Raw genomic sequence first — 102,505 nt, forward strand, 5'->3', positions numbered from 1 at the left:
CCGACGCCTTCCCCGGGAGCAGCGGCTCGATACGGGCCCACTGCGCTTCATCCAGTTCGTACCGCTTCACACCCATCACAGACCTCCGTCAAAGCGGAGACCTATGAATCACGCATTCAGGCCCAAGTGAATCCCTGAATGTCGATTGGACCTAGTTTTTCGCTTCTTCGGCACCGCTGGTGACGGCGCCGCCGACGGCTTCGACATCGCGACCGATGCCGGAAATGGTGTTGCAGGCAGAAACGGCCAGGGCCGAGGCGATGAGGGCCAGGGTGATGATCTTGCGCATGGGGAACTCCTGTATGGCCAAGCTCTAACGCGGACCCGGCCTGCGGGTTGCATGGCAGAGCAATGGTCAAGACTGGCCCTGATCTGCTAGCAGCAGACGCATGAGCCAAACCGCACACACCGCCCGCACGAGCGCCGCCCACCGTCTGGTGCAGACCCTTCTGATCAATGAGATCGACACCGTCTTCTGCGTGCCGGGGGAGAGTTATCTGGCCGTGCTGGATGCGCTGGCCGATGTGCGCGACCAGATCCGGGTGATCACCTGCCGACATGAGGCGGGGGCCGCCAATATGGCTGAGGCCTATGGCAAGCTGACGGGCAAGCCCGGGGTCTGCATGGTCACGCGCGGACCGGGCGCGACGCACGCCTCGATCGGCGTGCATACGGCGCATCAGGACTCTACGCCGATGATCCTGTTCGTCGGCCAGATCGCCCTGACCGACCGGGGACGCGGGGCGTTTCAGGAGGTCGATTACCGCGAGGTGTTCGGCGGCCTGGCCAAATGGGCGACCGAGATCGAAACGCCGGCGCGCACGGTCGAGATCGTCGAGCGCGGCATCGCCACCGCCCTGCAGGGGCGGATGGGGCCGGTGGTCATCGCCCTGCCCGAAGACATCCTGCACGACGACGGCGGTCCGGCCCCGGTCCGGCCCGTGACCCCGGCCCGGTCTGCGCTGGACCCCGCGATTGCCCGCGAGATCGAGGCGCGGCTGGCCAAGGCGGAGCGGCCGCTGCTGATCGTCGGCGGCTCGGGCTGGACCCATGAGGCGGCGCATGCGCTGGCCGCCTGGTCCGAGGCGCTGGGCCTGCCGATCACCGGCTCGTTCCGCCGCAAGGATATCATCGCCAATGACCGGCCGAACTATGCCGGAGATCTCGGGCTGGGCTGCAATCCCAAGCTGATGGCGCGGGCGAAGAACGCCGACCTGATCATCGCCATCGGCGCACGGCTGGGCGAGAACCCGACGCAGGGCTATACCCTGTTCGACCGGGAGCACACGGCCAGGGTGCTGGTGCACACCCACCCGGGGCCCGAGGAACTGGGCCGGGTCTGGCCGACGCTGACGTCGGCTGTGGCGGATAACAGTCTGGCGGCCTTGGCCCTGTCGCAGCTGGAGCCGGGCCGCACCTGGCACGATCTGGGCGACGCCGCCCATGCGGATTTCGAGGCCTTTTCGACGCCGGTCAAGGTGACCGGCGCGGTCAATCTGAGCCAGTGCATGAAGCATCTGGGCGAGGTCATGCCCGCCGATGCCATCATCACCAATGGCGCCGGAAACTTTGCCGCCTGGCTGCACCGGTTTTACCGCCACCGCGCGTGCCGGACGCAGCTGGCCCCGACGTCGGGGGCCATGGGCTATGGCTGGCCGGCGGCGCTGGCGGCCAAGGCGGTCCACCCGGATCACGAGGTCATCTGCGTGGCCGGCGACGGCGACTTCATGATGACCGGTCAGGAGATGGCCACCGCCGTTCAGCACGGGCTGAACCCCGTGGTGATCGTGGTCGACAACTCGACCTATGGCACCATCCGCATGCACCAGGAGGGGCACTACCCCGGCGCGGAACGGGTGATCGCCACCGATCTGAAGAACCCCGACTTCGTCAAATGGGCCGAGGCGTTTGGAGCGTTCGGCGTGCGTTGCGAGACGACCGAGGATTTTGCAGGCGCGCTGGAGACGGCGCGGAGGGAGGCCCGCGAACAGGGCGTGCCCGCCCTGATCCACCTGATCACCTCGGCCGAGGACATCGCGCCCAACCGCACCATCAGCGGGATGCGTGGGGGGTAGGAGCGCCGCTTCGCTCCTCGCGTCACGAGACGCCTGACTGTCGGAGAATATCTAGCGAAACTTGACTTTTGTGCATGCCGTGCACATTCTGACGTACATCACTCCTCCGATTGCTTCGGCGGTCGGACGCGCGGCGGGCCCAAGGGTCCGCCGTTGCATTTTCTGGCTAGGCCATGCGGACGAATGTCTACGTAGACGGTTTCAACCTCTATTACGGCTGCCTGAAGGGCACGCCTTACAAGTGGCTTGATCTGGAACAGCTTTTCGACCGCGTGCTTCCTCGAAATCAGGTCGAAACAATACACTACTTCACTGCGCGGGTAGAATCCCGCCCCGGCAACACAGACGTTGCCGTTCGCCAGGCCACATATCTTCGCGCTCTGGCCACGCTTTCCCGTGTTCAGGTTCATTTCGGCAATTTCCTAGCATCGCCAGTTCGTGCACCTGTTCTCGAATGTAACCCCAAGGGCTATCCGCTGCGAAATAATGGGCAGCTGGTCGTGAAGCGAAATCCAAACGGCGCGGTCGTGATGGAATGGGTGCACAAGACCGAAGAGAAGGGATCGGATGTCAATCTGGCCGCCCATCTGTTGCGGGACGCATTGAAGGGGACGGTCCCGGCAGCAGTAGTGGTCTCCAATGACTCCGATCTTCTGACTCCCATCCGTATGGCGCAGACGGATGGCGGCATTGTTGTCGGCCTGATCCCCCCTCGACCCAATGGGAGCGCTGAGTTGAAAAAGCTCGCCAGCTTCAAGAGAGACATTCGCCAGCACGATCTGGCAGCCTGCCAACTGCCCACCACCATGACAGACGCATCAGGCACTTTCACCAAGCCGATGGATTGGTGACCCCCATGCCCTACCCCGTTACCGTTCTGACCATGTTTCCGGAGGCGTTTCCGGGGCCGCTCGGCGTGTCGCTGATCGGGACGGCGTGGCGTGAGCGGGGGCTGTGGAGCCTTGAAACGGTTGACATCCGGGCCTTTAGCGACGATAGGCGCGGCTTCCTGGACGACACCCCTGCGGGTGGCGGCCCCGGAGCTGTGCTGAAGGCCGATGTGGTCGCCCGGGCTCTCGACAGTCTGGATGGGCCCAAACGACCCCTTCTGTACATGAGTGCCCGGGGTCGGCCCCTGACCCAGGCGCGTGTGAAGGACTGGGCCACAGCCGACGGTCTTGTCGTGCTGTGCGGCCGGTTCGAGGGGGTGGACCAGCGTGTGCTCGACGCGCGCGGGTTCGAGGAGGTCGCCGTCGGCGACGCGGTCCTGGCCGGTGGCGAGGCGGCGGCGATGGTGGCGATCGAGGCGTGCGTGAGACTGTTGCCCGGCGTCCTCGGCCAGGCGGCCAGTCTGGAGAGCGAGAGTTTCGAGGACGGGCTTCTGGAGCATCCGCAGTACACGAGGCCGCGGACGTTCGAGGGGCACGACATTCCCGAGGTCCTGCTGTCGGGTGACCATCAAAAGGTCGCACGGTGGCGCGAGGAGCAAAGGGAGAAGACCACCCGTGAGCGGCGTCCCGATCTGTGGGCCGCCTTTGCGGACAAGACCACCCCGCGAGGCTGATACCCTCGCCAATTGACAGCTAAAGGGCGCAAAGCCCGACGGAGAGTGACCATGAATATCGTCCAGCAGCTCGCTGCCGAAGAAAAAGCCCGCCTGCTCGAAACCCGTGAGATCCCGGTTTTCCAGCCCGGCGACACCCTGCGCGTCAATGTGCGGATCAAGGAAGGCGAGCGTGAACGCGTCCAGGCCTTTGAAGGTGTCTGCATCGCCCGCTCGGGTGGCGGCGTGAACGAGACCTTCACGGTCCGCAAGATCAGCTTCGGCGAAGGTGTGGAGCGGAAATTCCCGATCCTGTCGCCGAACATCGAATCCATCGAGGTCAAGCGTCGCGGCGTCGTGCGGCGCGCCAAGCTCTATTATCTGCGCGACCGTCGCGGCAAGTCGGCCCGTATCGCCGAGCGCCAGACGGTGCGTCCGGCCAAGGGCGTCGCCGTGCCGGAGACCGGCAAGGCCGAGACCCCCGACACCGAAGCGTAAGACACAGGTCCGCAAGGACGCGAGAGGCCCCGGATCGCTCCGGGGCCTTTTTGCTGTGCCGCTGGTCGGGGCTCCATCAGAAGACGTCAGAGATCGACGCTTGCCGACGGCGCCGCGGCGAGTAACCTGCCGGGATCGCCATCCTGGAGCCTGCCATGCGCCTCGCCGTTACTCTCGCCACCGCCGTCGTCGCCGCCACGACCCTCGGCGTGTCCGCGCCCCGCGCTCAGGAAGCGCCTGCAGTCGACGGACCCTATTATCTGATCGACATCACGCGGGAGGCGCTGATCTTTGTCGCGGGGGGCACCGTGCAGAAATCGGGCAATATCGCGAACGTCACCGTCATCACGGGCTCGTCACCGGAAACCCTGGCCGAGACCGGGTTCGCGCGTCTGGACATGCGCTATCAGTTCGATTGCCGGAACGCGACGTACAAGACGCCGAGCTTTGCCGGGTATGGCGCGGGGGGCGAGTTGATGGGTGCCCTCACGGACGACGCGGACTGGGAGGCGGTCAACCCGGACGCGCCATCCGCCCTTGTGCTGGACTTCGCCTGCAACGGCACCATTCCGGCCGGCAGCGAGCTGGAAGGCGACGTCCAGATAATCGTCACCGAATACCGCGCCTTCATTCTCGAGCAGTAGGCCGACCCGGCCGGCCCTGCATGACTGAACCTGACGCGAGGCGCCTGCCCCCTGTCGCGTTTCAAAAAGCCGGGTTATGAATTCGGTCAGACGCCTGTTCAGGAGATTATCATGCGCCTCGCCCTTGCCTTCGCTGCCGGAACCCTGGCAGCCACGACCTTTGGCTTTTCCGCCGCCCAGGCCCAGTCGGCCCCGCCGGTCTCGGCCCCCTATTACATCATCGATGCCGACACCAATGCCTTGGCCCTCGCCTCGGGCGGATCGGTTCGCAAGTCGGGCAATATCGCCAGCATCACCATCGTCATGGGCTCGCACCCGGACCAGGTGGCCGAAAGCGGCATCGCCCGTCTGGACATGGCCTATGAGTTCAACTGCGCGAACTCGACCTATCGTACGCCGGGCGCCGCCGCCTATGACGTCAATGGCGGCTTCATGGGGGCCATTGACGACGACGAGCCGTGGGAAGCGGTGGCTCCCGACAGCAATAACGCGACCTTCAAGGGCATCGCCTGTGACGGCGTGATCCCCGACGACAGCGAAGTCGGCGACAATCTGACCGGCATCATCGCCGTCTATCGCGACTGGGTCGTGGAGCAGTAACCCACGCCTCCAGAATGCAGAAAGGGCTCCGGTTTGCGCCGGAGCCCTTTTTCGTGGTCGCAGCAATCAGGCGCGCAGGCCGTCCTCAGGCGGCAACAGATGCTCCTCGCGGTCGCCGGGGTATGGATCGATGACGTCGAACGCCCGGCGAATGACATGACGGGTCGACTCGCCGAGGTCGGGGTCATTGAGGGCGACCTCCCAGGTGTCGATCAGCCAGGATTCGCCATTGCGGATGGAACCGTCGAGGGTGTCGTCGTCGCGCAGCAGGGCGTGTTTGACGTCCATGAAGGCCCGGTGGGCCTTGCCCAGCAGGGAGCCGCTGTCTCCCGGGTGGCCACCGAGGTCGCGCAGGGCATTCTGCAGGGACTGAACGACGGCGTCGCGCTGCTCGGCCCGTCGTCCATAGGCCAGTTTTCGGCCGGGATCGTGGCTGTCGCGGGCCGCGTCCCGATAGCCTTCAGCACTGTCGAGGGTGACCTCGATCAGGCGGTTGAGCACACCGATATCGTGCGCGTGATCGCGGCGGTGTGCATCGGTGATATCCAGTCGGGCCATGGTGACCTCCTGTTCCAACACCTCTCCCTTGAAAGGAAAATGCATGGACGGGAGGGCGGGTTGCCCGACGCGGATCACAAACGGGTGCGCAGGGACCAGAGCTCGGGGAAGCAGCGGCGCTTGAGCGTTTCGGTCAGATAGCCGACGCCATCGGTGCCGCCGGTGCCGGTCTTGCGGCCGATGATGCGCTCGACCGTGACCACATGCTTGTGTCGCCAGGTCAGTAGGGCATCGTCAAGATCGACCAGCTTCTCGGCCAGCTGATAGAGCGCCCAGTAGCGTTCGGACTCGCGATAGACCGTCAGCCAGGCGGCCTCGACCGCCGGATGGGGTTCGTAGGGGGCGCTGATGTCGCGCTCCAGCACCTCGGGCGGCAAGTCGAACCCGGCGCGGGCCAGTTGATGCAGAGCGTCGTCGTAGAGGCTGGGCGCCTCGATGGCGGCCTTCAGCGCGGCGTGGGCATCGGGCCGGTCCTCGTGGTGGGCGAGGAAACGGGCGTCCTTGAGACCCAGCATGGCCTCGACCCGGCGGAACTGGTCGCTCTGAAAGCCCGAGCTGGTGCCCAGAACGCCGCGAAAGCGCAGATAGTCGGCGGGGGTCAGGGTGGCCAGGATGTCCCAGCTCTGGGTCATGACCGCCTGGATGCGGCTGATCCGGGCCATGCTCTTGTAGGCGGGAACCAGATCGCCGGCGCGTACCAGCTGCTGGGCCAGCGCCAGTTCGTGCAGGATCTGCTTGAGCCACAGTTCCTTGGTCTGGTGGATGATGACGAACAGCATTTCGTCATGCTGGTCCGACAGCGGGTGCTGGCAGGCCAGAAGGTCATCCAGCGCCAGATAGCCGGCATAGGTGATGGGGCGGGTCATGCCGGCCTCACGGCTGGCCGAAGCCGAACTCCGCAGAGGTCTCCGGCAGGGCGGCCTGACGCAGGGGGGCCGCGCTGGTCAGCGGCTCCTTATAAACAAAGCCGTAGATCGGATAGACGCTGGAGCCGAGATCGTTGATCGGGGCGTACCAGACCTTGACCGCACTCCAGTCACCGGCGTCGGAAACGTCGACCACGGTGACGTTTTCCTCGATCTTGCCGCGGCTTCCGCCCCAATTGGCGTGGGTAACGCGGATCACGCGATCGGTCAGCACTTCGGAGACCATGGCCACATGGCCGCGTGTCATGCGCCCGTGGGGCTGGAACACCAGGACGGCGCCGGTCTCAGGCTGGGTGCCGGTGCGGAACTGCTGGGTGCCCTGACGCCACCAGGTCCAGGCATCGCCGTAGATCTCGATGCCCGACGCCAACCGCACAAAGGTGACACACTGCCAATAGACGTCCTGGGTCCGTCCCGGAGAGACGGCGAACAGGCTGAGACCAAGGGTGGCGGCAACCAAGAGGGCGGAGAGGCGTTTCAGCATGCGGAGCACTGTGCGCTGTTGAGACTGCTTCGGCCTATACGATAGTTTTCGGAGCCTGAAACCCCTCGACAGGCGAATTCGCTGTGGGCGACACTGTGGGCGACGTCGGCTTTGCCCGTCCGGTCCTTCGGGCGCGGAGCCAGCCACGTGCCGGTCGTTCGACCAGATGATAGGTCCCGGCCGCCACCACCGGCACCATCAGCACCAGCGCCAGCCAGACGGGCCACCACAGGCCGGCATCGCCCGCGCCGGTCAGGCGGGCAGCGACATTGACCGCGACCAGTTTGACCGGAATGCAGACCATATAGACCGAGTAGCTGATCTCCCCCAGATAGACGGCGGGGGCCGAGGCCATGAGGCCCGCGCGGCTGTTGGGAATGCCCGCGAGGCCCAAAATCATCAGACCCGCCAGCACCACGATCAGGGCGTCGGGGGCGCTGAGGGCCGCAGAGACGGCCAGCGCCAGGGCGGAGACGGCCGCAAGGGCCGCCGGACGGGCCAGCGGCGCGCGGCGGTACAGCAGATAGAGGGCACAGCCATAGGCGAAGCACGGCACGATCCGGAGCGCGCCCCACTGAATGGTCGCCTGGGTCAGCGGGAAGCCGGCCAGCGCCTGAAACACCAGATAGATGGCCGGAATTAAGGCCGCTGTGAGAGCAACGGCGATCCATGGCCGGTCGCGCATCCGCCAGGCGACGGCGGCGAAGACGGGGAAGGTCAGATAGGCGAACCATTCCGCCGAGATCGACCAGGAGGGGTGGTTGAAGGCCGCTTCGGGCGCCAGACCCCAAGCATGGACCATGGCCAGATTGGCGGGCAGGGAGGCCCAGTCAAGCACACTGGCATTCAGCGACATGCCGGCGACCGTGGCCGCCAGCCCCAGCGCCATCACGCCGAACAGGGTGAACAGATGCAGCGGATAGACCCGAGCCAGCCGGGCCCAGAGGAAGCCGCCATAGTCGGACCGACGGGTGCCGAACGCCTCGAGATAGACGTGGCACAGGATGAAGCCCGACAGGACGAAGAAGACCTCGACCCCCAGATAGCCCTTGGCCACCGCATGGGGCAGGACACCGACGTCGAGGTCCGGCCAGAAGGCATAGACCACCACCCAGGCCGCAGCCAGAAAGCGCAGCGCCGTCAGGGGGCGGAGATCGGCGGGGCCGTGGAGTTCGGGCGGTGAAGCGGTCATGGCCGAAACCCTGCCATGCCGCCGATGTGAGAACCGTTAAGAGGCGGGGGCGGGTGCCGCATCTGCCGGGGCATCGACCACGAGGCCGGATTCGCCCGCGCTCATGATGGCCGAGACGGTCGCGGCACAGCCGTTCAGGGTCTCCCCGCCGACCTCGAGACGGGCCGTCAGCGGATAGGTGCGGTCGCTCATGCCGTCCGAGCACTCGGTCGCCATCAGGATCAGGTCCATGGGGGCACCGTCAGAGGTGGTGCCACGCCAGCTGGCCACGGTGCCCATCAGTTCGACGCCGTCATGGGTGGCCCGACGCTCAGGGCGATCCACACCGGAATAGACCAGGGCATCGGCGGTCACGTCCACACCCCAGAAGGGTTCGGTGCCCAGCGCCCGCAGGGGCTGATCCAGCGGCACTCCGCCCAGTTCCAGCACCGGGGCCGGAGCCTCAACGGGCGGCGGGGCCTCGGCCTCGGGCGAACAGGCGGCGAGGGCCAGAACGGCCACGGCGGACAGGATCAGACGCATCACAGGACTCCAGAAACGTTCGCGCCATGCCAACGCCATCCCGCGGCCGGGGTCAAGTCGGCCCCCCTCGGCGATTTCCGGGTTCCGGTGTAGGGTTAACGCCGAAATCTGAAAGGGTGCCCCATGAAGATCCTGCGTATCCTCCTTGTTCTCGCGGTGCTGGCCTATGCCGGCTGGCTGGCCTGGCCTTTCCTGTCGCCCTTCCTCGAAGGCGCGGGCATGGATGCCGCCGCAAATCGCGCCGGGGCCGAGGCCCAGGTCGGGCTGGACCTGCCGGTTGTCGCCCTGTGGGTCGGGGCGGTGGTGCTGTATCTGGCCGCGGCGGCCCTGCTGGGATCGGGTAATCCGAAAGCTGCCGTGGCCTATTTCCTCGGTTTCATGGCCGATGCCGTGTTGCGACTGGCGATCGACCGGGGCGGCTTCGGGGGTGGCGGTGATGCCGGTGGCAAGGTCGACCCCGATGCCCCCTCGATGCAATCGACAATCACCGAAGGCGGTCCGGCCGCCGCGCCCGGCGGACTGGGAGCTGATCTGGGCGTTGACCCGACCTGGCTGGTGCTGGGAGCGCTGATTGTGGTCGGTATACTTATCGTGGTGGTCACACGGGCGCGCCGCCGCAAAAGGACGCCGGGCCAACTTTCCATCTAGGGCTCCCGACCCCACATCGGTCTTGCCGGTTGATTCCCGCGTCAGGGGCGCTAGACCGACGATCGACCGATCTGGCGCGGCCCTCCCCGGCCGTCTGCCGCGTTTCCGACCCGACCGAGGACACCCATGGCCCAGGCTTCCGCATCCGACACCCCCTATGACGTCGTCATCATCGGCGGGGGGCCCGGGGGTTATAATGCCGCCATCCGCGCCGGCCAGCTGGGGCTGAAGGTCGCCTGCATCGAGATGCGCGAGACCCTGGGCGGCACCTGTCTGAACGTGGGCTGCATGCCCTCCAAGGCCCTGCTGCATGCTTCGGAGATGTATGAGGCCGCCGGGCGCGAGTTCGCCGGACTGGGCATTGAGGTGTCGCCGACGCTGAACCTCGGCCAGATGATGAAGCAGAAGCAGGAAAGCGTGACGGCCCTGACCAAGGGCATCGAATTCCTGTTCAAGAAGAACAAGGTCGACTGGGTGAAGGGCCGGGGCCGTCTGAAGGGCAAGGGCGTGGTCGAGGTTGAGGCCGCCGACGGCACGACCACCACGCTGAAGACGGCCAATGTCGTCATCGCCACGGGCTCGGAGCCCACCCCCCTGCCCGGCGTGACCTTTGAGGCTGGCAAGGTGATCGATTCCACCGGCGCACTGGCGCTGGACAAGGTGCCCGAGAAGCTGATCGTGGTCGGCGCCGGCATCATCGGGCTGGAACTGGGCTCGGTCTGGCGGCGTCTGGGCGCCGAGGTGACCGTGGTTGAATATCTGGACCGCATCACCCCGGGCGTGGACAGCGATGTGGCCACGGCCTTTCAGCGGGTGCTGACCAAGCAGGGCATGAAGTTCAAGCTGGGTGCCAAGGTGACCGGGGCCAGGACCTCCAAGTCCGGCGTTGAGCTGACGATCGAGCCCGCCAAAGGCGGCGAGGCCGAGACGCTGAAGGGCGATGTGGTGCTGGTCGCCATCGGCCGCCGTCCCTACACCGAAGGCCTGGGGCTGGAGACGGTCGGCCTGACCACCGACAAGCGCGGCTTCCTTGACAATGACCACTTCCGGACCGGTACGGACGGCATCTGGGTGGTCGGCGATGTGACCCACGGCCCGATGCTGGCCCACAAGGCCGAGGAAGACGCGGTCGCCGCCATCGAGACCATCGCCGGCAAGGCCGGGCACGTCGACTACAACCTGGTGCCCGGCGTGGTCTACACCAGCCCCGAAGTGGCCTGGGTCGGCCAGACCGAGGACCAGCTGAAGGCGGCGGGCGTCGCCTACAAGGTCGGGAAATTCCCCTTTACCGCCAACAGCCGCGCCAAGATCAATCACGAGACCGACGGCTATGCCAAGGTGCTGGCCGATGCCGAAACCGACAAGGTGCTGGGCGTCCACATCCTGGGTCCGCAAGCCGGTGAGATGATCCATGAGGCCGCCATGGCCATGGCCTTCGGCGGTTCGTCGGAGGACATCGCCCGCACCTGCCACGCCCACCCGACCCGCTCGGAGGCCGTGCGTCAGGCCGCCATGGGCGTCGAAGGCTGGACCATGCAGGCCTAGCGGGTTCGCGCGGCTGGCCTGAGGCCGCTCAAGGTCATACGCCTGCGGCCATAATCCAGCTCGACCCGGCGGAAGCGGTACAGGATGTCGGCCCCGATCAGCAGAGCCGGGGCCGCGATCAGGTCCAGCGCCGAAAAGGCGTGCAGATCGGCGAACAGAAGGGTCGTGGGGCCAAGGTCGCGGTTGGCGATCTCGAGGCCACGCACCTCACGCTCGCGGGCCATCAGCACCTGACCGGTGACCCCATAGACCTCGACATTGCGGCCCGGCTGATCCGCCCGTCCGGCGCTGAGCGCCTCCAGCAGGGCCAGATTGCCGATCGAATACTGGGCGCCGGTGTCGACAAAGGCCGACAGGGTCACACCCCCCGCCCGGGCGGTCGGCAGGATCAGCTGTCCGAACCGCCCGATTTCGGCGCGGACGCCCTCCCGGGTCAGGCGCGACGGTGAGGCAAAGGCCGGGCTGCCCTCGAACACATCGCTGCCCGAAGGCCGCATCGACACCCGCCTGCGGGCCAGATCGATGCTGAGCCGGTAGCGCGACAGCACGTCCAGACCCAGCAGGCCGTCGGCGGCCAGCAGATCCCGGCTGACCACCGGACAGACCAGATCGTTGAACCGCCGCCCCGCGAAATCCAGCTGGGCCAACCGGACCGTCGGCAACACCTCGGCCGAGGTGATGGCATGGACCAGAACCGGCGGGCCCGCCGGCAGGTTCAGATCGCGCACCACGGTATCGGCCAGCACGGTGCGTCCGGCGCCGGTGTCGAGCACCAGCGGATAGCGGTTGCTGCCGTTCAGCTCGACCTCGGCCGCCACGCGGGTCAGGATATTGGTCAGCAGGCGCGGTTCGGGGTCCTGCCGCATCGGCGTCGCCAGGGCCGGACCGGCCACAGCCAGCCCCGCCGCTGAAAGAATGAGGGTCCGCCGATCCAGACCGGTCACCGATATCTCCCTGCCCCATGCCCGGTCTGATGCCGGGCTGGGTCCACCCTAACCCCTCGGGTGGGCGGATGAATAGACGCCCATGAGGCGGGCGGCGTCGACGGCGGTGTATTTCTGGGTGGTCGACAGGCTGGCGTGACCCAGCAGGTCCTGCAGGCTGCGCAGGTCGGCACCGGTGCCCAGCAGATGGGTGGCAAAGCTGTGGCGCAGGGCGTGGGGCGTAGTCGTCTCGGGCAGGCCGAGGCGACGGCGCAGGGTCTGGACGGCCGCCTGCACCTGACGCGGACTGAGCTTGCCGCCACGTCTGGCGAGGAAAAGGGCGCGGTCGGGGCCCTCGGTCCAGGGGCGGAGGGTGCGATAGGCGGCCACGGCACTGGCGACCTGGGGCAGAACCGGCACAATGCGGGTCTTGGTGCCCTTGCCGGTGATGCGCAGGGTCTCGCCCATGGGCACTTCGGCATCGGTCAGGCTGAGGGCCTCGGAGATGCGCAGGCCGCAGCCGTACAGCAGCATCAGCACGGCGCGGTCGCGGGCGGCCTCCCACGGTGGGGTTTCGGCGTCGTCGCCGGTGGCCTCCATCAGCTCCAGCGCCTGATCGATCTGGAGGGCGCGCGGCAGGGAGGGCTTGATGCGCGGGCCACGCACCAGCGCCAGTTCGGGCGCCTCGATCCCCAGCCGCCGCTCCAGAAAGCCGTGAAAGGCGCGGATGGCCGACAGGGCCTGGCTGAGCGAGCGGGCCGACAGGGGGTGAGCGCCGGATCGCCGCTCGGCCAGATGGGCGCGCAGGTCGGACGGCGTGATATCGGCCAGATCGCCGACCGTCAGGGCCCCGCCCCGGTGGCCGGCCAGAAAGGCCAGATAGCGACGTCCGGCGTGGCCATAGGCCTCCAGCGTGCGGGGCGACAGGCGGCGCTCATGCGCCAGATGGTGCAGCCAGGCGTGAAGCGCTGTCTCTGCGGGCGCGCCGGGCTGCGGGAGGGTCAACTGAGGATCGGCCATCGCTCGGCCATACGTTCGATCACCCGGGTGAGGAAGGCCGCCAGTTCGCAGCCCATCTCGGGTGTGAAGCCTTCGGGGTCGGGCGAGCCGAAGGCACAGAGGGCCGGGCGCGTGGTGCCATTCGGGCCGACATGCGGGGCCATGCGGACCAGGGCCACCGAGCGGACCTCGTCCTCGGCGGCGCCGAACAGGCCCAGCCCCTGCCCGCCTGTGCCCAGCCTGTGCAGGCCGTTCCGGCCCAGCAGGCCGTCGACGCCGCCGGGATCGAGCGCGCGCCAGCCAAAGGGAATGCCGCCCGGCTTTTCCAGAACGATCGACGCCCCGGCGAGACCGAAGCGAGCCTGGGCGGCGGCATCCAGCCGACGGGCGAGGTCGGAGGGGTTGCGCGCCTCCATCAGGTCGAGGACAGCCACATGGGTCTGGGCCTGGGCGGCGAAATTGGCGCGGGCGACGCCCTCGATGGCCTTGCGGGCTCCGGCTTCTCGCGCGGCGACGGCCTCGACCCGCGACAGGGCGGCGGCGCCGAAGTCCACGACATTGGGGCCGTGCGGGCGCAGACCGAGTTCCTGCAGCAGGGCGCGGTCCTCGACCAAGGTCGCGGCATGGCTCTGCAGCCAGGCGCGCACCTCGGGCCAGCGGGGGCCCTCATCTGCGGGGTCGTCATGGAACAGGTCGGCGGTCTCGGTCACGGTTGGCCCCGGTTCGGCGCGACCGACCGGGTCACCGGCGCGCCGTCTTACAGAATGCTCTGGCCGGTCTTGCCCCAGTCGGCCAGGAAGGCATCAAGACCCTTGTCGGTTAACGGGTGCTTGACCAGCGCCTTGAAGGTGTCGACCGGCAGGGTCGCCGCATCGGCGCCGGCCAGCGCCGCCGCCGAGACATGGCCGGGATTGCGCAGGGAGGCGGCCAGCACCTCGGTCTCGAAGCCGTGGATGTCGTAGAGGGCGCGGATTTCTTCCAGCAGGACGATTCCGTCGGCGCCGTGATCTTCCAGCCGCCCGACGAAAGGCGAGATGAAGCTGGCCCCGGCCTTGGCCGCCAGCATGGCCTGGGCGGCCGAGAAGCACAGGGTCACATTGGTGCGGATGCCCTTGTCGGCAAAGGCCCGCGTGGCCCGCAGGCCGTCCCAGGTCAGGGGCAGCTTGACCACCACGTTCGGCGCGATGCCGGCCAGCTTTTCGCCCTCCTTGACCATGGTCTCGAAGTCGGTCGCGACAGCCTCGGCCGAAATGGGCCCCTCGACGAGGGCGCAAATCTCGGCGATGACCTCAGCGATGTTGCGACCAGACTTGGCGATCAGGGACGGATTGGTGGTCACGCCGTCCACCATTCCGGTGGGCAGCATGTCCTTGATGACGGCGACGTCGGCGGTATCGAGAAACAGTTTCATGCCGGGGGTTCTAGACCACGGGGCCCGCCGGTGAAAGTCGCCGCCGTCCTGATTCCCCTGCCGGTCGACGAACCGTTCGACTATGTCGTGCCGGACGACATGGCGCTGGCCCGCGGCGATCTGGTCACCGTGCCGCTGGGACCTCGCCAGATGACGGGCGTCGTCAGCGAAGTGCGCGAGATTCCGGCGACCAACCGGCGGCTGAAGGCCATTGTGGCCCGGCTGGACCTGCCCGCCCTGCCCGCCGCGACGCTCGATTTTCTGGAATGGGCCGCGCGCTGGACCCTGTCGCCGCCCGGCGAGATGGCGGCCCTGTCGCTGAAGGCGCTGCGCCACGCACCGCCAAAGCCGCCCCTGCGCCTGCACCGGGTGGCGGGCAAGGCGCCCGTCCGCCTGACTCCTGCCCGGGCGGCGGTGCTGCAGGCCCTCGACGAAGGGCCGACGGTTGCCAGCGCCGCGGAGCTGGGGCGTGCGGCCGGCGTCTCGGCGGGGGTGGTCAAGGGACTGGTGGACGAGGGGGTGATTACGGCTCGCCCGGCTGAAACCGGCAACCCGTTGCAGGCACCGGATCCCCACCATGCCCGGGTCGAGCTGAATCCGGACCAGGCCGAGGCCGCCGGCCAGATTGGTCAGGCGGCCCTGTCAGGGGAATTCGTCGCCTTTCTGCTGGACGGGGTGACCGGCTCGGGCAAAACCGAAGCCTATCTGGAGGCGGTGGCGCGGCTACTGGAGGGGTATCCGCAGGCGCAGGCGCTGATCCTGCTGCCCGAGATCGCCCTGACCCAGGCGGTCATCGCCCGCATCACCGCCCGGTTCGGCGCGGCCCCGGCGGAGTGGCATTCGGGCCTGACCGGACCGCGCAGGCGACAGGTCTGGGACGCCGTGGTCTCGGGCCACTGTCGCATCGTGGTTGGGGCGCGCTCGGCCCTGTTCCTGCCCTTCCCGAATCTGCGGCTGATCGTCGTCGATGAGGAACACGACGGGTCGTACAAGCAGGAGGACGGCCTGATCTATCAGGGACGCGACCTGGCCGTGGCCCGGGCGCGGTTCGAGAGCGCGGCGGTGGTGCTGGCCTCGGCCACCCCCTCGCTGGAGACGCTGGGCAATGCGCGGCAGGGGCGGTATCGCGAACTGAGGCTGACGGCGCGGCATGGGACGGCGGTGCTGCCCGACATCACCCTGCTGGACCTGCGCGCCGATCCCCCCGAGCCGCAGACCTGGCTGAGCCCGCCCCTGCGTGCCGCCATGGCCGAGACCCTGGCGCGCGGCGAGCAGACCCTGCTGTTCCTGAACCGGCGCGGCTATGCCCCCGTGGTGCTGTGCCGGGCCTGTGGGCACCGGATGACGGCGCCGGACACGGATTCATGGCTGGTCGAGCACCGCTATACCGGGCGGCTGGTGTGTCACCTGACCGGCTTTTCCATGGCCCGGCCCGACACCTGCCCGTCGTGCGGGGCCAAGGACAGTCTGGTGCCGGTCGGCCCGGGCGTGGAGCGCGTCGAGGAAGAGGTCCGCAGCCTGTTCCCCGAGGCGCGCACGACGATCTTTTCCTCCGACACCACGCCCGATGGGCGCTCGGCCCGCGATCTGGTCGAGGCGATGGAGCGCGGCGAGATCGATATTCTGGTGGCGACCCAGGCGGCGGCCAAGGGTCACAACTTTCCCAATCTGACGCTGGTCGGGGTGGTCGATGCCGATCTGGGGTTGAGGGGCGGCGACCTGCGCGCGGCCGAGCGGACCTTCCAGCTGCTTATGCAGGCCACGGGCCGGGCGGGGCGGGCCGAGCGCCCGGGTCGGGCCCTGCTGCAGACCTGGACGCCCGAGCATCCGGTGCTGCAGGCGCTGGCGGCGGGCGACCGCGACAGCTTCCTGGCCACCGAATCAGAGGAGCGGCGGCTGGCCGCCCTGCCCCCGTTCGGACGTCTGGCGGCGCTGATCCTGTCGGGCGACAAGGCGGACGCTGTCGAAAAGGCCGCCCAGCTGCTGGCCGGGGCCATTCCCAATGCCGAGCGGCTGGAGGTCTATGGCCCGGCCGATGCGCCGCTGGCGCTGGTGCGGGGGCGGCGGAGGAAGCGGCTGCTGGTCCGGGCCGACCGCGACGTCGACATTCAGGCCTTCCTCCGGGCCTGGCTGGCGCGGGTCAAGCTGCCGTCGTCGGTGCGGCTATCGATCGACGTGGACCCCTACAGCTTCCTGTAGGGACCCCTGACGGTTCAGGCCCGGTTGTCGGCTGCGTCGGCTTCCGCCTCGGCGGCGCGGGCGCGGGCCTCGGCCTGATCGGCCTGGGCCCGGAGTTGCTGGGCGTTCTCTCGCTTGGTCGAGGCCTTGCGGCTCCACATGTTGAGAATCTCGACCCCGGCCGAGAAGGCCATGGCAGCGTAGATATAGCCCTTGGGCACATGGGCGCCGAAGCCTTCGGCGATCAGCACCATGCCGATCATCAGCAGGAAGCCCAGCGCCAGCATGACCACGGTCGGGTTCTTGTTGATGAAGTTGGCCAGCGGGTCAGCGGCCAGCAGCATGACGGTGATGGCGACCAGAACGGCCACGACCATGATCGGCAGGTGCTCGGTCATGCCGACCGCCGTCAGGATCGAATCGACCGAGAACACCAGGTCCAGAAGGATGATCTGGAAAATGGCAGCCCCGGCATTCGAGATGACCACATCCTTCTTGTCGAGGATGTCGTGGGCCGGGGTCGGGTCGACCGTGTGGTGGATTTCCTTGGTCGCCTTCCACACCAGGAACAGGCCGCCGGCGATCAGGATGATGTCCTTCCAGGAGAACTCATTGCCCATGACGGTAAAGACCGGCGCGGTCAGGCCGACGATCCAGGCGATCATCGACAACAGGGCGAGGCGCATGATCAGCGCCAGCGAAATACCGATGCGGCGCACGCGCGAGCGCTGATGCTCGGGCAGCTTGTTCGACAGGATCGAGATGAAGATCAGATTGTCGATCCCCAGCACCACTTCCATGACGATCAGGGTGACGAGGGCCGCCCAGGCCGCCGGATCGGAAAGAAGGGGCGTGATGCTGTCGAACATGAAGTCTCGGTCCAGAAGGGAAGGTTTCGCCGATCTATAGAGACTCCGCGGCCTGCGACAAGCCGCCCGCCTGTGGCGCACCGCCTCGGTTGCGGGGGGCAAGGCCCCGTGCTATCAGGCGCCCGGCTGAACCGGGACCTCTGTCGCAAGACAGGGACCCGTTGTGCTTTTTTCAAGCATTTCAAGCCTTTGATCGGGGTGATCCGTCACCGCCGGTTGCGACCCAAACGCTTTTGATCGCGGACTTTGACGAGTGGCTGACGATTTCAGGACTACGACTGTCGGCGCACGTTACGCGCAGGCCCTTTTCGACCTCGCCGATGAAGGCGGGGCGCTGGACGCCGTTCGCGCCGACCTCAAGTCGCTGCGCAAGGCCTGGGGCGAGAGCGCCGACCTGCGCCGGCTGGCCACCTCGCCGGTGATCAGCAATGAGGACCAGGCCCGGGGCCTGATCGCCATCGCCGACAAGGCCGGTTTTGACGGCCTGACCCGAAAATTCCTGGGCCTGCTGGCCCAGAACGGCCGGTCGGGCGACCTGACCGCCGTGATCGCCGGCTTCGACCGTTTGTATGCCATCCGCACCGGACTGGTCTCGGCCGAGGTGGTTTCGGCCGCCCCGCTGGACGCGGCCCAGATGAATGCCATCAAGGCCTCGCTGCGCAAGGCGCTGGGCAAGGATCCCGAGCTGGAAGCCCGCGTCGATCCGGCCCTGCTGGGCGGCCTGAAAGTCAAGGTCGGCTCGCGCCTCTACGACGCTTCGCTGAAGACCAAGCTCGACCAGATGAAATTCGCCCTCAAACGGGCCGGATAGGCTGACAAGCCGCTTCCGCTCCGCCCCACAGACTGAACGTTAAGCCAAGAAGAGCCCCACATGGACATCCGCGCCGCCGAGATTTCGGCCATCCTCAAGTCGCAGATCGCCGCTTTCGGCGTGGAAGCCGATGTCTCGGACGTCGGCCAGGTGCTGTCGGTCGGCGACGGCATCGCGCGCATCCACGGTCTGGACAATGTCCAGGCCGGCGAGATGATCGAATTCCCCAAGGCCGGCGTGAAGGGCATGGCCCTGAACCTGGAAGTCGACAACGTCGGCGCCGTGATCTTCGGCCAGGACAATGAAATCGCCGAGGGCGACGAGGTCCGCCGTCTGGGCGAGATCGTGGACGTGCCGGTCGGCAAGGGCCTGCTGGGCCGCGTCGTCAACCCGCTGGGCGAGCCGATCGACGGCAAGGGCCCGATCCAGTTCACCGAGCGTCGCCGCGTCGACGTGAAGGCGCCGGGCATCATCCCGCGCAAGTCGGTGCACGAGCCGATGCAGACCGGCCTGAAGGCCATCGACACCCTGATCCCGGTTGGCCGTGGCCAGCGCGAGCTGATCATCGGGGACCGTCAGGTCGGCAAGAGCGCCGTGGCCGTCGACACCATCCTCAACCAGAAGAACGTCAACGCCAACGCGACCTCGGAAGGCGAGAAGCTTTACTGCATCTACGTCGCCATCGGCCAGAAGCGCTCGACCGTGGCCCAGATCGTCAAGACGCTCGAGGAGCGCGGCGCCCTGGACTACACCATCGTTGTCGCCGCCACGGCCTCGGAGCCGGCCCCGCTGCAGTTCCTGGCCCCGTTCTCGGGCACGGCCATGGGCGAGTATTTCCGCGACAACGGCATGCACGCCCTGATCGTCTACGACGATCTGTCGAAGCAGGCCGTCGCCTATCGCCAGATGTCGCTGCTGCTGCGCCGTCCGCCGGGCCGCGAAGCCTATCCGGGCGACGTCTTCTATCTGCACAGCCGCCTGCTGGAGCGTTCGGCCAAGCTGAACGGCGACTATGGCTCGGGCTCCATGACCGCCCTGCCGATCATCGAAACCCAGGCGAACGACGTGTCGGCCTACATCCCGACCAATGTGATCTCGATCACCGACGGCCAGATCTTCCTGGAATCGGACCTGTTCTACCAGGGCATCCGCCCGGCCGTGAACGTCGGCATCTCGGTGTCGCGCGTGGGCTCTTCGGCCCAGATCAAGGCGATGAAGCAGGTGGCCGGTTCCATCAAGGGCGAGTTGGCCCAGTACCGGGAAATGGCCGCCTTCGCCAAGTTCGGTTCGGACCTGGACGCCTCGACCCAGAAGCTGCTGGCCCGCGGCGCCCGCCTGACCGAGCTGCTGAAGCAGCCGCAATATTCGCCGCTGGCGGTCGAGGAGCAGGTCGTCTCCGTCTACGCCGGGACGCGCGGTTATCTGGACGGCATCGCCGTGTCGGACGTCGGTCGTTTCGAGCGCGAACTGCTGGCGCGCATGCACTCCAAGCATGCCGGCATCCTCGACGGCATCCGCACCAAGAAGGCCCTGTCGCCGGAACTGGAAGCCGAACTGAAGGACGCCATCGAATCCTTCGCCAAGACCTTCGCCTGATCGCCGCCACAGCTAGGAGCTAGAGGAACGCCGAATGGCCAGCCTCAAGGAAATGCGCAATCGGATCGGAAGCGTGAAGTCCACGCAGAAGATCACGAAAGCCCTGAACATGGTCGCGGCGGCCAAGCTGAAGCGTGCCCAGGACCAGGCCGAAAGCGCCCGTCCCTATGCGCAGAAGATGGCCTCGGTGATCGCCAATCTGGCGGCCGGCGTGTCGGGTGACGACGCGCCCAAGCTGCTGGCCGGCACCGGTTCGGAGCAAAAGCACCTGATCATCGTCGCCACCGGCGACAAGGGTCTGGCCGGTGGGTTCAACACCAACGTCATCCGCGCCGCGCGCGAGCGGATCAACACCCTGATCAAGGGTGGCAAGGATGTGCGCATCATCGCTGTCGGCAAGAAGTCACGTGACGGTCTGGCCCGCCTGTATGGCGAGCGGATGGTGCACACCTTCGAGATGGGCGGTCACAAGGTGATCGGCCTGCCGGTTGCCGAGCCGATCGCCGACCTGGTCGCCGAAGAGTTCGAGGCCGGCCGCGCCGACGTCGTGACCCTGTTCTACAGCCGCTTCCAGTCGGTCATCTCGCAGGTGCCGACGCCCAAGAAGCTGATCCCGGCCGAGGTCGCCGAGGACGCGCCGCCCGTCAATCTGAACGGCGCCGTCTATGAGTATGAGCCCTCGGAAGAGGAAATCCTCGAGACCCTGCTGCCGCGCAACATCACCACCCAGATCCTGGCCGCCCTTTACGAGAACCAGGCCAGCTTCTTCGGGGCCCAGATGGGCGCCATGGACAACGCCACCCGCAACGCCGGTGACCTGATCAACAGCCTGACCCTGCAGTACAACCGCAAACGCCAGGCCCAGATCACCACCGAACTGATCGAGATCATCGCGGGCGCGGAAGCCCTCTGATCTGCCCCTGAACGCCCTTTCCGACACGGACCGACCCATGACCGACACCACCGCCCCCAAGAAGCCCGCCGCCAAGAAGGCCCCCGCTGCCAAAAAGCCGACCGCTCCGCGCGCCGCTGCCACCAAGGCTGCGCCGAAGATCATCGCCGGAACCGGCACGGGCAAGATCGCCCAGGTCATCGGCGCCGTGGTCGACGTGGAGTTCGAAGGCCAGCTGCCGGCCATCCTGAACGCGCTGGAAACCCAGAACGTCGACCAGAAGACGGGCGAGCCCTTCACCCTGGTCCTCGAGGTCGCCCAGCACCTGGGTGAGAACATGGTCCGCACCATCGCCATGGACACCACCGAGGGTCTGACCCGCGGCCAGGCCGTCAGCGACACCGGCGGCTCCATCCAGGCCCCGGTCGGCCCGGGCACGCTCGGCCGCATCATGAACGTGGTCGGCGCGCCGATCGACGAACAGGGCCCGATCAAGACCACCATGTATCGCCCGATCCACCGCGAAGCCCCCAGCTTCGAGGATCAGTCGACCAGCTCGGAAATCCTGGTCACGGGCATCAAGGTCATCGACCTGATGTGCCCCTACACCAAGGGCGGCAAGATCGGCCTGTTCGGCGGTGCCGGCGTCGGCAAGACCGTGACCATGCAGGAGCTGATCAACAACATCGCCAAGGCCTACGGCGGTTACTCCGTGCTGGCCGGCGTGGGTGAGCGCACCCGCGAAGGCAACGACCTGTATCACGAGATGATCGAGTCGAACGTGAACGTCGACCCGGCCAAGAACGGTGGCTCGACCGAAGGGTCCAAGTGCGCCCTCGTGTACGGCCAGATGAACGAGCCTCCCGGCGCCCGCGCCCGCGTCGCCCTGACCGGCCTGGCCCAGGCCGAGTACTTCCGCGACGAGGAAGGCAAGGACGTGCTGCTGTTCGTCGACAACATCTTCCGCTTCACGCAAGCCGGTTCGGAAGTGTCCGCCCTGCTGGGCCGCATCCCCTCGGCCGTGGGCTATCAGCCGACGCTGGCCACCGAGATGGGCAATCTGCAGGAGCGCATCACCTCGACCAAGAAGGGCTCGATCACCTCGGTGCAGGCCATCTACGTCCCCGCCGACGACCTGACCGACCCGGCGCCCGCCGCCTCCTTCGCCCACCTCGACGCCACGACCGTTCTGAGCCGCGACATCGCCGCCCAGGCCATCTTCCCGGCCGTGGATCCGCTGGACTCGACCTCGCGGATCATGGACCCGCTGGTGATCGGCGACGAACACTACCAGGTCGCCCGTTCGGTCCAGGAAGTGCTGCAGCAGTACAAGGGCCTGAAGGACATCATCGCCATCCTCGGCATGGACGAGCTGTCGGAAGAGGACAAGCTGGTCGTCTCGCGCGCCCGCAAGATCCAGCGCTTCCTGTCACAGCCCTTCTTCGTGGCCGAGCAGTTCACCAACGCGCCCGGCAAGTTCGTCGCGCTGGAAGACACCATCCGCAGCTTCAAGGGCATCGTCGCCGGTGAATACGATCACCTGCCCGAAGCCGCCTTCTACATGGTCGGCACCATCGAGGAAGCCGTCGAGAAGGCCCAGAAGCTGGCCGCGGACGCCGCGTAATCATGGCTGGCAAACTCTCCTTCTCTCTCGTCTCGCCGGAACGCGAGGTCTTTGCGGGCCTCGTGGATCAGGTGGACGCGCCCGGCGTCGAGGGTGACTTCGGCGTGCTGGCCGATCACGCGCCCTTCATGACGGCCCTGCGCGAAGGCGTGGTCACCGTCATGGACGGCAGCAGCCGGCGCCAGTTCCAGGTCGAGGGCGGCTTTGCCGACGTGACCCCCGCCGGCCTGACCATCCTGGCCGAGCGCGCCGCGGAAGTCGCGGCGGGCTGATTTCGCAGACAATCTGATTGCAGGGCGGCGGCTTTCTTCGGGAGGCCGCCGTTTCTGCGTCAGGACCGAGCGAACCGGCCAAACTCAGTACAGACCTGATCATAGACGGCACGCTTGAACGGCACGATCAGGCCGGGCGCTTCGGACAGATCGGCCCAGCGCCAGGCGTCGAACTCCTGCTCGCCGTGGGCCTGCAGATCGACCTCGTCATCCGTGCCGGTGAAGCGGAAGGCGAACCACACCTGCTTCTGGCCGATATTGCCGCGCTTTTTCATGGCGCCGTTCAGCACTTCGGGCGGGAAGTCATAGACGATCCAGCCCTCGGTCCGGCCCAGCAGGTCGACCGAGCGGAGACCGGTTTCCTCGAACAGTTCGCGGCGGGCGGCGACCTCGAGGTCTTCACCTTCGTCGACGCCGCCCTGGGGGAACTGCCAGTTCCACGGGTCCGGCGTGCCGATCCGGCGGCCCAGCCAGACGCGGCCCTCGGCATTGAAGACCACGACGCCGACATTGGGGCGGTAGAGGGAGAGGTCGCGCATGGGGCCTGAGTGCTAGTGGGTGGTGAGTAGTGAGTGGTCAGTGGCGAGTGGCGAGTGGCGAGGGGCGGGACCGGCTGCGCGTTCGGATCGCGACAGAAACAGGTTCCTAATCACTACTCACTACTCACCATCATCACCTAGCGCCCCGGGCGGCGGGTCATGGCACTGGCAGGGGCCAGTTGCAGGCCGCGCGCGTCCAGTCCGGTGGCCCAGCGGGCCACGGCCTCGACCGTCACCGGATAGCTGAAGCCGGTGCCCAGAGCGTCCCCGCGCTGTTTGGCCATGGCCTCGATGGCATTGAGCTGGCCCATGATGGCCACCGGGGTCTGGGTCTCGTCGATCACGCGGTCGGCGGTGGCGCGCGACCAGGCCCCGGGGCGACGGCGCGCCTGACCGTCATCGATGAAGGCCAGGCCATGGGTGCGCAGGGTGCCCAGCATGGCCCCGAAGGCCGCATCCGAGGTCATGAAGCGGTCGCCCAGATAGTTGGTCACCCCGAAATAGCCGGTTGCGCGGCCCAGCAGCCACGGCAGCTTGCCGCCGACATCCTCGACCCCGCCATCGGCCAGCAGGGTGTAGGGACCGGGGTCGTTGTCGGGATAGCCGGTCGGCTCCATCGGGATCTCGATCATCACCTCATGGCCGTGCGCGCGGGCCAGATCGATCCACGCCTGCAGGTCGTCGGCATAGGGCACGAAGCTGAGGGTGATTTCCGGGGGCAGGCGTTCGATGGCGGCGCGCGTCGTGGTGGCATTCAGGCCCAGACCGCCGACGATCAGGGCGACGCGCGGCTTACCGTTCGGACGGAACGGGCGGGCATAGGCCTCGGCCGGGGTGCGGCCGTCGGTGGCGATGATCGGCAGGGGGCCCGCCGGACCCGGGCGGCTCAGGCCCTCGATGGGGGCGCGCGGCAGCGGTGTGGTGGCGGCGATGCGCGGGGCGGTGATCCCCTCGCCCGAGCCCGAGACACTGGCCCCGTCGGGCAGGGTGATGACGGCCTCGGTGCCCAGGGCCTCCGGGTCGGCACCGAGGGTCAGCCAGGCATCCTCGACCCCCATGGAGAAGGCCTCCATGCCGGTCGGGGCCCGCTCGGCCACAACCTCGCGCTTCAGGTCGACGCGAGCCGAAGGCAGGCCGGCGCGAGGATCGCCCAGCACGGCGATGAACAGGCCGGCGCTGAGCAGCACCAGCAGGCCGGCCGAGGCCACCGCCACCGGCGGCTTGCGGAAAAAGGTCACGATCTGTTTGCGGGCCGCGCCCAGATCGACGCGGCGCGGCGGAGACCCGGCCTTGGCGGCGAGACGCGACTGGCGTTTGGCGAAACTGGACTCGGACATGCGGACCCGGACGGCGTCACGGCCCGGCCGCCCATGCGGTTCAGGCCATTTGGACGCAGAATGCCCGCCGCCGGTTAAGAAACCCTAACGCCGCATTCACCATGACACCCGGGTGCGGGGTGGGCCTTACTCCGGATCGGTCGCGGCCGCGAACTCGGTGGGTTCGGTGCCCGGCGGGGTGACGATGATCCCTTTGGGCGCGGCGGCCAGCTGGTCAAGGCGGCCCCCGGCGCGCAGCACGTCATAGGCGCGCTCCAGCTGATAGTCCTTGTCCTCGGGATAGTCCTCGCCCGGGGCCTCGAACGGCACGTGGGGGCCCTTGCGTTCAGCCCCGATCGAGGCGTCCAGCGCGGTGGAATAGGCGGCTTCGGAATAGATGAAGTTCGACCGCGCGACGATGCCGGCTTCGGCGAAGGAGCGCGAGACCTCGAGGTCCGGCTCGATGCCGATCTTCTGAATCGAGGCCCCGGACGGCGTGTAATAGCGCGCCGTGGTGATCGACAGGGCCCCGTCCTCGCCGCCGCGCAGCGGGATGACGGTCTGGACCGAGCCCTTGCCGAAGCTGGTCAGGCCGACGACGGTCGCCCGCTCGTGATCCTGCAGCGCGCCGGCGACGATTTCCGAGGCCGAAGCGGAGCCGTAGTTGACCAGCACCACGATCGGCAGACCGTTGGCCAGATCGCCGGGCCGGGCCGAATAGCGCTCGATCTGATCAGGCTTGCGGCCGCGCTGGCTGACGATCTCGCCGCGCTCGAGGAAGGCGTCGGACACGGCAATGGCGGCCGACAGCAGGCCGCCGCCATTGTTGCGGAGATCGACGACATAGCCCTTGATGCCCGGGTTCTCGGACTGCAGCCGGGCCATGACCTCGTTCAGTTCGCGGCCGGTGTTCTCGTTGAAGGTCGAGATGCGGACATAGCCGAAGTCGCCTTCGATCCGGCCGGTGACCGACTCGATCTTGATGATCTCGCGCGTCAGGGTGACTTCCAGCGGGTCGGAGCCATCGCGCAGGAAGGTGACTCGAACCTCGGTGCCGGCCGCGCCGCGCAGCTTTTCGGAGACCTCCGAGACCGACAGGCCCGCAGCCGTCGAACCCTCGATGGCCGAGATGACGTCGCCGGCCTGGACCCCGGCGCGGGCGGCGGGACCCCCGTCCATCGGCGAAATCACTTTTACAAAGCCGCCTTCGGCCGAAATGGTCAGGCCGACGCCCGAATATTGTCCCTCGGTGCGTTCGCGCAGCTCGCCGAAGCCGGCCGGGGCCAGGTAGCTGGAGTGCGGGTCGAGCGCGGTCATCATGCCGCTGAGTGACGCCTCGATCAGCTTGCGATCATCGACGGGGACCACATAGGCCTGCTTCACCACGGCGAGCACATCGCCGAACAGCTCCAGCATGCGGAAGGTCTCGTTGTTGCGGACGTTCTGCTGGGCCATGGCCGCAGCCCCCGCCCCGAGCGCCAGGGCCGCACATCCGACAAGCAACAGTCTACGCATAGGTTTGTCTTTCCTTGTGGCCGGACCCGGCCCTTGAGCGGGCAGGCCCGCATCGGTCATCCGTCCTATCAAATAGTAGAAGGCAGGACCAAATCGAGGCGAAACCCCCGCTACGGTACAAATTCTGTGTCAGCTTCACGTGACCGGCGGCGTTCAGTCCAGCCAGGGCGAGGGATCGACGGCCAGTTCCTCGCGTCTCAACTCCAGAACGACCGGCAGGCTGTCGTGCCCCGCACCCAGCCGCTGGCCGGTCTGGACCCGGTCGCCGGTGCCGATATCGAGCGCGGTCAGACCCGACAGCACAACCCGCCAGCCGGGTCCGGCATCCAGAATGACCACCTGGCCCCAGCCGTCCAGCGGCCCTGCATGGATGACCTCGGCCTCCAGCGGCGCGACCACCGCCTGGCCCGGGGCGCGCCATTGCCAGCCGGTCGATCCCTTGCCGAAGCGGGCCGAAGGCGGGCCCTCGACCGGGGCCAGAAGGGTGTCGCGTCCATTGGGGAGCCTGAGAGCGGGCGTCTGGCTGACCGGGACGTCCGGCACCGGGGCCCCAGCGGCGCGCAGGCGCGCTTCCAAGGCCTCGACCTCACGGCGGGCCCGCTGTGCCTCGGCCCGCAGGGTGGCGCGACGGGCGCGGTCCGAGACCAGCCGCGACTGCAGGGTCGCCTGCCGGTCGCCGGTCTGGCTCTCGCTGACGAACAGGCGTTCGCTTTGCAGGGCAATGGCGCGGCGCTCGGCGACGACGGCGGCGCGGCGGCGGTCGGCCCGTTCGACCTGATCGGTCAGGGGCTCGACGAGGGCCCGCATCAGCACGGCCGCGCGGACCGTATCGACCGCCTCCTGCGTCGGAACGACCAGCGGCGGCGGCGGATGCCGGGTCAGGGTCTGCAGGGCGCCCAACACCCGCGTGAGCGGCCCCTTGGCCAGGGCCAGCTCTTCCAGCGCGCGAGCTTCCAGACGGCCGGCGGCATCCAGCTGCCGGCGTTGCAGCAGAACGGTTTCGTCACCGGCGGCGGGCTGGCGTTCCAGACTGGCCTCAGTGTCGGCGATCCGGCGATCCAGCGCCGCCACATCCGCCTCGAGTCGACGGGCACGGATCACGGCGTCACGATACTGAGCCTGGGTCTGCGCGACCGCTTCAGGGTCGGGGCGCGGGGTTGACTGGCCAGACACCGGTCCGACCATGCCGAGCATCAGGGCCACCATCAGCAGGGTCCGCCGCATCCGCCTCAATCTCGATGATAGGGCGTGCCCGCCAGCAGGGTGGTGGCGCGATAGATCTGCTCGGCCAGCATGGCGCGGGCGAGGGCGTGGGGCCAGGTCTGGGGACCGAAGGCCAGGGTAAGCGAGGCGGCGTCGCGCACCACCTCATCCAGCCCGTCCGCGCCGCCGATGACAAAGGCCAGATGGCGTTCGCCCCCGTCCCGGATGTCGCGGATCAGATCGGCAAAGGCGCGCGAGGAAAAGGTCTTGCCGCGCTCGTCGCAGGCGATCAGACGCGCGCCTGTGGTGGCCGCCAGCAAGGCGACGCCCTCGGGGCCGGGACCGGGCTTCTTGGTCTCGACGTCAATCAGCTCGCAAGGGCCCAGTCCGATGCCGCGACCGGTGCGGCCGGCACGCAGGGCATAGTCGCTGGCGAGGTCCGCCTCGGGACCCCGTCCGGCCCTGCCGATGGCAACGATCGACAGCTTCACGACGCAGATCCCCCGTCAGACAAGCCTAGTTGCGGGCCGTCCGGTGCGCCGCGTCCACGGCCCAGATCTTCTCGATGTTGTAGAAGGTCCGCACCTCGGGCCGGAACAGGTGGACGATCACGTCCCCGGCGTCGATCAGCACCCAGTCGCAATGTGGCAGGCCCTCGACCTTGGCCTTGCCGAAGCCGTGTTCCTTGAGGGTGCGCAGCAGGTGGTCGGCCAGCGCGCTGACATGGCGGTGCGAGCGACCGGACGCCACAATCATGGTGTCGGACATCGGGCTTTTGCCCTTGAGGTCGATCAGGACGATGTCCTGCGCCTTGTCCTCATCCAGCTTGGCCAGGAGGGCGGTTTCGAGAGAAGCGCTTCCGGTCGGAAGCTCGGCGGATCGGGCGTCAGCACTGTCCGGGCCGTCGGAATCGACGTGGGAGGTGTCGTCAGCATGCGCATCGTGCGCGGGCGAGGGGGTCAGCGGAATACTCCAGTCGACAAAAGGTCAGGCAGCAGCCTAGCACATCCCCGCCCGGCGGTCACTGTCGCGCCGAGGCGGCCTCGGCGCGCAGGGCCGTCGAGGAGGTCCGGTTCAGCGGCGCCGTCAGATAGACCCAGGCCGGGGCCTGCCGATCCGCCAGTGTATGGGCCTCATGCGCGTGAATCCGGTAGCGGCGATAGCGTAGGGCGGCGGGCGCCGCGCGGCTTTCCAGCAGGCTGCCCGGGCGGGCCACGACCGCCATCGGCATCAGCGACAACAGGTCCGTCCAGCCGCGCCAGCGATGAAAGCCGGCCAGATTGTCCGACCCCATCAGCCAGACGAATTTCACGCCCGGATAGCGGGCGGTCAGGGCCCTCAACGTGTCGATCGTCCGGCGCGTACCGACGCGGGACTCAAAATCGGAGATGACCATGTGGCGCGATCCGTCGGCGCGGTCGGCCCATTCCCGGGCCGAGGCCATGCGGTCGGCAAGGGGCGCGGTTTCGGCATCGGACTTCAGCGGGTTCTGGGGCGAAACCAGCCAGACGACCCGGTCCAGACCCAGACGACGCAGGGCCGTTTCGGCCACATGGGCGTGGCCGTCATGGGCCGGATTGAAGGAGCCACCGAACAGGCCGACCCGCATGCCGGGATACAGCAGCAGCCCGTCATTCAGGCCGCCGGGGCGGGGCCCGGCGGTCCGGGGGGCAGGGCCGGCATGGAAGAAGCGCAAGGACGGGGTCTCGGCAGGGCTTATGCTCACGCGTGCCCTAACACCCCCGCCCCCGCTTGTCTCGATTTATCGCCGAAGCTTCAGGGCCGGGCGTGGCCCTTGCCGCGCACGACATATTTGAAGCTGGTCAGCTGTTCGGCGCCAACGGGGCCGCGCGCATGTAACCGGTCGGTCGAGATGCCGATCTCGCCGCCAAAGCCGAACTCGCCCCCGTCCGCGTACTGGGTCGAGGCATTGGCCAGCACGATGCCGGCGTCGGCCCGCGCGAGGAAGCGCTCCAGAACGCCCTCGTCGGAGGCCACGATCGCCTCGGTGTGGCCCGAGCCAAACTGCGCGATGTGATCCAGAGCGCCATCGACGCCATCGACCAGCTTCACCGCCAGAATGGCCGCCAGATACTCGGTGGGCCAGTCGGCGTCGGTGGCCTCGGTCGCGTCCGGTATCAGGGCCCGTGCGGCGGGATCGGCCCGCAGCTCACAGCCCGCGGCCTTGAGGGCCTCGGCAATGCCGGGCAGCAGTCGCTCGGCCCCGGCCTTGTCGACCAGCAGGGTCTCGGCCGCACCGCAAACCGAAACCCGGCGCATCTTGGCATTGACCACGACGTCGCGGGCCATGTCAGGATCGGCGCTGGCATCGACATAGACGTGGTTGACACCCTCCAGATGGCCCAGCACGGCGACGCGCGCCTCGGCCTGCACCCGCTCGACCAGCGAACGCCCACCACGCGGGATCAGCAGGTCGATGGACCCGTTCAGCCCCTGCAGGATATGGCCGACCGCCGCGCGGTCGCGCGTCGTGACGATCTGCACGCAGTCGGGGCTCAGGCCCGCCTGCTCCAGACCTTCGGCAAGCGCACCGTGGATGGCGAGGTTCGAGCGCAGGCATTCCGAACCGCCGCGCAGGATCACCGCATTGCCGGCCCGAACCGCCAGCGCTGCGGCATCGGCGGTCACGTTCGGACGGCTTTCGTAGATGATGGCCAGAACTCCGATGGGGGTGCGCACCCGGGCGATATCCAGACCGTTGTCCGGCGTCCAGCGGGCGGTCTCGATACCGACCGGATCGGGAATGGCAGCGATCTTTTCCAGAGCGGCGATGACGCCGTCCAGACGTTTTTCGTCGAGCGCCAGACGGTCCATCATGGCTGCGGCCATACCCTTGGCCCTGGCGGCCTCGAGGTCCGCAGCATTGGCCTCAAGCACCTCGGCCGAGCGGGCCTTCAGGGCCCTGGCCATGCCGGCAATGGCATGCGTCCGCGTCTCTGGCGAAGCGAGGCCCAGGTCGCGGGCGGCGGCGCGGGCCTTTCGGCCCAAAGCCAGCATGTCGGCTTCAAGGGTGGAATCGGTCGGGCGGTCGGGTGCGATCTCCGCAGTCTGGGTCATGGTCATTCCTCTAAGGTCGGGCCGTCTCCGTCTGTTTCAACCCCCGACGGGGGTATTCGGGCTCAGTGAAGGTCTTTGTCAGCGCAGGGCCAGGTCGTCGGCGTGGACCACCACCGGCCCCCCGGCATAGCCCAGCGCGGCCTTGATCTGGGGCGAGCGCAAGCCCGCGATAGTGGTCACGTCGGCGGCGTCATACCGCACCAGTCCGCGCGCAATCTCGGCGCCGGTTTCGTCCAGAATCTCGACCGGATCGCCCTTTTCGAAGCTGCCGTTCGCGGTCACGACGCCGGCAGCCAGCAGCGACTTGCCGCGCCCCAGCGCCTTGAAGCAGCCCGCGTCGATGACGATCTGGCCTCGCACGGCCAGAGAGCCGCCGATCCACTGCTTGTAGGCGGCGCGAACCGTGGTCGAGGGGGCGATCAAAGTGCATTTGCGGCCCTCCTCGATCGTCTGGGCACCGCGCTTCTTGGCCCGCCCGGCCGCGATCAGGGTGGCGCACCCGGCCTCGCCCGCGATGCGGGCCGCCATCAGCTTGGTAGCCATGCCGCCCGTGCCGACGCCCGCCGCCGCATTGGCCCCTGTGGCCATGGCCTCGATCTCGGGGGTTAGCTCCCGGATGAAAGGGATATGCTCGGCGTCCGGATTCTGGCGGGGATCAGCCGTATAGACCCCGTCCACGTCCGACAGCAGGATCAACAGGTCGGCGCTGATCAACTGGGCCACCCGGGCGGCCAGCCGGTCGTTGTCGCCATAGCGGATCTGGTCGGTGACGATGGTGTCGTTCTCATTGACGATCGGCACGGCGCCCATGTCCAGCAGGGCGCCCACGGTGGCGCGCGCATTCAGCCAGCGGCGCCGCACCTCGGTGTCGTCGCGCGTCAGCAGGATCTGGGCCGTGACGATGTCATAGGGGTCGAACACCGACTCCCAGGCGTGCATCAGCATCGACTGGCCTGCGGCCGCCGACGCCTGCTTCTTTTCCAGCCCCCCGCCCCGGGCGCGCGAGCCCAGCCGCCGGCGTCCCAGCGCCACCGCCCCGGACGAGACGACCAGCACCTGCTTGCCCTCTTCCTTCCAGTCGGCGATGTCGGCGGCCAGCCCCTTGAGGCGCTCCATGTCCACCGTATTGGTCTTGCGGTCTACCAGCAGGGCCGAGCCGATCTTCAGAACGATCCGGTCGGCTGCGGCAATGGTCGTCGCGGCCTGGAGAGGCCGTTTCCTGGTCAAGGTGTCCAGTCCTCCGTCGTGGGGGGCGAGTACTCGCCGTCGTCCTCGATCTCGATTTCGCCGCGCGTCCGGCGGACCTCTGCCCAGGCCGCGCGCAGCAGTTCAGGCACGCCCTCACCGGACACGCCTGACACAAGGAACGGCTCTTTGCCGAGAACGGTTGCAAGCTCTGCCGTTTTCTCTGCGCGCAGCTGGGGCGACAGGGCATCGATCTTGTTCAGCGCCACCAGTTCGACCTTGTCCTCCAGCCCCTCGCCATAGGCATCCAGTTCGCGGCGAATGGTGTGATACGCGCCCACCACATCATCCTGGGTGCCGTCGATCAGGTGGATCAGGCTGGCCGAGCGCTCGACGTGGCCGAGGAACCGCGTGCCCAGCCCCGCGCCCTCGCTGGCGCCCTCGATCAGGCCGGGGATGTCGGCGATCACGAACCGCTCGCTGGGGCTGAGGTCGACGACGCCCAGATTGGGGGTCAGGGTCGTGAAGGGATAGTCGGCAATCTTGGGCCGGGCCGCCGAGGCCGCCGCCAGGAAAGTCGACTTGCCGGCGTTGGGCAGGCCCGCAAGGCCGATGTCGGCGATCAGCTTCAACCGCAGCCAGATCCAGCGTTCGCCGCCCTCCTGGCCCGGATTGGCGTGACGCGGGGCCTGATTGACCGGCCCCTTGAAGTGCACATTGCCCCAGCCGCCGTTGCCGCCGCGCAGCAGGCGCTCGCGCATGCCGACCGTGTCCATGTCGAGCAGGACGGTCTCCTTGTCGTCGTCCAGCACCTGGGTGCCGACCGGAACCTTGAGCACGACATCCTCGCCCTTGCCGCCGTGCATCTGGCGGCCCTGGCCGTGGTGGCCGGTCTGGGCCTTGAAATGCTGCTGATAGCGATAGTCGATCAGGGTGTTCAGTCCCTCAACCGCCTCGATCCAGACATCCCCGCCGCGGCCGCCGTCGCCGCCGTCGGGTCCGCCGTTCGGGATGAATTTCTCGCGCCGGAACGAGACGGAGCCCGCCCCGCCGTTACCCGCGCGAATATAGATCTTGGCCTGGTCGAGAAACTTCATGCCCGGCTTATGACCCATGAGGGCGGCAAATTACAGGCGTCTTTAAGCGGATTGAAAGCGGTCACTGCCAGTCTCTGCCGATCCGACACAGGGGATCAGAATGATCTCGACCGCCTTCCGACTGCCCGAAGCCCCCTCCCCGGCCCTGCAGTTTGCCCGTGCCGGGGCCGTTCAATCCCCGGCTTCGTCGACTTCAGCGAAGGCTGCGGAGCCGGCTGACAAGCCCTTCGAGATCAAGGCGGGGTCGGGCAAGGAACAGGCCCGGGAGCTGGCGTACAAGCGACTGGAGCGGGTCAAGGCGTGCATGGACGCGCTCAAGCTGATGGCCAAGATCGACCCGAAGACGGCGCTCAAGCTGGCCGCCGAGCTGGCGCGAGAGATGAAGGGAGCGGTCAAGGCCTATGCCGAGGCGGGCGGCCGCAATGTCTCGACCGGCGATCTCGCCCTGATCCGCAAACAGGCCGCCGACGCGCTGGAGGCCCGCGATGCGGCGGCCGAGGCCGGGATCGACACCACGGCGATGGAGGCACAGATCAAGGCACTGGGGGCCCGCGAGGAAGACGCTGTGGCTGACTATGGCTTCTTCGAACAGGTCAAACAGATCGTCGCCGGGCTGAAAAAGGCCCGCCAGGACATTAAGGGCGAGGCGATCACCTCGCTTAACCCGCCGTCGGAAGAGGACTGGAAGGCCGCCGACCGCGACCAGGCCGAACTGGAGCGCGAGATCGACAGGGCCGCCTCCGGCCCCGCCGTCTCCATCCGCGTCTAGCCGCCTACTTTTCCCAGACGCCGTAGGGGTCGGTCCATTCCATGCCCATGGCCTCGGCCACGGCGGGATAGGTGATCTTGCCGCCCATGACATTCAGTCCGCGGGCCAGATGCTTGTCCTTCTTCAGCGCGTCGAGGCCGTGGTCGGCCAGCGCCAGGCCGAACGGCAGGGTGGCATTGTTCAGGGCTTCCGAGCTGGTGCGCGGCGCGGCACCCGGCATATTGGCCACGCAATAGTGGACGACGCCATCAATCTCATAGGTCGGGTCTTCGTGGGTCGTGGCGCGCGAGGTTTCGAAACAGCCGCCCTGATCAATGGCGACGTCGACCAGCACCGAGCCGTTCTTCATCTGCTTCAGGTGCTCGCGCTTGACCAGCTTGGGCGCGGCGGCCCCGTGGACCAGCACCGCGCCGATCACCACATCGGCCTTGACGATTTCTTCCTCGATGGCGTTGATCGAGGAGTAGCGGGTGATGACCCGGCCGTCGGTCAGTTCGTCGATCTCGCGCATGCGGGGGATGGAGCGTTCCAGCACCACGACCTCGGCCCCCAGACCCAGCGCCATGCGCGCCGAGTTGAAGCCGACCACGCCGCCGCCCAGCACCGCCACGCGGGCCGGGGCCACCCCGGGCACGCCACAGAACAGCAGGCCCATGCCGCCATTGTGCTTCAGCAGGGTCTCGGCCGCCGAGAAGACGGCGATCCGGCCGGCCACTTCCGACATCGGCGCTAGCAGCGGCAGGCCACCGTTGCGGTCGGTGACGGTCTCATAGGCGATGGCCGCGCATTTCGAGGCCAGCAGGCCCTTGGTCTGCTCGGGATCGGGCGCCAGGTGCAGGTAGGTGTAGAGGATCTGGTCCTCGCGCAGCATTTCCCACTCGACCTTCTGGGGTTCCTTGACCTTCACGATCATGTCGCTGTCGGCGAAGACGGTCTTGGCGTCCGGCGCGATCTTGGCGCCCGCCAGCTTGTATTCGGCATCGGTGAAGCCCGCGCCGTCGCCCGCGCCGGTCTGGACCAGCACCGTATGGCCGTGGGCCACATATTCGCGCACGGCCGTCGGCGTCAGGCCGATGCGGTGCTCATTCTTCTTGATTTCCTGGGGGACACCGACGCGCATGACCGTTTCCTCTTGAGGCAGGGCAGGCCACCGGCGTGGCCCGTTCGGAGCGCAATCTAGCGGGGGCGGCGGCGCAGGTTCCTGTTCATTTTGCTGGGTGAACGGCGTAAAGTCGCAGAACCTTGCTTATGGATGCCAAATGAAGACCGTTTCTGCCGTCACCCTCGATGCCATAGATCGCAAGATGCTGCGCGCCCTGCAGGAGAATGGCCGCATCTCGAACGCCGATCTGGCCCGGACGGTGAACCTGTCCGAGAGCGCCTGCCTCAGGCGCCTGCGCGCGCTCGAAACCGAGGGCGTGATCAGCCGCTATGCCGCCATCATCAATGAGCGCGCCGTAGGCCTGCCGATCAGCGTGTTCGTGACCGTCACCCTGTCGTCCCAGGCCGAGGCGGCCCTGACCGCCTTCGAGACCGCCGTCGCCACCGTGCCCGAGGTGGTCGAATGCTATCTGATGACCGGCGGCTCGGACTATCTGCTCAGGCTGGTGGTGCGCGACGTCGATGATCTGGAGCGGGTCCACTCGCACGAGCTGACCCGCATCCCCGGCGTCACCCGCGTCTCCTCCAGCGTCGCCATGCGCACCGTGGTCAAACGCGGCGCGCTGCCGGTCTAGCCCAGCTTGAGCGTCAGGGTCTTGATGTCCAGATAGTCGTCGATGCCGTGGGTCGAGCCCTCACGGCCATAGCCGGACTGTTTGACGCCGCCGAACGGAGCGACCGGGGTCGACATCAGGCCGGTGTTGATGCCGCACATGCCCGCCTCGATACGTCGGCCGATGCGGATGGCCCGGTCGAGGTCGCGCGTGAACAGATAGGAGGCCAGGCCCAGGTCGCTGTCATTGGCCTTGTCCAGCACCTCGTCCTCGGTGTCGAAGGCAAACACGGGCACCAGCGGGCCAAAGGTCTCCTCCTCGCGGAACAGGGCGTCGTCGCCGCCGAACGTCACGGTCGGCGTAAAGAACCGCCCGCCCAGACCGTGACGCTCGCCGCCGGTCAGAACCTCGCCGCCGGCCGCCTTGACCTTAGCGACGTGGTCCTCGACCTTGTCGACACCCTTGTCCTCGATCAGGGGGCCGACCTTGACGCCGTCGTCAAAGGCATTGCCGACCTTGAGCTTTGACACCTCGGCCGCCAGCCGGTCAGCATAGTCGCGGGCCACGGACCGTTCGACATAGATCCGGTTGGGACAGACGCAGGTCTGGCCGGAGTTGCGGAACTTGCCCTTGATGGTCTCGGCCACGGCCTGATCGATATCGGCGTCGGCGAACACGATCAGGGGGGCGGCGCCGCCCAGCTCCATCGACACGCGTTTTAGCGTCGGCGCGCATTGCTCGGCCAGTACGCGGCCCACGGGCGTCGAGCCGGTAAAGCTGAGCTTGCGGATCACCGGCGAGGCCGTCAGCACCCCGCCAATGGTCGCGGCATCGCCCGTCACCAGATTGAGCACCCCCTTCGGCAAGCCCGCCTGATGCGCCAGTTCCACCAGGGCGATGGCGGTAAAGGGCGTCTGGCTGGCGGGCTTGACCACGGCGGTGCAGCCCGCAGCAAAGGCCGGGCCCAGCTTGCGCGTCAGCATGGCGGCCGGGAAATTCCACGGCGTGATCAGGGCGCAGGGGCCGACGGCCTTGCGGAACGTCAGAATGACATGGCCCAGCGGGCTGTCCTGGGTCTCGCCCAGCATGCGCTCTGCCTCGCCCGCAAACCATTTGAGAAAGCCGTTGGCATAGGCGACCTCGCCCCTGGCCTCGTCCAGCGGCTTGCCGTTTTCCAGCGCCATCAGACCGGCCAGACCCTCTGCATTCTCGTCGATCAGCCGGGCCCACTCGCGCAGGAAGGCCGCCCGCTCGTCCGGACGCCTGCCCGACCAGTCGGCAAAGGCCCGATCAGCGGCCGCAATCGCCTGTTCCGTCTCGGTCTTGCCCAGATCGGGCACGGTGCCGAGGATGTCGCCCGTCGCAGGATCGTCGACCGTAATCGTCCCTCCGCTGCCCTTCACCGCCTTGCCGTCGATGAAAGCGTGCTCATGAAGCAGTTTCAGACCGGCATCGCGGGCGGAATGGGACATGAGAGGACCTTTCACTCGGGGGGAGATGCGCGGGAGAACGCCTCAGTCGCCGATGGTATCCAGATCGCGACCCTTGGTCTCGGGCAACCAGATGAGGCTGACAATCACGGCGATCAGGGTGAAGACAACCGAATACCACAGACCGAAGTAGATATTCCCCGACCAGGCCACCAGGGCGAAACTGGCCGCCGGCAACAGGCCCCCAATCCAGCCCGTGCCGATGTGATAGGGCAGGCTCATCGCCGTATAGCGGACCCGCGTGGGGAACAGCTCGACCAGCGCCGCCGCCTGCGGACCATAGAGGGCCGTCGCCGCCACGATGAAGATCATCAGGATGCCGATCACCAGCGGCATGTTGATCCGCGCCGGATCAGCCCGGGCTGGATAGCCGGCCTCGACCAGCGCCGCCTTCACCCGGGTCTCGACATCGGCGCGGGCCGCCGCCAGCGCCTCGCCCTCGAGCCCGCGCCCCTCGACCGAGGGGATGACGACATCGCCGATCCGCACCTGGGCCAGAGTGCCGGCGGGGGCCGCCTCATTCTCATAGCTGACACCGGCATTGGACAGCACCGACTTGGCCAGATCGCAGGAACTGGCGAAGGCCGCCTTGCCGACGGGGTCGAACTGGATGGCGCATTCGCTGCGATCCGCCACGACCGTCACGGGGGCAGAGGCCTGGGCCTCGGCCAGTGCCGGATTGGCGGCCCGCGTCAGGGCATGAAAGCCGGGGAAAAAGGCGATCAGCGCCAGGATCATGCCGAACAGCATGACGGGCTTGCGCCCGATCCGGTCCGACAGCCAGCCGAAGAAGACATAGAGGAAGGCCGAGGCCAGGGTGATGATCAGCAGGATCTGGTCGACGGTGCCGACCTCGACCTTCAGCACCCGTTCCATGAAGAAGCGGCTGTAGAAATAGCCGCAATACCAGACCGCGCCCTGGGCGATCATGATGCCGAAAAGGGCCAGCAGAACGAATTTGCCGTTCTTCCAGGTGCCGAACGCCTCGCGATAGGGGGCGCGCCGTTCGCCGCCCTCCGCCTCCATCCGCTTGAAGGCCGGGCTTTCGTTCAGCTTCAGCCGAATCCACAGCGAGATCACCAGCAGGAAGAAGGACAGCAGGAAGGGGATCCGCCAGCCCCAGTCGTTGAACGCTTCCACACCCACGATCATGCGGGTCAGGATGATGACGCCCAGTGCGCCGATCAGGCCGAAGGCCGCCGTCGTCTGGATCCAGCCGGTCAGATAGCCGCGCTTCTCGTTCGGGGCGTGCTCGGCGACGAAGATCGCAGCCCCGCCATATTCACCGCCCAGCGCGAACCCCTGCGCCACGCGCAGCACCAGCAGCAACAGGGGTGCCGCGATGCCGATCTGGTCATAGGTGGGCAGCAGGCCGATCGCGACGGTCGCCACCCCCATCAGGGTGATCGTCACGAGGAAGGTGGTCTTGCGCCCGGTCCGGTCGCCGAACCAGCCGAACACCAGCGCGCCCAGCGGCCGGACGACAAAGCCGACCCCGAACAACAGCAGTGTCAGGATATAGGCCGTCGCCTCGCCCACATTGGCGTAGAATTTGTTGGCGATGACCGCCGTCAGCGAGGCGAAGATGAAGAAGTCGTACCATTCGAAGGCCGTGCCCGCAGCCGAGGCCGTCACCACGGTTCTCAGGCCCGGACCCTGATCGGGCCGGTCGTCGATGGTCGTCTGGTCGGCCCCCATGCCGTCCTCCCCTGATGTGCCGGGCCTTCTGACGAGGCCCTCCCTCAACAGCCATGCTTAACGGGGTTGGGGCGATCCGCAAACACTCCGGGGGGCTGTCGCAGGTGCCAGACATGACAGACCCCACCGGTGGGGGGATACCGGTGGGGTCCGACCTTCACGCCGAGCCCCGGAGGGCTCTACGCGGCGTGGCTGTTCTGTAGCGTTTAGTTGGCGGCGTCGTCGGCGGCTTCTTCCACGGCGCTGCCCGCAGCCTGGGTATCGCGGCCAACACCGGCGATGGTGTTGCAGGCGGCGGTGGTCAGGGCGGCAGCGGCGGCGACCAGAATGAAAATCTTGCGCATGGGATCGGTCCTCGTTCAGGCGCCGCAGGGCGCGGGCGGTTACGACCTGAATAACTCCGCACACGCAGGCGGGTTCCCGCCCCGGGCGTCAGACGCTGGGGGTGACGAAGGTCATGCGGACACGGGTACCGCGCGGCGAGGCCGCCAGCACCTCGGTTGACCCTCGCAGCTGTTTGGCAAAGGCCGTCATCAGGGTGCGCCCTACGCCGACCGGGTCGGCTTCCGACAGGCCGGGACCGTCGTCCTCGACCTCCAGCACGCTGGTCTCGCCATCGACCGTGAAGCGGACGGTCAGGGTGCCACCCTTCTCCGCAAGCGCATGCTTCAGCGCGTTCGAGATCGCCTCGACCAGCCACAGGGCCATGGGGGCCAGCTTGTCAGGGTCCATGATCAGGCTGTCGGCCTCGACCCGGCTTGAGACCGCCGGCCCGCGCCCGGCCTCGCTGGCGACCAGCTGACCGACCAGATCGTGCAGGAAGACCGCTGCGTCGGCGTGGCGGATGTCGTCGCTCTGGTAGAGGGTCCGATAGATCAGGGCCAGCGCCGAGATACGCTGTCGCGTATCGCCCAGCGCCATCTTTGCCGCGTCATCGCTGAGCGCCCTCTGCTGTAGGCTGAGCAGCGACGAAATGATCTGAAGGTTGTTCTTCACCCGGTGGTGGATCTCGCGCATCAGCACGTCTTTTTCGGCCAGACTGTCCAGCAGCGACTGGTCGCGAATCGACACGGCCTCGGCCAGTCCGTCCAACGTCTCGGCCAGCACCCGGATTTCGGTCGGCGCATTGACGGCCTGGACGGGGCGGACTGTGAAACGGCCCCGGGTATAGAGGGCGGCGATACGCTCCAGATAATCCAGCCAGCGCACCACCACGCGCTCGGTGACAAGGATCACGGCGACAAAGGCTGTCATCCAGGCGGCGAGCGGCAGTAGAATCGAGCCGATCGGGTTCAGACGCGCCCAGGACAGCAGGCCGGGTGAGGGCGCGGCCAGCAGCACATAGACATCCTGGCCCGACATGGCCGAACCGGCATAGGCTCGCCGCTCTCCCCCGCTGTCGCGGGCCTCCAGCACCCGGTCGTCGCCGGCCCGCATTTCCTGGAACCACGTTGCCAGCCTGCCCCCGGGCTCCATGTCAAAGGCGGCCGGATCGGTGGCCACCAGAATCTGGCCTTCGCTATCCACAAGCGCCGCTTCTGACCCTTCCGGCAAGGCGGGGTCGCGGGTGTCGGGCTGGAGGGATTCAAGCGGAATGACAGCCGCCATGGCGCCGTCAAAGCGTCCCATGGGGCGCTCGACCCGAAGGCCCGTCACCAGAGCCGGAAAGTCGCGCTGGGCCCGCGACACGACCCAGTCGCTGCCAGCCCGCAGGCGGACGAACCAGCCGCGTTGGGTGACGTCTACGCCGCGCAGTTCGCCAGCGCTGCAGACCACCTGACCAGTAGCGGTGTAGCGCACGATAGTTGAATAGCCGTCCAGCCGCTCCAGAAGTGCGCCCAGCCGCTCCTCACAGAAAGGAGAGCTGCCCTCAAATCTCAGAGCCTGAAGGAGAGTTGCGGCGCCCTCCAGCCGCGTGCGGGCGCCGACAGCGCTGCGTTCAGCGGCCAGTTGCAGATCGACCCGGCGCTCCTCGGCCTGCTCGCGAAAGTCCGCATCGACCTGCAAGGCGATCAGTACCAGAAAGGGCGCGAGGGCCAGAGCCATGGCCATGCCCAGACGGAACCGGATTCCTTGAAATTTAGCGCGTTTCAGTCCACGCCCGCCCGGGCGTCCGAAGGAACGGCCCAGGTGACGGCCAAGCGCGCGGCCCAGCCGTCCCATCTCAGGTGCTGTAGCCGCCGCTCAGACGGTCCGCGGCCCCGAGGATCGAGGCCATGGCATCGCCGGCGGCCTTGCCGTCGCGGTCATAGCCGCCGCTTTCCAGAACGGCGAGCAACGCCTTGCGGGCGCGACTGACCCGGCTTTTGACCGTGCCGACGGCGCAGTCACAGATGGCAGCCGCTTCCTCATAGGCAAAGCCCCCGGCGCCGACCAGAATCAGCGCCTCGCGCTGCTCTTCGGGCAGAGAGGCCAGCGCCAGCCGCAGTTCGTCCAGCGCGACCGGGGCCTCGGGATTGTCGACGGCGACCAGCGTGCGCTCTGCTGCTTCCTGATCCAGCTGCGACTGGCGCCACGACCGGCGCTTGTCCGAATAGAACTGGTTGCGCAGGATCATGAAGGTCCAGGCCTTCATGTTGGTCCCCATCTGGAAGCTGGCCCGCGCATCCCACGCCTTGACCATGGCGTCCTGCGCCAGATCGTCGGCCGCGGTGGCGTCGCCGGTCAGCGTCCGGGCAAAGGCGCGCAGGTGCGGGATCAGGGCGACCAGCTCGACCTTGAACGCCTTGTCATCGGTCGAAGGGGGCTTGGGGGCAGCACCGCTCATTCGCCACCTTCGCCCGACGCGCGGCTGTCCGCACGGCGCAGGATGTCGAGAAATTCGTCGGGGACCGGTTCATTGACCACCTCGTCGAAAATGTGCCGCAGCTTGACCCCGATGGCCTGCTGGCGAAGCCGTGCCTCTTCCAGATCTTCGGACCCGAGGTCCTCGATCGGCTGGCCGGGTTTGGATTTTTCAGTCATGAACGGCTGTCTGCCCCTTGAATGCCGGTCGTCATTAACGTCACCTTGCGCTGCGGGTTCCTTCCTCCACGAGATTTCCCCGGGTGAAGGCCGCAAGGCACGGAACCTTGGCTGTTAAGCGACGTTCTGCCTGCTTGTCACCACCTGCGGACCGGTTTGTCCCGGCCGCAGAATCATTAGTCGGGAATGATAGCTCCATGAGTCTGCTTGCCAGGTTGGCCCCTCACCTTCCGTATGTCCGCCGTTACGCCCGTGCCCTGACCGGCGACCAGACCACCGGGGACAACTATGTACGGGTCGCGCTGGAGGCCCTCGCGGCCGGCGAGCAGCAGCTGTCCCAGGACATGACGCCGCGCGTCGCGCTCTATCACGTGTTCCACACCATCTGGGCCTCGACCGGGGCCCGGCTGGAAGGTCGCCCCGACGTTGAGAGCGGAGACGAAGCCTCGCGTCGGCTGATGCGTATCTCGCCGCGCTCGCGCCAGGCCTTTCTGCTGACCGCGCTCGAGGGCTTCACGCCGTCCGAGACCGCGCAAATTCTGGGCTCCGATGTGCCCTCGGTCGAATCGCTGATCAGCGAGGCCCAGTCCGACATCGATGCCGAGCTGGCGACCGACGTGCTGATCATCGAGGACGAGGCCATCATCTCGGCCGACATCGAAAATCTGGTCAAGGATCTGGGCCACCGGGTCACGGCCACAGCCACCACCCATGACGAGGCCGTTGATGCCGTCTCGCGGCACAAGCCGGGTCTGGTGCTGGCCGACATCCAGCTGGCCGACGGTTCGTCCGGGATCGATGCGGTCAAGGATATCCTGAAGGCCATCGATGTGCCGGTGATCTTCATCACCGCCTTCCCGGAGCGCCTGCTGACCGGCGAGCGGCCCGAGCCGACCTTCCTGATCACCAAGCCGTTCCAGCCGGAAACGGTCAAGGCCGCCATCAGCCAGGCGCTGTTCTTCCATCCGGGCCGCCGCGAGATCGCCTGACGAATTTTTCACCCGGCGCGGGAACCGGGGTCTTCGCTCTGCATTCTTGATATGCGGAGGCAGCGACGCCCCCCCGACAATGACCGGTTCACTCCGGTCAGCTGCCTCCGCGCCTCATCTCGATGATGCCTTTGAAGGCGGACCGTTTGCGGTCCGCCTTCATTTTTTTGTGCCCATATCGGCCCTGCCCCTCGACAAGCTGTGCCCCTCGGCCATGATGTCGGTCCATAAAGAAAACGCATAGCGAGACATCAGGAGGTCGATCATGACGCGCACCAATCGCCAATGGGTTCTTCGCCGCCGGCCGCAGGGCCTGATCCAGGACGGCGACCTTGAACTGGTTGAAAGCCCCGTCGCAGACCCCGGTGATGGCGAGGTTCTGGTCCGCACCATCTATCTGTCGCTGGACCCGACCAACCGCACATGGATGAACGACTCCGAGGGCTATCTGCCGCCCGTCGGTCTGGGCGACGTCATGCGGGGTCTGACTCTGGGCGTGGTCGAGGCGACCCGCTCGGACCGCTTCAAGGAAGGCGATCTGGTTATGCCCATGTCGGGCGGCTGGGCCGACTATGCTGTCGTTCCCGACAGCCAGCTGCGTCCTGTGCATCGCTTCCCCGGTCTGCCGCTGACGGCCAATCTGTCGGTGCTGGGCATGACCGGCCTGACCGCCTGGGCGGGCGTCACCGATGTCCTGCGGCCCGAGCCCGGCCAGACCATGGTCATCTCGGCTGCGGCCGGCGCCGTCGGCTCGATTGCCGGCCAGATCGCCAAACAGAAGGGCGCCCGCGTGATCGGCATCGCCGGGGGCGCCGACAAGGGCCGCTGGCTGACCGAGGAACTCGGCTTCGACGCCGCCATCGACTACAAGAATGAGGATGTGGGCGAGGCGCTGGACCGTCTGGCCCCGGACGGCATCGACCTCAATTTCGAGAACGTCGGCGGCGACATCATGATCGCGGTCTGGAACCGGCTGAACACCCACGCGCGCATGGCCGTGTGCGGCCTGATCTCGGCCTATAACGCCACGCGCATGCCGCCCTCGCCGAACTTCTCGCGGATCATCACCCACCGGCTGGAGGTGCGCGGCTTCCTCGTGCTCGACTATGCCCCTCGCGCGCGCGAGATGGTGGCCGAGGTCGGGCCCTGGCTGGCCGACGGGCGGGTGAAGTGGAAGGTCCACGTCGATCACGGGCTGGAAGGCGCCGTCCAGTCGCTCAACCGCTTGTTCACCGGCGATCATGACGGCAAACTGCTGGTGCGTGTCTCCGAAGAGCCGTAGCGCCCGGCGTCAGAAAAGGCAGGGTCCCTGATGAGCGAAGCCGAGGCGACCGACCCCTTCCGGGTCTGTTTCGAGGACCTGTCGGTGGGTCAGGTCATACCGCTGGGTGCCTGCACGGTGGACGCCGAGTCCCTGAGCGGCTTCGTTGCCACGTTCGCGCCCCGCTGGCCGGTTGAGGCCGGCGCCCCTCCGGCCATGGTCTATGCCCTGTGGACGCGGCTGTTCGCGGAAAAGTCCAGCCACTGGGCCCAGACCAAGGTGCTGGCCGTCGATGGCCTGCGCTATATGCGTGATCCGCCGGCGGGTGAGCTGCTGCGCGGCCGCATGACCGTCATGGGCAAGGACCCGGTGGGCGACGACAAGGGCATTGTCATCGCCCAGCACGACCTGCTGGACGAGGGCGGGCGGCTGGTCTTTTCCTGCCTGACCCGCGCCCTGTTTACCCGCCGCGCCTGACGCACGAAAACGCCCGACCCGGCGGACCGGATCGGGCGCTCGTTTTACCTAAGCCCCGTCAGGCCTACTGGACGCGTTCGACCGTAAAGCCGCGCTGCTCCAGCAGGGCCTGGACACTGTCATCGCCGGCCAGGTGGGCGGCACCGACGGCGATGAAGATCACGCCCTCGCCGTCCATCATGGTGTCGATCTGGCCGGCCCAGTTGGCGTTCCGCTTGACCAGAAGGTTCTGGTAGAATTCCTCGCCCTCGGCCCGCATCTGGGTGACGCCGATCTCTTCCAGGGTCTCGACATCGCCGACCGCCCAGGCGTCGACCAGACGGTCCAGCTCGACGGTGGCATTCTCATAGTCGCTGAGCACCGAGCGCAGGAAGGCCATCTGGGCATCCTCGGACATGCCGGACAGGATCTGCAGCTGCTCCTCGATCGTCTCCAGACCGTCGATCGGCTTGCCGGCTTCCAGAGCGCGGGCGCGCAGCACCAGCTCGACACCCGATTCCGGATCGTATCCGGCCTTGGTCAGCGGGGCCATCGACAGGGTCAGGGCCGCCAGCCACGGCCGCATGGGCTCGAATGCCGGACCGGTCAGCCCCATGGCCTCGGCCGCCGTGTTCAGCTGGCTCTGCTCGGTAGCGTTCAGACGGCTGGAGAGGGGCGTTTCCATGTCGATGCCGTAGCGCTGGATCAGCGGCATGGCCGCAGCCTGGTCATCGGGGTTCTCGATCTCGAACCAGATCTGGTCGGCACTGTCGAAGGCCTGATTGACGACCGGCGAGCTCCAGACGGTCTCGGGCCGCAGCAGATGCACCGTGCCGAACAGATAGATGGTCGAGTCGGCATCGCGCAGCACCCACAGGGCAGGCTTGCCGGCCTGCGCCGCGGCGTCCTGGGCCATGGCCGGAGCGGGCGCCCCGGCGATGACGGCGAGGCCGAGACCGAGGCCGAGCGCGGCCGCGGCGGCCGTGCCCATCAGGCGGCGGCCAAAGGCGAGGGTCGAGGTCTTCAGGTGTTCAAGCGTGGTCATGGGTCGATCCTTTCATGATCGGGAGGGGAAGTCGAAAAGGGTTGGAGGAAGAGTTCGGGCGCTATTTCAGTCCGCGCCGGGCGCCGGCCACGGCCGAGGCGACCATGTAGACGGCCATCATGATGCCGATCATGCCCCAGGCGGTGATGCCCTCGACAAGACCCAGCCGTTCCGAGGCGGCATAGACGAACAGCGCCAGTTGCAGGACCCAGAAGGCCAGCGCGCCCGTCTCGACCATCACCCGCCGCAACATCTCGTCGGCCTGGCGGAACATCATCACATTGGCGACGGTCTGGATGGCCAGCAGGCCGAGGACGATGGCCATGGAGACCTCGGCCGACAGCCAGTTCGTCCCGTAGATCGGCACGATCAGGACGATCCCGGCCAGGGTCAGCACCAGAATCTGCAGCAGGCCGCAGCCTTTCGGGACCTCAGTGGGACGCAAGGCAAGGATGCCGCCCATCACCACGCCCATACCGATCAGCACCACCCCGACGAACAGGTTCAACGCGTCGTCGGCGGGCAGGGCCGCGGCATCGATAAAGCGGGCCGTTGCGGCTCCGACCGCGGCCCCGATGAGGGCCAGCAGGACCAGTCCACCGATCTTGAGAGCCGGGTGGAGCGTGCGTTCATCGGACGTCATGGATCAGTCCTCCAGAAAGATGGATTCAATGGGTTGTTCAAAGACGCGGGCGATCCTGAAGGCCAGCGGCAGCGAGGGGTCGTAACGACCGGTTTCCAGCGCATTGACGGTCTGGCGGGAGACCCCCAGCCGGTCGGCCAGTTCGGCCTGGCTCCAGTTGCGCTCGGCGCGCAGCACCTTGAGACGATTGTTCATGACGCGCTCACCGGTGCCTTGCCCACCAGAACACCCAGGCAAAGGCATAGCCGAGGGTCTGGACGAGGATGACCGAGAAGACACCGCCCTGGATCAGGTCGACAGGGTCGTAGGCCGCGAACGCCGTCTGCGCCTGCTCCGCATCGATGACCACCATGCCGGTCAAGAGGACGATGCCCCCTATCGCCAGGCCAAAGGTCGAGCCCCACCACCAGGCCCATTTATGGGCCTCGCGGGCGGCTTCATCGAGGCCGCGCCACCACCAGACGCACATCCAGATCACCCCCGCCATGCCCAGGGCGATAACGAATGCCATCATGGCCACGGACACGGCGCGCAACTCGCCCATGACGGCGGCGCCCGCACCGGCGATACCGCCGAACACCATGCAGGCGGCCATCACGGCGACGTAGCGAAGCGCGGGGTTGCGCGCGATGCGAGGGGGCTTGGGCGAAGGCATGACAACTGTCCCTGTCTGTTTGACAAGGGTGTTTTACATCACGCGCCGCACAAGTCAAGCACCCTTGTCAAAAAGGAAAGGGATGACGTCTATTCGCCGGATTCCGGGGCTTTCAGCAGTTCCGGACGACTGAGCGCCCGGGGCGAGGCCTCGACCGGCGAAAGGTCGGGCAGCTCCTTGCCCTCATGATCGACGTGCAGATCCTCGAACCGGCGCGCCGACACCATGACCTGGCTTTCGAGTGAGCCGACGAACTGGTTGTATTTGCCCACGGCGGTGTCGAGGGCACGGCCGACGGCGGCCGCATGCCCGCCCATGACCGACAGCCGCTTGTAGAGCTCCTTGCCCAGTCGGGCGACGTCCTCGGCATTCCTCGACTGCTCCTCGGCGCGCCAGCCATAGGCCACCGCCTTGCACAGGGCGAACAATGTGGTGGGCGTGACAATGACCACGCGCGAGGCCATGGCCTGGGTCATCAGCTCGGGCTCATGATCCAGTGCCGCCGCCAGAAAAGCATCGCCCGGCACGAACATGGCGACGAAGTCGGGACTGGGCTGGAACTGGTCCTGATAGGCCTTCGACGCCAGCTGCCGCATATGGGTCTTCATACTGGCGGCGGTGCGCAGCGACGCCGCCTGCTGGCGCTGCTCCTCATCGCCCTCGCCCTGATCGGCAAAGGCCAGCGGCACCTTGGCGTCGATCACGAACATGCCACCACCGGGCAGGCGCACGACAAAGTCCGGCCGTTGCTGGCGGCCGGCCTCATCGGCATTCGAGGTCTGCTCCTCGAAATCGAACCGGCCCGCCATGCCGGCGGCCTCCAGCACATTGCGGCAGGTCTGCTCGCCCCAGCGCCCCCGCCGCCCGGTGTTACCGCGCAGGGCCTCGGTCAGCTTGCGCGCCTCATCCCGCGTGGCCGACGACGCCGTCATCAGCGCCGCCAGCTGTGCCTTCAGCCCGCCGGTCTCCTCCGAGCGGGTCTTCTCCAGCGCCGTCACATGCTCCTGGAATTTAGCCAGGGTGTCGGCCACGGGCTTCAGCTGGGCCTCCATCCGCTCGCGGGCCATCAGTTCGCGATTGCGGAAGGTCTCATCGGTGCGCTTCAGCAGCTCCTCGGCCACGGCCCCGGCCGACTGCGCAGCCTGGACGCGGAGGAATTCGGCATTGGCCGCCGCCTGATCCTCGAACAGCCGCATCCGGGCCTCGGTCTCGGCATGCCGCTCACGCAGCTCCCAGTTCCGGGTTTCTGCGGTCGCGGCCCGGCGGCGCTCCATCAGGGCCCAGGCCAAGGCGATGACAGCGACCACCGAAGCGGCGACAAAGGCAATGAGGGAAGCGTTCATGCTCCGTTCCTAACCTGAGTCAGGAAGAGGGGAAAGGCACGTGGGGCGCGAGGGGCCGCCGGTCCAGGTTCATCACAGAGAACACAGCGAAGAAAAGCCACGAAGACCACAGCGAGGGGGTGCGGGGGGCGACGGCGGCGCATCTTTCATCTCCTCCCCCTCATGGGGGAGGTGGCGCGCCGCGAAGCGGCGAGACGGAGGGGGCGACTCTGCGGGCATCCGTTTTCCCGACGAAGGTCGGGGTCCATAAGGGGATGCAAGCCGTCTGCCTGTTTCTCTGGGCCCCGGCCTGCGCCGGGGAAGCGGAGAGGTGTGTGGGGAGGGCTCAGCCCCTACGTCGGCCGTCTTGCACGCATGGCCTGGATGATGGTGCCGTCGTCCAGCCAGTCGAGGTCGCCGCCGACCGGCACGCCGCGCGCCAGAGAGGTCACGCTGACCCCGGCATTCGCCAGCCGTTCGGCGATATAGTGGGCGGTCGTCTGGCCATCGACGGTGGCCGGCAGGGCCAGCACCACCTCGCGCACGCCGCCTTCGCCCACACGCGCGACCAGCTCGCCCAGCCGCAGCGACTCGGGGCCCACGCCATCCAGCGCGGAAAGCAAACCGCCCAGCACGTGATAGCGACCCCGGAACGCGCCCGAGCGCTCCATGGCCCACAGGGCACCGGCCTCCTCGACCACGCAGATCAGGCCCGCATCGCGCGCCGGGTCGGCGCACAGGGTGCAGGGATCGCGGGTATCGGGCGCGCCGCAGATCGAACAGGATTTCACCTTGTCCGCCGTCTCGGCCAGCGAGGCCGCCAGCGGCAGCAACAGCTGCTCGCGCCGCTTCAGCAGGGCCAGAGCCGCGCGCCGGGCCGAGCGCGGCCCCAGCCCGGGCAGTTTCGACAGCAGACCGATCAGCCGCTCGATCTCGGGTCCGGCAGACGCGGCCACAGGCGGATCAGAACAGCTTGGGCATGCCGGGGATGTTCATCCCGGCCATGGGGCCCGCAGCCTCGCGCATCAGGACGGAGTTGGCCTCGTCCAGCTTGCGCTTGGCATCCGCATGGGCGGCCACGATCAGATCGGCCAGGATGTCCTGTTCGCCGGCCACCATCAGACTGTCGTCGATCTGGACGCGGGTGACGTCTCCGGGGCCCTTCAGGCTGACGGTCACCAGCCCCCCGCCCGAGGTGCCCTCGGCGGTGGTTTCGGCCATCCTGGCCTGGGCGTCCTGCAGCTTTTGCTGCATCGCCTGGGCCTGTTGCATCAATTGGGTCAGGTCTTTCATGACCCCTATCTAGGACGAAGCGGGCCGTTCCGACAGGGGTCTGTTCCGGTGCAGTGCCCGAGAGATGTTCATGGCCCGCGCTGACAGATTCCGTCAGGTATCGGGGTCGGGGTCGCCATCCTCATCCGGGTCGTCCGGTATGGCGGGCAGGGAGACCGCAGGCGCCATGTCGCGGATTTCGCCCAGCTTGGCACCGGGGAAGGCCTCCAGCACCGAACGGATAAAGGGGTCGGCCTCGACCTCGGCGCGGGTCTGTTCGCGGGCGCGGCGTTCCTGTTCGATCAGCGTCTCGCCGCCGCCCTGACCATTGGCAGCGACCAGCCAGGTGCGGCCGGTCCAGTCCTTCAGCCGGCTGGCCAGCTTGCGCGCCAGATCGGGCGGCGTGCCCTGGGCGGGTTCAAAAGTCAGCGCCCCGGGGCGAAAGGCGACGGGCCGGACATAGCGTTCGATATCCAGTTTCAACGCGATCTCGCGCTTGTCATCGATCAGGGCAACCATGGCCTCGAACGTCTGGGGGTCCGGCAGGGCGGGTTCGGCCGCGACGCGCGGCTGGGCCATGGTCGCCTGCGCGCCGCCACCACCGCCTCCGGACCCGCCGCCGCGCGGCGCGGGACCGCCGCCGCCCATGCCCTCGCCCGACTTCAGCGCCTTCAGCGCCTCTTCCGGCCCCGGCAGGTCGGCGGCATAGGCCAGCCGGATCAGGGCCATTTCCACGGCATCGGCGGGGTTGGGCGCGCGGCGGGTCTCCTCCAGCGCGCGCAGCAGCATCTGCCAGACGCGAGCCAGTGTGCCGGCCGAGATACCCGCACCCAGCGCCGCTAGCACCCGCGCCTGATCGCCCGGCAGGCGGGTCGCCTCGGGCCCCAGCATCTTGGCGACCGAGGCCGCATGGCAGTGCTCCAGCAGGTCGCCCATGATCTGCACCGGATCGGCGCCATAGCCATACAGGTCGCGGAACATCTCCAGCGCCTCGGGCGTGCGGCCGCCCATGAGGGTTTCGAACAGGGCGATGGTCCGGGTGCGGTCGGCGAGGCCCAGCATGTCCCGGACAACCTCGGCCTTGACCGCTTCACCCTCGCCACCCTGGACCAGCGCCTGATCCAGCAGCGACAGGCCATCACGCACCGATCCTTCGGCCGCGCGCGAGATCAACGCCAGGGCATCGCGCTCGATCGCCATGCCCTCCTGCTGGGCCACCCGGCCCAGGTGATCGATCAGGATTTCGGGCTCCACCCGCCTCAGGTCAAACCGCTGGCAGCGGCTGAGAATCGTCACCGGAACCTTGCGGATCTCGGTGGTGGCAAAGATGAATTTGGCGTGGGGCGGCGGCTCTTCCAGCGTCTTCAGCAGGGCGTTGAAGGCCTGGTTCGAGAGCATGTGCACCTCGTCCAGCACATAGACCTTGTAGCGCGCCTCGACCGGGCCATAGCGCACACTGTCCAGGATCTCGCGGATGTCACCCACGCCGGTGTGGCTGGCGGCGTCCATCTCCATGACGTCCATGTGCTGACCGGCCATGATCGCCGCGTCATGCTGACCGTTGGGCGTCAGGGCCAGCGACGGCTTGTCGATTCCGGGGGCCTGATTGTTGAGGGCCCGGGCCAGCAGGCGGGCCGTGGTCGTCTTGCCCACCCCGCGTACGCCGGTCAGCATGAAGGCGTGGGCGATGCGGCCGGTCTCGAACGCATGCGTCAGGGTGCGGACCATAGCCTCCTGACCGATCAGGTCCTCGAAGGTCGTCGGCCGATATTTGCGGGCCAGCACCTGATAGGCCGCCGAGGGCGCGTCCTTGACCGGGACAGGCGCAGGCTCGGGCAGCGGCGCGAGTTCGGGTTCCGGCGCAGGCTCCGGCGCCGCCGGGGCACCGAACATGTCATCGGTGTCAGGATCGCGCTCGACCGACTCCGCGCCCTGCGTGTCGTCGTCTTCCCACGGCGGAATCGGGTCCATGTCGCTCATGGGCTTGTCATAGCCCGTGACGCGATCCCGGGCGAGGCCGGATGACGGTTTTGCTGAGGGGGAAAAGGTGGAGACCGCGACCCGAAGGGGAATTCGTTGTGGCTGCTGCCTTCCGGCCCTGACCAGTTTGGCGAAGCCTTCGCCCGCGATCTCCACGCCCGATATGCGCGTTCAGCTTCGCGAGATCAAGATGCCTTACGGATCGCGGCAGCCAGCGCTATGGAAGGCGCCATGTCCGCGCCCGTCGTCACCGCCTTTTCCGCCTCGCCGCTCGACCGGGGGGGCGACAGCCGCAATGACCCCGACTGGATGGCCGCGCGTACGGCCGATCCCGCCGCCCTGTCGCTGGCGATGATCGACGGACGGCCCCGGCTGGAGACCACGGGCGGTCAGGACCGGCTGGCCTGGGCGCCCCTGTCGCGCCTGCTGCTCCTGTCGGACGCTGATCCGGTGTTTCTGGGCTTCTGGAAAGAGGCGCCCGTCTTTGCCTGTTCGGTCCCCGAGGCCCGGGCCGCCGAGCTTGAGACGCTGATGGGGCCCGGCGACCAGCCCGATATGCGGGCGGCGGCCGCCCGTCTGCCGATGGGCGATCTGGCCATGGCGGGGGCGGCCAAGGGCCTGTTCGACTGGCATGGGCGTAATCGCTTTTGCCCCGGCTGCGGACAGGAGACGCAGGTCGCCTCGGGCGGATGGCGCCGCACCTGCGCCACCTGCGCGGTCGAGCACTACCCCCGCGTCGACCCGGTCTGCATCATGCTGCCGGTCTTTTCGGGCGGGTCCGAGCCGATCTGCCTTTTGGGCCGCCAGGCCGCCTGGCCCGCCGGACGGATGTCGGCCCTGGCGGGCTTCATGGAGCCCGGCGAAAGCCTTGAAGAATCCTGCGCGCGTGAGGTGAAGGAAGAGGCCGGGTTGACGGTCACCACCGTCCGCTATCTGGCCAGCCAGCCCTGGCCGTTTCCGCACCAGCTGATGATCGGCCTGATCGCCGAGGTCACCGACGACAAGGCCCAGCCCGACCTGACCGAGCTGGAGGCCGTCGCCTGGCTGACCCGGGCCGAAGCCCGGGCCGTGCTGGCGGGGCGCCACCCCGATATTCTGGCGCCCTTCCCCTTCGCCATCGCCCACACCCTGCTCAGAGCGTGGGCGGACGGCGAGGCCTGACTCAGTCGGCGCTGTAGGCGCGCACACCCCAGTTGCAGCTGCCCTGGCAGGTGACCATGCCGACGTCGACGGTATAGCGGCCGCCCCGGGCGCCATCCACGATCACCATCGGTACATCGTCCGGCTCTTCATCGCGGCCCACTTCATTGCCCGAGGAGTCGCGCACGATCATATCGAGGTCGGAACAGTTCTCGTCACAGGCCCCGATCAGGACATAGGTGCCTCCCGCGCTCAGATTGAAGGTCACGGTCTGGACATTGCCGGCGGACTGGCGGCCGGCCTGTGAGGCCGTACTGGAAAAGCCGAACTCGTTCTCGACCTGCTCGAACAGGTAGTCGACCATGGCCGCACCTGTCGGATCCTGCGCCTGGGCGGCGGTGGGGGCGAGCGCGAGGGCAGCAAGACCGACGGCGGCGGACGCGGCAGCGAAAATTCTGTTCATGAAGGTATTTCCTCTGATTGAACCGCGACGCTGCACCGTTTTCAGATAACGCGCAAATGACAGGGTCTGACGGCCCGTCAGCCGCGCCCCGCCCGCAGGCGCGCCTCGGCCAGATCGCCCGGATTGTCGATCGAAAGGGGGGCGTCGGCGATCACCGCCGCATGGATACGCAGCCCCATTTCCATCGCCCGCAGCTGTTCCAGCTTCTCGCGGCGCTCCAGCGGCGAGGGCGGGGCGGCACAGAAGGCCTCCAGCGCGGCCCGGCGATAGCCGTACAGGCCCACATGCCGCCAGACGTGGCCGTCGCCATACAGGGTGGAGCGGGTGAAATAGAGGGCGCGGCCCTCGGTCCCTTCCGGCGCCATGGCCAGGACCGCCTTGACCACATCGGGATTGCTCCGGTCGTCCGGCCCCGATTCCGGAGCTACCAGGGTCGCGATGTCGCACTCCGGGTGGCGCGCCAGCAGGTCGATGCAGAGCGCCGAGATACCGGGGTCGGCAAACGGCATGTCGCCCTGCAGATTGACGATCACATCATGCAGCCCCTCGGGATCCAGCGCCTGCAGGGCCGCGCGGATACGGTCCGAGCCCGAGGGCAGGTCGGGATCGGTCAGCACAGCCCGTCCGCCATCCGCCTCGACCGCCTCGACGATTTCCGCGTCACCCGCCGCCACAGCCGCCGCCAGACCCGAGGCGCGGGCCTGTCGGCTGGCCCGAACGATCATGGGCAGGCCGCCGATGTCCGCCAGAGGCTTTCCGGGCAGGCGGGTGGCGGCCATGCGGGCCGGAATCAGGATCAGGGGGTTCATCGGGGCTCGGTCAGCGGGGTCTTTGGTCGCAGCCGGGCGTCAAACCCAACCGGACAGTTGCGAAGGCCGCATTACCGTGTCAGAGACGCGTCCGCGAAACAATGCCTGCGACCCTGCCACCGGCTGACGACGCGGGCCCTTCAGATACGGGACTGACGACCGGATGAGCGGCAACCTCGAGTGGAACAAGATTTTCGGTGCAGGACTGGCGACGGTCTTCACGATTCTGGTTGTCCAGCAGGCCTCGGGCTTCGTCTATGCGACGAAGGCCCCTGAAAAGATGGGCTATGCGGTCGAAATCCCCGAAGAAGGGGCCGGAGGCGGGGCCGAAGCGGTGCTGCCGCCGGATTGGGGCACGCTGATTCCTGTGGCCGACCTCGCCGCCGGTGAAGCCGCCTTTGCGCGCTGCCAGGCCTGTCACACGGTCAACGCAGGCGGCGCCAACGGCATCGGCCCGAACCTGTATGGCGTCGTCGGTCGCGCCGTTGCGGGTCATGCGGGCTTTGCCTATTCGGACGCCATGGTCGCCCACCAGGCCGAGGACCCGACCTGGTCGCTCGACGCCCTGGACCAGTTCATCACTGCCCCGGCCCGCTATGTCTCGGGCACCAATATGTCGTTTGCCGGTCTGCGCGACACTGAAACCCGTGTGAACCTGATCGCCTGGCTGATGACCCAGGGCTCGATCGGCTATGCGGTTCCGGCTCCGGATCCCGCGCGTCAGCCGGGCCTGGCCATTGAGGGTGAAGCCGGCGAAGGCGTGACCGCAGCCCCGATCGACGGTGCCGCTGGCCAGCCGAACATCGAGTCGCCTGCCGCGCCGCCGGCCTCGGACAGCGCGCCCGTCGGCGGCTGATACCCGTCTTCTAAAGTCGTCTAATGATCAGCGCGTCGAAGCCCTCGGCGCGCTGATTCGTATCGGCCGCTGCCAAGGCCTGAACCAGCACGCGGCCTTCTGTGCCGACCGCATGGATCACCGCGTCAGGCCCCAGTGCGATCGCCGAATGACCGGTCCAGCCCCGGTCGCCCCGGGTGTACGGCCAGACGACAATATCCCCCCGCCTCAGGTCTGTCCGATCAACCGCCTCGCCCAGTTCTGCCTGGGCGTCAGCGTTGCGAGGCGCAGCCCGTCCCCCGGCGATCAGACAGGCCTGGACCAGCCCGGAACAATCGGTGCCTGACTCTGTGCGGCCGCCCGCGGCGTAAGGCACACCCAGAAAGGTCTCGGCCACCGCAACCAGATCCGGCTCGAACTCGCCCAGCGGCATCAAGGCCACATCGCCGACCGCGTCCCGCGACGGGTCGACAAGAGCATTGAACGGCAGAACCCCGCCCGGGCTGGCCATCCGGTGGGTCGGCACCCTCACACCGGACCGAAGCGCATCCTCGGCCACCCAGCCCACGACACCGTCGCGACGGCAGCGGCCCCAGTGGCGGTCGCCCTCGCGGATCAGGACGTCAAACGCCTCTCCGAACAGCAGCTGGGAGATCCGGTTGCCGTCATCATCCAGCACATCAGCCTGCGGGACGACCGCCTGCATGGCCTCGGTCGGGCGATAGGCGCGCGCGGACACAATCCCTTCCAGTGCCGTCTCGGCAAGGTCGGGTCGCATCAGCAGGGCGCGGGTATCGACGTCGATCATCACATGCGGCGGCGGGTGGGTCCGGATTCCGCGCCACCCTGCACCGACAAGGCGAAGGTCGCGTTAACGCCGCCCCGATTCAGCCGGGATAACGCGTCTTCAGCATCTCGAAGGCGGCGCGCATCGCCTGGACCTCGCCGCCCTGGGGCCAGCCCGCCCGGCCCCGCGGATTCCAGGCGAAGATGTCCATGTGCGCCCAGGCCCCGGTCCCGGGTGCGAAATGCTTGAGGAACAGGGCCGCCGTCACGGATCCGGCCTGGGCCCAGGCGGCCGAGTCGTTCCGGAGGTCGGCGATGTCGCTGTCCAGGGCATCGGAATAGGGCGCCCACAAGGGCATCCGCCACAGGGGGTCCTCGACCCGCGCCGAGGCCGCCAGCATATCGGCCGCCAGCGCCTCATCATCCGTATAGAGCGGCGGCAGGTCCGGCCCCAGCGCTATGCGGGCCGCGCCGGTCAGGGTGGCAAAGTCTAGCGTCAGATCAGGCTCCAGCTCTCCGGCGCGGGCCAGGGCATCGGCCAGGATCAGCCGCCCCTCGGCATCGGTATTGCCGATCTCGATGGTCAGCCCCTTGCGGCTGGACAGGATATCGCCCGGGCGAAAGGCATCGCCCGAGACGGCGTTCTCGACGGCGGGCACCAGCACCACCAGCCGTACCGCGAGACCGGCTCGCATCACCTGCCGGGCCAGCCCCAGCGCATGGGCGGCCCCGCCCATGTCTTTCTTCATATTGCGCATGCCGGCGCCGGCCTTGAGATTCAGCCCACCCGTGTCGAACACCACCCCCTTGCCGACGATCGCCAGCAACGGCAGGTCAGACCGGTCCGTATTCCAGTGGATCTCGATCATACGGGGGGCCCGCGCCGGCACCGCCGCACGGCCGACGGCGTGCACGGCCGGATAGTTGGCGTCGAGCAGGGCATCGCCGGTGATCACGCTGATCGTGGCGCCCGACTCTTCGGCGATCTCGCGCGCCATCGTCTCGATCTGCAGCGGACCCATGTCGGCGGCGGGGGTATCCACCATCTCCCGGACCAGATCGCAGCTGCGCGCCAGATCGAGCACCCGGTCGACGTCCACAGTGTCGGCCACGACCAGCCGGGCGGGAGGCTCGGTCCCGACCGCAGTGTACCGGTCAAAGGCATAGCTGCCGAGGCAGAAGGCCAACGCCGCGAGGTCAGCCTGACCGTCCGGCACCCCGTCCAGCCGCCAGACTCCGCCCGGCAGGCGGTCGGCGAGGGCCCGCAGGGCCATGGGCTCAAAGGCCTTGCCGATGCCGAACAGCGCCTCGGCAATCTCTCCCGCATCATCCGGGCACAGCAACAGCCGCCCCCTCTGCCCCTTGAAACCATTGGCGGAAGCCCAGGCGCCGGCCCGACCGTCCAGCGCTTCGTCCGCGGCAGTCAGACGTACGGGGCGGGCCGATTTTGCCTCTTCGGTATCGGCGGCGACCAGAACGGGCAGGCGGCGGGACATGGACTCTCCACGGTCTCTGTGGGGTTAACGAAGGATTGACCGAAGCGGCCCACCCTGACGGTGACCTAAACTCTATCCCCGGGATCGTCCCATGTCGCGCCCACTTCTGTTGATCGCCACGCTCGCCGCCCTCGCCCTGCCGTCTGCGGCGTTGTCGCAGGACCGTCAGCCCGCCTCGGCCGAGACGCGCGCCACCTATGACCGGATGGACCCCCTCAGCCGCTCGCTGTTCTGGCAGCAGGAGTCCGAGATCAACCCCGCCGATCCGGTGGCCGGGGTGCGGCTGGCCCAGGCCCTGCGCGAACTGGGCCAGTTCGATCAGGCGGTTCAGGCCGCCGACAAGGTGCTGGTGGTCCAGCCCGACAACGCCGAGGCCATGATCGAGCTGGGCCGCGCCCACATCGCCCGGGGTCAGGCCTTCTATGGGATCGCGGCCCTCGAACGGGCCCGCGACCTGTTGCCCGGTGACTGGCGTCCGTGGTCGCTGCTGGGCGTGGCCTATCAGCAGGTGCGGCGCGAAGCGGATGCCCAGGTCGCCTGGGCCGAGGGCCTGCGCCTGTCGCCCGACAACCCCTCCATCCTGTCGAACATGGCCATGGTGCGCCTGACCTCCGGCGATCTGCCCGGGGCCGAAGCCCTGCTGCGGCGCGCGGCAGCCCAGCCCCAGGCCGGCCTTCAGGTGAAGCAAAATCTGGCGCTGGTGCTGGGCCTGTCCGGCAATCTGGGCGAGGCTGAAACCATCCTGCGCCGCGAACTGCCGCCCCAGGTCGCCGACCGGAATCTGGCCTGGATCCGCGAGCGCGCGGCCGGCCCGGTCACCGCCGACAGCGGCCGCACCTGGCAGTCCCTGCAATAGCGTCTTTCGCAGGCCGCGGGTCGCGCCTATGTTTCGTCCATGATCGACGACCTCTACAGCGCACGGATTCTGGGTCTGGCGGCCAACCTGCCCCACGCCGGACGGCTGGTCCGTGCCGACGGTACCGGTGAGCGCGTGGCCCGGCTGTGCGGCTCGCGCGCCATCGTCGATGTGACCCTGGACGATCAGGGCCTGATCACCGACTTCGCCCAGGACATCAAGGCCTGCGCCCTCGGACAGGCCGCCGCTGGCGTGATCGGCGAGGCCGTCATCGGCGCTACAGCTGACGAGATCACCACCGCTGCAACAGCCCTGACAGACATGCTGAAGGCCGGCGGCGAGGGTCCGGAGGGCCGCTTCGAGGGCCTGCGCGTGCTCAAGCCCGTCGCCGACTATCCCCAGCGCCATGCCTCCACCCAGGTGGCCATGGGGGCGCTGGTCGATGCCGTCGACATGGCGTTGGCGACGTCCTTGGCGACCCGCGACATCCCCGAGGCCGAGCGAACTCGCCGCGCCGGAGCGGCCTGATCCGCCCGGCACTCCCCGAGCTCGCCCGCGGTGCTTGCCCGGGCGGGCGATGCGGGGGATAAGCGCGACGACATGGCATCCGGCGAAACCCTCTATGAACGCGGCGTCCGCGCGGCCCATCGTGGCTACAAGCTGACCCTGTCGCCCCTGATCGGGCAGTCCTGCCGGTTTTTGCCAACCTGTTCGGACTATGCCCGCGACGCCCTGATCACTCACGGGCCGGTGCGGGGCGGATGGTTGACCGTTCGACGCCTTTGCAAATGCCATCCTTTCGGAAGCTCGGGCTATGACCCGGTTCCGGCGCGGGAGCCCTCCCCTCCCGCGATCCAGACAACGAAGACAGACCCATGATCGACCTGAAATTTCCCGACGGTGCCGTCCGCCAGTTTCCGTCCTCGACGACAGGCCGGCAGGTAGCCGCCTCCATCTCGCCCTCGCTGGCCAAGAAGGCCGCCCTGGCCGAGATCAATGGCGAGCAGCGCGACCTTGATCGCCCGATCGAGACCGGCGGCGATTTCCGCCTGCTGATGCGGGATGATCCGGCAGCGCTGGAAACCATCCGCCACGACGCCGCCCATGTGCTGGCCCAGGCGGTGCAGGAGCTGTTCCCCGGCACCCAGGTGACCATCGGCCCCGCCATTGACGACGGCTTCTATTACGATTTTCACCGCGAAGAGCCGTTCTCGACCGACGACTTTGCCGCGATTGAAAAGCGCATGGGCGAGATCGTCGACCGCGACGAGAAGCTGGTCCGCGAGGTCTGGGATCGCGACGAGGCCATCATCTATTTCGACAGCATCGGCGAGCGCTTCAAGGCCGAGCTGATCCGCGACCTGCCGGAAAACGAGGTCATCACCGTCTATCGCACGGGCAAGTGGCTGGACCTGTGCCGGGGTCCGCACTTCCCCTCGACCAAATTCGTCGGCAAGGCCTTCAAGCTGACCAAGCTGGCCGGGGCCTATTGGCGCGGCGACCACCGCAATCCGCAGCTGCAGCGCATCTATGCGACGGCCTGGGCTTCGAAAGAGGATCTGGACGCCCACCTCAAGCGGCTGGAAGAGGCCGAGAAGCGCGACCACCGCAAGCTGGGCCGCGCCATGGAGCTCTTCCACATGCAGGAAGAGGGCCGCGGCATGGTCTTCTGGCACCCCAAGGGCTGGGTGCTGTGGCAGGTGATCGAAGCCTATATGCGCCGCCGCCTGAACGCCGCCGGCTATGTCGAGGTCAAGACGCCCCAGGTGCTGGACCGCAAATTCTGGGAAGCCTCGGGCCACTGGGACAAATACCGGCCGAACATGTTTGTCTGCGAAACGGTCGAAGGCGAGGAGCTCAGCCTCAAGCCGATGAACTGCCCGGGGCATGTGCAAATCTTTGACCAGGGCCTGCGGTCCTATCGCGAACTGCCGCTGCGCATGGCCGAGTTCGGCGCCTGCCACCGCTATGAGCCGTCCGGCGCCCTGCACGGCCTGATGCGGGTGCGCGGCTTCGTCCAGGACGATGCCCACATCTTCTGCCGCGAGGACCAGATCGTCGAGGAGACCTCGCGTTTCATCGACCTGGCGCGCAGCGTCCACGCCGACCTCGGCATGGAAACCGCCTATATCAGCCTGGGCACACGGCCCGAGGTTCGTGCGGGTACGGATGAATTCTGGGACAAGGCCGAGGCCCAGATGGCCGAAGCCGCCCGCGCGGCCGGCACCGAGCCCGTCGTGACCGAGGGCGACGGGGCCTTCTATGCCCCCAAGCTGGACTTCGTGGTCAAGGATGCCATCGGCCGCGAATGGACCTGCGGAACCATCCAGCTGGACTATGTCCTGCCCGAACGTCTGGGTGCGGAATATGTCGGAGAGGACGGCGCCAAGCACCGGCCCGTCATGCTGCACCGGGCCATCCTGGGGTCGTTCGAGCGGTTCATCGGCATCATGATCGAGAACTATGCCGGGGCCTTCCCGCTCTGGCTGGCGCCGGTCCAGATCGTGGTCGCAACCATCGTCTCGGACGCCGACGACTATGCGAAACAGGTGGCCGCGAAGTTCAAGGCGGCGGGCCTGCGCGTCGAGACCGACCTGCGCAACGAAAAGGTCGGCTACAAGGTGCGCGAACACTCCGTCGCCAAGGTTCCGGTGATCGCCGTGGTCGGCAAGAACGAGGCCGAGGAGGGCAAGGTCGCCATCCGCCGTCTCGGCTCACAAGGCCAGGAGATCGTCTCGATCGAGGAAGCCATCCGTATCCTGACGGATGAGGCCACCCCGCCCGACCTCAAACGGGGATAGTCTCGTCCGGGTCGGTATCGGAGCGGGTCGGCGCCGGTCGAATGGTGACGATCCGCGTCTCGCCGCAGAAGGACGCGGCGCAACGTCCCGACTGACGCAAGGATCGGGGCCGGTCGTCACGGCCGGCCTCCTTTCAAGGTCCGGCCTCAGCCGCTGACGAAGGCCACGGTGAACTTGCCATCGGTATAGCCGCCGATGCCCCACGTCAGCATCTGGCCGCTTTCGAAGAAGACTTCATAGGTTTCAACGCGAGCCTCGCCCTCGCCCTCGGCGCTGACGAAGGCCATGTCGCTGATCGGGCCAAGCGACTGCAGCGCCGGGCCGATCTGGTCGACCTGTTCATTGCAGGCGGTCAGCAGTTCCGCAGCCATCAGGTCCGCCGGGCATTCGCCGTCGGCGGTCGCGGTGATCATCCGCGTGAGCGAGGCGCTGTACTGCCCTTGGGCGGGTTGGGCCTCGTGACCGGCGTGGGGGTCCTGGGCATTCGCGACACCGGCCAGGGCCACGCCGGCCACCACGGTCGCCATCATCAGGGAAAGTCGCATGGGGTATCCTCCATCTGGGGTTGCTCCAACAATGCGTCATGCCCTCGCTCCACTCAAGTGAAAGCGCGGTAATGCCCACCCTCAAGTCGCGAGCGACCGCGTCGCGAGCGGCAGCGCCCCTAAATGTGTATCGCGTGGCCCAGCGCGCGCAAGGACGCCTCGTGAAAGGCTTCGCCCATGGTCGGGTGCACGTGGATGGTCCCGGCCACATCCTCCAGCACCGCGCCCATTTCCAGCATCTGGGCAAAGCTGTTCGACAGCTCCGACACATGCTGGCCGACGGCCTGAATGCCGAGGATGCGGTGATCCGTCTTTGACGCCAGCACCCGCACGAACCCGCCGTCATCGCCGGCCTCCAGCGCCAGCGCCCGGCCGATGGCCATGAAGGGGAACATCGCGGTGATCACATCGTCGCGCCCCTGCACGTCCTGCGGCCCCAGCCCCGCCGAGACGATCTCGGGCTCGGTGAAGCACACTGCCGCGATCGTCACAGGATCAAATCGCTTGTCATGGCCGGCGATGATCTCGGCCACGACCTCGCCCTGGGCCGAGCCCTTGTGGGCCAGCATAGGTTCGCCGGTCAGGTCACCGACGGCCCAAACGGTCTTCATGCTGGTGGCGCAGCGGTCGTCGATCTTCACGAACGGCCCGGCCATGGCCACGCCCATATTCTCCAGACCCCAGCCCTTGGTGCGGGGGCGGCGACCGACGGTGACCAGCACCTTGTCGGCCTTGAGCTGCAGCGCCTTGCCGTCCTTGTCGGTGACGTTCAGCGCGCCCTTTTCGAACGACCCGGCCTTCGCACCGAGATGCAGCTCGACGCCGTGCTTCTCGAGCCATTTGGCGACCGGATCGGTCAGGGCCTTGTCATAGAGCGGCAGCAGGCGGTCGGCCATTTCGACAATGGCGACCTCGGCCCCCAGCTTGCGATAGGCGATGCCCAGCTCCAGCCCGATATAGCCGCCGCCGACCACGACCAGCCTGTTCGGCACCGCATCCAGCGCCAGCGCCCCGGTCGAGGAAATCACATCGCCGCCGAACGGCAGGAACGGCAGCTCGACCGGCTCGGACCCGGTGGCCAGGATCACATGCTCGGCGGAAATGGTGATGTCGCCGTCATCGGTTTTGACAGTGCAGGTCTTGGCGTCAGAGAACTCGGCCCAGCCGTTGATGACCTTGACCTTGGCCTTCTTCAGCAGGGCCGCGACCCCGCCGTTCAGCTTACGGACAATGCCGTCCTTCCAGGCCATGGTGGCCTTCAGGTCAATGGCCGGCTTCGACGCCGTAATGCCCAGCGTCCCGCCATCTGCAGCCTTGGCCACCGTCTCGAATTTCGAGGCCGCATGGATGATGGCCTTGGACGGAATACAGCCGACGTTCAGGCAGGTGCCGCCAAGGCCGTCGCCGCCATCCACCAGAATGGTGTCGAGGCCCAGCTGGCCACAGCGGATCCCCGCCACATAGCCGCCGGTGCCGGCGCCGATGATCAGGACTTTGGTTTTGAGGGTTTGGGTCATTGATGCCCTTCCAGGACGGCTTTCAGGTCCGCAGGGACATGGTACGGCTGCGGAATCATGAGACGGCCGTCTCGATTTTCGTAGGCAACGACTACGTCGCCAACATTGAGTTCAACCCGCCAGGGAAGGCACCGTATCGGCTCATCGGACAAAGGCCGCCGGGAGTGAACCTGTTTCATTTGGTACTGGGCATCTGGAGCGCCCTGCAGCGCCTGCACCAGTTCGACCGTCACCGTTTCATCGAAGACTTCTGTGCGGTCGGATATCCGCGGAACCGCGGCAATATCGATGCGTGTAACACGGACGATCATGAGGTCGGGCCCATCCGGCCGCTGGATGTCAGACCATTGAGGCCACGGCTCCGGCAGGCAGGCCATAACGGGCGTTGCCAATGCAACTCCAATTACCGCGCTGACCGCTGCGCCAATGACGCGGGATTTAGGATTCCGCAGTCTCATACCCTCACCCCATCCACAGCGTCGCCGGGTGCTCCAGCAACCCCTTGATGCGCTGCACGAACACCGCCGCGTCATGGCCGTCGACGATGCGGTGATCGAAGCTGGAGGACAGGTTCATCATCTTGCGCACGACCATCTGCCCGTCCTTGACCACCACGCGTTCGGCGATCTTGTTGGGGCCGACGATGGCGACCTCGGGGTGGTTGATGATCGGGGTGTGGACCACCCCGCCCAGCGTGCCCAGAGAGGTGATGGTGATGGTCGAGCCCGACAGTTCGTCGCGTTTGGCCGAGCCGTCCTTGGCCGCGCCCGAGACGCGGGCGATCTCCAGCGCCGTGTCGTACGGATCGCGCGCCTCGGCGTGGCGGACGACGGGGACCATCAGGCCGTTCGGGGTCTGGGCCGCGATGCCCAGGTGGACGGCGTTGTGCGTCGTCAGCACCCCGCCCTCGTCGTCATAGTGGCTGTTGATGGTCGGCTGGTCGCGCAGGGCCACAACGATCGCGCGGGCGATGAAGGGGAGGACGTTCAGCTTGGGCTGGTCCTTGGTGCGCGTCGTATTCAGATGCGCCCGCAGCTCCTCGACCGCCGTCATGTCGATTTCCTCGACATAGGTGATGTGCGGGATGCGACGCACGCTCTCGGCCATCTTCTCCGCGATCTTGCGGCGCAGGCCGATGATGCGGGTCTCGGTCGTGCCCTCGGCCCGGGCATAGGTCGAGGCCGATGATCCGGAGGCGGACGATCCACGGCTGCCCGAAGCGACGTAAGCGTCGAGATCGCCATGCTCGATGCGCCCGGCCGGGCCGGAACCGGGCACGAACTGCAGCTCGATCCCGAGATCGCGGGCGCGCTGGCGCACGGCGGGCGAGGCCAGGGGGCGTTCGTTGCGCGCGGACAGGGTGCGGGTAACCTCGCCCCCTCCACCCCGCTTCGCGGGGTCCCCCTCCCCCGCACGCGGGGGAGGAGCTGAGGCGACGGATTTCGATCCTCCCCCGTCCTTCACGGGGGAGGGGGACCGCGAAGCGGTGGAGGGGGCGGAAGCAGGCGCAGCCGCCGCGACATTCCCCTTGCCCTCAACCTTGAACGACACCAGCGGCCCACCCACGGCCAGTTGCTGGCCGGGTTCACCGTGCAGGGCGACCACTGTGCCGGCGACCGGGCTGGTCAGCTCGACGGTCGCCTTGTCGGTCATGATGTCGGCGATGATCTGGTCTTCCTCGACCGCGTCCCCGACCTTGACGTGCCAGCCGGCCAGCTCGGCCTCGGCCGTGCCCTCACCGACGTCGGGCAGCTTGAAGACGTAGTTGGCGCCGCTAACCGGAGCCGCGGCGGGCGCCGCCTCGACCTTCGGCGCTTCGGCCTTCGGCTCGGGCGCTGGCGTGGCCTTGGCAGGCGCCGGCGCGGTCTCGGCCGCCGCCGCATTCCCCGCACCCTCAACCTCGAACTCCACCAGCGGCGAGCCGACTGCCAGCTGCTGACCGGGTTCGCCGTGGGCGGCGGTCACCGTGCCGGCCACGGGCGAGGTCAGTTCGACGGTCGCCTTGTCGGTCATGATGTCGGCGAGGATCTGGCCTTCCTCGACGCGGTCCCCGACCTTGACGTGCCAGCCGACCAGTTCGGCCTCGGCGGTTCCTTCGCCCACGTCGGGCAGTTTGAACACATAGCGTCCCATGCTCAGCGCCCTCCGTTCATGGTCGATTTCAGGGCCTCGGCCACCCGTTCGGGGCCGGGGAAATATTCCCACTCAAAGGCGTGCGGATAGGGGGTGTCCCAGCCGCAGACCCGCGCAATCGGCGCCTCAAGGTGATAGAAACAGCGCTCCTGCACCAGAGCCGACAGTTCTGCTCCGTATCCGGACGTTTTCGGCGCCTCGTGGACGATGACGCAGCGACCGGTCTTTTTGACCGAGGCCTCGATGGCCTCAATGTCCAGCGGCACCAGCGAGCGCAGGTCGATCACCTCGGCGTCGACGCCCGCATGCTCGGCCCCGGCCAGCGACACCCAGACCATGGTGCCCCAGGCCAGGATGGTGACGTCGGCGCCTTCCTTCATGATGCGCGCCTTGCCCAGCGGCACGGTGTATTTTTCGGCCGGGACCTGGGCCAGCTCCTGGGCCTTCCACGGCGAGACCGGCTTTTCATGCCAGCCGTCGAACGGGCCGTTGTAGAGGCGTTTCGGCTCGAAGAAGATGGTCGGATCGTCGTCCTCGATACAGGCGGTCAGCAAACCCTTGGCGTCATACGGGTTGCTGGGCACCACGACCTTCAGGCCGGCGATGTGGGTGAACAGGCTTTCGGGGCTCTGGCTGTGCGTCTGGCCGCCGAAGATGCCGCCGCCATAGGGCGAGCGCACCGTGATCGGGCTGGTGAACATGCCGGCCGAGCGATAGCGCAGCTTGGCCGCCTCCGAGACGATCTGGTCATAGGCCGGATAGATGTAGTCGGCGAACTGGATCTCGACGACGGGCCTGAGGCCATAGGCCCCCATGCCGATGGCGGCGGCGACGATGCCGCATTCGCTGATCGGGGCGTCGAAGCTGCGCGTCAGGCCGTGCTTTTCCTGCAGCTTGTCGGTGACGCGGAAGACGCCGCCGAAATAGCCCGCGTCCTCGCCGAACGAGAGCACATTCGGGTCCTCGGCCATCTTGGCGTCCAGCGCCGAGTTCAGCGCCTGGATCATGTTCATCGGCAGCGTGCCGTTGCCGCCGGTGGTCGACTTCGGCGCATGACCCTGATCGACCATGTCGGGCTCGATGCCGTCGTTGCGGTCGGCTTCGGTGAAGGTTTTCTCGACCATGGTTCAGACCCCCACTTCGCGACGCTGTTCGACCAGACGCCAGTCCTCGGTGGCGAACACATCCTCGAACATGGTCTTCACACTGGGTCGCGACTGGCCGAGCGTGCCGATGGCCTCGGACTCCTTGCCCGCCGCGCGGACCTGTTCGACGGCGTCTTTCTCGGCCGCCTCCTGCTGTTCGTCCGACCATTCGCCCAGCGCGATCAGGTGCTGCTTCAGACGGGCGATCGGATCGCCCAGCGGCCATTTCTCGTGCTCGTCGCCCGGGCGATAGCGACTGGGATCGTCCGAGGTCGAGTGCGGCGCCCCGCGATAGGTGAACAGCTCGATGACCGTTGCGCCCCTGTTGGCGCGCGCCCGCTCCTCGGCCCACTGGGTCGCGGCCCAGACGGCCAGGAAGTCATTGCCGTCGACGCGCAGCGCCGGCAGACCATAGCCGATCGCCTTGGAGGCAAAGGTGGTCTCCAGCCCCCCGGCAATGCCCTGGAAGGAGCTGATGGCCCACTGGTTGTTGACGATGTTGAGGATCACCGGCGCGCGATAGACGGCGGCGAACGTCAGGGCGTTATGGAAATCGCCCTCGGCCGTCGCGCCATCGCCAATCCAGCTGATGGCCAGCTTGTCGTCGCCCTTGTAGGCCGAGGCCATGGCCCAGCCGACGGCCTGCGGCACCTGGGTGCCCAGATTGCCCGAGATGGTGAAGAAGCCATAGTCGCGGCTGGAGTACATGATCGGCAGCTGGCGGCCCTTGATGGGGTCCGAAGCGTTCGAATAGATCTGGTTCATCATGTCGACCAGCGGATAACCTCGCGCGATCAACAGGCCCTGCTGGCGATAGGTGGGAAAGCCCATGTCCTCGCGCGGCAGGATCATGCCCTGGGCCACGGCGATGGCCTCTTCGCCCGTGCACTTCATGTAGAAGCTGGTCTTGCCCTGACGGTGGGCGCGGTGCATCCGGTCGTCGAAGGCGCGCGTCAGGATCATGGCCTTCAGGCCGTTGCGCAGCGTCTCGGGGTCCAGCTTCGGATCCCACGGACCGACGGCCGTGCCGTCCTCGTCCAGCACCCGCACCAGCCGGAAGGCCAGGTCGCGCATCTCGTGGTGGTCGCTCAGCGCGTCTGGCCGGGCGACCGCGCCGGGAGCGTCCAGCTTCAGATGGCTGAAGTCCGGGGTGTCTCCGGGCCGGCCCGAAGGCTCGGGAACCCGCAGGGACAGGGCTTTGGTATTCTTTTTCATGCGATTGCCGTCAGTTGATCCGTCAGCGTTTCCTCACCCAGCGATCTAGCACGGGCGATCTTTCATTGCTCGCTCAAATCCGACCTTGCATTCCGCCTAATCAAGGTATTTTATTGCGCCGAAACAAGATCAGGAGAAATGCATTGGCCGACGAACTGGACGCCATCGACGCCCGCATCCTCGACATCCTGCAACACGATGCCGGGCTTTCGGTTGCCGACGTGGCCGAAAAGGTGGGCCTGTCGGCCTCGCCCTGCTGGCGGCGCATCAAGAGACTGGAGGATACCGGCTATATCCGCAAGCGGGTCACCCTGCTGGATGCCGAAAAGCTGGGTCTCGACTTCGAGGTCTATGCCATCGTCAAGCTGAACCTGCCCTCGACCCAGAACCTGGAAATTTTCGAGGCGGCGGTCGCCGACTGGCCCGAAGTGGTCCAGTGCGCCACCATCACCGGCCGCGAGGACTATGTGCTGCGGATCGTCACCTCCGACATGCATGCCTTCGATAAATTCCTGCGCGAGAAGCTACTGGCCCTCGGCATCGTCTCGGACTGCGAAAGCCACATCGTCACGCGCGGCGTCAAGAACGTCACCGCCCTGCCGCTCGGCATCGTCAGTCCACATGTGAACTAGGCACCGGCGACAAGGGGGCTCATCGTGCGTCATGCCATTGCACTGGTTCTGGGGCTGATACTTGGCCTGTATGCGCCCGACGCATTTGCCCAGCAGGCCGAGAGCGATGTCACCGCCTTTCGCCGTCTGCGCGCCGAAGGTCTGGCGGCCGCCCAGGTGGACGATCTGACAACAGCCGCAGCCCTGTTGGCGGAGGCCGATGGCCTGATCCCGAACCATCCCGGTTTGATGATCCTGCGGGCGCGGCTGGCCGTGGCCATGGGCGACCCCTGGGAAGCGCTTGTCCATTATGGGCGTTATGCCGACGCGGGCCTGATCCTGAACCTCAGCCGGGACGAGGCCTTTGCTGACCTCAGCGCCCGACCCGATCACGCCGAAGCGGTCAGCCAGATCATCAATCAGATTGAGACCAACCGCACACCTGTGGGATCCGAAGCCATCTCCACCCTCTTCCAGATTGAGGGTGCCAGCATCGTGGAAAGCGTCATCCGGGATGAGGCGCATGATCGCTGGCTGGTCTCACAGATTGCCGGGCGAACGATTGTCGCGCTGGCGCCAGACGGCACAATCAGTCCTTTTCTGCGCCCTCATCCCGAGGTTTCGGGGGTTCTGGGAATGGCTCTGGACGCCAAGCGCGGCATCCTGTGGGCCACCACCACACCCCTTCCGCCCGCCATTTATGGCGAGGAACACAATCCCCGATTTGCCGCGACCCTGCTGGAGATTGACGCCGGGACCGGAGAGGTCATGTGGGTTTACGACCCGCCGCTGAACGGAAACGACCGTGCCTTTGGCGATCTGGTGCTGGCCCCGGACGGCTCGGTCTTTGTTGCCGACAGCAATTCCGGGGACATCTTCCGACTGGACTCTCCCCGATCCGAACTGACGCTGTTCGTCTCGGGCGTCTTCGGGTCTCCCCAAGGCATAGTCGTGATCGGGGACCGTTTAATCGTGGCCGACTACAGTTCTGGCCTGTGGCAGGTGCCCCTTACAGGTGGCAGTCCGGCCCGCATCCCCGCCCCGTCGCACGCCTCTCTGATCGGGATTGACGGCCTGATGACTGATGGAGACAGCCTCTACGCCATCCAGAACGGCGTGGCGCCCCAGCGCGTTCTACGCCTGACGCTGAGCGCAGACGGACGGGCCATCGACACAGTCACCGTGCTGGCCGCCAATCTACCAGAGCTGGATGAGCCGACCACGGGACTGGTGCTAAACGGCGAACTGGTGTTCGTTTCACGCTCGCAGTGGAGCGATTTCGGACCCGACGGCGCCCTTGTCGCGCCTGACCCGGCTCCGGCCCGGATCGCCCGCCTGCAATTGGATCATGGGGACGACTGATGATCGAGATGGTGATTGAGGCCCGCAAGAAGGACCTCGGCGGGTTCGAGGTCGGGCGCATCCTGCCCTTCCATGCGCGCCGCATGGTCGGCCCCTTCATCTTTCTGGACCATATGGGCCCGGCCGAGTTCGCGCCGGGCGCCGAGGGCGTCAATGTGCGGCCCCACCCCCATATCGGCCTGTCGACCCTGACTTATCTGTTCGAGGGCGAGATCCATCACCGCGACAATCTGGGCTACAGCCAGCCGATCCGCCCGGGCGAGGTCAACTGGATGACGGCCGGAAAGGGCATCGTCCATTCCGAGCGCACCGATCCGCTGAAGCGCTCGACCGGCGGCCCCATGCACGGCATGCAGGCCTGGATCGCCCTTCCCGACGAACTGGAAGAGACCGCCCCGGCCTTCCATCACCACGGCGAGGACGACCAGCCCACCTATGACAATGCCGGCCTCTATGCCCGTCTGGTCGCGGGCGAGGCCTATGGCGCCCGGGCCGCCGTGCCGGTGTCGTCGCCGCTCTTCTATGTGCACTGGGAGCTGGCCGAGGGCGTCCGCACGGCGCCGCCGCTCGGCAAGGGCGCGGGCGGCATGAGCGAGCGGGCCCTCTATATCGTCCGGGGCGAGATCGACGTCGGCGACCGCACCTTTGGTGAAGGGCAGTTGGTGGTGATCGAGCCCACCGCCGAGCCGACTATCAAGGCCATCCGTCCCTCGACCGTCATGGTCATGGGCGGCGAGCCGGTGGGTCAGCGGCTGATCTGGTGGAATTTCGTGGCCTCAAGCCAGGCCCGTCTGGATCAGGCCAAGGCCGACTGGAAGGCCGGACGCATGGTCCTGCCGAAAGATGACGACCACGAATTCATCCCCCTGCCAGACACACCGTCGATCTCGGAGACTTCGGACAAGCCCGGTCCGACGCATCCGGTCTGACCCGCAAGCGGCGTCGCACCTTGAACGCCGCCCCGGGATGACGATCTGAAGGGCATGTCAGCCCTGTCCGTTCTCGATCTGTCACCCGTCGTCGAAGGGGGTGACGCCGCCCGCGCCCTTACCGAATCCGCCCGTCTGGCCCGGACCGCCGAGCGGCTGGGCTACACCCGCTTCTGGCTGGCCGAGCATCACAATATGCCGGGCATTGCCTCGGCCGCGACCGCCGTGGCCATCGGCCATGTCGCCAGCCAGACAAGCACCATCCGCGTCGGCGCCGGCGGCATCATGCTGCCCAACCATGCGCCCTTGATGGTGGCCGAGGCCTTCGGCACGCTGGATGCCCTCTATCCCGGCCGGATCGATCTCGGCCTTGGACGTGCTCCGGGCACGGACGGTCCAACCGCGCGGGCGCTGCGCCGCTATTTCGACGGGGCAGACCGGTTTCCGCAGGATGTGCTGGAGCTGCAGGCCTATCTGGCCCCGGCGGTGGAGGGCCAGCGGGTCGCGGCCTGGCCGGGTCAGGGCTCGAACGTCCCCCTGTGGCTGCTGGGTTCCAGCCTGTTCAGCGCGGAACTGGCCGCCCAGCTGGGCCTGCCCTTTGTCTTCGCCAGCCATTTCGCCCCGGAACTGCTGCTGCCGGCGCTCAAGATTTACCGCGAGGGATTCCGCCCGTCGAAGGCACTGGAGCAACCCCACGCCATGGCCGTCATCAATGTCTTTGCCGCCGACACCACGGCCGAGGCGCAGCGGCTGGCGACCTCAATGCAGATGGCCTTTGCCAATGTGGTGCGGGGCACGCCCGGCCGCCTCAAACCCCCGGTCGACGACATCGCCACCGTCCTGACCGCGCAGGAACGCGCCGCGGTCGACAGCCGCCTGACCTATGCCGCCATCGGCGACGGCGAGACGGTGCGGAAATCCCTCAAGGACTTCCGGGCCCTGACGCATGTCGATGAGATCATGGTCACCGGCATGATCCACGATCTGGATGCGCGGCTGCGCAGTCTGGAAATCACCGCCGAGGCCGCGGCCTAGAGCTTAGCCAAGAAGTCCAGCAGCAGGCGGTTCACGGCCTCGGGCCGCTCCTGCTGGATCCAGTGGCCGGCGCTCGCAATCTCGTGCTGGCCACGCAGGTCGGTCAGCCAGTCCTTCAGACCCGCCTCGGCCGGTCCGGCGTAATGGCGCACAGGGTCGTTCTCGCCGACAATGAACAGCGACGGCACGCTGATGCGGCGGTCCTGCAGCCAGGCCGTCAGCGACCAGTTCAGGTCCAGCGCCCGATACCAGTTCAGCGGCCCCGCAAATCCGCCCGCAGCAAAGGCCGCGACATACTCCGCGAAATGCTCCGCCGACATCCACGGCGGCAGGACGGCATGGTCCGCAATGCTGTCGATCATGCTCACGCCGGGCTGCAGGAACCCGGTGTGTCGGTCCCCGGACGCGGTCGCCCCGTCATAGGCCCAGAACATCTTGCGAAGCGCCGTCCCGGGATCGGCCTCCAGCGGCGCATGGGCATCCGGGTCCTGAAAGCGGACGATATAAAGATCGCCCAGCCCCGCCCGTTTGGTGATCGCCTTCATGGCCGGGATCGGCGGCCCGCCGGGCCGGCGCGGCTGGAACGGCACGCTCAGCCCCGCCACCGCCCGGAACATGTCAGGCCGCATCAGGGCGCAATGCCAGGCGACCGGCGCGCCCCAGTCATGACCGACCACGACACAGGTCTCATGACCCAGCGCCCGCACCAGATCGACCATGTCGCCGACCAGATGCAGAAGGGTGTGCTGGTCCACCCCTTCGGGCTTGTCCGTCCCGCCATAGCCCCGCATGTCGGGCGCCACGGCATGCCAGCCGGCCTCCGCCAGCGCCTCAACTTGCGCCCGCCAGCTGATCCCCAGCTCGGGAAAGCCGTGGATCAGCAACACCAGCGGCCCCTGGCCCGCCTCGATCACGGACTGCGTCAGGCCGTCGGTGGCGATCCGGCGGGTCTGCACGGCCCTAGTGGACCGTCGTCGGCTGTTCGGGCCTGGGCGCGGCCTCGGGCACCGGCACCTCGGTGACCGGCGTCACCGGCACCGAGACCGACGGCCCCGGCGTCGGATCGTTCTCGCCGTCGCGATCCGGGCGCTTGCCTTCCTTCAGCAAGGCCAGAATCTCGTCGCCCGACAGGGTCTCGAACTCCAGGAGCGCCTGCGACAGGGTTTCGTGGTCCTTGGCCTTGGCCTTCAGGATCTTGCGGGCGGCATTCCAGCCCTCGGTGACGATCCGCTTGACCTCTTCATCGATGATGCGGGCCGTCTCTTCCGAGACGTTCTGGCTGCGCGCCACCGAATGGCCGAGGAACACCTCTTCCTGGTTCTCGCCGTAGGCCACCGTGCCCAGCTTTTCCGAAAAGCCCCAGCGGGTGACCATGGCGCGGGCCAGCTTGGTCGCCTGCTCGATATCGGAACTGGCGCCCGAGGTGATGTTCTCCTTGCCGAAGATCAGCTCCTCGGCGACCCGGCCGCCGGCCATGATGGCGATGCGGTCGATCATCTGCTGGTGCTTCATCGAATAGCGGTCGCCTTCCGGCAGCTGCATCACCATGCCCAGCGCCCGGCCGCGCGGCACGATGGTGGCCTTGTGCACCGGGTCGGCCATCTTGACGTTGATGGCGACGATGGCGTGACCGGCCTCGTGATAGGCGGTCAGGCGCTTTTCTTCCTCGTTCATGGCCATGGACTTGCGCTCGGCGCCCATCATGACCTTGTCCTTCGCGTCCTCGAAATCGCGGTGGGTGACCATCTTGCGGTCCTTGCGGGCCGCCAGCAGGGCCGCCTCATTGACCAGATTGGCCAGGTCCGCGCCCGAGAAGCCGGGCGTGCCGCGCGCCAGCGTCTTGACGTTGACGTCAGCGGCCAGCGGCACATCCTTCATGTGGACGCGAAGGATTTTCTCACGACCCGACACGTCGGGGTTCGGCACCACCACCTGACGGTCGAAACGGCCGGGACGCAGCAGGGCCGGGTCCAGAACGTCGGGCCGGTTGGTCGCCGCGATCAGGATGATGCCTTCGTTCGACTCAAAGCCGTCCATCTCGACCAGCAGCTGGTTCAGCGTCTGCTCGCGCTCGTCATTGCCGCCGCCGAGCCCTGCACCCCGGTGACGGCCCACGGCATCGATCTCGTCGATGAAGATGATGCAGGGCGCATTCTTCTTGGCCTGTTCGAACATGTCGCGCACGCGGCTGGCGCCGACGCCGACGAACATCTCGACGAAGTCCGAGCCCGAGATGGAGAAGAAGGGCACGCCCGCCTCACCGGCCACGGCGCGCGCCAACAGGGTCTTGCCGGTACCCGGAGGGCCGACCAGCAGGGCGCCCTTGGGAATCTTGCCGCCCAGACGCTGGAACTTGCCCGGGTCCTTCAGGAAGTCGACGACCTCCTGCAGCTCGTCCTTGGCCTCATCGACACCGGCGACGTCGGCAAAGGTCTTGCGGCCCTTGTGCTCGGTCAACAGCTTGGCCTTGGACTTGCCAAAGCCCATGGCGCCGCGCGCCCCGCCCTGCATCTGGCGGGTGATCAGCAGGAACAGACCGACCAGCACAAAGATCGGCAGCAGTCCCAGCAGAATGCTCATCCACAGCGGCTGGCGCATCGACTTGACCTGAACCTCGGCGCCGGTCGCCTGAATTTGAGCGATCAGATCGGCGTTCGGCATCGGCGTCACGGATTCAAACCGGGTGTCGTCGCTGAACTGGCCGGTCAGGGTTTCGCCCTGGACCTCCACGGCCTTGATGCGGTCCTGCTCGATCGCGGTCAGCAGCTGCGAATAGGTGATCTCCTCCGGCGGGGCATTGCTGCCCGCCTCGCCTTCCTTGCCGGACAGGGCGCCACCGCCCTGACTCATGGCGGCATAGATGGCCAGCATCCCCAGGATGATCATGCCGACGACGGCGAATCTGCGAAGGTTCATGTGTTCCTCAGTCTATGGCGCAACCCCGTCTGGAGCCGCCCGGCCCGGTCGCCCGGACTGTGTATCGTCACAAAATAGGGGCTCGTCCATCCGTGCGCCATTCCCTGCGACACTTCAAATCGGCCTCATGCTTAACCTGCCCCAGGCCGAGCGCCAGCCGACACGCGGCCAGAGCCTCAACCCGGGCCCTCGACTGTGCAAGAACCGGTCCCGTTTCATCGTCCCGAATGAGCACAGGCAGGCCCGGTCGCACCGCCGCTGGCAGACCCGCCAGAACGGTACGGTCATGGCCATCCAGTCGCGCCGCCCGGCCCGAAAGCGGCGCGACGCGCCAGCCGGGCTCGTCCACCGTCAGGGCGAAGCGCCCGTCCCAGACCGCCTCGACGCCGGGGATCAGGTCGATGACCGGCTCACCCCTGCGGCGATAGTCGCCCGCCTCCCGCACAAGAGTCAGGCCCTCGGCCTCCGCGATCAGTCGGGCCCCGGCAAGGCCCGCCGTGAAATTCTCACCCGCCGCAATCCGCTGGCCCAGACGCGCCAGCCGGTCGCCCCGTGGGGGGCGCATGCCGCCCCCGGCAACGACCAGTCCAAAGGCCAGCGCTCTCGGCTCGGTGTCGCGGGGCATGCAGATGACACCCCATTCGTCCGCCGAAATGCCGGCTGTCCTCAGCGACCTGTCCTGTTGCGGAACAGGGGCCCGCTCGCCCGCCGCCAGCGCCCGCCGGGCCCGGCTGCGGCCATAGCGCAGGTCGGAGTTGGCCGGATCCTCGATCCAGTCGATCCGCTGCGCCGTCAGCCAGTCGCGCAGAGCGGCCCGCTGCTCTCCCAGCAAGGGCCGCAGCAGCATCAGGCCCCGTCCTTCGGGCCAGGCCGGCGACGGGCTCCAGTCGCGCAGGGTCCCGAGCGTCGAGCCCTCCGCCTGCATCCAGCGGCCCTCGGCGACATCATCGGCGGTGTGACCGGTCAGGATGACCCGCGCTCCGACCGTAAGGGCCATATCGGCCAGCCGCGCATGACGGGCCGCGCGGGCGGCGGCGGGCAGGCCTGTGTCAGGCCAGGGCCCCTCCCAACGCGCGCCGTGAAACTCCGTGCCAAGCCGCCCGGCCATGTCCCGCACGCGGTCATGCCAGACGCGACTGTCGGGGTTCAGGCCGTGATCGACATGCAGAACGGCCAGCGACCGGCCATGCGCAACCGCCCACTCACGCGCCAGATGCAGCAGGGCAACCGAATCCCCGCCGCCCGATATGGCCACCGCGACCGGTGCGGGGTCATTCGCCAGAAGGCGCGCGGTCAGCGCCGCCTTCGCGCGCGCCGCCAGCGCGGTCAGGGGCTGGCTCAGCGGCAGCCGGCCCCGGTCCGGACCGAGGTGGCACGGGTCTTCAGCGCCGCCGGCGCCGTCTCGGCATAGCGGCGATTGAAGTCCGTCAGGGCCGCACAGGCCTGGGTGTTGCGGTCGGTCGCCACCAGCGCCTGGGCCAGATCGACCGTAGCCTTGGCCGCCCAGGGCTCGGTCGGCCAGCCGCTCAGCGCCTGCGCATAGAGGGGCACGGCCGCCGCGGCATCATCGGCCAGATAGAGATCGGCCAGACGCACGGCCGCCAGCCGCGCCTCGGGCGCATCCGGCCAGGTGACCAAGAGGACCTCATAGGCCCGCGCACCCCGGCGGTTGTCCTGGGCCATCAGACGATCGGCAGCCCGCAGGTCACCGCCGGCCGTGCCGCTCGGGGAATTTGGCTCGATCGGTGCATTGAGCTCGGCTTCGAGGCGAGCGGCCGACTCCAGCTCGGCAATGCGAGCCTCCGCATCGGTCAGCTGACGCCGCAGTTGGGTATTCTCACGCTCGGTCTCGTCCAGCGCAAAGGTCAGGCGCTCGATATCGCCATTCATGCGCTGCAGGGTCCGTTCGACGTCGGACAGGCGGGTGTCGACGCTGCCCATCTGCCCCTGCAGGGCCACGACCTCGGGGTCGGGCTCCATGATGAAGGGCTGTCCCGAAGAATTGCGCTGGAACAGGGCCCGCTCGATCCGTCGGACATTGCGCTCCAGCGTACTCAGCCGGCGTGCATCCCAGATGATCGGCTCGCCCTCGGTGGACTGGGCGACGGTCGGACTGGCCAGCAGGGTCGCGCCGACAAAGGCCAGCAGCGCAAGGCCTGCCGCCGGTTTGCCCGGGGCCGGCCGGACGCGCATCAGACGAGAGAAAAACTTGAACATGACGGATCTCGTTCCACGGATTTGCGGCCTCGACAAGGCACGCCACCCTTACACAGCCTGACCCCGTCAGGCGAAAACTCTCAGCGAAAGGGGGCATGCCCACCGGACACGCCCCCTCGCTTACCCTGCCGTCAGGCAGCCCGCATCAGCGGACGGCGCCGGACACGATGGCGGTGTGGGCGTTGCGGTTGCGGGCCCACGACTCCTCATTCGAGCCTTGCGCGATCGGACGCTCCTTGCCGAAGCTGATGGTGTCGATGCGCGAGGCGGCCACGCCCTGCTGGACCAGATAGGCCCGCACGGCCTCGGCGCGGCGTGCACCCAGGGCCAGGTTGTATTCGGCCGTGCCGCGCTCATCGGCATTGCCTTCGATGCGGATGGTGACCGCCGGATACTGGCGCAGCCAGGCGGCCTGCTGGTTCAGACGCGGATAGGCCTCGGGACGGATCGAATAGCTGTCGAGGTCGAAATAGACGCGGTCGCCGATGGTGTTGGCGAACTCCTCGGCCGAGCCGGGACGCGCAGCGCCCATCTCACCGCCGGTGACCGGACGATCCGGATAGGTGGTGTTGTTGCCGGGCTGGGTACCGCCGTTGTCGGTGATGGGGCCGGGGGCCTCGGCGGGACGGGCGCAGGCGGCCATGGCGCTGACGGCCACGCCGACAAGGGCCAGGCGAAGGACACGGGATTTGATCATGAGGCTCTCCTTGACGTTGCCGCCAGGTCACCTGGCAAGCTTGACGATTGTGAAGCGCTATCTGAACGCAGAACGTTCAGATAGCAGCGATAACGCACAGTTGATCCGAAGGGTTCGGGGATTCTCCTGTGAGGCTATTTCGCCGGTCAGCTGGGACAGCTGTCGGGCGCCTGGCCATAGCCGAGGTTGGCGGGCGGCGCGTCCAGCAGGGGCGACCAGGCGGGGCTGGAGCCGCGTCCGTCGTAGCCGGCCTGGGCGATCACCCGGCCCGACAGATCGACCGTCCACAGCCGGGTATCGCCGCCGCGCGTCTGGCGAGCGAACATGATGTAGCGGCCGTTCGGAGCCCAGGACGGACCTTCCTCGAAATAGCTGGACGACAGGATGCGCTCGCCCGTGCCATCGGTGCCCATGACGCCGATGTGGAACTGCCCGCCCTGCTGCTTGGTAAAGGCGATCAGGTCGCCGCGCGGGCTCCACGACGGCGCCGTATAGGAGCCCCCGCCGCGCGAGATTGGCCGCTGGCCGGACCCGTCCGCGTTCATGACATACAGGCGCGCCGACCCCGACCGGTCCGAGGTGAACACCAGTCGTCGGTTATCCGGCGAGAAGCTGGGCGAGGTGTCGATGCCGGGATCGCTGGTCAGGCGGCGCAGCTCGCGCGAGCGCAGGTCCATCGTATAGACGTCGGTATTGCCGCCGCGAATGATCGAAAAGGCGACCTTTGACCCGTCATTGGAATAGCGCGGCGCCAGCACCTGACCGTCGAATTCGCCCAGCGACTCGGTTCTGCCGGTCGACAGATTCTTCAGATAGATGCGGCTGTAATCCTGGCCCAGCGCCACATAGGTGACCTCGTCCGGGTTCGAGGTCGAAAAGCGCGGCGACATGATCACTTCGTCGCCCTGCGTCAGGAAGACGGGATTGTAGCCGTCCTGATCCACAATCGCGAGGCGGCTGAGCCGGTTCAGCTGGGTCCCGCTCTCGGCCACATAGATCACGCGCGTGTCAAAGAAGCCGCTCTCGCCCGTCATGCGTTGATAGACGACGTCGGAAATCTTGTGCGCGATGCGGCGCCACTGCTCGGGCGTGGCCGTGAACTGATAGCTGACCAGCTGGCATTCCCGATAGGTGTCGTAGAGGCGGAAACCGACGTCGTTCCTGCCATCCGGACGCGGCGTCACCGAGCCATACAGCACCACTTCGGCGCCGATCGAGGTCCACTGCGGAAAGGTCGGCTGATTGGCCAGCGACAGGCCGGTCTCGATGAAGCTGGCCGGGTTCAGCGGGTCGAAGAAGCCCGAGCGGCGCAGATTGCCGCGAATAACCCCGGAAATATCGTTCCCGTACTGACCGGTGAAGCCGACCACAGCGATCGGCAAGGGGCGCAGCACGCCCTCGCTGACGATCACTTCCTGAAGCGGAGCCGGTTCCTGCGCCAGGGCGACCTGGGGCGCGCCCATAGCCAGCGCCAGGCCAAGGCCAAGGGTGGCCCCGATACCGGTCGCCGACTGCATCCGCCGCTTGAAACCCATGCGTTCCTCCGAACTCAATACCGGGCGGCGCGACGTTAGCGCCACCCTATGTCCTGTCGCCACCATGTGCGCGATTGAGGCGACTTTCAGGCCATGACCGCGCCGCCCACGCGATTGTCATCTTTGATCATGACGTCCTGACGAAGGCTGAACGTCACAGGGTCAACGACCCGCCGGGTCAGCGGTTGCGACAGGCCTGCTCCAGCGGGAAGGTGAGGATGAAATCCTGCTCTTCATAGCCGACGGGCATCCGGTAGCGCGGCGGAATCCGAATGGCGCGAAGAATGCTGTCAGACGCGGCCCGACCCGTGGCATCGCTGCGAGGATTCAGGACGCGCGGCGAGCCAATGAGGCGCCCGTCTTCCGACATGCGGACCTGAACCCTCAGGGAAACCTCATCAATGCCGGGCAAGTGGCACGGTGGGTTCCAGTTTGGTGTCACTTGAGTGCCAACCGAATTCAGGTCGGCCCGCCCCATGGCGCGCGGGGCCTGTCCCGCCCCGCTGTCGCCCGTCGAGGGACGGCCCGACGTCGTGCCCCGTTGCGGCCGCTCGGACAGTTCGCCGAGGTTCAGTCCCGGCTCCTCGCGCGGGGGCGTCGGGCGCTGGGGCGGTGACGGCGGCTGGCGGGGCGGTGTTCGGGGTTGCTCCGCCTGGGGCCGGGGCGTCGGACGTGGGGCGGGATCGGGCCGGGGCGTCGGCGGGGCCTCGGGAACCGGCTCGGGCAGGACCTCGGCCGGCAGTTCCGGCGAACTGGACCCGTCCTCGGTGATCAGCTCATCGGCGGGATTGTCGGGCGCGGCGGCCAGCACCGTCATTTCCGACACGATGGACACTGGCACGGTGGCCATCATCTCGCGCGGGGCATCCGCCTCCTTCGGCCAGGCGATCAGGGCCAGGCCGATCACCCCTGCGTGCAGCAGGACCGATCCGAGGAAGGAAGGCGCGCCGTTGGCCATGACTCAGAGGTCGCTCTCGACCGGCTCGGCCGCGGCGGTATTTCCGGCCGTGTCGGTGATCAGGTTCAGCTTGACGAAGCCATTGGCCGACAGCCGCGCCATCACCCGGGCGACCGCCTGATAGGGCACCTGGGCGTCGGCCCTGAGGAACAGCGGCCGCTCGCGGGCATCGGCCCCGCCGTCGTCCAGCACCGCCCCGATCAGGCTGTCGAACGCCACCTCGCGCTCACCCACGAAAATCGTCCCGGCCGAATTGATCGAGACCGTCACCGGTTCCTGCGTGGACTCAACCGCGCTGGCCTCGGTCTCGGGCAGGTCGACGGGCACCGCCACCGTCAGCAGCGGCGCCGAGATCATGAAGATGATCAGCAGCACCAGCATCACATCGACCAGCGGCGTGACGTTGATCTCGCTCAGCGGGCGTTTGCGGGCGCGTCTGCGGCCCCGCACGTGGCCGCCTCCGCCGGGTCCTCCCATGGCCATGGTTCAGAGCTCCCGCGACGGGGGTGCAGCCGGGGCCGGGGACCCCGTGCCCAGCCGCCGGGCGATGGCGGCCTGCAGGTCGTCGGCAAAGCTCTCCAGCCGGCCGGCGAACTTGCCCGCCTCGATCGAAAAGGCGTTGTAGGCGATATAGGCCGGAATGGCCGCCGCCAGACCGATGGCCGTGGCGAACAGGGCCTCGGCGATGGCCGGCGCGACCGTCGTCAGATTGGTGTTCCCGGCCGAGGCGATGGCGTCAAAGGCGTTCATAATCCCCCAAACCGTGCCGAACAGGCCGATGAAAGGGCTGGAGGTCGCCACCACCGACAGCACACCCAGGCCCGTCTCGATCCGCTGGCTTTCCCGCGCAATCAGACTGTCCAGCGCCCGGTCGATGCGCGAGATCAGCAGATGGCTCTGCGCCTCGCTCATCGTCTGGCGGGCGCGGGCCTCGCGCCAGTCGGTAACGGCGGCGACCAGCATGCGCGGCAGGATGGGATCCGGATTCGGCCCCGCCTGATGCGCGATCTCCTCCAGCGACCTGCCGGACGAAATGGCCTTCTCAAACTGGTCCACCTGACGCTTCAGCGCCGCAAAGCGGAACAGCTTGTCGATGATGATGGCCCACGACCAGATCGAGGCGACGGCCAGGCCGATCATCACGGCCTTGACCACCCAGTCGGCGGCCATGAACAATTCCACGGGATTCAGCAGGGAGGCTTCGGCGGGCACGGTCATGGATCGATCCTGGGAACAGCGTCACGCCCTTTGCAGCGTCAAGGCGTGACCATTTGATGGCGGATTAGCGGGCCGGACGCCCGGCGTCATCCCCCTGCAACCGGCAAGGGCGAAAGCCACGGCTGAACTGCGGCGATCAGGGCCGGCGTGGGGCGGGTCGGGCGGCCATCCGGACGGATACAGACCGCCTCGACCCCGGCCCGGCACAGCACCTCTCCCGCTCGCTCGATCCGCTGGGCGATCTGCATGCGCGGCCCCCGCATCGTGTCATAGGTGGTGATGACCTGAAGCGCGTCATCGATCCGCGCGGGCCGCACGAACTCCAGCGTCATCTTCGACACGACAAAGGCCAGCGGGCGCTCTCCGTCCAGCAGCTCGGCATGGCCAATCCCCGCCGCCCTGAGGAAATCGGACCGCCCCCGCTCGAAGAACCGCACATAGGCGCCGTGGTAGACCAGACCGGTGAAGTCCGTGTCCTCATAATAGATGCGCACCGGCAGGATGTGTTCGCGCCCGTCAAAGCGCCCGGCGGTCGGATGATCGCTCATCCTGCGCCTCCTGCACCGGGCACGACGGTGAAATAGCCGGGGCATTCCGCCTCGATCTGGTCGCGGAACTCACCGGGCAGGGGATCGGCGCTGGTCAGCAGCCGGTTGGGCCGCGCCACGAACCGGACCGCGCTGGCCCGGTCGCCGGGCGTCCCGGCATAGCCGCACACCACCCCGGGCGTCCGCCCGTTGGTCATGTCGAACAGTTCAAGCGACGCATCATAGTCCGCCAGTTGCCCCCGCACCCGCTCGACCACCGGCCGGGGCGAAAAGCCACCGGTATCGACCACGCGCCACAGAACCACCGCGCCCAGCAACACAACCGCACCGCCCAGCACCGCAAGGACCCTGTTCACACTGATGCGCCGCGCCATGCCGCCTCCTTGCGGCCAGCATGCAGGCGTTCGCTCCCCGGGTGAAGAGGGGCGGGTGAAGGGCGTCGGCCTATTTCCCCCCGAACAGCCCGCCCTGTTCCGGCGGACGCGGTGGCTCGGCCAGCCCCAGATGGCTATAGGCCCGGGCACAGGCCATGCGTCCGCGCGGGGTGCGCTGGATGAAGCCCTGCTGCAGCAGATAGGGCTCGATCACATCCTCGACCGCATCGCGGGCCTCGGCGATGGCGGCCGCAAGGGTGTCCATGCCCACCGGCCCGCCGCCATAGTTCTCGATCAGGGCCTCCAGGAACCGCCGGTCCAGACTGTCCAGCCCGGCCTCGTCGACTTCCAGCCGCGCCAGCGCCCGCGCCGCCACCAGCCGGTCGATGGATGTGGCCCCCTCGGTATCGGCAAAGTCGCGCACCCGGCGTAGCAGCCGCCCGGCCACGCGCGGCGTGCCCCGCGACCGGGTGGCGATCTCGCGCGCGCCGTCCTCGGCCACGGCCGCCCCCATCTTGCGGGCCGCCCCCAGAATGACCTTCACCAGTTCCTCGGGGCTGTAGAATTCCAGCCTCAGCGGAATGCCGAACCGGTCCCGCAGCGGCGTCGCCAGCAGGCCCGCCCGCGTCGTCGCCCCCACCAGCGTAAACGGCGCCAGATCGATCCGCACCGAGCGCGCCGACGGCCCCTCGCCGATGATCAGGTCCAGCACATGGTCTTCCATGGCCGGATACAGGATTTCCTCGACCGCCGGGTTCAGCCGGTGGATCTCGTCGATAAACAGGACATCGCGCGGTTCCAGATTGGTCAGGATGGCCGCCAGATCCCCGGCCTTGGCGAGGATCGGCCCGGATGTGGCGCGAAAGCCGACGCCCAGTTCCCGCGCCACGATCTGCGCCAGCGTCGTCTTGCCCAAGCCCGGTGGTCCGAACAGCAGCACATGGTCCAGCGACTCGCCCCGCCCCCGGGCCGCGTCGATAAAGACCTTCAAATTGCCCTTGGCCTGCGGCTGCCCGACGAACTCGTCCAGCGTCTGCGGTCGCAACGCACGGTCATAGGTTTCGCCGGGCGTGGCATCGGCCGAGATGATGCGCTCGTCACTCACCGCCCCAGCTCCTGCAAGGCCGCGCGGATGATGGCGGACAGCTCCGCTCCCTCACCCAAGCGGATCAGCGCCTGATCGACCGCCCGACGGGCATTGACCTCGACCACGCCCAGACCCAGCAGGGCCGCCACGGCCTCGCCGGTCAGCGAAGGCGCCGCCGGAGTCGCGGCAACGGGTCCGGAGCCCGTGCCGACCGTCAGGCCTCCGGCACCCAGCGGCTTGCCCTTCAGCTCGGTGACGATGCGCAGCGCCAGTTTCGGCCCCACGCCATTGGCGCGCGCCACAGCGGCCTTGTCCTCGCGCGCGACCGCCGCCGCCAGATCGCCGGGCGGCAACACGTCCAGCACCGACAGGGCCGCCTTTGGCCCCACGCCCTGGATCCCGGTCAGGGTCGTAAACGCCCCCCGGTCGTCCCGGGTCAGAAATCCGTACAGCCGCGGCCCATTCTCCGCCGACCAGCTGCTTTCGATATGGAGCGTCACCTCATCGCCCGGCGCCGGCATCCGCCCCAGCGTCCGCGCCCCGCACGCCACCACATAGCCGACCCCCATACAGTCGATCAGGCAATGGTCGAGCTCGACCTCGGCCAGCACGCCACGCAGTCTGCCGATCATGCGATCCTCCCCAGCGAGCGGAGCGATGCGGGGGAGGGGGACCGCCGCAGGCGGGGGAGGGGGCGGACGGCGGCGCTGGGGGTCGCCCCCTCCACCACTTCGTGGTCCCCCTCCCCCGCTACGCGGGTGAGGATCTTCGCACGCCGCAGCTGGGCGTGGGTGATGGCGACCGCCAGGGCGTCGGCGGCATCGGCCGTCACATCGCCCGCCGCCGGCAACAGCCGTTTGACCATGAAGGCGATCTGGCTCTTGTCGGCGTGCCCGGCCCCGACCACCGCCTTCTTGATCAGGTTTGGCGCATATTCGGCGACGCTCAGCCCACACCGCGCCGGGGCCAGCATGACCGCCGCCCGCGCATGGCCCAGCTTCAGCGTCGAGGCCGGGTTCATATTGACGAACACCTCCTCGATGGCCGCCTCGTCACAGCTGTGGGCGGCACAGATCTCGCCTACCGCCTCCAGCAGATGCAGCAGCCGCTCGCTGAACGGGGCCCGCTCGGGCGGAGCGACCACCCCGTGCGCGATCCAGCGCAGGCGCGATCCCTCGGCCACCACCACGCCCCATCCGGTGCGCCGCAGGCCCGGGTCCAGCCCCAGTATGCGAGTCGGTTCGTTCGCCATCCGTTCTATGTGCCCGAAAGAGGGTTAGGGGGCAATGAACCGATGCGGGCAGTCTCAGTCGTCCCGCGGCGCCAGATCGTAGCCGGTCACGCCCGGGACGGCCTGGATACGCCCTGCGAGGCCGGCGAGGTCGCGCGAACGGACGGTCAACCGCCAGCTCTGGCGGCACAGCTGTCCGTTCTCGATCATCTCCAGCCGGACCCGCTTCAGCCCCGCATCCCCGGCGGTGAGCGCTTCCTCGACCGCCTGTGCCGTGCCCTGGGTCGCGCTCGGCCAGCGAACCTCGACGTCGACCACGGTGCGCTCGGGTACGCTCCGGCTGATCAGCTTCAGGGCGGCCAGGATCGCCAGAGTTGCCAGCGCACCGGCCCAGCCCAGCCAGAACAGGCCGGCGCCGAACAGGATGCCGAGCGCCGACACTGTCCAGAGCGACGCCGCCGTCGTCAGCCCGTGGATGGAAAACCCGGCGCGGAAGATCACCCCGGCGCACAGAAAGCCGATCCCGGTCAGGATTCCGTGCGCCATCCGCGTCGGGTCGGCGATCACCTCCTGGTCCGGAAGGACCGAGAACATCCACGCCCCCTGCGAGGTCGAGGCCAGCATCAGCAGGGTCGAGGACAGGCAGACCAGAATGTGGGTGCGAAAGCCGGCGGCCCGCCCGCGCCATTCCCGCTCAAGACCGATCAGGGCGCCCGCGACAAGGGCGCTGAGGAGCGGCAGGCCATAGGTGAACAGCAAGGTCGTCATCGGGCGAGGCCGCCCCTAGCTGTGGGTGTCGATATAGTCGTCGACGTCCTTGTTGACCGGCTTGACCCCGGTGATGTGCCGGGCCTGGAAGGCGGCATATTTCACGCCCAGATCGTGGCGGTCCTTCAGCGACACATTCCGGCGGAAGTCGGTCAGGCCCTGACGTTCCTCCTCGCCCATGTGCTTGGAGTTGACGACATTGGCCTCGCCCACGGCATCGATCCATTCGCGGCTGCCGACCTTGTGCTGCTCGACGGCCTTCACCGCATCGCGCAGCTTGTTGTGGTCCTCGATGGCGTCCTCGGTCTCGCCCTCGACCGTGCCGTCGTCGGCGTCGTTGGCGCCCTCGCCCTTCTTCAGCAGGTCGGGATAGAAGTGGCGCTCCTCGGCCTCGGCGTGGGCGTCGAGGAAGGCGGCCAGCCGGGTCCAGACCGCCGACAGCGCATCAGTATTGTTCGGGTCGATCTGTTCGATCAGGCCGAACAGGCGGCGTTGTTCGGCGTGGTCATCCAGAATCAGCTGGCAGATATCCATGGGGCCCTCGGGTCAAAGCGTTGCGGTTCGCCCTGACCAACCCATGAAGCCCCCGGTGCGTTCCGGTCAGCCCGCGTACTTGGCCGCGTCCTCGTCCGAGATGTCTTCGTTGGAATAGACGCTCGAGACGTCATCCTCGGCGTCCAGCGCGTCCAGCAGCTTCATCAGCGTGCCGACTGCGTCGCCGGTGACCGGCACCTCGGACTGCGGCTTCCAGACGATGGCGGTCGACTTGGGATCACCCAGGATTTTCGACAGGGCCTCGGCCACTTCGTTCAGGTCTTCAAAGGCGGTCCAGATGGTGTGGCCGGGCGCGTCCTCATAGATGTCGGGCTTTTCCAGATCGCTCTCGACGTCCTGGGCGCCGGCCTCGATGGCGGCTTCCATGATGGCGTCCTCGCTGCCTGCCTCGGCCGGATAGGTGATCTTGCCGACCCGGTCCCACATGAAGGCGACCGAGTTCATTTCGCCCAGCGCTCCGCCGTTCTTCTTGAAGGCCGTGCCGATGTTCGAGGCCGCGCGGTTGCGGTTATCCGTCAGGGCCTCGACGATGATGCCGACACCGCCGGGGCCGCGGCCCTCGTAACGGACCTCCTCCATCGTATCGACGTCGCCCGAGGCCGCCTTGTTGATGGCGCGCTGGATCACGTCCTTGGGCAGGCTCTCGGCCTTGGCGTTGTTGACCGCCAGGCGCAGGCGCGGGTTCATGGCCGGATCTGGCAGGCCCGACTTGGCCGCCACGGTGATGTCGCGCGACAGCTTGGAGAACAGCTTGGACCGCTGCGCATCGGCGCGGCCTTTGCGGTGCATGATGTTCTTGAATTTGGAATGGCCGGCCATGGTCGTCGTCTCGGCAGTCTCAAGGGAAAATGTGAGGCGCGCCGCATAGCCCGGCGCGACCGGCTTGTCACCCGTCAGAGCGTGATGGGCTAGCCACGCAGGCTCTCCAGGAACCCGCGCATTTTGTCATCCACCGGGACCGGACGCTTGGTTTCGCGGTCGACATAGACATGGACGAAATGGCCGACGGCCGCCGCCTCGTCTTCCTTGTTGCGGAACAGGCCGATTTCATAGCGCACCGAACTGGTCCCGACATGGGCCACGCGCACCCCCGCCTGGATCTCGTCCGGGAAGGCCGTCGGCGAAAAATAGCGACAGCCCGTCTCGGCCACCAGACCGATGACCTCCCCCTCGTGGATGTCCAGCAGGCCATTGACCACCAGCAGCCGGTTCACCGCCGTGTCGAACCACGAATAATAGACGACATTGTTCACATGGCCGTAGACGTCATTGTCCATCCACCGCGTGGAGATGGCCTGGAACCGCTTGTAGTCCTCGCGCCGTGTCCGTTCGATCGTGCCTGTCACGCATAGCCTCCCGTTTCTTGTTGGGAGAACGCTCGGGCTTGACGGACGCCGCGTCAAGGCGTCTCGCATGCGGACATGAAAACCCGCGCCGCCATTCTCCGCAGCATGGGGGCCTCCCGCCCCTATGCCGACAGCCGCCCACTCTCGATCGAGACCGTGACGCTCGACCCGCCCGGCCCCGGCGAGGTTCAGGTCCGCATCCGTGCTGCGGGCCTCTGCCACTCCGACCTCAGCGTCATCAACGGCGACCGGCCCCGGCCCCTGCCCATGGCCCTGGGCCATGAGGCGGCGGGCGAGGTCGAGGTGCTGGGCGAAGGCGTCGAGGATCTGGCCGTCGGCGACCATGTGGTCATGGTCTTCATGCCCTCGTGCGGCCATTGCCCTCCCTGCGCCGAGGGCCGTCCCGCCCTGTGCGAGCCGGGCGCCGCCGCCAACGGTCGCGGAGAACTGCTGACCGGCGCACAGAGGCTCCATGCCGGGGATGAGGTCCTGCACCACCATCTGGGCTGTTCCGCCTTTGCCGAGCGGGCCGTGGTCTCGCGCCGGTCGCTGATCCGCATCGACCCGGCCCTGCCGTTCGATCAGGCCGCCCTGTTCGGCTGTGCGGTGCTGACGGGCGTCGGCGCGGTGGTGAATACGGCAGGGGTCCGGCCCGGCCAGTCCGTCGCCGTCGTCGGGCTGGGCGGGGTGGGCCTCGCCTCGGTGCTGGGCGCCCTGGCCTGCGGGGCCTCGCCTGTCGTGGCGGTCGACCTCAGCGAGGACAAGCTGGCGCTGGCCCGGACCCTCGGGCCGGTGCACACCGTCCATGCCGCCGATGCCGACGCCATCGACCAGGTCCGCGCCCTGACCGGCGGCGGGGCCGAAGTCGTGGTCGAGATGGCCGGCTCCGCCCGCGCGCTCGAGGCCGCCTGGAAGATGACCCGCCGCGGCGGTACCACCGTCACCGCCGGCCTCCCCCCTCCGGATGCTGTGCTGCCGGTCAATATCGTCGGGCTGGTGGCCGAGGAACGCACGCTCAAGGGCAGCTATATCGGCACCTGCGTGCCCTCGCGCGACCTGCCCCGCTACGTCGCCCTGTTCCGCGAGGGCCGCCTGCCGGTCGACCGTCTGATGAGCGGCAGCCTGCCTCTGGACCGGATCAACGAGGGCTTCGACCGTCTGGCCGAAGGCTCAGTCGCCCGGCTGGTGGTGACCCTCTGAGGCCTACTCCCAGGTCGCGGGATTGGGCGAATAGGCGTCCATGGCCTCCAGCAGGGTGCCGACCAGATGGCGTTCTTCCTCCGACAGGGCCGGATGCCAGATGTCGAAGATCAGGATGACGCGGTCCGAGGCGCTGTCGTTCATCGCCTCATGCTCGATCGTGTCATCGAACACCCAAGCCTCGCCGCGTTGCCAGTGGCGGGTGTCATTGCCGACCCGGAACCGGCAGCCCTCCGGCACGATCAGCGGCACATGGCAGACCAGCCGCGTGTTCACATAGCCATGGTGCGCAGGGATCCGCGCGCCCGCCTTCAGCTGCGAGAACATGACCTGCGGCGACCGGCCCCGGATCCGGCAGAGCGGCGCATCGGCCAATGCCGCCATCGTCTGCGGACAGCGGGCGGCATAGGCGGTCTCCCGCCCGTCGCGCCACAGGAAGCAGGCGCTCCAGTCCATGCTGTCGATCAACAGGTCGCCGGGCCGCTTGGGCATGTTCGGCATGGTCTGGACATAGGGCGAGAAGGACTCATTCTCCTTGCCCAGCACACCGTTCAGCTCGGCCAGCATGGCATCGGTCGCCGCCTCGACCCCGTCCAGCCAGGGGAAGTCCGCGCGCGGATAGAACTGCGACGCCGGCAACTCCGGATAATAGAAGGCCTTGGGCTGGGGCATGTAGAGGGCCCTGCGGCCAAGGGCCAGATCCAGTGCATGCCGGAACCGCGGGTGCGACCGTTCCTCGTTGAAACCGGCGCCCTGCAACTCCCCCTGCAGGGTCTGCATCATGTCACCGGTCACCCGCTGGCGCAGTTCCCGCGCCCGCGCCAGACCCTCTTTCAGATCGGCGTCAAGCGTCGGCGCGCCTTCCAGAACCCGCATCAGCCCGCCGTAATAGGCATTGGCGTCCCGCAACTCCCCACGCCGGCTCAGGATGTCCCCCTTGACGCACAGGGCCCGGGCCTCGCGCACATCCAGCGACAGGGCTCGGTCGGCCGCAGCCTCGGCACCCGCCTCGTCGCCGGTCTTCAGCAGGGCCTGGGCGTGCAATCCGTGAAGGGCGGGGCTCTCCGTGCCCCGATCCAGAAGGACACGCACAGTGGCGAGGGCCTCTTGCGGGCGTCCGCCGACCAGTGACGCACGCGCGCTGGAAAGGCCCGGGCTCAAATCATCCTGTGTCATGCCTCGTCTCTAGAACGCTCGGGACGTTGTTCCAAGGTTGAGCGCGGGAAGCGGGCCGTCTCAGCGGGCGTCCAGCTTGCCGAACACGCTGTCGAGGTGCGAGCCCATCTTCTTCAGGGCGCCGCCCATGGCCGATTCCAGCGTATCGCCGTGATCGGTCACGGTGACCGGCGCCAGTCCGGTGGGGCGGGCCTCGAGGACGCATCGCTTGTCCCCCGCCGTGTCGCGCGCGCCGTTCTCGTCGCTGAGGTGCATCTCGATACGGGTCAGGCGGGATTGATAGCGCGACAGACGCTGGCGCACCTGATCCTCGGCGTGGCTGATCAGGGCGGCGCTGCCGTCGATGTCATTGGTCGTATTGATCTGAATCTGCATGGAGTTTCCTGAGTGAGAGGGGGCTGGACGACGGCGGCTCAGCGCACCTTGCGCGAGCGTTCCAGCACCGGGCGGTGGCCTTCCGCGTCGAGCGCACCGGAGGGGGCGATGTCTCGCTCATGGGTGGGCTGCATGCCTTCGTCGGCGGTCTGGCCCGGGTCGGGATGGGCGGGCGGGGCGGAATCGGCCTTCAGCTTCATGGCCTTTTCGGCTTCGGCCTTCTGGGCGGCATCGGTCATGGGGAACCTCCTGAATGAGCGGAGCGGCGCGACGCCACCCCTGTCAGAAGGACAACCCCCCAGCCGCCCGACCGTTCACCCGGCCATGCCCGAGTTTAGCAGGGCCTCGACCTGCGCCCGCGTCGGAAGTGAGGGCTGGGCCCCGGCCACGGTGGCCGCGAGGGCCCCGGCCGCACAGGCAAATCTCAGGGCTGCGTCAACCGGCTGCCCTTCCAGAAACGCCACGGTGATCGCCCCGACAAAGGCATCGCCGGCCCCTGTCGCATCGACCGCCTCGACCAGCGGCGCGCCGACCTCGGCCACGACTGCCCCGCGCTTGTACAGGCTGGCCCCCTCGGCGCCGCGGGTGATGACCACCTGACCTCCGCCCGAATGCAGGGCGTCGCCGTAGAAGGCCGCCTCGGTCTCATTGACCACGATCAGGTCACAGCGCCGCAGCAGGGCCTCCGACACCGGCCGCGCCGGGGCCAGGTTGGCGCAGACGAAGCCCGTGGCCCGCCCGACCGCCGCCTCGACCGTTTCGACCGGCAGTTCCAGTTGCACGATCAGCGGGTCCTCGATCCGGGCCGGCAGATGCTCGGGGCGCACCTGATCATTGGCGCCCGAGGCCACCACGATCTGGTTCTCGCCCGAGGGATCGACCGCGATCAGCGCCACGCCCGTCGGCGTACCCTCGGCACTGCCGACGCCCTTCAGGTCCACGCCGGCTTCTTCCAGCAGAACCAGCGCTTCGTCCGACAGGGGCCCTTCGCCGACCGCCCCGATCAGGGCGACCTCGGCCCCCAGCCGCCGCGCGGCCAGCGCCTGATTGGCACCCTTGCCACCCGGATGCCGCGCCAGCACGGCGCCGGTCACGGTTTCGCCTGCGCGCGGCAGGGACGGCGCCGTCGCCACCATGTCGACATTGATCGACCCGACCACCGTGATCCTCATCGCACCGCCTCCGTCAGCAGTTCGAACACCCCGTCGACATCCACACCGGTCGCCCACCGGTGCCGCAGCGGGCCCGCCACGTCCTCCCGGAACTCGACCGCCGTATGGCCCCGGGTCAGGTCGCTCACCGTCTCGACCGCAATATGGCACGGCCGGAGGGTGAACAGATCCGAGCGGATCATCCAGGCCACGGGGCACAGGTCATGGACCGGGGGGGCCTCCCAGCCGACGATCTCGCGCTCGATCCGCTGCGAGAACCGCATCATCGAGGCCGCGGCCCGGGCTGGCTCCGTGCCGAGCGCCTCCAGCCCCGCAATCCGCGCCTCGGTCGCCCGCACCTGATGGGTCACGTCCAGCCCGAACAGGGTGACGTCGCAGGCGCTGGCCAGCACCTCGGCCGCCGCGTCCGGATCGGCCCAGATGTTGAACTCGGCCGAGGCCGTGATGTTGCCGCCCTCGGCGCGCGCCCCACCCATGACCGCCACCGGCCCCAGCCGCCCGGCCAGCCGGGGCTCGGCCCTGAGCGCCAGCGCCAGATTGGTCAGCGGACCCAGCACCGCCAGCGAGACGGTCTTCTCCGGTCGCGCCATGACGATCTCGACGATGGCCTCGACCGCCGTGCCCGGTGCACAGCCGGCTTCGGGCTCGAACGGGACCATGTCGCCCAGCCCCTCGGCCCCGTGAAACTCTCCGGCCCCCATGGGCTCGCGCCGGAGCGGCCGTTCGGCCCCCATGAACACCGGCACATCCCCGCGCCCGGCGATCTGGCGCAGGATGCTGGCGTTCCGCGCGGTCTTGTCGACCGGCACATTGCCGCCGACCGTGGTGATGGCCAGCAGCTCCAGCGCGGGCGTTCCAAAAGCGGTCAGCAGCGCCACGGCATCGTCCACGCCGGGGTCGCAATCGATGATCAGGGAGGTCGGGCTCATCCGCCTACCCCTGCCGCGCGTCGCTCGCGGTGGCAATGTCTGCCAGACACATCCGGACACAGGCCGCCGCCAGCACCTCGGCCGAGTCGACCAGCGGCACAGCCACGTCGCCGACCCCGATCAGCAGGGGCACCTCGGTGCATCCGCCGATCACGACCTCTGCGCCCGCCTCGACCAGCCCTGCCGCCAGGCCGCGCATCAGGCCTTGCGGCCCCGCGCCGACATCGCCCGACTTGACCTGAAACACCGCCTCCAGAAACGTACGCCGCCCGGCTATGTTCAGCCGGACCGGCTCGACCCCGAGCGCCTCCAGCGCCGTGGCATAGAGGGCGTCTCCGCCCGGCGTAGCCAACACGCCGATCCGTCTGGCACCGCCGCGCGCCGCCTCTGCTGCGGTCTCGGCCACCATGTCAATGAAGGGCAGGCCACTGGCCCGGATGGCATCGGCGTGGGCGTGGGCGGTGTTGCACGGCATGGCCAGCACCTCGGCCCCCATGTCGCGCAGCCGTGCGGCCATCTCGCCCAGCACCCGCTTCGCCCCCGGCTCATCGCGGTGACGGTTGGGCACCTGCGGGTTCATGTCCATCAGCACGCGGATATGATCCTCGTCACAGGTGGCGGGCGTCAGGGCCTGCAGCCGCGCCAGAAAGGCGACCGTCGCCGCCGGGCCCATACCGCCCAGAACCCCCAGCACCTTCATCCGCGTCTCCCGCTCGCCGCTTGCCAAATCGCTACGACCTCGCCCTTATGCCCCGGGGACGAGGGAGATGACCATGCCGATCGAAGACGCCGCCAGCACTGCGCTGATCACCAATGACGCCGTGGTGCTGGGGCTGCTGGCCGTCATCCTCGGCGCAGTCTTCTGGGCCTCCAGTCGCCAGAGCGTCTGGGTGCAGCGCTTCTTCACCGTCATTCCGGCCCTGCTGCTCTGCTACTTCCTGCCGTCGCTGCTGACGACCTTCGGCGTCGTCGATCCCGAGGAGTCGCAGCTCTACTATATCGCCTCACGCTATCTGCTGCCGGCGGCGCTGGTGCTGCTGACGGTCTCGGCCGACCTGCCCGCCGTGTTCGGCCTGGGGCCCAAGGCGCTGATCATGTTCCTGACCGGCACCGTGGGGGTGATGATCGGCGGCCCGGTCGCCCTGCTGCTGACAAGCTGGGTCGCGCCCGAGCTGATGGGCGCGGGGCCCGAAGCCATCTGGCGCGGCATGGCCACCGTCGCCGGCAGCTGGATCGGTGGCTCGGCCAACCAGACTGCGCTCTATGAGATCTACGGCGCCGGGCCCGACACCTTCTCGATCTGGATCGCGGTCGATGTGATCGTCGCCAACATCTGGATGGCGGTCGTCCTGTTCATCGCGGCCAACCAGCGCATGTTCGACAAGCTGTTCCGGGCCGACACCACCGCCGTCGACCGGGTGCGCCACAAGGCCGAGGCCTATGAGGCCGAACACGCCCGCATCCCCCTGCTCAAGGATCTGATCTTCATCCTCGCGGTCGGGTTCGGAGCGGTCGGCCTGTCGCACGCCGTCGCCGATCCGCTGGCCGGCTGGTTCGGCGAGACCTGGCCCCTCGCCCAGCGGCTGTCGCTGGATTCCAGCTTCTTCTGGCTGGTGCTGATCGCCACCGTCATCGGCGTGCTGCTGTCCTTTACCCCGGCGCGCAAGCTGCAGGGGCCGGGCGCGGCCAAGGTCGGCTCGGTCTTCGTCTATGTGCTGGTGGCGACCGTCGGCCTGAACATGAACATCGGCGCCATCCTCGACAGCCCGGTCTATTTCCTGATCGGCGGCGTGTGGATGCTGATCCACGTGGCCCTGATGTTCGCCATGGCCTTCCTGATCCGTTCGCCCAGCTTCTTCCTCGGCGTCGGCTCCATGGCCAATATCGGCGGCGCAGCCTCGGCCCCGGTCGCGGCCGCCGCCTTCCACCCGTCGCTGGCCCCGGTCGGCGTGCTGCTGGCCGTGGTCGGCTATATCATCGGCACTGCAGCGGCCTGGTTCACCGGTCTGGTCATGATGCAGATCGCGGCGGGCGTGGCTTAGGTCGCCCCTACAGCCCCGCGCCCACCACGCTCTCGTAGCCGAACAGCCCTTGCGCACCGCCGGTGTGCAGGAAGACCAGCGTCTCGCCCTTGAACCGTCCGGCTCTTGCGAGCGCGATCAATCCCTTCATCGCCTTGGCAGAATAGACCGGGTCCAGCACGATCCCGTCGGTCCGGGCGGCCAGCTTCAGGGCGTCGATCACGCCCTGATCGACCAGACCATACCCCTCGCCGACATAGTCGCAGTCGGCCACCACCTGATCCCGGGAGACCCGCCCCGCGTGACCGAGCAGGGCGGCGGTCTCTTCGGCCAGTTTGAAGACATTGGCTTCCTGCCGGTCCTTCGGCGCGCGCACGCCGATGCCCAGCACCGGGACGTCGGCCCCCATCACCGCCAGTCCGGCGACGAGGCCGGCGTGAGTGCCCGCACTCCCGGTCGCGGTCACGATCCGGTCTATGCGCAGGTCCAGCTCATCCGCCTGCACCACGATCTCGCGGGCGCAGTCGACATAGCCCAGCGCCCCCACCGGGTTCGACCCCCCGCCGGGGATGACGTACGGTTTGCCACCCCGCACTCGCACGTCGGCCGCCGTCGTCTCGAGTTCGGCGACCATGTCGCTGCCGGCCGCAACGGTCCTGAGCCCGGCGCCGAACAGCCGGTCCAGCAGCACATTGCCGTTGGCCAGATAGTCGTGCGCGGTCGACCCTGTGCGCGCTTCCAGAATGATCTCGCAGTCCAGACCGTGGGCCGCCGCCGCCGCCGCCGTCTGGCGCACGTGGTTCGACTGCACCGCCCCCTGGGTCACAAGCGTGTCCGCCTCCTGCTCGAAGGCATCGCCCAGCAGGAACTCCAGCTTGCGGGTCTTGTTGCCGCCACCGGCCAGCCCTGTGCAGTCGTCGCGCTTGATCCACAGCTCGATGCCCAGTTCCTCGGACAGGCGCGGCAGGGGCTCGAGCGGAGTCGGCAGATGCGCCAGACGCACACGAGGGAAGCGGGCCAGATTCATGGAGTTGCTCCGTAAGGTGGGAAGGGCTCAGGCGCGGCCGCCGGTACCGGACAGACGGGCGGCATCGACCCCCAGACCGGCCAGGGCTCGCGTCCATTTGGTCTCGTGGTCGTCGTCGAACACCATGTCGGTGTCGGCTTCGGCCGTCAGCCAGATGTTCTCGGTCAGTTCGGCCTCCAGCTGGCCCTCGTCCCAGCCGGCATAGCCCAGCATCAGGCGCGAGCGGCGCGGGCCCGTCACCGGGTCGGACATGGCGATCAGCACGTCGCGCGTGCCCGTCAGCGCCAGACCATCGCCGAAGGCCAGACTGGTGCCGTCGGAAATCCAGTCGTCCGTGTGCAGGACAAAGCCGCGTTCGCGCTCGACCGGTCCGCCGGCCAGCACCGGGGCTTCATAGCCCTCGGTCGGGGGCGGCAGATCCAGCTTTTCCAGCACGGTCGACAGGTCGATTCCCATCAGCGGCTGGTCGATCCGAACCCCCATGGCGTGGTCGGGCCCGTGGGCGCACACAAGGATCACCGCCTGGCGAAAGCGGTCGTCATCAATGCCGGGCATGGCGATCAACAGGCGACCGGCGAGGGAGGAAAAGCCGTCCATGGTTCGATCATCGGGCCTGCCCCCGCCGCGCGCAAGGGCACAGTTTCGCGCATCTTGCCGGATCGGCCCTTGGCCCGGACCCGTGGCGTGTCTATCTGGTCAGGAACGGCCCGACCGGCCCAAACCTCCAGCGGAGACTTTCCCATGACAATCAACACCGGTGACCGCCTGCCCGAAGCGACCCTGATGAAGGCCACCTCCGAGGGGCCCAAGCCGGTCAATGTCTCTGAGATCTTCAACGGCAAGACCGTGGCCCTGTTTGCCGTGCCCGGCGCCTTCACCCCGACCTGTTCGGCCCGCCACCTGCCCGGCTTTGCCGAAAACCTGGAAACGCTGAAGGCCAAGGGCGTCGATACCGTGGCCTGCGTCTCGGTCAATGACGCCTTCGTCATGGGTGCCTGGGCACAGTCGCAGGACGGCGCCGACAAAATCCTCATGCTGGCCGACGGCAATGGCGAGTTCACCCGCGCGGTGGGCCTGACCATGGATGCCAAGGGCTTTGGCATGGGCGAGCGCTCGCAGCGCTATTCCATGCTGGTCAAGGATGGCGTGGTCGAGCAGCTCAACATCGAGCAGGGCGGCGAGTTCAAGGTGTCGTCCGCCGAACACCTGCTGGGCCAGCTTTAAGCCACAGCCTCCACCCGGTCCGACGCCGAGCCCTGGATCGTTTCGCCGTTCATGACGTGATTGACCGCGCCAAGCAGGGTGGCGGGCGTGATCGGCTTGGGCACGAAATAGGTCATGCCGGCGTCGGCACAGGCGGTGATGTCGTCCGGGCTGGTATCGGCGGTCACCGCGATGACCGGCACCTGGGCATTGGCATTGTCCGAAGCGCGCAGGCGGCGGGTGGTCTCGCGGCCGTCCAGTTCGGGCATGCGCACGTCCATGAAGATCAGGTCGAAGCTCTGGGCATCACAGGCCTTCAGCGCCGCCATGCCGTCGGCCGCCGTCGTCACGTCACAGCCCAGCGGCTGCAGGATCAGCTGGATGGCGCGGCGGTTGATATCGTGATCGTCGACAACCAGCACCCGCATGGGGGCGTCATCTTCCTCGACATCAACACCGGCGGCGTCGACGGTTTCGACCGCATCGATGTCGGGCACGGCGTCGGCTTCGACACGCTCGGCATGAACTGATGAAGGCTCGACCCGTGCTTCCTCGCGCGGTTTCGGTGCCGCCGGTGCCGGGGCGGGCAGGCCACCAAGGGCACGCGCCACCACTTCGCGGCCGGCGCGGTCCAGCGTCGGCAGGTCCTGACTGTCGGACAGGGCGCGCGGGAAGCTGACAGCCACGGTAAAGCTGGAGCCCGCGCCCGGCTGACTCCGCGCGGTCAGGCGACCGCCCATCAGTTCGGTCAGATGGCGACTGATCGCCAGCCCCAGCCCGGTGCCGCCATGGCGGGCGCTGACGCCCTCGGTCGTCTGGTCGAAGGGCTGGAACAGGCGGGTGATCTGGGCCGGGGTCATGCCGGGCCCGGTATCGCGCACCTCGATCAGCACGGCGTGGCCGGACGGCTCCTCGTCCCACACCGAAAGCTTCAGGGTGATGCTGCCGCTGTCGGTGAACTTCACCGCATTCGAGATCAGGTTGTTCAGAACCTGCCGCAGACGCATGGCGTCGCCGCGCACATGCGACGGCACCTGGGCGGCGCCCTCGATCCGCAGTCTCAGCCCCTTGGACGCGATCGGCCCCTGCCACAGACGCGCCGTCTGGGCGATCAGCGAGCGCAGGTTGAAGTCATTGACCTCGACCGTCATGCCCCCGGCCTCGATCTTGGCGTGATCCAGCAGGTCGTCCAGCAGGGACTTCATCATCAGCCCTGCATCGGTGATCAACTGGGCCTGATTGCGCGCAGTCCTGTCGGTGGCGCCGTCCTGAAGCACGCCCGCGCCGGCCAGGATGGCACTGATGGGGGTGCGCAAGTCATGCCCGACGGCGGCGAGGAACGCCTGCCGGCTCTCCATGACCCGTTCCGCCTCAACCCGGCGGCGTTCGGCGTCCAGACGCGCGGCTTCCTCGGATTTGCGCGCGGTGTCCATGCGCTGCCATGTGCTGAGGCAGTAGGTCATGAAGACGGCGATGGCGATGGCGACTGCCGTGGCAAAGGCTGCCGAGGCCCCGAAAATCATCATGAAGACGGGGGTGACCGCGAGGTAGAGGAACTGGGGTGCAATGCTCAGCGCCAGCACAGTCCGCGACCGGGGCGCGTTGACCACGGCATAGATGGCCCCCGACGAAAGCAGGATGGCGGCACAGACGCCGCCCATTGGCCCGCCGACCAACCACAGCGGGACAGACAGGCTACCGAAGTATGCCGCGTTCAGCACCAGCATTACGGCGGCGGCAACGAACCTTGCGGGACCCAGAGACCGGGCGCGCCCGCCATTGACCGGCCCGAACACCCACAGGTCCAGCACCTGAACCAGGAAATAGCCCGCCACCCACAGAGCCGAAAAGTCCCAGCCCAGGATCGGACTGAAGACAAGCGCGCTCGCGGCGCCCATGCCCAGACGCTGCAGCAACGCCTTTCGGCGCTGCCGGATCGCTTCGACCCAGCCTGACGACAAGTCGGCCGCTGTCATGGCCATTCGCATCCCCGAGTGCGGGCTTTGAGCCCTTTGCACCATAGTGACGCGGCAGCCCTAACGCTCCGTCAACGCGCGGTGCCGACGGCCTCGGCAACTGTGGAAAATCCGTCGGCGCGCAGGCGGGCGGCCAGATCGGCCTTGATCCGCCGGACCAGACCGGGCCCTTCGAAGATCAAAGCGGAGTACAGCTGGACCGCGCTGGCCCCCGCCCGGATGCGGGCATAGGCCTCGGCGCCATCCGGGATGCCGCCGACCGCGATCAGGGGCAAGCGCCCGGCCGAGGCTTCGACCGCTGCCGCCAATGCCATGGCGGCGCGGGCCTGAAGCGGGGCGCCCGACAGGCCTCCGGCCTCACCGGCGTGGGTGGATTTCAGGGTGTCGGGCCGGTCGAGGGTGGTGTTCGACACGATCAGCCCGTCCAGTCCGTAGGCGAGACTCGCCTCCACGATCCGGCCGATGTCCTCGCCCGACAGGTCCGGCGCGATCTTCAGGAAGACAGGCCGGTCCACGGGCCTCGCGGCCTTGATCCGCGCCAGCAGCGGCTCCAGTGCCTCGACGGTCTGCAGCCCCCTCAGGCCGGGCGTGTTCGGCGAGGACACATTGACCGTCATATAGTCGGCCCGTCCGCCCAGCCGGCGCAGTCCGGTCTCATAGTCAGCGATGCGGTCCTCGGCATCCTTGTTGGCGCCCAGATTGGCCCCGACCACCACGCCCGGCGGGCGCCGGTCCAGCCGTGCAGCAAAGGCCTCCAGCCCGTCATTGTTAAAGCCCATGCGGTTGATGACGGCGCGATCTTCTTCCAGCCGGAATAGGCGCGGGCGGGGATTGCCGGCCTGCGGGCGGGGGGTCACCGAGCCGCACTCGACAAAGCCAAAGCCCAGCCCCGCCAGACCCCGGATGGCCACCGCATTCTTATCGAGCCCCGCCGCCAGACCGACGGGATTGGACAGGCTTAGCCCGGCCACCCCGGTCTTGAGGATCGGGTCGTCGCGAGTCGCAGAAAGGGGCAGATATTTCAGCCCCGCGATGGCCAGGTCATGGGCGCGCTCGGCGTCCAGTCGCCGCAACAGGGCCGTGCCGGCATCCAGCAGGCTCACGCGCCGGCCTCCATGCTCAGTCGGCCTTCCGCATCAACGTGACAGGGCTCGACCGACCGCACGGCCGACAGGGGCAGCGGCACATACAGATGCGGGAACAGGTCCCCGCCCCGTGACGGCTCCCAGCGCAGAGCCTCGTCCGGCAGGGCGGCAAGAGTGGCGGTGTCGATCGTCACCTTCAAGAGGTCGGGCAGGCCGGTGAAGTGCCGCCGCGCGGTCTCATCCAGCTGGTCGGCGGTCGACATGTGGATGTAGCCGTCGCGCACGTCGACGGCCGACCCGGGGTAGGCCCCGTCGACCGTCGCGACCTGCCAGTCCTCGGCATCCACCAGCTTGTAGATCACCTCTGGCCCGGTCACGCCGCCGCCTCGGCGTCGTCGGGGCGGATCAGCCCCTCCAGCGCATAGCGCTCGGCCGCATCGACCGAAAAGATCGCCGCCATGCCGGTCGGAAAGCCACTGCTAAGCCGCTCAAGAACCGACGGCGCCGCCGCCCCCTCCATCAGCAGTTCGACCGCCAGCTGGTGGATGCCGGGGTTGTGTCCGATCAGGATCAGACACCCCGCTGAGTCCATCTCGGCCTCGATGCGGGCGCGCAGGATATCGGGGTCCGCTTCATAGAGGTCATCGATGATCGCAACCTCGACATCCCCGAGGCTGTCATGGACAATATCCCAGGTCTGGCGGGTCCTCGCTGCGCCCGACACCAGCGCCCGGTCAGGCTTCAGCCCGCGGGTCGCAAGCGCCTTGCCGACGCGGGCGGCATCGTCGCGACCGCGCGCCGCGAGGGGACGGTCCTTGTCCCGGCCGGAGGGAGAGCCGCGTTCGGCCTTGGCGTGGCGCATCAGGATCAGTCGGTGCATGGCCACGATCTAGGCGTGTTCGCCCGGCTGGGCCAGAGCCCGGCTTGCGCCGCGCCCCGCCGGAGAGGGCTGAAGGGCCGCCCCCCTTAGCGGCACGCGCTCGGCCGCCCCGACGGGCTGGACCCGCGCATAGGCATGCCGTGTCGCTTCCAGCAGGATCAGTCCCGCCGCCCCCGGCACCACCCGGCGGCCGATCTGTTCGAAGCCGTCTGCCATGCCGTAGAGCGCCGGCCAGGGCGGAACGTAAAGGGTCTGCGACCAGGCGGCGGGCTCCAGCCCCACCTCGCGCACCAGCTTCTCGAGCTGGCGCCGCGTGAACGGACGACCATGACCAAAGGGCGTGTTCTCGGCCCGGGCCCAAAGGCCGCCGCGGGCCGCAGCGACAAGGATGATCCGACCGGCGGGGGTCAGGACCCGGATCGCCTCGGCCATCAGCGCCCGGACGTCGTCGGCTTCCTCGAGGGCATGAACCACCAGCACGCGGTCGAAACTGCCAGCGGAGAATGGCAGCGCCCGGTCGTCGACCAGCACCGAGCGGTTGCGGGCGCCCCGCGGCCAGGCCTCGACCCCCTGTCCCGACGGCATGGCGGCGATCAGACGGCGCGCACCGACGAAGGCGCCGAGCCAAGGCGTGGCATAGCCCAGACCCAGGACATCACAGCCGTCGGCTTCGCCCCAGGCGGCGTCCAGCCGCTCGGCCAGCAGCCGTCGGACCAGTCGCCCCGACGGCTCGCCGTAGAACAGTCTCAGATCCTCAATGGCCATCCGCATGGTCACAGGATAGCCCCGGACGCTGCCGCCCTGCTAGAGTCCTTGCCATGACCCTAGATGTGCACCTGTTTCCCTGCCTGTCGGACAACTATGGCCTGCTGGTCCGCGACCCGGCCACCAGCACGGTCGCCGCCATCGACACGCCCGATGCCGGTCGCATCCTTGAGGAGCTGGAGGGGCTGGGCTGGGGTGGTCTGAACCTGATTCTCAACACCCACTGGCATCCGGATCACACAGGCGGCAATGCCGCGCTGAAGGCGGCCACCGGCTGCGTCATTCATGGACCGGAGGAAGTTCGCCGGGCTGCGCCGCTCGATCATGTCATCGCCGATGAGGACATTGTGTCCGTCGGCCAGACCCGGCTGCGGGTGATCGCGACACCTGGGCATACCCTCGGTCATGTGGTGCTGCACGACGCCGAAGGACGCACGGCCTTTGTCGGGGATGTGCTGTTCACCCTCGGCTGCGGTCGCCTGTTCGAGGGCACGCCCGATCAGATGTGGGCCAGCCTGTCGGCCCTGATGGACTGGCCGGATGAGACGGTGATCTGGTGCGCCCACGAATATACCGCTTCCAACGCCCGGTTCGCGCTGAGCGTCGATGACCGGCCCGAGTTGCGCGTCCATGTCGAGGGATTGATGCGTCAGATTGAGGCGGGTCAGCCGACCGTTCCGACCACATTGGGCTCCGAGCGGCGGTTCAATCCGTTCCTGACGGCAGGCGATGCCGCAACCTTCGCTGAACGGCGCGCAGCCAAGGACCGCTTTCGCGGCTGAGCTACTAGGTTTCCGAGATGACCCGCACGATACGGGCCGAGGACGGACGCCCGGCAAAACCGGCATCGGGATCAATCACAATACGCAGCGTGCCCCGCGAAAAGCTGACCTGACGTGGCCCGACGTCGGTGATGATGATCATCCTGACCCTGGACACATCCCGGCGCAGACTGGGCGAGCGGGCCATGCGGACAATGGCGTCGACCGCCGTCGACAGGGCATCGGTCGCCACCGATTCAGAGCCTGGCTGGATATTCATGTCGACCACGATCAGCTCGCCGACCGCACGCGTGGCCCGGTCGCTCTGGCGCAGGATGAAGTCCATCAGCTGAAACGCCGTCAGCGTGGGGGCCAGAAGTTCCGGCGCCGGCCCGGCCAGCGACACGGGCGCGCCTTGGGGGGCCGCCGTCGTATAAAGGGTCATGCCGCCATTGGGAGTGACCCTCAGAACCTGATCACCGGCGTCATTGCGAAAGATCACATCGCCGCGCGGGGCGGGCGACGGGCGCAGCACCCAGACCTCGGTGGAGCGGTCGAACCGCATCAGGGTGCCGGTGTTGGAGCGGTCGAGAATGAACCCTTGGCCCGTCTCGGACACATAGCGGCCACTGTCAGGCAGGCTGGTGGTCGGGCCGCGATCTCGCTGGGCGCGCGCATCCTCGCTCTGGAAGTTTGCAGAGACCTGGGCATGGCCGGGCAAGGCAAGGCACAGCCAGCCGAAGACCATCACCCCCGCCAGTACGGCAAGGGGTGCCGGTCGCCGTATCGCTCCGACCTGTCTCCCGCTTCTCATGGATTGAGGGATGACTCCCCACCCCGGCAGATTTTAGGCAAGGGCCTGCTCAGCCGACCAGATACTGACCGCCGTTCAGGGATAGGGTGCATCCTGTGACATATCCGGCACGTTCACCGGCCAGCCAGGACACCATGTCGGCGATCTCCTCGCCCTTGCCCAGCCGTCCGACCGGGATCTGGGCGATGATGGCATCCAGGACCTTCTGATCCATGGCGCCGACCATTTCCGTATCGATATAGCCTGGGGCGATACAGTTGACGGTCACGCCCTTTCGCGCATTTTCCAGCGCCAGCGCCTTGGTGAAACCGATCATGCCGGCCTTGGCGGCGGAATAGTTGGTCTGGCCGATCTGACCCTTCTGGCCGTTGATCGAGCTGATGTTGACGATCCGGCCAAAGCCCCGGTCGCGCATGCCGGTGATGACCTGACGCGTCATGTTGAACACCGAGTCCATGTTCACGCGGATCACATCGGACCACTGGTCGGCGGTCATCTTGTGAAAGAAGCCGTCGCGGGTGATGCCGGCATTGTTGATCAACACCTCGATCGGACCCAGTTCGGCCTCGACTTCCTGAACGGCGCGGGCGCAGTCGTCGAACGAGCCGACATTGCCCTTCACCACCATGACGCCCAGTTCCTTCGCCGTGGCCTCGGCCGCCTCGGCATTGCCGGAATAGCCGGCCGCCACGGCCATGCCGTCTTCCTTCAACCGTTGAACAATCGCCTTGCCGATGCCCCGGGTTCCCCCGGTGACCAGTGCCACTCGTGCCATATGAATTCCTTGCGTTTCCGGGCGGGGGGCGTCTCTCCCGCGCCCCTCCGTCATCCAAGCCTTAACGAAACGCGGGGTTCCCGGCTAGGTGTCGAAGCTATGAAGGTTGTTCACCCGGGGGTGGGCTGAGAAGCTGGGGTTGCGAAGCACCAACCTCAACCGAAGAGTTCCCCGGATGAACGTACACAAGAATGCCCGTCTGACGCCGTCGGGTCG

Annotated in this window: 111 protein-coding genes, 1 other RNA gene and 1 pseudogene; 33 read left to right on the forward strand and 80 right to left on the reverse strand. The window is 67.7% G+C overall.

Going from position 1 to position 102,505, the window contains the following annotated elements; translation table 11 throughout:
• Nucleotides 1-151 precede the first annotated feature (151 nt).
• Nucleotides 152-289, reverse strand: coding sequence for an entericidin A/B family lipoprotein (locus EG854_RS12475; RefSeq protein WP_123288467.1), 138 nt, complete (start codon nt 287-289; stop codon nt 152-154).
• 100 nt (nt 290-389) lie between these two features.
• Here EG854_RS12475 and EG854_RS12480 point away from each other — a divergent pair, with 100 nt between their 5' ends.
• The 6 genes from EG854_RS12480 (at nt 390) to EG854_RS12505 (ending at nt 5,360) form a co-directional block, all read left to right on the forward strand.
• Nucleotides 390-2,075: a thiamine pyrophosphate-binding protein gene (locus EG854_RS12480; RefSeq protein ID WP_123288468.1), complete on the forward strand. Its 1,686-nt coding sequence runs from the start codon at nt 390-392 to the stop codon at nt 2,073-2,075.
• 173 nt (nt 2,076-2,248) lie between these two features.
• Nucleotides 2,249-2,926, forward strand: coding sequence for an NYN domain-containing protein (locus tag EG854_RS12485; protein ID WP_123288469.1), 678 nt, complete (start codon nt 2,249-2,251; stop codon nt 2,924-2,926).
• 5 nt (nt 2,927-2,931) lie between these two features.
• Nucleotides 2,932-3,639: a tRNA (guanosine(37)-N1)-methyltransferase TrmD gene (trmD, locus tag EG854_RS12490; RefSeq protein ID WP_123288562.1), complete on the forward strand. Its 708-nt coding sequence runs from the start codon at nt 2,932-2,934 to the stop codon at nt 3,637-3,639.
• A gap of 51 nt (nt 3,640-3,690) precedes the next feature.
• Nucleotides 3,691-4,116: a 50S ribosomal protein L19 gene (rplS, locus tag EG854_RS12495; RefSeq protein WP_123288470.1), complete on the forward strand. Its 426-nt coding sequence runs from the start codon at nt 3,691-3,693 to the stop codon at nt 4,114-4,116.
• Between the two features lie 155 nt (nt 4,117-4,271).
• On the forward strand, nt 4,272-4,760 hold the full coding sequence (locus tag EG854_RS12500; protein WP_123288471.1) for a surface-adhesin E family protein: 489 nt from the start codon (nt 4,272-4,274) through the stop codon (nt 4,758-4,760).
• A 111-nt stretch (nt 4,761-4,871) separates the two neighbouring features.
• Nucleotides 4,872-5,360 carry a surface-adhesin E family protein gene (locus EG854_RS12505; RefSeq protein WP_123288472.1) on the forward strand — a complete coding sequence of 163 codons (489 nt, stop codon included), beginning with the start codon at nt 4,872-4,874 and terminating at the stop codon, nt 5,358-5,360.
• 66 nt (nt 5,361-5,426) lie between these two features.
• Here EG854_RS12505 and EG854_RS12510 read toward each other — a convergent pair whose 3' ends face one another.
• The 5 genes from EG854_RS12510 to EG854_RS12530 form a co-directional block, all read right to left on the reverse strand.
• Nucleotides 5,427-5,918 (reverse strand): PA2169 family four-helix-bundle protein, encoded by a 492-nt coding sequence (locus EG854_RS12510; RefSeq protein ID WP_164462042.1) that lies wholly within the window; start codon nt 5,916-5,918, stop codon nt 5,427-5,429.
• Between the two features lie 74 nt (nt 5,919-5,992).
• Entirely contained in the window at nt 5,993-6,784 is a 792-nt protein-coding gene (locus tag EG854_RS12515) for a tryptophan 2,3-dioxygenase (RefSeq protein WP_123288474.1), read from the reverse strand.
• A 7-nt stretch (nt 6,785-6,791) separates the two neighbouring features.
• On the reverse strand, nt 6,792-7,328 hold the full coding sequence (locus tag EG854_RS12520; protein ID WP_123288475.1) for a CHAP domain-containing protein: 537 nt from the start codon (nt 7,326-7,328) through the stop codon (nt 6,792-6,794).
• Nucleotides 7,329-7,362: 34 nt separating this feature from the next.
• Nucleotides 7,363-8,520 carry an acyltransferase family protein gene (locus EG854_RS12525; protein WP_123288476.1) on the reverse strand — a complete coding sequence of 386 codons (1,158 nt, stop codon included), beginning with the start codon at nt 8,518-8,520 and terminating at the stop codon, nt 7,363-7,365.
• Between the two features lie 36 nt (nt 8,521-8,556).
• Nucleotides 8,557-9,042 (reverse strand): COG3650 family protein, encoded by a 486-nt coding sequence (locus EG854_RS12530; RefSeq protein ID WP_123288477.1) that lies wholly within the window; start codon nt 9,040-9,042, stop codon nt 8,557-8,559.
• Between the two features lie 123 nt (nt 9,043-9,165).
• Between EG854_RS12530 and EG854_RS12535 the strand changes: the two genes are divergently transcribed.
• Entirely contained in the window at nt 9,166-9,690 is a 525-nt protein-coding gene (locus tag EG854_RS12535; protein ID WP_123288478.1) for a hypothetical protein, read from the forward strand.
• A gap of 126 nt (nt 9,691-9,816) precedes the next feature.
• Nucleotides 9,817-11,235, forward strand: coding sequence for a dihydrolipoyl dehydrogenase (gene lpdA, locus EG854_RS12540; protein WP_123288479.1), 1,419 nt, complete (start codon nt 9,817-9,819; stop codon nt 11,233-11,235).
• Here lpdA (EG854_RS12540) and EG854_RS12545 read toward each other — a convergent pair.
• From EG854_RS12545 to fsa, 4 genes are read right to left on the reverse strand one after another with little or no spacing between them, the layout of a single operon-like run.
• Nucleotides 11,232-12,179 carry an aspartyl protease family protein gene (locus tag EG854_RS12545; RefSeq protein WP_123288480.1) on the reverse strand — a complete coding sequence of 316 codons (948 nt, stop codon included), beginning with the start codon at nt 12,177-12,179 and terminating at the stop codon, nt 11,232-11,234. The genes lpdA (EG854_RS12540) and EG854_RS12545 overlap by 4 nt on opposite strands.
• A gap of 48 nt (nt 12,180-12,227) precedes the next feature.
• The gene (locus EG854_RS12550; RefSeq protein ID WP_123288481.1) at nt 12,228-13,178 is read right to left on the reverse strand and encodes a tyrosine recombinase XerC; all 951 of its coding nucleotides are present in this window, start codon (nt 13,176-13,178) and stop codon (nt 12,228-12,230) included.
• Complete coding sequence (locus EG854_RS12555; RefSeq protein WP_241153277.1) at nt 13,160-13,867, reverse strand: DUF484 family protein; 708 nt, start codon at nt 13,865-13,867, stop codon at nt 13,160-13,162. The genes EG854_RS12550 and EG854_RS12555 overlap by 19 nt, the downstream gene beginning before the upstream one ends.
• Nucleotides 13,868-13,914: 47 nt before the next feature.
• Nucleotides 13,915-14,568 (reverse strand): fructose-6-phosphate aldolase, encoded by a 654-nt coding sequence (fsa, locus tag EG854_RS12560; protein ID WP_123288482.1) that lies wholly within the window; start codon nt 14,566-14,568, stop codon nt 13,915-13,917.
• A gap of 30 nt (nt 14,569-14,598) precedes the next feature.
• Here fsa and EG854_RS12565 point away from each other — a divergent pair, with 30 nt between their 5' ends.
• Nucleotides 14,599-16,767 (forward strand): primosomal protein N', encoded by a 2,169-nt coding sequence (locus tag EG854_RS12565; protein ID WP_123288483.1) that lies wholly within the window; start codon nt 14,599-14,601, stop codon nt 16,765-16,767.
• A gap of 14 nt (nt 16,768-16,781) precedes the next feature.
• Here the strand turns inward: EG854_RS12565 and EG854_RS12570 are convergent, their stop codons facing one another.
• A complete protein-coding gene (locus EG854_RS12570; RefSeq protein ID WP_123288484.1) occupies nt 16,782-17,615 on the reverse strand; it encodes a TerC family protein in 834 nt (277 codons plus the stop codon).
• Nucleotides 17,616-17,868: 253 nt separating this feature from the next.
• Here EG854_RS12570 and EG854_RS12575 point away from each other — a divergent pair, with 253 nt between their 5' ends.
• Genes EG854_RS12575 through EG854_RS12595 form a run of 5 tightly spaced genes read left to right on the forward strand, consistent with a single transcriptional unit; the run spans nt 17,869 to nt 22,810 of the window.
• Nucleotides 17,869-18,426 carry a F0F1 ATP synthase subunit delta gene (locus tag EG854_RS12575; protein ID WP_123288485.1) on the forward strand — a complete coding sequence of 186 codons (558 nt, stop codon included), beginning with the start codon at nt 17,869-17,871 and terminating at the stop codon, nt 18,424-18,426.
• A 60-nt stretch (nt 18,427-18,486) separates the two neighbouring features.
• Nucleotides 18,487-20,022, forward strand: coding sequence for a F0F1 ATP synthase subunit alpha (atpA, locus tag EG854_RS12580; protein WP_123288486.1), 1,536 nt, complete (start codon nt 18,487-18,489; stop codon nt 20,020-20,022).
• A gap of 34 nt (nt 20,023-20,056) precedes the next feature.
• Complete coding sequence (locus EG854_RS12585; RefSeq protein WP_123288487.1) at nt 20,057-20,935, forward strand: F0F1 ATP synthase subunit gamma; 879 nt, start codon at nt 20,057-20,059, stop codon at nt 20,933-20,935.
• Between the two features lie 37 nt (nt 20,936-20,972).
• Nucleotides 20,973-22,538 (forward strand): F0F1 ATP synthase subunit beta, encoded by a 1,566-nt coding sequence (atpD, locus tag EG854_RS12590; protein ID WP_123288488.1) that lies wholly within the window; start codon nt 20,973-20,975, stop codon nt 22,536-22,538.
• A gap of 2 nt (nt 22,539-22,540) precedes the next feature.
• Nucleotides 22,541-22,810 carry an ATP synthase F1 subunit epsilon gene (locus tag EG854_RS12595; protein ID WP_123288489.1) on the forward strand — a complete coding sequence of 90 codons (270 nt, stop codon included), beginning with the start codon at nt 22,541-22,543 and terminating at the stop codon, nt 22,808-22,810.
• Between the two features lie 59 nt (nt 22,811-22,869).
• Here the strand turns inward: EG854_RS12595 and EG854_RS12600 are convergent, their stop codons facing one another.
• The 10 genes from EG854_RS12600 to obgE all read right to left on the reverse strand — a co-directional run bounded on the left by EG854_RS12600 (nt 22,870) and on the right by obgE (nt 32,743).
• Complete coding sequence (locus EG854_RS12600; protein ID WP_123288490.1) at nt 22,870-23,349, reverse strand: RNA pyrophosphohydrolase; 480 nt, start codon at nt 23,347-23,349, stop codon at nt 22,870-22,872.
• 137 nt (nt 23,350-23,486) lie between these two features.
• Entirely contained in the window at nt 23,487-24,686 is a 1,200-nt protein-coding gene (locus tag EG854_RS12605; RefSeq protein WP_123288491.1) for a divergent polysaccharide deacetylase family protein, read from the reverse strand.
• Between the two features lie 126 nt (nt 24,687-24,812).
• Nucleotides 24,813-26,180 carry a S41 family peptidase gene (locus EG854_RS12610; RefSeq protein WP_123288492.1) on the reverse strand — a complete coding sequence of 456 codons (1,368 nt, stop codon included), beginning with the start codon at nt 26,178-26,180 and terminating at the stop codon, nt 24,813-24,815.
• Between the two features lie 153 nt (nt 26,181-26,333).
• Nucleotides 26,334-27,404 carry a murein hydrolase activator EnvC family protein gene (locus tag EG854_RS12615; RefSeq protein ID WP_123288493.1) on the reverse strand — a complete coding sequence of 357 codons (1,071 nt, stop codon included), beginning with the start codon at nt 27,402-27,404 and terminating at the stop codon, nt 26,334-26,336.
• Between the two features lie 5 nt (nt 27,405-27,409).
• Nucleotides 27,410-27,874, reverse strand: a complete 465-nt coding sequence (gene rlmH / locus EG854_RS12620) for a 23S rRNA (pseudouridine(1915)-N(3))-methyltransferase RlmH (RefSeq protein ID WP_123288494.1) — start codon at nt 27,872-27,874, stop codon at nt 27,410-27,412.
• Between the two features lie 25 nt (nt 27,875-27,899).
• Nucleotides 27,900-28,346 (reverse strand): ribosome silencing factor, encoded by a 447-nt coding sequence (gene rsfS, locus EG854_RS12625; RefSeq protein WP_164462045.1) that lies wholly within the window; start codon nt 28,344-28,346, stop codon nt 27,900-27,902.
• A gap of 58 nt (nt 28,347-28,404) precedes the next feature.
• Entirely contained in the window at nt 28,405-29,109 is a 705-nt protein-coding gene (locus EG854_RS12630; protein ID WP_375782306.1) for a nicotinate-nucleotide adenylyltransferase, read from the reverse strand.
• 50 nt (nt 29,110-29,159) lie between these two features.
• Nucleotides 29,160-30,461 carry a glutamate-5-semialdehyde dehydrogenase gene (locus EG854_RS12635; RefSeq protein WP_241153279.1) on the reverse strand — a complete coding sequence of 434 codons (1,302 nt, stop codon included), beginning with the start codon at nt 30,459-30,461 and terminating at the stop codon, nt 29,160-29,162.
• A gap of 78 nt (nt 30,462-30,539) precedes the next feature.
• Nucleotides 30,540-31,688 (reverse strand): glutamate 5-kinase, encoded by a 1,149-nt coding sequence (gene proB / locus EG854_RS12640; protein ID WP_221403414.1) that lies wholly within the window; start codon nt 31,686-31,688, stop codon nt 30,540-30,542.
• Entirely contained in the window at nt 31,685-32,743 is a 1,059-nt protein-coding gene (gene obgE, locus EG854_RS12645) for a GTPase ObgE (protein ID WP_123288567.1), read from the reverse strand. Before obgE ends, proB begins: the two co-directional genes overlap by 4 nt.
• A gap of 100 nt (nt 32,744-32,843) precedes the next feature.
• On the opposite strand from obgE, the gene EG854_RS12650 reads away from it, so the two are divergent.
• A complete protein-coding gene (locus EG854_RS12650) occupies nt 32,844-33,512 on the forward strand; it encodes a hypothetical protein (RefSeq protein ID WP_123288496.1) in 669 nt (222 codons plus the stop codon).
• Nucleotides 33,513-33,516: 4 nt separating this feature from the next.
• Here the strand turns inward: EG854_RS12650 and ald are convergent, their stop codons facing one another.
• On the reverse strand, nt 33,517-34,632 hold the full coding sequence (gene ald, locus EG854_RS12655) for an alanine dehydrogenase (RefSeq protein WP_123288497.1): 1,116 nt from the start codon (nt 34,630-34,632) through the stop codon (nt 33,517-33,519).
• Nucleotides 34,633-34,771: 139 nt separating this feature from the next.
• Between ald and EG854_RS12660 the strand changes: the two genes are divergently transcribed.
• A complete protein-coding gene (locus EG854_RS12660) occupies nt 34,772-35,248 on the forward strand; it encodes an Lrp/AsnC family transcriptional regulator (RefSeq protein WP_123288498.1) in 477 nt (158 codons plus the stop codon).
• Here EG854_RS12660 and EG854_RS12665 read toward each other — a convergent pair.
• From EG854_RS12665 to nepR, 6 genes are all read right to left on the reverse strand, one after another.
• On the reverse strand, nt 35,245-36,699 hold the full coding sequence (locus tag EG854_RS12665; RefSeq protein WP_123288499.1) for an NAD-dependent succinate-semialdehyde dehydrogenase: 1,455 nt from the start codon (nt 36,697-36,699) through the stop codon (nt 35,245-35,247). The two genes, EG854_RS12660 and EG854_RS12665, sit on opposite strands and share 4 nt — an antisense overlap.
• A gap of 42 nt (nt 36,700-36,741) precedes the next feature.
• Nucleotides 36,742-38,415 (reverse strand): MFS transporter, encoded by a 1,674-nt coding sequence (locus EG854_RS12670; protein WP_123288500.1) that lies wholly within the window; start codon nt 38,413-38,415, stop codon nt 36,742-36,744.
• 206 nt (nt 38,416-38,621) lie between these two features.
• Entirely contained in the window at nt 38,622-38,759 is a 138-nt protein-coding gene (locus EG854_RS12675; RefSeq protein ID WP_123288501.1) for an entericidin A/B family lipoprotein, read from the reverse strand.
• Nucleotides 38,760-38,847: 88 nt separating this feature from the next.
• Nucleotides 38,848-40,461, reverse strand: coding sequence for a sensor histidine kinase PhyK (phyK, locus tag EG854_RS12680; RefSeq protein WP_123288568.1), 1,614 nt, complete (start codon nt 40,459-40,461; stop codon nt 38,848-38,850).
• A gap of 118 nt (nt 40,462-40,579) precedes the next feature.
• Nucleotides 40,580-41,182 carry a sigma-70 family RNA polymerase sigma factor gene (locus EG854_RS12685; protein WP_123288502.1) on the reverse strand — a complete coding sequence of 201 codons (603 nt, stop codon included), beginning with the start codon at nt 41,180-41,182 and terminating at the stop codon, nt 40,580-40,582.
• Nucleotides 41,179-41,379, reverse strand: coding sequence for an anti-sigma T factor NepR (gene nepR / locus EG854_RS12690; RefSeq protein ID WP_123288503.1), 201 nt, complete (start codon nt 41,377-41,379; stop codon nt 41,179-41,181). Before nepR ends, EG854_RS12685 begins: the two co-directional genes overlap by 4 nt.
• A 197-nt stretch (nt 41,380-41,576) precedes the next feature.
• Between nepR and phyR the strand changes: the two genes are divergently transcribed.
• The 3 genes from phyR to EG854_RS12705 all read left to right on the forward strand — a co-directional run bounded on the left by phyR (nt 41,577) and on the right by EG854_RS12705 (nt 44,106).
• Nucleotides 41,577-42,368 carry an anti-anti sigma factor/receiver protein PhyR gene (gene phyR, locus EG854_RS12695; RefSeq protein ID WP_123288504.1) on the forward strand — a complete coding sequence of 264 codons (792 nt, stop codon included), beginning with the start codon at nt 41,577-41,579 and terminating at the stop codon, nt 42,366-42,368.
• A 265-nt stretch (nt 42,369-42,633) separates the two neighbouring features.
• Nucleotides 42,634-43,650, forward strand: a complete 1,017-nt coding sequence (locus EG854_RS12700) for an NADP-dependent oxidoreductase (protein WP_123288505.1) — start codon at nt 42,634-42,636, stop codon at nt 43,648-43,650.
• A gap of 30 nt (nt 43,651-43,680) precedes the next feature.
• On the forward strand, nt 43,681-44,106 hold the full coding sequence (locus EG854_RS12705) for a hotdog family protein (RefSeq protein ID WP_123288506.1): 426 nt from the start codon (nt 43,681-43,683) through the stop codon (nt 44,104-44,106).
• 64 nt (nt 44,107-44,170) lie between these two features.
• Here the strand turns inward: EG854_RS12705 and EG854_RS12710 are convergent, their stop codons facing one another.
• From EG854_RS12710 to ffs, 9 genes are all read right to left on the reverse strand, one after another.
• Nucleotides 44,171-45,130 (reverse strand): TraB/GumN family protein, encoded by a 960-nt coding sequence (locus tag EG854_RS12710; RefSeq protein WP_241153281.1) that lies wholly within the window; start codon nt 45,128-45,130, stop codon nt 44,171-44,173.
• Between the two features lie 61 nt (nt 45,131-45,191).
• Nucleotides 45,192-45,773 (reverse strand): hypothetical protein, encoded by a 582-nt coding sequence (locus tag EG854_RS12715; protein ID WP_123288507.1) that lies wholly within the window; start codon nt 45,771-45,773, stop codon nt 45,192-45,194.
• Between the two features lie 3 nt (nt 45,774-45,776).
• Nucleotides 45,777-45,968: a helix-turn-helix transcriptional regulator gene (locus tag EG854_RS12720; protein WP_123288508.1), complete on the reverse strand. Its 192-nt coding sequence runs from the start codon at nt 45,966-45,968 to the stop codon at nt 45,777-45,779.
• Nucleotides 45,969-45,975: 7 nt separating this feature from the next.
• Nucleotides 45,976-46,428 carry a hypothetical protein gene (locus EG854_RS12725; RefSeq protein WP_123288509.1) on the reverse strand — a complete coding sequence of 151 codons (453 nt, stop codon included), beginning with the start codon at nt 46,426-46,428 and terminating at the stop codon, nt 45,976-45,978.
• An 89-nt stretch (nt 46,429-46,517) separates the two neighbouring features.
• Nucleotides 46,518-47,771, reverse strand: coding sequence for a DNA recombination protein RmuC (locus EG854_RS12730; protein ID WP_164462043.1), 1,254 nt, complete (start codon nt 47,769-47,771; stop codon nt 46,518-46,520).
• Between the two features lie 332 nt (nt 47,772-48,103).
• A complete protein-coding gene (gene recR, locus EG854_RS12735) occupies nt 48,104-48,706 on the reverse strand; it encodes a recombination mediator RecR (RefSeq protein ID WP_123288510.1) in 603 nt (200 codons plus the stop codon).
• 7 nt (nt 48,707-48,713) lie between these two features.
• Entirely contained in the window at nt 48,714-49,043 is a 330-nt protein-coding gene (locus EG854_RS12740; protein ID WP_123288511.1) for a YbaB/EbfC family nucleoid-associated protein, read from the reverse strand.
• A 93-nt stretch (nt 49,044-49,136) separates the two neighbouring features.
• On the reverse strand, nt 49,137-51,002 hold the full coding sequence (locus tag EG854_RS12745; protein ID WP_123288512.1) for a DNA polymerase III subunit gamma/tau: 1,866 nt from the start codon (nt 51,000-51,002) through the stop codon (nt 49,137-49,139).
• Nucleotides 51,003-51,064: 62 nt separating this feature from the next.
• An RNA gene (ffs, locus tag EG854_RS12750) (signal recognition particle sRNA small type) lies at nt 51,065-51,160 on the reverse strand.
• Between the two features lie 73 nt (nt 51,161-51,233).
• On the opposite strand from ffs, the gene nudC reads away from it, so the two are divergent.
• Nucleotides 51,234-52,163, forward strand: a complete 930-nt coding sequence (nudC, locus tag EG854_RS12755; RefSeq protein ID WP_123288571.1) for an NAD(+) diphosphatase — start codon at nt 51,234-51,236, stop codon at nt 52,161-52,163.
• 1 nt (nt 52,164) lies between these two features.
• On the opposite strand, the gene EG854_RS12760 is transcribed toward nudC, so the two are convergent.
• Both EG854_RS12760 and EG854_RS12765 read right to left on the reverse strand, forming a co-directional pair.
• Nucleotides 52,165-52,605 carry a hypothetical protein gene (locus EG854_RS12760; protein ID WP_123288513.1) on the reverse strand — a complete coding sequence of 147 codons (441 nt, stop codon included), beginning with the start codon at nt 52,603-52,605 and terminating at the stop codon, nt 52,165-52,167.
• A 77-nt stretch (nt 52,606-52,682) separates the two neighbouring features.
• Nucleotides 52,683-53,414: a 3-deoxy-manno-octulosonate cytidylyltransferase gene (locus EG854_RS12765; protein ID WP_123288514.1), complete on the reverse strand. Its 732-nt coding sequence runs from the start codon at nt 53,412-53,414 to the stop codon at nt 52,683-52,685.
• Nucleotides 53,415-53,577: 163 nt separating this feature from the next.
• Between EG854_RS12765 and EG854_RS12770 the strand changes: the two genes are divergently transcribed.
• Entirely contained in the window at nt 53,578-54,270 is a 693-nt protein-coding gene (locus EG854_RS12770) for a c-type cytochrome (protein WP_123288515.1), read from the forward strand.
• Nucleotides 54,271-54,280: 10 nt separating this feature from the next.
• On the opposite strand, the gene EG854_RS12775 is transcribed toward EG854_RS12770, so the two are convergent.
• Both EG854_RS12775 and EG854_RS12780 read right to left on the reverse strand, forming a co-directional pair.
• Complete coding sequence (locus EG854_RS12775; RefSeq protein ID WP_123288516.1) at nt 54,281-55,057, reverse strand: C40 family peptidase; 777 nt, start codon at nt 55,055-55,057, stop codon at nt 54,281-54,283.
• Between the two features lie 79 nt (nt 55,058-55,136).
• A complete protein-coding gene (locus tag EG854_RS12780; RefSeq protein WP_123288517.1) occupies nt 55,137-56,531 on the reverse strand; it encodes a leucyl aminopeptidase family protein in 1,395 nt (464 codons plus the stop codon).
• 91 nt (nt 56,532-56,622) lie between these two features.
• On the opposite strand from EG854_RS12780, the gene EG854_RS12785 reads away from it, so the two are divergent.
• The 4 genes from EG854_RS12785 to thrS all read left to right on the forward strand — a co-directional run bounded on the left by EG854_RS12785 (nt 56,623) and on the right by thrS (nt 60,188).
• Nucleotides 56,623-57,387, forward strand: a complete 765-nt coding sequence (locus EG854_RS12785) for a tetratricopeptide repeat protein (protein ID WP_123288518.1) — start codon at nt 56,623-56,625, stop codon at nt 57,385-57,387.
• Between the two features lie 39 nt (nt 57,388-57,426).
• Nucleotides 57,427-57,915, forward strand: a complete 489-nt coding sequence (locus EG854_RS12790) for an iron-sulfur cluster assembly scaffold protein (protein ID WP_123288519.1) — start codon at nt 57,427-57,429, stop codon at nt 57,913-57,915.
• Nucleotides 57,916-57,987: 72 nt separating this feature from the next.
• The gene (gene yidD, locus EG854_RS12795) at nt 57,988-58,266 is read left to right on the forward strand and encodes a membrane protein insertion efficiency factor YidD (protein ID WP_123288572.1); all 279 of its coding nucleotides are present in this window, start codon (nt 57,988-57,990) and stop codon (nt 58,264-58,266) included.
• Nucleotides 58,263-60,188: a threonine--tRNA ligase gene (gene thrS / locus EG854_RS12800; protein ID WP_123288520.1), complete on the forward strand. Its 1,926-nt coding sequence runs from the start codon at nt 58,263-58,265 to the stop codon at nt 60,186-60,188. Before yidD ends, thrS begins: the two co-directional genes overlap by 4 nt.
• A 146-nt stretch (nt 60,189-60,334) precedes the next feature.
• On the opposite strand, the gene EG854_RS12805 is transcribed toward thrS, so the two are convergent.
• The 6 genes from EG854_RS12805 to EG854_RS12830 form a co-directional block, all read right to left on the reverse strand.
• Complete coding sequence (locus EG854_RS12805; protein WP_123288521.1) at nt 60,335-60,733, reverse strand: hypothetical protein; 399 nt, start codon at nt 60,731-60,733, stop codon at nt 60,335-60,337.
• Between the two features lie 119 nt (nt 60,734-60,852).
• Complete coding sequence (gene lpdA / locus EG854_RS12810) at nt 60,853-62,250, reverse strand: dihydrolipoyl dehydrogenase (protein WP_123288522.1); 1,398 nt, start codon at nt 62,248-62,250, stop codon at nt 60,853-60,855.
• On the reverse strand, nt 62,247-62,561 hold the full coding sequence (locus tag EG854_RS12815) for a hypothetical protein (RefSeq protein WP_164462044.1): 315 nt from the start codon (nt 62,559-62,561) through the stop codon (nt 62,247-62,249). Before EG854_RS12815 ends, lpdA (EG854_RS12810) begins: the two co-directional genes overlap by 4 nt.
• A 151-nt stretch (nt 62,562-62,712) precedes the next feature.
• Nucleotides 62,713-64,383: a 2-oxo acid dehydrogenase subunit E2 gene (locus EG854_RS12820; RefSeq protein WP_123288524.1), complete on the reverse strand. Its 1,671-nt coding sequence runs from the start codon at nt 64,381-64,383 to the stop codon at nt 62,713-62,715.
• Nucleotides 64,384-64,385: 2 nt separating this feature from the next.
• Nucleotides 64,386-65,507 (reverse strand): alpha-ketoacid dehydrogenase subunit beta, encoded by a 1,122-nt coding sequence (locus EG854_RS12825; protein ID WP_123288525.1) that lies wholly within the window; start codon nt 65,505-65,507, stop codon nt 64,386-64,388.
• 3 nt (nt 65,508-65,510) lie between these two features.
• Nucleotides 65,511-66,743 (reverse strand): thiamine pyrophosphate-dependent enzyme, encoded by a 1,233-nt coding sequence (locus EG854_RS12830; RefSeq protein ID WP_123288526.1) that lies wholly within the window; start codon nt 66,741-66,743, stop codon nt 65,511-65,513.
• Between the two features lie 143 nt (nt 66,744-66,886).
• Between EG854_RS12830 and EG854_RS12835 the strand changes: the two genes are divergently transcribed.
• Genes EG854_RS12835 through EG854_RS12850 form a run of 4 tightly spaced genes read left to right on the forward strand, consistent with a single transcriptional unit; the run spans nt 66,887 to nt 70,680 of the window.
• A complete protein-coding gene (locus tag EG854_RS12835) occupies nt 66,887-67,375 on the forward strand; it encodes an Lrp/AsnC family transcriptional regulator (protein WP_123288527.1) in 489 nt (162 codons plus the stop codon).
• A 24-nt stretch (nt 67,376-67,399) separates the two neighbouring features.
• Complete coding sequence (locus EG854_RS12840; protein ID WP_123288528.1) at nt 67,400-68,716, forward strand: SMP-30/gluconolactonase/LRE family protein; 1,317 nt, start codon at nt 67,400-67,402, stop codon at nt 68,714-68,716.
• Entirely contained in the window at nt 68,716-69,645 is a 930-nt protein-coding gene (locus EG854_RS12845; protein WP_123288529.1) for a pirin family protein, read from the forward strand. Before EG854_RS12840 ends, EG854_RS12845 begins: the two co-directional genes overlap by 1 nt.
• A gap of 54 nt (nt 69,646-69,699) precedes the next feature.
• A complete protein-coding gene (locus tag EG854_RS12850) occupies nt 69,700-70,680 on the forward strand; it encodes an LLM class flavin-dependent oxidoreductase (RefSeq protein ID WP_123288530.1) in 981 nt (326 codons plus the stop codon).
• Here EG854_RS12850 and EG854_RS12855 read toward each other — a convergent pair.
• From EG854_RS12855 to EG854_RS12940, 18 genes and pseudogenes are all read right to left on the reverse strand, one after another.
• Nucleotides 70,677-71,636: an alpha/beta fold hydrolase gene (locus tag EG854_RS12855; RefSeq protein WP_123288531.1), complete on the reverse strand. Its 960-nt coding sequence runs from the start codon at nt 71,634-71,636 to the stop codon at nt 70,677-70,679. The two genes, EG854_RS12850 and EG854_RS12855, sit on opposite strands and share 4 nt — an antisense overlap.
• A 4-nt stretch (nt 71,637-71,640) precedes the next feature.
• Nucleotides 71,641-73,596 carry an ATP-dependent zinc metalloprotease FtsH gene (ftsH, locus tag EG854_RS12860; protein ID WP_241153283.1) on the reverse strand — a complete coding sequence of 652 codons (1,956 nt, stop codon included), beginning with the start codon at nt 73,594-73,596 and terminating at the stop codon, nt 71,641-71,643.
• Nucleotides 73,597-73,663: 67 nt separating this feature from the next.
• Nucleotides 73,664-74,851 (reverse strand): tRNA lysidine(34) synthetase TilS, encoded by a 1,188-nt coding sequence (gene tilS, locus EG854_RS12865; protein WP_206423414.1) that lies wholly within the window; start codon nt 74,849-74,851, stop codon nt 73,664-73,666.
• A gap of 83 nt (nt 74,852-74,934) precedes the next feature.
• Nucleotides 74,935-75,813, reverse strand: coding sequence for a tol-pal system protein (locus EG854_RS12870; RefSeq protein ID WP_241153285.1), 879 nt, complete (start codon nt 75,811-75,813; stop codon nt 74,935-74,937).
• 145 nt (nt 75,814-75,958) lie between these two features.
• The gene (pal, locus tag EG854_RS12875) at nt 75,959-76,510 is read right to left on the reverse strand and encodes a peptidoglycan-associated lipoprotein Pal (RefSeq protein WP_123288532.1); all 552 of its coding nucleotides are present in this window, start codon (nt 76,508-76,510) and stop codon (nt 75,959-75,961) included.
• Between the two features lie 146 nt (nt 76,511-76,656).
• Nucleotides 76,657-78,045 (reverse strand): Tol-Pal system beta propeller repeat protein TolB, encoded by a 1,389-nt coding sequence (tolB, locus tag EG854_RS12880; RefSeq protein ID WP_375782305.1) that lies wholly within the window; start codon nt 78,043-78,045, stop codon nt 76,657-76,659.
• A gap of 178 nt (nt 78,046-78,223) precedes the next feature.
• The gene (locus EG854_RS12885; protein ID WP_123288533.1) at nt 78,224-79,003 is read right to left on the reverse strand and encodes a hypothetical protein; all 780 of its coding nucleotides are present in this window, start codon (nt 79,001-79,003) and stop codon (nt 78,224-78,226) included.
• Between the two features lie 3 nt (nt 79,004-79,006).
• Nucleotides 79,007-79,486, reverse strand: a complete 480-nt coding sequence (locus EG854_RS12890; protein ID WP_123288534.1) for an ExbD/TolR family protein — start codon at nt 79,484-79,486, stop codon at nt 79,007-79,009.
• 3 nt (nt 79,487-79,489) lie between these two features.
• The gene (gene tolQ / locus EG854_RS12895; protein ID WP_123288535.1) at nt 79,490-80,221 is read right to left on the reverse strand and encodes a protein TolQ; all 732 of its coding nucleotides are present in this window, start codon (nt 80,219-80,221) and stop codon (nt 79,490-79,492) included.
• An 86-nt stretch (nt 80,222-80,307) separates the two neighbouring features.
• A complete protein-coding gene (locus EG854_RS12900; protein WP_123288536.1) occupies nt 80,308-80,769 on the reverse strand; it encodes a YbgC/FadM family acyl-CoA thioesterase in 462 nt (153 codons plus the stop codon).
• Complete coding sequence (locus EG854_RS12905) at nt 80,766-81,143, reverse strand: hypothetical protein (protein ID WP_123288537.1); 378 nt, start codon at nt 81,141-81,143, stop codon at nt 80,766-80,768. The genes EG854_RS12900 and EG854_RS12905 overlap by 4 nt, the downstream gene beginning before the upstream one ends.
• Nucleotides 81,144-81,213: 70 nt before the next feature.
• Complete coding sequence (gene ruvB / locus EG854_RS12910; RefSeq protein ID WP_123288538.1) at nt 81,214-82,248, reverse strand: Holliday junction branch migration DNA helicase RuvB; 1,035 nt, start codon at nt 82,246-82,248, stop codon at nt 81,214-81,216.
• The gene (gene ruvA / locus EG854_RS12915) at nt 82,245-82,862 is read right to left on the reverse strand and encodes a Holliday junction branch migration protein RuvA (protein WP_123288539.1); all 618 of its coding nucleotides are present in this window, start codon (nt 82,860-82,862) and stop codon (nt 82,245-82,247) included. Before ruvA ends, ruvB begins: the two co-directional genes overlap by 4 nt.
• Nucleotides 82,863-82,990: 128 nt before the next feature.
• Nucleotides 82,991-83,482 (reverse strand): annotated as a pseudogene (ruvC, locus tag EG854_RS12920) (crossover junction endodeoxyribonuclease RuvC); the annotation flags it as partial.
• A gap of 54 nt (nt 83,483-83,536) precedes the next feature.
• Nucleotides 83,537-84,229, reverse strand: a complete 693-nt coding sequence (locus EG854_RS12925) for an MgtC/SapB family protein (protein ID WP_123288540.1) — start codon at nt 84,227-84,229, stop codon at nt 83,537-83,539.
• A gap of 15 nt (nt 84,230-84,244) precedes the next feature.
• Nucleotides 84,245-84,763 carry a hemerythrin domain-containing protein gene (locus tag EG854_RS12930; RefSeq protein WP_123288541.1) on the reverse strand — a complete coding sequence of 173 codons (519 nt, stop codon included), beginning with the start codon at nt 84,761-84,763 and terminating at the stop codon, nt 84,245-84,247.
• A 66-nt stretch (nt 84,764-84,829) separates the two neighbouring features.
• Nucleotides 84,830-85,603: a YebC/PmpR family DNA-binding transcriptional regulator gene (locus EG854_RS12935; protein WP_123288542.1), complete on the reverse strand. Its 774-nt coding sequence runs from the start codon at nt 85,601-85,603 to the stop codon at nt 84,830-84,832.
• Nucleotides 85,604-85,692: 89 nt separating this feature from the next.
• Nucleotides 85,693-86,130: an acyl-CoA thioesterase gene (locus tag EG854_RS12940; protein ID WP_241153286.1), complete on the reverse strand. Its 438-nt coding sequence runs from the start codon at nt 86,128-86,130 to the stop codon at nt 85,693-85,695.
• A gap of 75 nt (nt 86,131-86,205) precedes the next feature.
• Here EG854_RS12940 and EG854_RS12945 point away from each other — a divergent pair, with 75 nt between their 5' ends.
• Entirely contained in the window at nt 86,206-87,330 is a 1,125-nt protein-coding gene (locus tag EG854_RS12945) for a zinc-dependent alcohol dehydrogenase family protein (RefSeq protein WP_123288544.1), read from the forward strand.
• Between the two features lie 3 nt (nt 87,331-87,333).
• On the opposite strand, the gene EG854_RS12950 is transcribed toward EG854_RS12945, so the two are convergent.
• From EG854_RS12950 to cuyB, 6 genes are all read right to left on the reverse strand, one after another.
• Nucleotides 87,334-88,506, reverse strand: coding sequence for an aspartyl/asparaginyl beta-hydroxylase domain-containing protein (locus EG854_RS12950; RefSeq protein WP_123288545.1), 1,173 nt, complete (start codon nt 88,504-88,506; stop codon nt 87,334-87,336).
• 60 nt (nt 88,507-88,566) lie between these two features.
• Nucleotides 88,567-88,881: an HPF/RaiA family ribosome-associated protein gene (locus EG854_RS12955; RefSeq protein WP_123288546.1), complete on the reverse strand. Its 315-nt coding sequence runs from the start codon at nt 88,879-88,881 to the stop codon at nt 88,567-88,569.
• A 38-nt stretch (nt 88,882-88,919) separates the two neighbouring features.
• Nucleotides 88,920-89,120, reverse strand: coding sequence for a hypothetical protein (locus EG854_RS12960; protein ID WP_123288547.1), 201 nt, complete (start codon nt 89,118-89,120; stop codon nt 88,920-88,922).
• A 75-nt stretch (nt 89,121-89,195) separates the two neighbouring features.
• On the reverse strand, nt 89,196-90,053 hold the full coding sequence (locus EG854_RS12965) for a ribokinase (RefSeq protein WP_123288548.1): 858 nt from the start codon (nt 90,051-90,053) through the stop codon (nt 89,196-89,198).
• Nucleotides 90,050-90,982, reverse strand: coding sequence for a nucleoside hydrolase (locus EG854_RS12970; RefSeq protein ID WP_123288549.1), 933 nt, complete (start codon nt 90,980-90,982; stop codon nt 90,050-90,052). The genes EG854_RS12965 and EG854_RS12970 overlap by 4 nt, the downstream gene beginning before the upstream one ends.
• A gap of 4 nt (nt 90,983-90,986) precedes the next feature.
• Entirely contained in the window at nt 90,987-91,682 is a 696-nt protein-coding gene (cuyB, locus tag EG854_RS12975; protein WP_123288550.1) for a cysteate racemase, read from the reverse strand.
• A 73-nt stretch (nt 91,683-91,755) separates the two neighbouring features.
• Here cuyB and EG854_RS12980 point away from each other — a divergent pair, with 73 nt between their 5' ends.
• A complete protein-coding gene (locus EG854_RS12980; RefSeq protein ID WP_123288577.1) occupies nt 91,756-93,024 on the forward strand; it encodes a DUF819 family protein in 1,269 nt (422 codons plus the stop codon).
• Nucleotides 93,025-93,031: 7 nt separating this feature from the next.
• On the opposite strand, the gene cuyA is transcribed toward EG854_RS12980, so the two are convergent.
• Both cuyA and EG854_RS12990 read right to left on the reverse strand, forming a co-directional pair.
• Nucleotides 93,032-94,030: a D-cysteate sulfo-lyase gene (gene cuyA, locus EG854_RS12985; protein WP_123288551.1), complete on the reverse strand. Its 999-nt coding sequence runs from the start codon at nt 94,028-94,030 to the stop codon at nt 93,032-93,034.
• Nucleotides 94,031-94,057: 27 nt separating this feature from the next.
• Nucleotides 94,058-94,627: a YqgE/AlgH family protein gene (locus tag EG854_RS12990; protein WP_123288552.1), complete on the reverse strand. Its 570-nt coding sequence runs from the start codon at nt 94,625-94,627 to the stop codon at nt 94,058-94,060.
• A 144-nt stretch (nt 94,628-94,771) separates the two neighbouring features.
• Between EG854_RS12990 and EG854_RS12995 the strand changes: the two genes are divergently transcribed.
• Nucleotides 94,772-95,254 carry a peroxiredoxin gene (locus tag EG854_RS12995; protein ID WP_123288553.1) on the forward strand — a complete coding sequence of 161 codons (483 nt, stop codon included), beginning with the start codon at nt 94,772-94,774 and terminating at the stop codon, nt 95,252-95,254.
• On the opposite strand, the gene EG854_RS13000 is transcribed toward EG854_RS12995, so the two are convergent.
• The 5 genes from EG854_RS13000 to EG854_RS13020 form a co-directional block, all read right to left on the reverse strand.
• Entirely contained in the window at nt 95,251-97,209 is a 1,959-nt protein-coding gene (locus tag EG854_RS13000) for an ATP-binding protein (RefSeq protein WP_241153287.1), read from the reverse strand. The genes EG854_RS12995 and EG854_RS13000 overlap by 4 nt on opposite strands.
• Before the next feature lie 71 nt (nt 97,210-97,280).
• A complete protein-coding gene (locus EG854_RS13005) occupies nt 97,281-98,312 on the reverse strand; it encodes a quinone-dependent dihydroorotate dehydrogenase (protein ID WP_123288555.1) in 1,032 nt (343 codons plus the stop codon).
• Entirely contained in the window at nt 98,309-98,671 is a 363-nt protein-coding gene (locus EG854_RS13010) for a DUF952 domain-containing protein (protein ID WP_123288556.1), read from the reverse strand. The genes EG854_RS13005 and EG854_RS13010 overlap by 4 nt, the downstream gene beginning before the upstream one ends.
• Entirely contained in the window at nt 98,668-99,174 is a 507-nt protein-coding gene (locus EG854_RS13015; protein ID WP_123288557.1) for a SixA phosphatase family protein, read from the reverse strand. The genes EG854_RS13010 and EG854_RS13015 overlap by 4 nt, the downstream gene beginning before the upstream one ends.
• A gap of 9 nt (nt 99,175-99,183) precedes the next feature.
• Nucleotides 99,184-99,945, reverse strand: a complete 762-nt coding sequence (locus EG854_RS13020; protein ID WP_123288558.1) for a class I SAM-dependent methyltransferase — start codon at nt 99,943-99,945, stop codon at nt 99,184-99,186.
• A gap of 47 nt (nt 99,946-99,992) precedes the next feature.
• Between EG854_RS13020 and gloB the strand changes: the two genes are divergently transcribed.
• The gene (gloB, locus tag EG854_RS13025) at nt 99,993-100,721 is read left to right on the forward strand and encodes a hydroxyacylglutathione hydrolase (RefSeq protein WP_123288559.1); all 729 of its coding nucleotides are present in this window, start codon (nt 99,993-99,995) and stop codon (nt 100,719-100,721) included.
• Nucleotides 100,722-100,725: 4 nt separating this feature from the next.
• Here gloB and EG854_RS13030 read toward each other — a convergent pair whose 3' ends face one another.
• Nucleotides 100,726-101,448: a DUF4908 domain-containing protein gene (locus EG854_RS13030; RefSeq protein ID WP_241153288.1), complete on the reverse strand. Its 723-nt coding sequence runs from the start codon at nt 101,446-101,448 to the stop codon at nt 100,726-100,728.
• 115 nt (nt 101,449-101,563) lie between these two features.
• Complete coding sequence (phbB, locus tag EG854_RS13035) at nt 101,564-102,289, reverse strand: acetoacetyl-CoA reductase (protein WP_123288561.1); 726 nt, start codon at nt 102,287-102,289, stop codon at nt 101,564-101,566.
• Nucleotides 102,290-102,505: the final 216 nt, after the last annotated feature.

Source organism: Brevundimonas halotolerans (genome assembly GCF_003730275.1).
Lineage (GTDB): Bacteria > Pseudomonadota > Alphaproteobacteria > Caulobacterales > Caulobacteraceae > Brevundimonas > Brevundimonas halotolerans.

Bases quoted from the DNA above. Each gene is read 5' to 3' on its own strand.
- EG854_RS12475 (WP_123288467.1), bottom strand. From the start codon at position 289: ATGCGCAAGATCATCACCCTGGCCCTCATCGCCTCGGCCCTGGCCGTT.
- EG854_RS12480 (WP_123288468.1), top strand. From the start codon at position 390: ATGAGCCAAACCGCACACACCGCCCGCACGAGCGCCGCCCACCGTCTG.
- EG854_RS12485 (WP_123288469.1), top strand. From the start codon at position 2,249: ATGCGGACGAATGTCTACGTAGACGGTTTCAACCTCTATTACGGCTGC.
- trmD (WP_123288562.1), top strand. From the start codon at position 2,932: ATGCCCTACCCCGTTACCGTTCTGACCATGTTTCCGGAGGCGTTTCCG.
- rplS (WP_123288470.1), top strand. From the start codon at position 3,691: ATGAATATCGTCCAGCAGCTCGCTGCCGAAGAAAAAGCCCGCCTGCTC.
- EG854_RS12500 (WP_123288471.1), top strand. From the start codon at position 4,272: ATGCGCCTCGCCGTTACTCTCGCCACCGCCGTCGTCGCCGCCACGACC.
- EG854_RS12505 (WP_123288472.1), top strand. From the start codon at position 4,872: ATGCGCCTCGCCCTTGCCTTCGCTGCCGGAACCCTGGCAGCCACGACC.
- EG854_RS12510 (WP_164462042.1), bottom strand. From the start codon at position 5,918: ATGGCCCGACTGGATATCACCGATGCACACCGCCGCGATCACGCGCAC.
- EG854_RS12515 (WP_123288474.1), bottom strand. From the start codon at position 6,784: ATGACCCGCCCCATCACCTATGCCGGCTATCTGGCGCTGGATGACCTT.
- EG854_RS12520 (WP_123288475.1), bottom strand. From the start codon at position 7,328: ATGCTGAAACGCCTCTCCGCCCTCTTGGTTGCCGCCACCCTTGGTCTC.
- EG854_RS12525 (WP_123288476.1), bottom strand. From the start codon at position 8,520: ATGACCGCTTCACCGCCCGAACTCCACGGCCCCGCCGATCTCCGCCCC.
- EG854_RS12530 (WP_123288477.1), bottom strand. From the start codon at position 9,042: ATGCGTCTGATCCTGTCCGCCGTGGCCGTTCTGGCCCTCGCCGCCTGT.
- EG854_RS12535 (WP_123288478.1), top strand. From the start codon at position 9,166: ATGAAGATCCTGCGTATCCTCCTTGTTCTCGCGGTGCTGGCCTATGCC.
- lpdA (WP_123288479.1), top strand. From the start codon at position 9,817: ATGGCCCAGGCTTCCGCATCCGACACCCCCTATGACGTCGTCATCATC.
- EG854_RS12550 (WP_123288481.1), bottom strand. From the start codon at position 13,178: ATGGCCGATCCTCAGTTGACCCTCCCGCAGCCCGGCGCGCCCGCAGAG.
- fsa (WP_123288482.1), bottom strand. From the start codon at position 14,568: ATGAAACTGTTTCTCGATACCGCCGACGTCGCCGTCATCAAGGACATG.
- EG854_RS12570 (WP_123288484.1), bottom strand. From the start codon at position 17,615: ATGTTCGACAGCATCACGCCCCTTCTTTCCGATCCGGCGGCCTGGGCG.
- atpA (WP_123288486.1), top strand. From the start codon at position 18,487: ATGGACATCCGCGCCGCCGAGATTTCGGCCATCCTCAAGTCGCAGATC.
- EG854_RS12585 (WP_123288487.1), top strand. From the start codon at position 20,057: ATGGCCAGCCTCAAGGAAATGCGCAATCGGATCGGAAGCGTGAAGTCC.
- atpD (WP_123288488.1), top strand. From the start codon at position 20,973: ATGACCGACACCACCGCCCCCAAGAAGCCCGCCGCCAAGAAGGCCCCC.
- EG854_RS12595 (WP_123288489.1), top strand. From the start codon at position 22,541: ATGGCTGGCAAACTCTCCTTCTCTCTCGTCTCGCCGGAACGCGAGGTC.
- EG854_RS12600 (WP_123288490.1), bottom strand. From the start codon at position 23,349: ATGCGCGACCTCTCCCTCTACCGCCCCAATGTCGGCGTCGTGGTCTTC.
- EG854_RS12605 (WP_123288491.1), bottom strand. From the start codon at position 24,686: ATGTCCGAGTCCAGTTTCGCCAAACGCCAGTCGCGTCTCGCCGCCAAG.
- EG854_RS12610 (WP_123288492.1), bottom strand. From the start codon at position 26,180: ATGCGTAGACTGTTGCTTGTCGGATGTGCGGCCCTGGCGCTCGGGGCG.
- EG854_RS12615 (WP_123288493.1), bottom strand. From the start codon at position 27,404: ATGCGGCGGACCCTGCTGATGGTGGCCCTGATGCTCGGCATGGTCGGA.
- EG854_RS12635 (WP_241153279.1), bottom strand. From the start codon at position 30,461: ATGACCCAGACTGCGGAGATCGCACCCGACCGCCCGACCGATTCCACC.
- obgE (WP_123288567.1), bottom strand. From the start codon at position 32,743: ATGAAGTTTCTCGACCAGGCCAAGATCTATATTCGCGCGGGTAACGGC.
- EG854_RS12650 (WP_123288496.1), top strand. From the start codon at position 32,844: ATGATCTCGACCGCCTTCCGACTGCCCGAAGCCCCCTCCCCGGCCCTG.
- ald (WP_123288497.1), bottom strand. From the start codon at position 34,632: ATGCGCGTCGGTGTCCCCCAGGAAATCAAGAAGAATGAGCACCGCATC.
- EG854_RS12660 (WP_123288498.1), top strand. From the start codon at position 34,772: ATGAAGACCGTTTCTGCCGTCACCCTCGATGCCATAGATCGCAAGATG.
- EG854_RS12665 (WP_123288499.1), bottom strand. From the start codon at position 36,699: ATGTCCCATTCCGCCCGCGATGCCGGTCTGAAACTGCTTCATGAGCAC.
- EG854_RS12670 (WP_123288500.1), bottom strand. From the start codon at position 38,415: ATGGGGGCCGACCAGACGACCATCGACGACCGGCCCGATCAGGGTCCG.
- EG854_RS12675 (WP_123288501.1), bottom strand. From the start codon at position 38,759: ATGCGCAAGATTTTCATTCTGGTCGCCGCCGCTGCCGCCCTGACCACC.
- phyK (WP_123288568.1), bottom strand. From the start codon at position 40,461: ATGGCTCTGGCCCTCGCGCCCTTTCTGGTACTGATCGCCTTGCAGGTC.
- EG854_RS12685 (WP_123288502.1), bottom strand. From the start codon at position 41,182: ATGAGCGGTGCTGCCCCCAAGCCCCCTTCGACCGATGACAAGGCGTTC.
- nepR (WP_123288503.1), bottom strand. From the start codon at position 41,379: ATGACTGAAAAATCCAAACCCGGCCAGCCGATCGAGGACCTCGGGTCC.
- phyR (WP_123288504.1), top strand. From the start codon at position 41,577: ATGAGTCTGCTTGCCAGGTTGGCCCCTCACCTTCCGTATGTCCGCCGT.
- EG854_RS12700 (WP_123288505.1), top strand. From the start codon at position 42,634: ATGACGCGCACCAATCGCCAATGGGTTCTTCGCCGCCGGCCGCAGGGC.
- EG854_RS12705 (WP_123288506.1), top strand. From the start codon at position 43,681: ATGAGCGAAGCCGAGGCGACCGACCCCTTCCGGGTCTGTTTCGAGGAC.
- EG854_RS12710 (WP_241153281.1), bottom strand. From the start codon at position 45,130: ATGACCACGCTTGAACACCTGAAGACCTCGACCCTCGCCTTTGGCCGC.
- EG854_RS12715 (WP_123288507.1), bottom strand. From the start codon at position 45,773: ATGACGTCCGATGAACGCACGCTCCACCCGGCTCTCAAGATCGGTGGA.
- EG854_RS12720 (WP_123288508.1), bottom strand. From the start codon at position 45,968: ATGAACAATCGTCTCAAGGTGCTGCGCGCCGAGCGCAACTGGAGCCAG.
- EG854_RS12725 (WP_123288509.1), bottom strand. From the start codon at position 46,428: ATGCCTTCGCCCAAGCCCCCTCGCATCGCGCGCAACCCCGCGCTTCGC.
- EG854_RS12730 (WP_164462043.1), bottom strand. From the start codon at position 47,771: ATGAACGCTTCCCTCATTGCCTTTGTCGCCGCTTCGGTGGTCGCTGTC.
- EG854_RS12740 (WP_123288511.1), bottom strand. From the start codon at position 49,043: ATGAAAGACCTGACCCAATTGATGCAACAGGCCCAGGCGATGCAGCAA.
- EG854_RS12745 (WP_123288512.1), bottom strand. From the start codon at position 51,002: ATGAGCGACATGGACCCGATTCCGCCGTGGGAAGACGACGACACGCAG.
- nudC (WP_123288571.1), top strand. From the start codon at position 51,234: ATGTCCGCGCCCGTCGTCACCGCCTTTTCCGCCTCGCCGCTCGACCGG.
- EG854_RS12760 (WP_123288513.1), bottom strand. From the start codon at position 52,605: ATGAACAGAATTTTCGCTGCCGCGTCCGCCGCCGTCGGTCTTGCTGCC.
- EG854_RS12765 (WP_123288514.1), bottom strand. From the start codon at position 53,414: ATGAACCCCCTGATCCTGATTCCGGCCCGCATGGCCGCCACCCGCCTG.
- EG854_RS12770 (WP_123288515.1), top strand. From the start codon at position 53,578: ATGAGCGGCAACCTCGAGTGGAACAAGATTTTCGGTGCAGGACTGGCG.
- EG854_RS12775 (WP_123288516.1), bottom strand. From the start codon at position 55,057: ATGATCGACGTCGATACCCGCGCCCTGCTGATGCGACCCGACCTTGCC.
- EG854_RS12780 (WP_123288517.1), bottom strand. From the start codon at position 56,531: ATGTCCCGCCGCCTGCCCGTTCTGGTCGCCGCCGATACCGAAGAGGCA.
- EG854_RS12785 (WP_123288518.1), top strand. From the start codon at position 56,623: ATGTCGCGCCCACTTCTGTTGATCGCCACGCTCGCCGCCCTCGCCCTG.
- EG854_RS12790 (WP_123288519.1), top strand. From the start codon at position 57,427: ATGATCGACGACCTCTACAGCGCACGGATTCTGGGTCTGGCGGCCAAC.
- yidD (WP_123288572.1), top strand. From the start codon at position 57,988: ATGGCATCCGGCGAAACCCTCTATGAACGCGGCGTCCGCGCGGCCCAT.
- thrS (WP_123288520.1), top strand. From the start codon at position 58,263: ATGATCGACCTGAAATTTCCCGACGGTGCCGTCCGCCAGTTTCCGTCC.
- EG854_RS12805 (WP_123288521.1), bottom strand. From the start codon at position 60,733: ATGCGACTTTCCCTGATGATGGCGACCGTGGTGGCCGGCGTGGCCCTG.
- lpdA (WP_123288522.1), bottom strand. From the start codon at position 62,250: ATGACCCAAACCCTCAAAACCAAAGTCCTGATCATCGGCGCCGGCACC.
- EG854_RS12815 (WP_164462044.1), bottom strand. From the start codon at position 62,561: ATGATCGTCCGTGTTACACGCATCGATATTGCCGCGGTTCCGCGGATA.
- EG854_RS12820 (WP_123288524.1), bottom strand. From the start codon at position 64,383: ATGGGACGCTATGTGTTCAAACTGCCCGACGTGGGCGAAGGAACCGCC.
- EG854_RS12825 (WP_123288525.1), bottom strand. From the start codon at position 65,507: ATGGTCGAGAAAACCTTCACCGAAGCCGACCGCAACGACGGCATCGAG.
- EG854_RS12830 (WP_123288526.1), bottom strand. From the start codon at position 66,743: ATGAAAAAGAATACCAAAGCCCTGTCCCTGCGGGTTCCCGAGCCTTCG.
- EG854_RS12845 (WP_123288529.1), top strand. From the start codon at position 68,716: ATGATCGAGATGGTGATTGAGGCCCGCAAGAAGGACCTCGGCGGGTTC.
- EG854_RS12850 (WP_123288530.1), top strand. From the start codon at position 69,700: ATGTCAGCCCTGTCCGTTCTCGATCTGTCACCCGTCGTCGAAGGGGGT.
- ftsH (WP_241153283.1), bottom strand. From the start codon at position 73,596: ATGAACCTTCGCAGATTCGCCGTCGTCGGCATGATCATCCTGGGGATG.
- EG854_RS12870 (WP_241153285.1), bottom strand. From the start codon at position 75,813: ATGTTCAAGTTTTTCTCTCGTCTGATGCGCGTCCGGCCGGCCCCGGGC.
- pal (WP_123288532.1), bottom strand. From the start codon at position 76,510: ATGATCAAATCCCGTGTCCTTCGCCTGGCCCTTGTCGGCGTGGCCGTC.
- tolB (WP_375782305.1), bottom strand. From the start codon at position 78,045: ATGGGTTTCAAGCGGCGGATGCAGTCGGCGACCGGTATCGGGGCCACC.
- EG854_RS12885 (WP_123288533.1), bottom strand. From the start codon at position 79,003: ATGGCCAACGGCGCGCCTTCCTTCCTCGGATCGGTCCTGCTGCACGCA.
- EG854_RS12890 (WP_123288534.1), bottom strand. From the start codon at position 79,486: ATGGCCATGGGAGGACCCGGCGGAGGCGGCCACGTGCGGGGCCGCAGA.
- tolQ (WP_123288535.1), bottom strand. From the start codon at position 80,221: ATGACCGTGCCCGCCGAAGCCTCCCTGCTGAATCCCGTGGAATTGTTC.
- EG854_RS12900 (WP_123288536.1), bottom strand. From the start codon at position 80,769: ATGAGCGATCATCCGACCGCCGGGCGCTTTGACGGGCGCGAACACATC.
- EG854_RS12905 (WP_123288537.1), bottom strand. From the start codon at position 81,143: ATGGCGCGGCGCATCAGTGTGAACAGGGTCCTTGCGGTGCTGGGCGGT.
- ruvA (WP_123288539.1), bottom strand. From the start codon at position 82,862: ATGATCGGCAGACTGCGTGGCGTGCTGGCCGAGGTCGAGCTCGACCAT.
- EG854_RS12925 (WP_123288540.1), bottom strand. From the start codon at position 84,229: ATGACGACCTTGCTGTTCACCTATGGCCTGCCGCTCCTCAGCGCCCTT.
- EG854_RS12930 (WP_123288541.1), bottom strand. From the start codon at position 84,763: ATGGATATCTGCCAGCTGATTCTGGATGACCACGCCGAACAACGCCGC.
- EG854_RS12935 (WP_123288542.1), bottom strand. From the start codon at position 85,603: ATGGCCGGCCATTCCAAATTCAAGAACATCATGCACCGCAAAGGCCGC.
- EG854_RS12945 (WP_123288544.1), top strand. From the start codon at position 86,206: ATGAAAACCCGCGCCGCCATTCTCCGCAGCATGGGGGCCTCCCGCCCC.
- EG854_RS12950 (WP_123288545.1), bottom strand. From the start codon at position 88,506: ATGACACAGGATGATTTGAGCCCGGGCCTTTCCAGCGCGCGTGCGTCA.
- EG854_RS12955 (WP_123288546.1), bottom strand. From the start codon at position 88,881: ATGCAGATTCAGATCAATACGACCAATGACATCGACGGCAGCGCCGCC.
- EG854_RS12960 (WP_123288547.1), bottom strand. From the start codon at position 89,120: ATGACCGATGCCGCCCAGAAGGCCGAAGCCGAAAAGGCCATGAAGCTG.
- EG854_RS12965 (WP_123288548.1), bottom strand. From the start codon at position 90,053: ATGAGGATCACGGTGGTCGGGTCGATCAATGTCGACATGGTGGCGACG.
- EG854_RS12970 (WP_123288549.1), bottom strand. From the start codon at position 90,982: ATGAGCCCGACCTCCCTGATCATCGATTGCGACCCCGGCGTGGACGAT.
- cuyB (WP_123288550.1), bottom strand. From the start codon at position 91,682: ATGAAGGTGCTGGGGGTTCTGGGCGGTATGGGCCCGGCGGCGACGGTC.
- EG854_RS12980 (WP_123288577.1), top strand. From the start codon at position 91,756: ATGCCGATCGAAGACGCCGCCAGCACTGCGCTGATCACCAATGACGCC.
- cuyA (WP_123288551.1), bottom strand. From the start codon at position 94,030: ATGAATCTGGCCCGCTTCCCTCGTGTGCGTCTGGCGCATCTGCCGACT.
- EG854_RS12990 (WP_123288552.1), bottom strand. From the start codon at position 94,627: ATGGACGGCTTTTCCTCCCTCGCCGGTCGCCTGTTGATCGCCATGCCC.
- EG854_RS12995 (WP_123288553.1), top strand. From the start codon at position 94,772: ATGACAATCAACACCGGTGACCGCCTGCCCGAAGCGACCCTGATGAAG.
- EG854_RS13000 (WP_241153287.1), bottom strand. From the start codon at position 97,209: ATGACAGCGGCCGACTTGTCGTCAGGCTGGGTCGAAGCGATCCGGCAG.
- EG854_RS13015 (WP_123288557.1), bottom strand. From the start codon at position 99,174: ATGCACCGACTGATCCTGATGCGCCACGCCAAGGCCGAACGCGGCTCT.
- EG854_RS13020 (WP_123288558.1), bottom strand. From the start codon at position 99,945: ATGCGGATGGCCATTGAGGATCTGAGACTGTTCTACGGCGAGCCGTCG.
- gloB (WP_123288559.1), top strand. From the start codon at position 99,993: ATGACCCTAGATGTGCACCTGTTTCCCTGCCTGTCGGACAACTATGGC.
- EG854_RS13030 (WP_241153288.1), bottom strand. From the start codon at position 101,448: ATGGTCTTCGGCTGGCTGTGCCTTGCCTTGCCCGGCCATGCCCAGGTC.
- phbB (WP_123288561.1), bottom strand. From the start codon at position 102,289: ATGGCACGAGTGGCACTGGTCACCGGGGGAACCCGGGGCATCGGCAAG.